The sequence below is a fragment of the Brevibacillus sp. NSP2.1 genome, assembly GCF_000470975.2.
In the GTDB taxonomy this organism is placed as follows: domain Bacteria; phylum Bacillota; class Bacilli; order Brevibacillales; family Brevibacillaceae; genus Brevibacillus; species Brevibacillus agri.
On record NZ_CP048274.1, the window covers coordinates 815,344 to 930,686 of the forward strand.

Below are 115,343 nucleotides of genomic sequence, written 5' to 3' on the forward strand. Positions count from 1 at the left end.
GTTGTTTTTTTCGATGAACAACGACAGGGAGACTTTCCCTTTGGCCGTCTCCGCGCATGCCTCGATGGCGTTTTTGATAAAGTTGACCAGCACCTGCTTGAACTCGTCGGGATTGGCCATGATCGTGACGGGCTTTTCATAAGCTTGCAGCTCCAACTCGACGTTGTTCATGTTGGCAAACGGCAGCATGACCTCGCGGACGACATGGAGCTGCTCGCATACGTCGATCAGCTCGGTGCGCTCCTTGAGCGGCTTGGACAGCGCCAGGTACTCCGTCAAAATCGCTTCCGTGCGCTGAATCTCGTCCATGCTGATGCGAATGTACTGATCGGTTTTCGCAATGTTTCCCGGGTCCTCCTGGATCAGGCGCAAAAATCCTTTGACGGCCGTGAGCGGGTTTCGCACCTCGTGCGCCAGTGAAGCGGCGACGTGGCTCATCGTCTCGATTTTTTCGTTTTGGGCATGGCGAATGAACAATTCCTTGTCTGATACGCATTTGCTAAATAACGACATCAACAGCCAGATGCCGACAAAATTTTGAACGGGAATCACAAGCACATGATAGGGAAGCTGATGGGATACATAGGTGGGAAAATTGAAATAGGTCAACCCCAAATCTATCAGGGAAAAAAGCGCACCCGTCAAAAGAGTAAACAGTGTTTTCCGATAACTGGCTTTGTAGCGTTGATATATCAGGAGGGAGATTGCAAACGTGGCGGCCATTACGAGCATGGCGACCCAGGTGCCTTCGCCGCCCAGATAAAAGCGGTACAGCGCTGATTCGATCAGCACGATCAAGGCGATTCGTACTCCGCCGTAGATCAGAGCGAAAAAGACGATGACGTGCCTGATGTCGAAAATGATTCCTTCGTTGACGCTCGAAGCGAAGGTCATCGCCAGAAACATGCAGACAGAGCTGGTTACGAGAATAAAGCAACGGCTATAGTTACGCATCCGGTCGCGGTAATAGATGTTGAACAAAACAAACGGTGTCAAGGCAAAAAACATTTGCAAGATTAGTTCTTTTAGTAGACTCATTAGACATCCCCATCGCAAATTTGCATGGCTTTTGCTTCAATCTACAAGGTTTCGACAAGACCTTACATAATTCCTCCAAAATTTGGACATCGAGTTGGGATTATTTTGGAGGACAAAAGCTTCAAAAACCTAGTTGACAGATGGGTAAAACAAGGATTATAGTCTGTATATATTAATACAAACGTTGCGAAAATAAAAACTACTCTTATCCAGAGAAGGCTGAGGGAATGGCCCTATGATGCCCGGCAACCTAGCTGGCAAGATCACCGTCTTGCGAGCCAAGGTGCTAACTCCAACAGGTAGCGATACCTGACAGATAAGAGGCGCGAATCTTGTCGATCAAGCCTCTTTCATCTGTTGAAAGAGGCTTTTCCTATTGGAAGGTCGTCGCCTCCTCAGCTTGAAGCTCAGCAGGAAGAAAGAAAAAGGGGGATTTTTCGATGAAAAAGAAACTGGGTCTTGTCACATCAATCGTACTGGCTGCGTCGCTGGCCTTGACCGCTTGCGGCGGGGGAGCGGACACCCAAAATCAGGCGGGAAGCGGCGCTTCCGGCGGCGAGAAGGCGAAGCGCATTGCCTTGATTATGCGCCAAAACGTCGGCACGTTTTCTGCCCAATACATTAACGGCGTGAAGCAGGAAGTCGAGAAAAACGGCGGCGAGCTGACCGTATTCAACGCAGATACCGATTTGTCGAAAATGGCCTCCAACCTCGATGCTGCGGTGAACCAAAATTTTGACGGCATCCTGATTGACCACGGTACGGCGGAAGCGCTGCAGCAAGGCACGCAAAAAGCGGTCGACAAAAAGATCCCGGTTGTGCTGTTCGACACCGATATCAAGCTGCCGGGCGTCCCTGTCGTCGAGCAAGATGACAACAAGCTGGCCGAGTTGAGCCTGGAAAAGCTGGCTGCCGATACGGGCGGCAAAGGCAACATCGTGAAAATTTGGGTAGCGGGCTTTGCGCCGATGGAAAAGCGCCAGGTAACGTATGAAGCATTCCTGAAAAAATACCCGGATATCAAGGAAATCGCCGCGTTTGGCTCGGCAACGAACAACACCGCGCTGGATACGCAAGCGCAGATGGAAGCGATTTTGAAAAAGTATCCGAACAAAGGCGACATTACAGCCGTATGGGCATCGTGGGATGAATTTGCCAAAGGGGCAACCCGTGCGATCCAGCAAGCAGGACGCACCGAGATCAAGGTGTACGGCATCGACCTGAGCGACGAAGACTTGCAACTGATCCAGGAGCCAAACTCTCCTTGGGTCGCGACAGCAGCGGTAGATCCGTCGAATATCGGACGCATTCACGCGCAGACCGTTTTCCAAAAAATGAAAGGCGAGCAAGTGCCAGACAGCGTGAAGCTGAATCCGGTGCTGGTCAAACAGGAAGACTTGCCAAAGGATAAAAAAGTAACGATGGGCGATCTGTCCCAATACGTACAAGAGTGGGGCAAGTAAGCAAATAGAGCTGGTTGGTTTGGCTATTCCCGTTGCTTTTGTCAACGGGAATCTTGTTTATTTAGGGGGTGCGAAAAGTGTCCAGCTTGCAGATGAAAGGGATTGTGAAGCAGTTTTCCGGCGTGCCTGCGTTGCGCTCCGTCGATTTTGAAGTCAAGGCTGGCGAGGTGCACGCGCTGCTCGGAGCGAACGGAGCGGGAAAAAGCACGCTGATGAAAATTCTTACAGGTGCGTATCAGCCGGATGGCGGCAGCATCGCGATTGACGGCAAGGACGTCTCGATCCAATCGCCGCAGGATGCGAAAGCGTTGGGCATCCAGTGCGTCTACCAGGAAGTCGATACGGCGCTGATCCCGTATTTGAGCGTGACGGAAAACATTTTGCTCGACCAGATCGTGTCCAAAAGCAGCAAGGGACTCATGAACTGGCAAGGGCTGCACAAGGAAGCGGAGAGCATTTTGCAAAGCTTCGGCTTTTCCATCCCTGTGCGCATGCTCGTCGAGGAATGTACGCTGTCCGAAAAGCAACTGATCTTGATTGCCCGCGCGACCGTGCAAAAAGCGAAGTACGTCATTTTTGACGAACCGACAGCCCCGTTGAGCACGAAGGAGAGCGAGCGGCTGTTTCTCATTATCGACCAGTTGAAAAAAGCAGGCGTCGGGATCATCTACATTTCCCATCGGCTGCCGGAAATTTTCGAAATCTGCGACCGGATCACGGTCATGCGCGACGGTCAACTGATTGCCACGAGCGAGACGGCCGCTACTACGATGGATGAAGTCATCGGGAACATGCTGGGCAAAAGCTTCGAGGAAGAGTTCCCGAAAGTGGAGCTGCCGATTGGCGAAGTGATCCTGGAAGCGGCCGGAGTGGCTGGCGGCAAGGTGCGCGGTGCGGATGTGAGCGTTCGCGAGGGCGAGATCGTAGGCGTCGTAGGACTTGTCGGGGCAGGGAAGACGGAGCTGGCCCGGCTGCTGTTCGGAGCGGATGCGGCCGAAGCTGGCGAGATCAGGCTGAAAGGCAAGGCGGTACGCCTGCGCTCGCCAAAGGAAGCCGTGGATGCAGGGATCGTCCTCGTCCCGGAGGAGCGGCGAAAAGAAGGCATTTTTGTCGAGGAGTCGGTGAAAAACAATTTGTCTGTCTCGACTTTGTGGAAATGGTCGCGCCTCGGGTTTGTCCGCAGGGGAGTCGAGGCGGGGCAAGCGCGGGAGCTGGTGCAGCGGCTGGGTGTGAAGACAGCGGACATCGGCCAGCTCGTCGGCCACCTCAGCGGGGGGAACCAGCAAAAGGTCGCAATCGGCAAATGGCTCGATACGGATGCGCAAATTTTCATGTTTGACGAACCGACCAAAGGCGTGGACATCGGCGCGAAAAGCGATATTTACCGCCTGATCGGAAAGCTGGCGGAGCAGCGCAAGGGCGTTTTGTACTTTTCCTGCGAGTTTGCGGAGGTGCTGGGCATCGCGGACCGGATTCTGGTCATGTTCGAAGGGAAAATCGTCCGGGAGCTGAGCCGGGCGGAAGCGACGCAGGAGCGGATTATGTATTATGCAAGCGGAGGTGAGTAACGTGGAAGGTAAAAAATTCAGCCTGTTTGATTTTATTTACAAATACGGAACGGTTGCGGTTATTGTTATCGTTATGCTGTTATTCAGTTTGACCAACCCGTATTTTTTTACGTATGACAACATTACGGACATTTTGCGCTCGATCTCGATCGTGACGTTTGTCGCCATCGGCGTTACGTTTTCCTTGATTGTCGGGGGCTTTGACCTGTCTGTCGGTTCGACGGTGTCGCTGACTACCGTCGTCTCGGCCTCGATGATGGTCTGGTACGAGCAGGGCGTGTTCGCCACACTGGTCGTTCCGATTGCGCTCAGCCTGATCGTCGGGCTGGTCAACGCGTTTCTGGTCGTCAAAATCCGGATTCCCGACCTGCTGGCGACGCTCGCGATGCTCTACATCGTCAACGGGCTGCACATGACGTATTCCAAAGGCTACTCGATCTACGCCAACATGCCGATGGAAGACGGTTCGATGGCTCCGGGGAAATTCCAGGAGTGGTTTTTGTGGCTTGGCCAAGGCAAAATTTTCTCGCTGCCTGTGCCAGTTATCCTGACCTTTTTGCTGGTCGCGGTCACGCACATCTACCTGACCTACACCAGACAAGGACGGATGCTGTACATGACGGGCGGCAATCTGGAAGCCGCGCGCTTGTCAGGCATTCCGGTCAATCGCTACCGCACGCTCGCCTACGTGTTATCCGCGCTGTTTGCCGGCTTGGGCGGGATGCTCTTGGCGGCGCGGATCGGGACAGGCCAGGTGAGCAGCGGCGGCTCGATGCTGATGGATGCAGTGGCAGCGGCGTTTGTCGGCTTCTCTGTATTCGGCGCGGGCAAGCCGAATGTGTTCGGGACGTTCGTCGGCGCAATCCTGATCGGGGTGCTGCTCAACGGCATGACGATGCTCAACCTGCCGTACTACGCCTACGATATTATCAAAGGGACGGTATTGGCGCTGGCGTTGGCTGTGACGTATTACCAGCTTCGGCGGAAAAGAAAAGCGTAGAGGTGTTTGCGTTCGCGCGTGCAAGGCAGGTCGTCAGGGAGAAGCTGGCGGCCTGTTTTTGTTGGGCAGAAGAAGAGTGGGTACGATTCTTATCAGTGTACGTGCAGCATGGCGAGGCTGCGAAGGCGAGGAAAGCAAGAGTTGTGCCTTTTTGGGACGGAGGTTTTTTTTCGATTGCTTGGCGACTTGGTGCAGTCAAGGTAGTTTAGGTTAGTTTAGGCGAGAATGTGGTTTTTATTGCGAGCCGTGGGATCAAGGCGGACTGGCTGCTTGGAAAACGGTTGATCGTCGCGGTAGTGGTGAGAGGAAACAGGAGAAAGCGCTACAGGTACTTGGGCCTCTAGCGGGGGAGCGGAGGCTGGGTAGGAGTCCCAAAGACCTTCGCTGCTTTCTCCTGTTTCCTCTACGAGCTGTTTCTGTCGTTCGGGGGTGATTTTGGGTTGTAGATCAGGAAGCAAAGTGCTTAAGACAAGGAAGCGGTTTTTCTAAAAGCATGCATGTTGTATCGTCAGGGAGGCTAGCATTAATAGCTCTCAAGAAAGACGACAATCCCACCGCAAGCTTTCTTTTTTGTAGTGTCTTTTTCCCCGGAGCCGGGCAGTGATACCCCCAGCAGGGAGCCCAAGAAGTTACAGCGATTTCGTCTCTTTTCTCGCCACACCAAAAGCGCCGATAAAGGAGCTTTAAAAACCCAACCAACCCCACAGCATCATGTTCGGCTCATCACGCCACTACACTGCAAACAATTTTTTATAGTTCCAATCCATTTTTGTAACAGATAAGAATGGATAAGACTCTTATCAAAGCATAAGTGCAGCAACATAACGAGACTTCGAACGAAACGATAGAGCAAGACTGATGCCCGCTAGGTACGTGAAGGCTTCGCCATTGGCTCGGCGCAGCCAAGTTTTCTCATGCAAGAAAATGGTAATAGTTTCACACAGAACATCCCTCCGCTATAATACCTCTGGGGGGATATAAGTGATTCATTATAAGACGTACATACGCGGTGAGGGTTATGAATGGGTGACCTTCGTCCACGGCGCGGGCGGCAGCTCATCCATCTGGTATAAACAGATCAAAGCTTACAAAGAACATTTTAATATTCTCCTCGTCGATTTGCGCGGTCATGGCAGGTCGAAGCAGCATCTGGGGAAGCGGCGGCCGAAATACACGTTCGAGGACGTGAGCCGCGACATTATCGAGGTGATGAAGCACGAGAACATCGCTTCCAGCCATTTTGTCGCGGTTTCGCTCGGGACGATCATCGTGCAGATCATAGCAGAGCTGGAGCCGCACAAAATACGCTCGATGGTTTTGGCGGGAGCCGTGACCCGGCTGAATTTGCGTTCGCAGGTGCTGATTGCGCTCGGCAATCTCGTCAAGCACATCGTGCCGTACATGTGGCTGTACAAACTGTTTGCCTGGGTCATCATGCCGCGGGCGCGCCATCGCGAATCCCGGTCGTTATTTGTCAGAGAAGCGCAAAAGCTTTGTCAAAAAGAGTTCAAGCGCTGGTTTTCGCTGACGCACGGCATCAATGCGTTTTTATGCAGCCTGCTGGCGAAGGAGCCTCCGATTCCGGCCCTGTTTGTGATGGGCGACGAAGACTACATGTTTTTGCCCGCGGTTCAAGCGTGTGTGAGTCAGAGACAGTATGCGCAGTTGCGCCTTTTGATGAACTGCGGCCACGTGGTCAATGTCGATCAGCCGGAAGAGTTTAACCGGATTTCGATCGGATTTATCCGCGAGCAGACGGGGGATGGACGGTACGAGGTAAGCCCCGCTTAGCTTGTGCGTTTGGCTGCCAGGCTTTGCGTTTGCGATTTGAACAGAAATGTGTTCCAATAAATGGAGCGGGTTCGGATTTGGTTTTGGCATACATTTTCAGCGAAGGAGGACACGGCATGTCGATTCAAAATGAACACGACTTGCTCGCTTTGCAGCGGATCGGGAGAATTGTGGCAGAAGCTAGAGAAGCGATGCTGAAGGCCGTCCGGGCGGGCATCACGACAAAAGAGCTGGATCGTATCGGCGGCGATATTTTGGCGAAGTACGGTGCGCGCTCGGCTCCACAGGTGACGTACGACTTCCCCGGGCAGACGTGCATCAGCGTGAATCACGTTGTGGCGCACGGGATTCCCGACGGAACCGTGTTGAAGGAAGGCGATGTCGTCAACGTCGACGTCTCCGCAGAGCTGGACGGTTATTTTGCCGATACAGGCGCTTCGGTTGTCGTGGGACAGGGAGAGCCAGTGAAGCAGGCGCTGTGCAAATGCGCAGAGGAATCGCTGTACAAGGCGCTGGATTCGGCCAAGGCTGGCTCCAAGTTGAGCCAGATCGGGCGCATCGTCCACAATGAAGCGAAGGCAAAAGGATTTACGGTCGTCAAAAATCTCACAGGCCACGGCATCGGCAAAAGCTTGCACGAGGAGCCGGCGCACGTCCTCAACTACTACGACAAATGGGACAAACGGCTGCTTACGGACGGGCTGGTGCTCGCTGTCGAAACGTTTATTTCCACTGGAACGGAGTATGTGAAGGATGGGGCAGACGGCTGGGCTTGGGTGACGCCGGACAGAAGCTACGTCGCCCAGTACGAGCACACCGTCGTCATAACGCGCGGCAAGCCGATTATTTTGACGGCTTAATCTTTTTTTTTTCGCGTTTTTGCGCGCGGTGTTTTTGCGATCGTGAAAAAAGAGAGAGGCCCTATTGCGCTGATAGGGTCTTTTTGTTGTGCGAGAAAAGTTGCGAGAATGGGCAAGAATAACTTGCAGAACAGCCAAAGATTGTATATTCTCTATATAAGAATACATGTTCGTATTTACGGGAGGTCTTTTCCGATGAATCGATGTGGCTGGGTGAATCAGGACCCGTTGTATTTGGATTATCACGACCGGGAGTGGGGCGTGCCTGTCTACGATGACCGGCTGCTCTTTGAATATTTGAATCTGGAGGGCGCGCAGGCGGGGCTGAGCTGGTACACGATCCTGAAAAAGCGGGAGAACTACCGCCGGGCTTTTGACAACTTTGAAGCGGAAAAGATCGTGCAGTACGACGAGGAAAAGATCGAACAGCTTTTGCAGGATGAGGGCATCGTGCGGAACAAGCTGAAAATCAGAGGCGTCGTCAAAAACGCTCACGCCTATCTCAAAGTCGTGGAGGAGTTCGGCTCCTTTTCCAGCTACATCTGGTCGTTCGTCGGCGGCAAGCCGATCCACAACCACTTTCAGGAGCTTAGGGACGTACCTGCCTCCACCGAAATCAGCGACAAGATGAGCAAGGATTTGAAAAAGCGCGGCTTCACGTTTGTCGGTTCGACGATCTGCTACGCGTTCATGCAGGCAGTAGGCATGGTGAACGACCACGTGGCGACGTGCGATCTGTATCAAAAAGACTAATCAGGCTGGAACAGGGAGAGAGGGGGAAGCGACATGAACGCGAACGATCTGCTGATTCTGAATTTCGAGGAAGTCAGACGCCGAAGCATCAAAGTATGGCGGGCGATTCCAGACGACAGGCTGAACTGGAAGCCCGACGACAAAGCGTTTACCTGCGCACAAATGATTCGGCATGTCATCGAGGGCGAATTTTTGTATCACCAGATTTTGATTCAGCGAGGCAGCGCCGCTCTGTCTGCTCTCCCGAATCCGTATGAAACCAAGCCGTTCACGACCGTCGAGGAAGATTTGGCGTTTGCGCAGCCGTACCGGGAACAGTTTCTCGCCTTTGTCAAAGGGCTGGACAAAAGCGACCTGGAGAGCATTCGCATCGACCGCTCCGATGTCGGGTACGTCAGAACACTAGGGGACATGCTGCTGCGGATCGCCTATCACGAGTCCGTCCATACCGGCCAGCTTCTCGATTATATGAGAACGATGGGTGTCAAGCGGCCGAACATTTGGGACTGATCTGATGAACGCCCACGAGGAAATTCGATAAGAGCCAAGAGCCAGGACCTTTGCCAGATTGGGGAGGGGCTGGCTTTTGGTGTTTTTTGGTAAGGGGGGTGTTCTCGCTTTTGCCCAAACTTTCGCCCAGCCTCTCGCGCAAGTCTGTGCCCAGCCCTTAGCCTCGGCCTTGTTCGGCTTCTTGTCTAAACTTCGTGTAGCTTCTCGTCCAAACATTGTCCAGCCCTTAGCCCCGACTTTTTCAGCTTCTCGTCTCGGCCCTCACCGAGCTACTTGCCCCGGCCTTCGCCCAAGCCCTTCCCTAGCCTCACGCCCACCCTCACGCCTTAGCCCCAACCTTCCTACCGACTGTTAGAAGTACATTTCAAGAAATCCGTCAACCGACAGCAGATGGAAATGTTCTGGAGTATGAGAACGGTGTACTTTTTAGGCAGCAAGGCGAATTGTAATGAAATTGTCGGGTCTACCCACAAGCGCGATTCTGTTCAGGCAGAACGCGCTTTTTTGTACAGATAAAAATGGAGAAGGTTCCTTGTCCAGCACAGGCGCAGAGCCGATACTCTGCCAAAAGCTTGGCAACTACGTTTTCTAATCAAGAAAATGTACATTTTTGTTCGGCAAAATTAGCTGGAAAAAATGATTGGAAATAACTTGAACTTTCGAGTTTTGTATGAGATACTTGTACTACAAAACAGAACAAACGTTCCTATTAATCCTGCTGGGGAAGCGAAGCAGTCCTGATTTAAACACGGAACCAGAGAAGGAGTGAGTATATGCAAAAGCAACCAGCCCGGTTTACAGGCCGCCGCGAAAACGAATCGTCTGGCAGCGTTCTGCCAAAGGCGCAGCGAGGGAGACGCCAGGCGGTACTCACTGTCCTCGGCTTTTTGCTCCCCGCCAAGGAGAGTCTCGCCTTTTATGGCAGAAGAGCTGGGGCGGCAAGCATTCGAGGCAAGAAAGCAATGATGCCGAAAGAAACTCAGCATGGAGCGAGCGGCCGATGATGTCGATGGACTATGTACAGGTGCTCGCTGCTGTTGTCTGTTTTCTCGTCTTGGTCGTCGCCTTCAAGCACGTCGACCTGCAAATTCGCATCAACAACATTTTGGATCTGCAACTGAAGGCGAACAAGGAAAAAGAAAAAGAGGCAGAGTCGATCGAGAAAAAAAGCGATCCGCCTGCCACTGACGAAAAGCCGTGCGAATAAGAGAAAAAATGGGGGAAGGGGATTTTCTCGCAAATGATAAACGCAGCATTGATTGGAGCCGCTGCCCTGTTGATTGGCGTTATCATCGGGCAGATCATTTTATCGGACAGATTGTAATATCAAGTGCGACACCTAGATAAAAAAACGGCCCATGATTGATTCGTGTAAAATGAAGTCACGACAACACCATTTACACAGGAGAATCAATCATGAGTTATACACATCTTAGCATAACAGAGCGTAGTGAGCTAGCACTCCTTCATCGGTTGGGTTGGTCTGCCCGCGCCATTGCCAGAGAACTCAAACGGCATCATGCTACCATTGCCCGTGAGTTAAAACGGGGTTGTAAGGCAGGGGAATATCAGGCAGAAGCCGCGCAAGAGGTTTACGAGAAACGTCGCGAACGGTCTGTTCCCAGAGGCAAGCGGACTCCTGAACGTGAGCATTACATTGCCAGTAAGCTGGCGCAGACCTGGTCTCCCGAGCAGATTGCCGGACGGATGAGTCAGGAATGCCCCGAACAGAAAGTGTCGTTTAAAACGATGTATCGCTGGCTGTATCAGGGCTTTTGGTTAAAGGAGATACCACCGTTCTGCGCCACAAAGGGAAACGCCGGAGACCAATCGAAACACGTGGTCGTTTCAACGTAGGAAAGTCCATTCGGCAGCGACCCAAGGAAGTACGAAAGCGTGAGAGCTTTGGTCATTGGGAACGGGATACGGTTGTTTCCAGCCGTGGAAAAAGTAAGGCGTGTGTCGCGACGTTCGCTGAGCGCAAGACACGCTTTTACCTTGCCGTAAAGATGCCTGATCGTACCTCGGCTTCCATGGAAAAGGCCTTTGGTTTCGTTGCTGAGTCGTTACCGAAAGGATCGTTTCAAACAGCTACCGTTGACCGTGGCAAAGAGTTTGCCTGTTACGAACGGCTGGAGTCAGCACATGGCGTAAACATTTACTTTGCCGATCCCTACTCTTCCTGGCAAAGGGGCACGAACGAGAACGCAAATGGCCTTCTGCGAGAATTTTTTCCCAAAGGCAAGGATTTTGCCGAAGTCTCCGAGGAGGAACTGATTCAGGCCTTGGAGCTCATTAACAATCGGCCAAGAAAATGTCTGGGTTGGAAGACCGCTTACGAATCATTCATGGAAGCTCTGTCGCACTTGTCTTGACAATTCGTCATGGGAGAATGACCTGGCAAAAAAGCCGGAGCAGGCTGTTCAGGCAGTCGAGGCATACAGGCATTTCTGGACGGCGATGTACTCGCTGGCGCTCGCTTTTCTTGAGTTAACGGAGCAGCTCATGCTAGAGATGGCGAATCTCCGCCGCCCATCGCCCGATCGGCGTCTGGCCGAACAGCAAGTCATCCAGGTGCTTGAACTGTTGGACGACCTTTCCCGTTTCGTGCTCCATTCGTCTTTGAACCAGTTGGAAGGCTACTGTTCTCCCTCCGCCGCGTTTTCAACGGCTTTTAAACAAAGGCTGAAAGATTCGATACTCCCCTTGAAAAAGTACGGTGAACCTGGAGGGCCTGTTCGTTCCGTTGTACAGACTCACGGCAATTATCAGGCTCCTTGGCTGAATCGGGAGGTTTTTCCAGGGAGAACCAAGAGCCACAAGGTCGTGGGGCAAGCGAAAAAGTGGAAGAAGCAGCCGTAAAGTGTGGGGGCAAACGGCTTTTCGCTAGCTGAATTACGGATGAAGGGGAGGTTACGTTTTTCACGGGAAGGTGGGGAGTTATGTCATTTCCGAATATCCCAAATATCAGTCCGACTATCGCGATTACGCGCGAGGATGCGATCAACCTGCTTTTGACTTCGATCGCGATGGAGGAGCTGGGACTAAGCCATATATTGGACGCAGAAGGGGAAAAAATTCAGTACGTGCTCGGCACGCTCACCGGTGTAAGCGGAGCGCCGGCAGCCACGATTGACGATTTGCTGGCGATTGACCGAAGTGTAAGGGAAATGGTCGATGCAACGATCAGGAAGGAGATGGTACTGCAGGCAGTGCTAAACGCCTCTACCATGCAGGGGCCGACTGGTCCAACAGGTCCGACCGGAGCCACCGGAGCTACGGGGGCGGGGGAGGGAGTGACGGGAGCGACTGGGGCAACGGGAGCGACTGGCTCCACTGAAGTGACAGGGGCCACGGGGCCAACCGGAGTGACAGGAGCCACCGGGGCCACGGGAGCTACTGGAGTGACAGGAGAAACTGGAGCTACTGGAGCAACAGGCCCCACAGGCCCCACCGGAACCGTCTTTACAAACATCAACGCCTTCGCCGCCAACACGGGAGGTGCCGTGATCGCCGTTATTTTGGGAGGGACCAACGTGCCTCTGCCCAACAACCAGGTGCTCAACGGCATTACCGTCGGAGGCGGCAACACAACCTTTACCGTTCCATCCGCAGGCAACTACCTGATCTCGTACTCCGTCAACACAACCGCCGCTCTGGCAGTCAGCACGCGGCTGTTTCGGTAGCATCACCAGCGTTATCGCTTTCCTCCTTCCACAACACCGTAATCGCTCCGCTAGGCGCGGTGGCGACAATCACACTGCAGCTCTTCGGCCTGCTGGGAGCGGCTACTTTGCTGACAGGCGCCGGGGCGACGTTGACTATCGTAAGACTGAACTAAAATCGACTACAAACCGCACGGGCAAAGGGGTTGCGTACGCGCTGTCCCTTTGCCTCTTTCTTTTGGCGAGAGACAGTTTACATTTTAGATGGACTTTCAAATGTAATTCGTGCGCGGACGGTGTACAATGGGGGAGTAGTAAAAATATTTCGTTAATAAATCTTGGATGATAGTATAATATTATCGGAATAAGTATGCCGATCATTCGGAGTGGGGACAGGTGGCAATGGACGACTTGGCACTTTTTTTGGACGAGCATGAGGAAGCAGCGGTAGAAGAGTTCAGGAAACGGATCATGGTGTCTGAGCACGACCAGTTCAACGGAATTATTCATCTGAACGGACAAGCCATGTACCGCATGGTGGCCGACTATCTCCGTTCGAAGATTACGCATGAGGATATCAAACAGCTTGCATATAAAGTAGCGCACGAACGGAATCAGGCCGAGATCAACATCGGCGATTTCGTTTTCAATGTTTGCATGGGCCGGGAGCTGATGCTCGACGTTCTGCAAAAAGGGCCCTTTCCACCCGATGTTCTGCTGCCAGCCTTGCTTAAAATAAACGAATGCTTCGACGTTTTTCTCGTGCACGCCGTGTCCAGGTACACGGAGCTGAAAGACAGCGATCTGGAAGAGAAAAAGCTGTTTATTGAGCGGTCGCACAAGGACAGGCTGACGATCTTGGGGCAGATGGCATCGAGCTTTGTACATGAATTTCGCAATCCGCTGACCTCGATTATGGGATTCTCCCGATTGTTAAAAGAAGACTATCCGAACTTGCCGTACGTGGACATTATCGAAAATGAGCTGCATCAGTTGAATTACCGCGTCTCTCAGTTTTTGCTGGTTTCCAAAAAGGGAGCCGTACATAAGAAAAAAGAAGTGTTTAGCATCGCTTTACTATTTGAAGAAATACTCTCCTTTCTCTATCCGAACATCGTGGACGTGAACGCGCATATTTCGTGTACGATCGATCCGCTGCTCCTTTTGGACGGCTACCGGGATGAGATGAGGCAAGTGTTCATCAACATTATTTCGAATGCGCTCGATGCCCTGCAGCGCAAAAACAGCGACAAAGAAATTGCGATCCAAGGGTTTCGCACCGACGAGATGACAGCGATCACGATTTCCAACAATGGCGCGCCGATCCCGCCAGATCTGCTATCGGTCATTTTCGAGCCGTTTTTTACCACCAAAGAGCTGGGGACGGGCATCGGGCTGTACGTCTGCAAGGAAATTATCGAGCGGCACGGCGGGGTGATTAAGTGCGAGTCATCTGACCAGCAGACGGTATTTTCCATGTACTTCCAAGATTCCTAGCCGGGCATCATCACGTGTATCACGCCCCCAAACGCCAAAAAAAGAGAACGACCTGCGCTTTCGCAACGAAAGTCAGCAGGTCGTTCTTTGTTGGCAGCGCCGAGCCATTTTATTGCAGCCGCTCCCGCCGTCCTCTCCCAAGCATTTTCCCCAGTTGCTCCAGCCCTCGCACCAGATAGACCAATAGCAGCGACAGCAGGCAACTGCATCCGAAGATCAGGCCCAGGTACAACAGCGAGTACCAGGTGTTTTGAAAAACCCAGGCGACCTCTCCGTATTGCTCAAACAAAAAGTCTTTGAACAGGATCAAAAAGGCGGAGTGAAACAGGAAAATGAAGTAGGTCAAGCCTTTGCGGAACTTGAGACGAAGGTGATCCACCAGTTCCAGAAAGAAGACCATGAGCACGAGAAAAGACAGCAGTGTCGCGAAAACGAAGCTCAGGTGCACCGCCACGTACAGCTTGCTTGAGACGACAAAAAACATGGCCGCGGCTGTAGCGATGCCCGTCAAGAGCATCAGGATGGAGCGGTTGTTGCGCAAAAAAGACAGAATGGCTTCTCGGTACCAGTACAGCAGATGCCCCATGTAGAGCGTGAAAATCCAGCTTGGCAGCATATGGCGGGTGGACAGCCCAAGCCAGCCTTTGTGCAAGTAGTTGATGTAGACGTATTGCACCGCAAGCAGAATCCAGATGACGTACAAAATGTTCTGTTTCGTAATCCACTTGCGGAAAAAGTAGGCAAACACGTAATACTGGCAAATCATGAACACGAAGTACAGGTGATCGCCCGTTTTCCCCATGAAAATGTTGGCGTAGTCCTCAGCGGTGTGAGGCATGTCCTTTTTCAGCAAATAGTGATACAAAATGCCGGAAACGAGGTAAGGCAGAAAAATGTACACGAGCTTGCCCGTAAAAAACTCGCGGAACGCCGGGCTTTTCGCTTCAAAAGAATAGGCGGTCAAATAGCCGGTCGCGATCGTCAGCAGCACGGTGCCGTAGCGGCTGATCTGATTGAGGGCGACAACCCAGAAAGGATCGTTGAAGTAAAGCACCGATGCCGTGAAATGACCGACCACAACCAAAAAGCTGGAGAATAGTTGGATGTAAAAAAGCGATTTCAAAATTTTTGAATCGGTGTACATAGGCATTCCTCTTTTCCTTGTTTGTCGGCTTGTGAAGTCGTCCAAAATCCGAGAAGCCAAAACAATAAAAAAGCGAATTGCCCCTATCTTAAAAAATGAATTTTTGAATAAGATTTGATAAGCCGCACGGCGAGCAGCCAATGTTTGGCAGGCAGGAAAAAAGCCACACAGCAATGTGCGGCTTTTGGCATTATTTTTTGGATTTGTTCCTCTCCTCGATCGCCTGGCTGACCACGAAGGCCAAATCGTCGTTGCCAAACAGCGACAGGACGCCAAGGATAGTGGCGTCAGGGATTTCCTCTGCTTCCTCTTTGGGAACCGTATTTTCAAGCATTTGGGCCAGCAGTTGGTTTTCCCCTTGGGCGGGATAGGCTTGGGCGTACAGCTCGCGCGCATCCAAGCCGTGGTTGACGCACCACTGGGCAAAGACGAGGATCATCATTCCCTCATCGCGCTGATAAGCCTGGATGACTTGTTCTTCCATCTCTTTTCGGTTCATGGGCATCTCCTCTAACAATCGTGCGTGTCTTGTGCTTAATTGTAGAGAAGAGGACGAATGCCCGCAAGAAAAAAGAAGGGCAGTATCATGAGTTTCGCTTGCTGTGATTGGTCAGAACCGGAAGCACCCGGGTATCCCTTACCATTTGCGAATGGCAAAAGGGGCAGCTCGGGCTCTCGTCAAAGGAAAAGTTATCTCTCATCCAGCACGTACACCCATCATTGCTGCACGTCCACACATCTGTTTCCTCTTCTTCGACCGGAACAACTGCTTTCTTCGAGAAATACACATGAACTCCTCCTTTGCGGGGCATCGTGCTTTACAGCAACCTCTATTAATGTGTGATGGAAGGCCCGTGAATATACCAAGATTTTCTGTCTGCGCAAAAAGCTTCCTGGCCAGCCAACAGGCGCGCGAACGTCCCGCAAAAAAAGGCAACGGAGCATCGTCCGCTGCCTTTTTGGCAAAAGAGGGGTCACAACTGATCGGGAATTAAAATTTGTCCGGCCGATTCGTGGCTGGTGACGGCGAGCAAGATCGCCTTCGACAAAGTGTCGGGATGGTAAGGCTTTAGCAAATAGCCCTTTGCTCCCAAATCAAACGCTTTTTTCTTTTCCTCAAACGCGCTGGAAATGACGATCGGGATCGTCTTCAGCTCCGGGTTTTCCTGCATCGCCTCGATGACCTTCCAGCCGCTCTCGCCATCTTGCAAAATCAGGTCGAGCACGACCGCATCCGGACGCAGGCGGTAAATGGCGTCGAGCGCCTCCTGTGCCGTGGAAAAAGGATAGACTGCAAAGCCCAGCACGCTCGCCAGCGGGGTGCGCAACTCGTGGCTCACGGTGCTGACAAATTCGGATTTCATCTGGTCAATCTCGTATTCCTTCGTGATGTCCCGGTAAACCAGCAGCGTGCTCCACTTCCGCTGGTTGCGGTACAAAGGCTCCGCGTAGAGCTGGATGTACCGTTTGACAGGAGAGGTCAGTTCAAAGACGATGCTGTCCTCTTGCGCATCGCCTTCGCCCAGCGCGACTGCTTTGATGTACGGGATGAGACGGTTAGGCTCTGCCGTGCAGCTTTGCAGATGGGCGAAAAACGCCTCGATGTCAAAGTCCGATACGGCCTGCTCGCGATTGCAGCCAAGCAGCTCGCAAAACGTGCTGCTCACCTGGATCGTTCCGCCGTTGAGAGAGAGCAACTGTATGCCCTCCTGCACGGAGTCGAGCATTTCCTGCGTAATTTGCCGCTGCCTTTTCGTTTCCTCAAACATGGCGAGCTTGTCCAGGGCGAGCGAGACTTGCTTGGCCATGCCGATCAAGATGTGCTGCTCGTGCTCGGAGAACCTGCGGTCGATGCGGGCGAGAAATGATGCAAGCCACGACCTCCCTGTGCGAATCCAGTACCGGGAGATACAACTCGTAAGTGCGGGAACGAGCAGGGTGGAAGCCGCGCTCGCCCACTGTACTTTCACGGTTGACGACAAATGGCAGCCCGGTTTCCTTGATGCGGACAAAAGGCCCGTCCTCGATCCCTTGCAGCAACTGGTCAAGCCCTTGCCGGGAAATGCCGAAGCTGGCGCAGCCGCGATCCGCGTCCAACAGCACGATGACGCCTTTGTCTGCTTCCATGATTTCTACGGTGTTCGAAATAATGCTCGACAAAAGCTCCCTTTGTCCCATGTACTGGTGAGCGCGAGAACAAAGCGGTTCTTTTTCTCCAGATAGCGCTCGTTTTCCGCCATCAGCGCTTCTTCCTTGTGCTGAATCTGCCGCATCATGTAGTCGAGCGAGCGGGAGAGCTTGCCGATCTCATCCGCCCGTTCCAGGCCGTTCAACTGCGGCGTTTCTCCCTGAGCAAAGCGGTCGGGAACAGATTGCTGAAAAAATTGGCGACAAACGATTCGATCGGCGCGTGATGCTTTCACGGACGTATTTCCGAAGCCGAGTCATGCGAGCATGTCCCCCACCTTGCGGACGAGCTCCAGCGGGCTGAACGGCTTGGGCATGAAGTCATCGGCTCCGGCGGCGCGCATTTTTTCCTGTTCCGCATGCTGGCTTTCCGCGGAAAGAATGAGAACCTTCACCGCTTGCTTGTCCGTCATCTGCTTCATCCGGGTCAACACCTCAAAGCCGGTCAGCTTGGGCATCATGTAATCCAAAATGAGTAATCGTACTGATTGTGGCTGATTTTTTGCAGCGCTTCCTCACCGTCGCAGGCGATGTCGAGCAGATGCCCTTCATTCTCCAGCGTATCGCCAATGAGCATCCGCAGTACGGCTTCATCTTCAGCCAGTAATATCATTGCCATTTTTTCTTCCTCCATCTGGTATTGCCTACATCATTCGCTTGACTAGCCGCTTGATGCGCGCTTCCAGCTCTTTCGTGCTGAAAGGCTTCGTCATGTAGTCGTCAGCGCCGAGCTGCAGGGCTTGGGCAATATCTTGTTCGCCGCTGCGGCCTGTCAGCATGAGCACCGTGTACTGCTTGCTGTTCGGCAGGTTGCGGATGCGCCGCAGAACGTCCAGCCCGTCCATTTGCGGCATGATCCCGTCCAAAATGATGAGATACGCTTCCGGCCCCTGATGCCAGGAAGATGCAAAAAAGGCAGCCCCTTCGTGGTACGTCCGGATGTCCGAGTGAATCCAGCCGTCCAGGCTTGCCCGCGCCGAGTCGGCGAGGACGGCGCAGATCAGCGGATCATCGTCAATAATGGCGACTTTCAGCTTCACCGTGCGCGTATCCGGATCAGCGCTGCGCACAGCCGCTTCAATCCGGCAGCGCCCCGCATTTTTGGCAGAGTATAACGCCGTATCCGCAGCGTCGATCCAGTAGGCGAGCGGCTTTTGCGCATCCTCAATTTGCACGACGCCAGCGGAAAAGCTCAGCGAAAACGTCCCTTCGGAAGCTTCGAAGGAGAGGTCGCGAAAATCGCGCAGCATTCGTTCCAGCCGCAACTGTGCTTCCTGTACCGACGTCCGCGGCATGAGCAGAATAAATTCTTCCCCGCCATACCGGAAAAAGACGTCCTGCTTCTCCGCGCTTCCCCGGATGAACGCGGCGAAGCGGCTCAGTACGACGTCGCCTACCAGGTGCCCGTAAGTGTCATTGACCTTTTTGAAATGATCGATGTCCAGAAAGGCCAGCGAAAAGGGCGCGTGGCTCCGCATGGAATCCGCAAGCAGCTTCTGGTACGTATCCGCGAAGCAATTGCGGTTGTACACGCCGGTCAATTCATCGAGAAACAAAATTTTATCCATCCACCGTTTTCTTCTGAGCTGTCTTTCCAGCCGGACGGTTAGTTCTTCCAGGTCAAGCGGCTTGCACATGACATCGTCGGCACCCAGCCGATAAGCGCGCAGGCGCGTTTCCCGATCGCAGTCAATGCTGATAATCGTCGTCGGGACGTATTGCTTTTTAATTTTTTCACTGAGCGTTTGCATGACTTGAAAGCCGCCTGTTTCGGGAATGTTCAGGTCGAGAATCAGGCAATCCGGGTTGAGGTCGTGGAAGTAGTCGAGTGCCTTGTGAGGATAAACAGTAGCGATGACGGACCAGTTTTGCTTCTCCAAATATTCTTTTATGTACATCAGCAACGTCACGTCGTCGTCTAAAATGAGCAGGAGAGGCTGATTGTCGTAGGTAGACTCTTGCGGTAGCGTGGGGTCCTCCAAAAGAATTTCCTGCTCGGGACGATGCTCGTAACACAAGGCGATGAGCTCTTGCAAAAAGTCACGCCACTCGTGCGTTGGCCAAGGTTTCGCATCCTGCTGGTCCAACTGCTCCAACAGCGTCTGCGCCAGCTCGGACAAATCGGCAAGACCAATCGTTCCGGCTGTGCCTCTCAACGAGTGAACAAAGCGGTACAGCTCTTCGTGGGAGACCGGCCCCTCCTGTGCGAGCCAGGCTTCAAACTGCTTGTGGACTTGAAAAAGAAGTGTATCTCTATACTTCATCATGCCGCATTATCCCCCTGTTTTTCGGGAAGGCCCGAGCCAGTCGCAAAGACTGTCGGGCCAGGCTCATAAAAGGTATTGTACATCTAACTAGGTGGAAGTGTACCATATCAGGAGGGGTTCTCCAATGAAAGGATTGCGTTTGGAGGAAGGAAAAGGGCAGGCCGTGACAACTCTGTTACAAGCTAGTTGCGCAAGGAAAAGCCTTCTTCTTTCAGATACTGTTCGGCTTCTACGTAAGACTCGAAGGAAGCCTCCAGGTTCATGCCGTGGTAGACGTTCCACAGCGTGTCTTCCTGCTGCAGCAGCAGCGTGCGATTTTGCTTGTCGACCCAGGTTTGCTCGAGTGGCTCGTTTGCTTCCGCCTTTGGCTGCGGCTCGCGTTTGACAGAGAGCGACTGGATGGAAGCCTCGATGATCGTGCGCAATTCCTCTGCGGAGAAGTCGCGAATGTTGACGTAGCCTTTGTCGTCTTTGGGATAGCCCTTCAAAAAGCCTGCGAATACGAAGCCGTTGCCATTCGGATGCAGATGGTAAACGACTGTCTTTTTGTCGTGAAGACTTGCCTCGTAGTGAAAATTGACCCGCTTGAGCGAGACGTTGTTTCGGGTCAGTTGTGGAAATGATTCAATGATCGCCAGTTTTTCTTCAAAAGTAAGCATGGATTCCTCCGATGAGAAAAGTTTTGTTTGTCGATTATATCATAGGTGGGACAAAGAACGAAAAAGTCATCGAACGAGGAAAGGAGGGACTGCCATGAACGGGAAAAACCGCAAAGACATTGCCCCTGGCCTGGAGGTCGACATCGTGTTGAAGCAGGATCAGCGCACAGGCAAGCGGACGCGCGGAATCGTCAAGGACATCCTGACAAATTCGAGTACGCATCCGCACGGCATCAAGGTGCGCCTGACCGATGGACAAGTCGGCAGAGTGCAGGAGATTATCCGCAAAGGGGAGTAAGGGCCAAAAGACGGGATGCAGCCACAAGGGCGCGCCCGTTTTTTTATTTGCAACGAGTTCGCGCCGAAAGGACAGGCCAGTCTAGCTGCGCTCGGCCAGTTCAAATTCGGCGACGGTCAATTTGGCATAGCCGGCCATTCCATGACGCTTCCGAGCGTCAGCGGCGCTTGTCCGAAGTCTTCCGGTACGTCGTCCCACTGCCTGATAAAATGCGGATGAATCAAGACTTCCCAGACTTTTTCGGGCGCGGCATGAATGACGGCTTCATGAGAAACCAGAAGTGACGTAGACAAGGGGGAGTCCTCCTTTGGGGTAGGGCGTATTTGTTTCTTCTATATTATCATGATTCACTGCCTCCATCGAAGCGGGGCCGCTGAGCCTGTTAGTTGCCGCAGCCGGAAAGCAAGCAAAAAAACCGTCCCATCCGGACGGTTTCTTCGGCGTAGCCAGGAGTGGCTAGCGGTACGTATCGTGCGTAGGAGTAAACAGGTCCTCCGTGGAATCGCGCACCAAAATGAACGGGTCAATGTTCCCGAGGCCATGCAGGCAGGCGTTGTGGTGGGCGATGATTTGCTCGGCGGCCAATACGGCATTGTCAGTCGTCGAGTGCCCGTCCCGGACGAGCGTGACGTCATAGCCGAGCGTCGTCGCTCTGCGGCAGGCGCTGTCGACACCATACTCCGTTTTGCAACCCGTAATGACGAGATGGTTGATTTCGAGAAGCTGCAACTGGTCATGCAGATCGGTTCCGTGAAAAGCATCCGTGGATTGCTTCAGGACGACTGTTTCGGTTGGGAGCGGCGCCAGCTCCGGGTGGATGGCGAAAGCGTCAGCCCCGGCTTCGGCGACATCGGTATCCTGCACGTACAGGACCGGAATCGCCCGCTTCCACGCTTCCTTCCTGACCTTTTTGATCGTCGTGACGAGCGCGGCGTTTTGAAAAACGGGGCCAATCGCCGGGCCATCGACAATCCCTGTCTGTGCATCAATAATCAGAAGCGCTGTTTTGCGAATCATCCTGTTCCTCCTCAAAATAACGGGGGGCTAACGAAGCAGTCCCCCCATTTCCACGTTTGTTTTTTTCGTGCATGTATGAAAAAGTCGCTTTGTTTGCTTGTTCATCACGATCCGCTCCTTTCTGGGAGTCAGGCTGGGCCAGTCATTTGCGTCGTGCCCGCTTTCGTCATTGTAACACAACTGCTGCCAATATTCAGATTTTTCTATCGGTCACATCAAAAAAAGACTCACCCCTTACTGACTGCCAGTCAAGGAATGAGTCTTTTTCGCTGCGCCAAGCTGCTTTACGAATCGCTTTCTTTTTTTGGTACAAACTGAAAAATATCGTGGGATTCAAAGGCGTCAATCAGTCGCGACAGCCACAAGTAATACTCCAGGCCGTTTTCAATCCGGCTGATGCTCAGCTCGACGCGCGCCCTCAGCTCATCGGACAAATCCTCGGACTGCTGGAGGGTGCGCAGCTCGTGTAGCGATTTTTTCAGGCTGTGCACGTTTTGCTCGCTGGCATGGCGCCACTTCACGGAGAACAGATCAATGAAGTTTTGGTACCAGTCCAGATTGACTTCGTAGTGGTCTTTGCGCGTTCCTTTTTTCCATATCTTTTCTACCATATTTAAGTCCATCAAGGTGCGAACGCCGGTGCTCATGCTGGTCTTGCTCATTCCCAGCGCTTCTCCCATCTCATCCAGCGTCATTGACTTGTCCTGAAACAGCAGCGTGCCATACAACAGCCCGGTCGACATCGTGATGCCGTACAAATCCATGTTGCGGGCCAACGTTTCAATCACGCGTTCCTGAGCCTTTTCGAGGATTTTTTCCTGATTCGTTTCCATTTTGAAAAAAGCAGCTCCTCTAGTCATTTTACCTGACTAGAATTGTACGTTTCCGCAAGCAAAAAGTAAATGGAGATATCAAACAGTATATACGAGATATACTGCGAATACAGAAAGAAAAGTACGTAAAGTTTTTTCTGAACGCTGAAAATGCCCGATTATCGAGTCTCATCCAGTTTGAGGTAAAAAACAGGGCTGGTTACAATTGTAAGGGTAATGAACAGTCCGGATACGGGCGTAACAGTTGGAGGTGACCATATGCCCAAGATCAAAGTAGAGAATTTGACCAAAATCTTTGGACGACAGCCCCAACGCGCACTGCCCCAGGTGAAACAGGGGAAGACCAAACAGGAAATATTGAAGGAAACGGGTCTTACCCTTGGGGTGAACCAAGCGAGTTTTGAGGTGCATGCCGGCGAAATTTTCGTCATCATGGGGCTTTCGGGTAGCGGGAAGTCGACGCTGGTTCGACTCTTGAACCGGCTGATTGAGCCGACAGAAGGCAGAATCCTGATTGACGGTACGGATATCGTCAGCATGAACACAGAGCAGTTGCAGCAGGTCAGAAGAAAGAAGCTCGGGATGGTGTTTCAAAAGTTTGCCCTGTTTCCGCACAGGACCGTCCTGGAAAACGCAGCGTATGGCCTGGAAATCCAGGGAATGCCCAAAGCTGAGCGCGAAGCCAAGGCAAAAGCGTCACTGGAGTTGGTCGGTCTGGCAGGCTGGGAAGCAAGCTATCCCGATCAACTCAGTGGGGGAATGCAGCAGCGCGTCGGTCTGGCGCGTGCACTTGCCAATGAGCCGGATGTGCTTCTGATGGACGAAGCATTCAGCGCACTGGACCCGCTTATTCGCAAGGACATGCAGGATGAGCTGCTGGAATTGCAAAGCACGATGCAAAAAACGATTATTTTCATTACGCACGACCTCGATGAAGCGCTGAAGATCGGGGACCGGATCGCCTTGATGAAGGACGGCGCCATCGTGCAGATCGGCACTCCGGAAGAAATCATGACCAATCCGGCCAACGAATACGTGGAGCGCTTCGTGGAAGACGTCGACCGCTCCAAGGTGTTGTCTGCGGAGAACGTCATGAAGCGGGCAGAGACGATCACCCTGGACAAAGGGCCGCGCGTCGCCTTGCAGATGATGCGGGACCGCGGCGTATCCAGCCTGTACGTGGTCGACAGGAAGAAAACGCTCCTGGGCGTGTTGACCGCAGACGCCGTCAGCGAAGCGAAGGCACAAGGAAAATCGCTGGAAGGCGTACTGCGCACAGAAGTGCCGAAAGTCGGCCCGCAGACGCTGCTCAATGAACTGTTTGACCTGGTTGCTTTTTCCGATATTCCGGTGGCGGTGACAGGTGAACAGGATCGCCTTTTGGGCGTCATCGTAAAAGGCGCCGTACTGGGCGGTTTGGCAGGAAAAGTGAACCAGGAATCGCCGCTGCCGGCAAATGAAGAAGGGCAGGTGGATGAATGATGGATCAACTTTTTCCGAAGCTGCCCCTCGATAGCTGGGTAGAAACCATCGTAGACGGACTGGATGAGCATTTGGGCTTTTTGTTCGATTTTATTTCGACTTGCATTGGCGGGACGGTCGATTTCTTCAATCTGATTTTGACCGGACTGCCGTTCTGGGTGATTATCATTTTGCTGACGTTGCTGGCGTACCGCGCCGGGAAGCTGTCTATCGCTCTTTTTACTTTCATTGGACTTCTCTTGATTCAAAACCTGGGTTATTGGGAGCATTCAATGGAAACACTTGCGCTGGTGCTGACCGCCGGGCTCATCTCGATCATCATCGGGATTCCCGTGGGAATCTGGTGCGCGAAGAGTGAATCCGTGCAAAGAGTCGTGACGCCGTTGCTCGATTTTATGCAGACGATGCCTGCATTTGTGTACTTGATTCCCGCGATCTTTTTCTTCGGTCTGGGAAAGGTGCCGGGTGTTATCGCTTCGGTCATTTTCGCGATGCCGCCGACGATCCGCCTGACCAACCTGGGTATTCGCCAGGTGCCGGCGGACTTGATTGAGGCGACAGAGGCGTTCGGTTCGACCTATTGGCAAAAGCTGACGAAGGTGCAGTTGCCGATCGCGAAAACGACGATCATGGCGGGGGTCAACCAAAGCATCATGCTGGCGCTGTCCATGGTCGTCATCGCCTCGATGATTGGTGCAAAAGGACTCGGCGCGGACGTCTATCGCGCCGTGACGCAGATCAAGATCGGAGAAGGCTTCGAGGCGGGACTGGCGATCGTTATTATGGCGATTTTGCTGGACCGCATCACGCAAGGGGTAGGAAAGAGAAAAAAAGCGTAGGAGGGGTTTTCATGAAAAAAGCAACCTGGAAAGGATTGGCCGTCGCACTGGGACTCAGTATGGTGATGGCGGGCTGCTCAAGCGCTGGAACTCCACAAGGCAATGAACCATCCGGCGGCGACACTGGCTCGGCAGCATCCGGCAGCGTAGGAGCGACTGTCGACCATAAAATTATCGGGATCGACCCGGGTGCCGGACTGATGAAGGCGACGGAAAAAGTCCTCAGCGAATACGAGTTGAAAGACTGGGAGCTGGTGGAAGGCTCCAGTGCCGCGATGACGGCTGCCCTGACGCAAGCGTACAAGGACAAGAAGCCGATTATCGTCACGGGCTGGACACCGCACTGGATGTTCTCCAAGTTCGAGATGAAGTACCTGGAAGACCCGAAAGGCATTTACGGACAAGACGAGCAAATCCACACGATCGTGCGCAAAGGCTTGAAGGAAGAACAGCCGAGCGCCTACGCTTTCCTCGACAAGTTTGCCTGGACGCCTGCTGACATGGAAAAAGTCATGCTGGACATCGAAAACGGCAAAAAGCCGGAGGAAGCAGCAGCCGAGTGGGTGAAAAACAACGAGGCTACCGTAAACAAATGGGTCGAGGGCGTTCAGCCTGTCAACGCCCAAAAGCTGACGCTTGCCTATGTAGCCTGGGATTCCGAGATCGCCAGCACGAACGTGGTGAAAACTGTCCTGGAGCAAAAGCTGAACTATAAAGTGGAGCTGAGCCAGGTCGAAGCAGGCCCGATGTGGGTAGGCGTAGCGAACGGCGACGTGGACGGCATGGTTGCCGCATGGCTGCCAACGACACATGCGGACTACATGGAGAAGCTCGGCAAAGACGTAGAGGACCTCGGACCAAACCTGGAAGGAACCAAGCTGGGCCTGGCCGTGCCGACTTATATGGATATTACGTCGATTGAGGATTTGAAGAAGTAACGAAGAAAGCCAGCGTCGCAGGGGAGTCATTCCTGCGAGGCTGGCTTTTTTTATGTAAGAAGAAAGGTGAGTTAAAAATTTGTAATTATTAATTTATTTTTCTTTTATTTACAAAAAGAGAGTATTTTTTTACTATTTAGTTGGTGGTATTTTTATCCATCAATAACTTTTATTAGGGGTGTAAGAAGCGTGGAGAAAGAAATTGTTCGCGGAGCAAACAAGGAAATCATTGGGGATGGAGGCATGTTAGGAATTTCGAAGTTTGGGGTTGGTTCAAATTTCAATACTATTCAATCTCTGACAGATAAAAATAAGGGGGGCCGATTGTGCGCTTCTTCCTCTTCTTCAAGTAGTGGTGCTGCCACTATCGGTAAAAATAACCGATAATTCTTATTTTACTGGGGAAGACATCGTTTCCACATGAAGTTTATTAAGCCAAATTCAAAATGGAGCTTATTGACAACAATAGTTACCCGCTATTTTGAATTTGGCTATCTACATAACTTTTAAAAGAGTAGAACAAAAAATAAAATGATGGTGAATTAATATGACTTCTAATTATCGGATCAACAGATTTCTGTGTCATTCCTTACAGAATGGAGATGTAGTAGTTCAAACTGCAAATGGAGTAATGAAGATTCATGATAAAGATCTCATTGATTTAATTCAATCGTGGGATCGAACGGGCAAGAAAGAAATTTCAGAGTCTGTGCTTGAACAAATTTTCAAAGAAGAAAAAGAGGAGGTTATTGGTTTTCTAGCAAGCAATGGGTTAATACGTACAGTGAAAGAAAAAATGCTCCGAATAGATTCCGTTACTATTATGACCAATGATGATTTTTTAAGGTCAATATTAATGAATACATTAGTTGAAGATTTTCAAGAGAATCTGGCAATCACGTCACTTTCAGTTGATGACATGCAGCCTTGCGAGGAAAATGAATTATCCCTTGTATTTCTAAATCCCTATAACAAAAGTTTAGGAAAAAGAATCAGGGATAGACATATGGAATCAAGCAACTCTTATTTATTGATGAGTTATATATACAACAATAAATTTTATATGGACTCGCTTTATAACCGTAATTGGGTTAATCCATGTCATTGTTGCCATATAGGTCATATTGAATCGCATATGAGAATTGGAAGTGCTGATAATTTAACTTATCAGCAAGTCATTGACATGCTTTATTCTCTGGAGGAAGACATCAAAATCGGCGTTCCTTTAACCAATAGCCAACGAGTTATTATTGCATCATGTTTGATTAAGCGTATGCGATTACTTTTTCATGATTTTACTTACTCAAAAATTCATCATGAAGATATTAATAGAGCGATGGTCATGAAACTGGATAATTTTAAAATATATGAAGATACTTCGATTCATTGGGAGTTGTGTGATTGTTATGAATAACATAAGTGAAGATTTATTAGTAGAGCAGAGAAGAAAGAATGATTTTGCGAATCATTTACAAGCAGAAGTTCTCTCTAATAGTTTATTGGATCAAGTTGTTAAGATGCATCAGGAAGGATGCTGGATATCAGAAATAATGTATGAATATGAGGAAGAGCTACTAGAGTGGATGGAATTAGTGGAATTTACAGATATTATACCGGAGTATTACGAAAAATCATTCCAATTTAAAATCGAACAAAAAACTGTTGAACGTACTAGGAGCTGCCGAACATTTAAAGAGAATTGGAACATAAATACGGATGATTTTGGGATCATCCTTCGAGACTCATTCGGCAGATTTTCCAACACTTTAACCAAGAACTATCCTTCTGCTGGAGGCTTGTATCCGGTTTTACCGCTCGTATATGTATTTGACGAAGGTGTCTTAAAAGGGATTTCTGTTAAAGGATGCTATTTGTTTCATTCCTCGAAAAATGAACTGATTTTACTTAAAGAATACGATGAGGAACTTTTAAATTTAGTAATCAATCAAATTAACCCTTCTGACCGAAGTTTATTTTCTAAAATCGCTATTGGCTATGCCATTGATTTAAAAAGAGCTATCACCAAATACAGAAAACGAGGGTACAGATACGCATTAATTGAAATTGGCGCAATGTGTCAGAGTTTCAGGGAGACATTAAGTAGGTTTGACAGTAGCTTAGGTGAATTTTGTTTTGCGGGGTTTAATGACAATGCCTTGACTCATTTATCTGGCTTAAACGCAAGATTAGCGCCAGTAACATTAATTCAGTGGTTTGGTGAAAGAAATGATATTTGATGTGTCGAAAAGAAACTTTGGTTATAAGGACTCACTCTTCAACAATAGACCAGTTTATTTAGCGACTTCAAGAATCGGAACATTCAGGAGGGAAGACGGTGGAATAGGACCAGTAGATTGTGGCGCTATTTCTCAAAGAAAAAGAAAGTCAGTTTTAAAGGCGTTTTCTGAATCAATAGAGCGCAGAGCATTAGTAATTGGAGCTAGAGGGGACGCCATTGAGGGTTTGGCAGAATCGTTTGACATAATGAATAGTAAGGTTGCAAAGATCCCTAGACGATTTACGCAACTATGCAAGGAAGATTCTATCGTTTGTGATACCACGGGTACAGCAGCACACTTTAATAGTAAGTTGGCTCAATCAAATGCAATTAAAGAATTATTAGAGAAAAATTCAACGTTTCTTTTTTGGTATGGGAGACAAGGGAAAAAAATTGATTTATCTCAACACTATTCTATATACGTTAGTCTTTTTCAAGCAGAAGGATATCAAGTACAAGCATACGTAGAAGAGACATTTAAACCATTAAAAGTAGTATTTGTTTTTGCAAAGAATGCAAATCACATTACTCCCTTTACTTTTATGACAGGAGTAGGCGCAAGTATTTCTCTTTCGAATGCTATTCACAAGGGCTTGTCAGAAGCATATTTACTAAAAAACGTTTATGATGACTATTTTTATAGATACCAACTAGAAGGGCTTGAACCGAGTTCGTACACGGCGATTGTCCTAAAAGCCCAAACTGATAGCGAATGTCTAAAACACCTTGAACTGTTCAACAAGCTGGATACTTATCAAGAAGTGGACGAAGATATCACGCTGTCTGAAGCCGAGGTAGAAACTGATCTGATTGTGAAAAATTTACCAGTTTGGGTCAAAGAGTTGCACACTACAGTTTTATATCAAACCGTAAATAAAAATCTAATTATCATTAAAGCATATTCGCCTAATCTCTATAATTGTGAATGCTAATCAAAAAGTTGACCATTTTTGGAGCAAACGCTCATCTTCGAGTTGACCACCTACGATGCTTTTTTTCACACAAAGTAGCATTTTATTTCCTGCACCAAGGATCGTCAAGGATAAAGGGTAAACCCCTTGCTACGCAAGCCCTTGACGATCCTTGGCTCAGTAAAAACATTTGCAATTAGGTGTGAAAATGATGACGTGTGCTCAAACTGTCAGGTGGGTAACTTTATGATGAGCAAAGTGGTCAACATTTTGGTGAGCGTTCACATATAATCATGTTGCACTGAAAACGTATATTGATCTTGATAGAGATGTGAACAGGTATACAGTTAATTTAACTCAGGATACTTTGAATCATATACCAACGTGTCCAATATTATAAAGGAGCTTTTCCATGTATTATGTAACGAATAGTCCCAATCATGGACATGCTTTTGTGGCAAATCGAATATGGATAAACAAAGGAATATTTCAGTGCGGGTATTCCAATTGTTATGTAGATTGTGCAATACACAAAGCTGCCTATGGAAATTCAGTGAAGAATAACACCAGGAAAGCAATGGCTGCTGCAATTGGGGAACACCTTGAAAGGCTAGCGCTTTTTGCCCCAAGGATGAAGGCAATTCAGGAAAATGGTAGCGCCAGCACAGAAGCCTTTAATTTAATAACTGGAGATACAATAAAAATACCTTTGGATTTTGTCATTTTAGAGTATGGCCATCCGGTTTTTAAAGATAAAGATATGCATAGCTCTTTCAGTGATACTTGTGGAGTAGCTTCACATACTTCCAGTGCTTATGCAATAGAAGCAGCATTTTTAGAATTTATCGAAAGACAGTCGCTAATACATACATGGTTAACTAAGAAAGCAGGAAGATTACTATCATTAAAATTATTGGAAAAACAAAGCGTTTACAATATTATACAAATGAGCAAGACATATAAAGGAATTCAGGAGTTTTACTTGGTTGATATTTCAATAACGGATGACGTCCATGTCGTACTAGCTTTAGGTTTTGGAAAAGAGTCTTTCAGTATTGGGGCAGGGGCACATTGGAATCTGTTAGATGCGGTTAATCGAGCCATGAATGAGTATTTTCAATTTATGACTGGTTTTTGGGGAAGGGAGAACGAGGGGGAAAGTATAGACGGCGACTTGTATTATGACTTTTGTAACTCATTAAGCCCAGAGAAATTTCGAGAAGAATACGCATTCTTGACTGATAATAAAAGGCAGCTTGAGGAGAATATTCCCTTAACGAAAACATCTCAAAAAGACACGTTCATTGAAAGAGTTCAAAGAGTGGTAAATGATCTAGATATTTCTGTTTACGCAACGTGTGTTCCTGAAACAATGGAATTCAACACAAAGGTTGTTAAAATATTCTCACCTGATTGTTATCCGCATATGAATACTGCCTTACTTGATCCACAAGAATATCGCTTCTCCAGAAAATTTGATCGATCTATATATAAAAACCTGAACAAGCTGATACCGTTCCCATAAGAAACACTTACATGGTTTGCTAAAGGATTCATTACGCCTGAAAATGTAAAAAAATGATTCATCACCATAACCCGTGCTAGACATTGAAAAAACGCAGATGTTCCTTTATCGTGGGAGTTGTCGAGACAACCACTGAAAAGGAGGAAATCTGCGTTGTGCCTTGATTTTAGCACAGACTTTATCAGACTTCCATCATTCCATCTCACACATTGGGAAAAAACAAAGGAAACGGATTGGATCGCTGTTCTGGAACCGCATTCTGCCTGTCATCTTTGTCCGATCTGCCTCGGAGCCAGTACCAACCATGCACGTCCTGGACGGCGTATTCTTCGTCATCGTTTCGTTCCTTCTTGGGGGACCGTCTGGGTATCCGTTCCCGTGTATCGCCAGCGCTGTGCTAGTTGTATGCTTACATGGACAGTGGAATGGAACGGTATCCCGCCTCGAGGATCCGTGACCTCTGCTTTTCAAGAGATGGCGGTGGATATGTGCCGCAGTCGGGATTTGCTCTCGGTTGCCAAGCAATTGAGTGTGGCCTACTCGACACTCGAACGCTGGTACTACCAACTGGCCCCCCAACGCCTTGCTCAACCAAAAGAACATGAAGCTCCTGAAGAGGTCTGTCTGGATGAGTTTGCTCTGCAAAAAGGACATAAGTATGGCGTGAACCTCATGGATGCTCAAACCGGTCATATCTGGCAAGTCACAGAAGGACGTTCACGTGAACAGGTACGAAACGCCCTGCAGCAATGGCCCTTTCGTAAGGCTCCCCATGTAGTTGTCACGGATTTGGCTCCAGGAATGGCTGAAACCGTACGCCAAGTCTGGAAGCATACCCTTGTGGTAGCAGATAAATTTCACGTGATCCAGCTTTTCTCGAAAGCGTTGGAAGCTACCCGAAAACGCACTCATGCTCGTGGAACACATCGTCGGGGCAGACATGAGCAACGCCTGCTCCATACGATCCCTGACAAGCTGAAGCCCGAAGAGCTTCAGGAACTGAAGATTTGGTTAGCAGAAGATCCACACCTCAAACGACTCTACTTTGCGCTTCAAGACATAAGAACCGTGTATGCCGTTCAAAACCCAAGAGACAGGCGAGGAAGCGCTTCAGAAATGGATTGTCGACCATCTCTATTCTCCGACTCCTGCGGTTCGTTCCATTGCCAAAACGATTGTCCAGTGGCAAGAGCCCATTCAGAATTATTTTTCCTTTCGGGTAACGAATGCCAAGATTGAAGGGACACACAACAAAGTGAAGGTAATCAAACGAAGAGCCTACGGCTACCGCAATCTAGAGAGATTCAAGATTCGCATTAGACTGGAGTGTAAACCGGCTACATAACTACGAAAAACTGCGATAGAGGGAGATCAAGCACGTTTTATGGTGAAGAGCTAAAAAAATCAAAAAGAGAAAGGAAAAGGAACCGAATGCTTAGAAAATCATACGAATTTTTTATCGTATTTATCAAGTCGATGATCGATGAAAAAATTGCGTTAGCCTGGTCGATCCTGTTGCCTCTGTTGTTGTTTTTTTCTATCAATTACAGTTGGTTCCACGCCAAGCCGGATGTTTCGAAAGCTGTTTATTACTACGCCAGTTTTTGGGCCTTCTCTGCAGTGCTGGTAGTGTTTAACGGGATTGGGCTAAGATTAACCGATTTTCGAGAGTTAGGCATCCTGAAAAGCTTTGTCTTCATCTGCGGCTCAAAAGTTCCTATTATCGTGGGACTTTTACTCAGTCAAATTGTTTTTGGGCTGGTTAGTCTCGCTTTGTTTACGGTTGTTATTTCCATCGTCTTTGATTACCCTATTTTTCTTCTGTTTTTCACTGCTACGTGTACCTATTTGGTCGTTTTACTCCCGCTTTTTATGTTGTCTCTCTCGATTGCAAGCTTGTCGGTAAGGGCTTCGTCTGCCTATACGCTTGTCAATATGCTGATTTTTCCGGCGACGTATTTGGCTATCTATCGTGGCGAGTCTACCGATTTTTTTACTACTATCCTTTACTATTTAAATCCGGTTGAATATGTGTTTCGCTTTTCCGTGTTTACCTATGATGCATTGACCAATAACCTTCACCTGAATAGTAACCACCTGTTTCTTTTGGTCATTTCGCTGGTCTACATCGCGATTGGGGTCATTGCATGGTCGAAAATAAAAATCGCTTCAACCGTAAGAAGAACCTAATCTAAAACAGGAAAGAGTGGAGAACAGATGATCGAATTAAAAAATATATCGTTTTCCTACCCGAAGAGTGAAAAGAAAGCGATCAATCAACTGAATATGAAACTGGAGGCAGATAAGGTCAATGTGGTCATTGGCCTGAATGGGGCAGGGAAAACAACGCTTTTTGATTTGCTGACGGGAGTGTTGGCGATTCAGGAAGGCGCGATTGACGGAATCCCTCAAGCGAAAGAAATCGTATATCAAACGCAAAGCTTGTACTTTTCCCCCATTTTGAAAGGCAGGGACATTGCGCGACTTATTTTACATATAGCGGACAGAGCGTTCGATAAAAATCCGGAGATGTGTTTGTCTCTGCTGGATGACCGAGAAAGAGAACTGGTCAGGGAGCTTTGGAATCGGAAGTTTGGGCAAATGTCTGTTGGCGAAAGGAAGTGGCTGCTCGTCACCTTGTTTGCCGAGATCAACAAAAGCTTCTATTTGTTTGATGAGCCTACGAGTGGGGTTGACCCTTCGGCCAGATTAAAAATATTGAACAAGATTGCGGGCATAGCCAAAAAAGCCGGGCACACCGTTATGATGTCGACTCATCAATTGCAGGAGCTGGAATTTATCGATTGCAAAATTTTCATTCTTCATGCGGGGAATGTGAAGTATGCAGGCTCCTACCAGGATTTGCTGACTACGTACAATACCCCTAATCCGGACAGGGCGTTTCAGTACTGTATCGAAAGCGATGACCGCTCCTTGGGAATTGCCCATTACTAAATCCATTCATTATATAAGCAAAAGGCATTGTCGGCGGAAGAGAGACAATGCCTTTTCGCTGTTCAGGCTGAACGCAAACCTGATTTGCTGCTCAACGCTCCAAAGTCTTCGTTTGTTCAATAGCTGGCCAGACTTGCTGCTTGCGGAAGCTGGCGGGATCGTAATCACGGGCGTATGCGGCGGAGGATTTCCTATCCAGTTCGGACCCACGAGCAAGTAGCGTGCTGCCTCTTGCCGGGTTGAGCGGTTGGAGACGTTGCGAAACGTATTCGTGTACACATCCAGCATTTGCACGGTAAAATAGCGGTTTTGCGGATTGGCAGGCTCGGCCAACATAACAGAAACGAAACGAGCAGGGAACGATTTTTCTCGCGGAACGAAGCATGCTTATCCTCCTGTCGGCGAGCGGGCAATCTGGTGAATAGTGCTATTTTTCTTCGCGGGACGGCTGTTTTATACGAGGACAAAAAGCCGTCTTGCGCCTTTGACCGGGGACAGACAGGAGCGGTCTGCCTGCACGCAATCCGCCCTACAAAAGTTGAGGCGAAAGTAATAAAAAAACAAATCATTAACCATTTTTATCCAGGAAATACGATTCATTTTTCCCTGTAATTTCTAAATCATCTTTGTAATAGGAAAATAATCCCGGTAAAATGAGGGGGTTCGTGAAAAAAAAGATTGAGGGGTTTAGCATGAGAAGACAAGCCTGGCTATCATCTTTATTTGCATGCATGTTCGCTTTTGCGGCCGTGCTCCCTGCGAGTGCAGCAGGGAACTACAATATTGTGGAAAGCGGAACGAAGGTCGAGATGGAAGGGAAGTTTTCCTTCACGGTTCCGGAAAACATGATTTTTCTCAACAAAGACGACACGATCAAAATGGAGCAGGAGCATGGGGACATCCCGACCATGAACGAGATCGGGAGCGTCCACCCGATTGAAGATAATCAGAATTGGGCCTTGTTCATCGAATACGAGGACACGGGACACATCAGCGACGACGAGCAAAATGAGATTGATGCCGAAGCGCTGCTGCAAAGCTACAAGGACGGCACAGAAGAGGGAAACAAGCAGCGCAAGCCGGAGGAGCAGTTCCACGTCATCGGCTGGAACGTAAAGCCGTCCTACAATGCCGCCACACACGAGCTGGAATACTCGATGCTGGCCGAGACCGCGCAAAAAGATCAGTTTTTGAACTACAAGCTGCAAGTGTTGACGAGAACGGGCCATGTCTCCTTCATTCTGGTCACCGATGTTCCGTCTCTCGTGCAGGACAAGCAGACGTTGCGGGACAAAATCTTGAAAAACTTCGTGGTCAAGGAAGGGCATCGCTACACCGACTTTAACGCGGAGACGGACAAGGTCGCCGAGTTTGGGCTGACAGGCTTGATTCTCGGCGGACTGGGCGTAGCCGCCGCGAAGAAGCTGGGGCTTTTGGCGTTGATTCTGGCGTTTGCGAAAAAAGGCTGGATTTTGATTGTGGTCGCATTGGGAGCGCTGGGCGGCCTGGTGAAAAAGCTGTTGAACAAAAAGAAAAACGGCCAGCCGCCTGCCGATTCGGACGAGGAAAAGCCGTCCGCCTGATGAGTTGGGCATAGAATAGGAAATATAGAAAGAAGAGACAGCCGAATCCTGCGCAAACGAGCGAGCGGAAACAGGCTGTCTTTTTCTACGGGGAAAAAGCCGAGCCGTGTCGTGCCGCGCCAAGTCGAGCCGAGGAAAAAAAGCCAGAATGACAAGCAGTAGGGGGAGAATACAATGGAAGAGGAAAACGTTTTGTGGAGGTAGCCGTGGAACATCATCTGGACCTTTTTGTGATGAAGTACGGATATGTGGGCGTCTTTTTCTCGCTTGCGCTTGGCGTAATCGGGCTGCCGATTCCCGATGAAGTGCTGATGACGTACACAGGGTACGCGGTATCGCGGGGAATGCTGCTGATGCCGTTTGCTGTGCTGAGCGCTTTTTTTGGCGCGGCGGCAGGCATCACGATCAGCTACGCGATCGCCTGCAAATGGGGACTGCCGCTTCTGCTCAAAGTGGGGCCGAATCTTTACATCACCCCGAAAAAAATCGAGTCGACGCAAAAGCTGTTCGCCAAGTACGGTCCCTTTTTGCTGATCGTCGGCTACTTTTTGCCGGGCGTGCGCCACATCACGGCTTACCTGGCGGGGATGTCTGCGATGAAGTACGGCAAGTTTGCCGCTTTTGCCTACACGGGAGCGCTGCTGTGGAGCCTGACTTTTTTGCTGCTGGGAAAAATGTTGGAGCGGGAGTGGTACAAGGTAGTCTTCTACATCCGGCATTACGGCTTGACGTTTTTGCTGATCGGCTGCGCGGTCGGCATCGCCGCTTATTTGCTGGTGAAGTACAGACAGAGCCTGAAAACATGAGCGGGAGAAAAAGTTGGAAAAAAGTTCTTTACAAACCGACGGTCGGTTTTTATTATTAGATCATCAGCAAGCCATCATGATGCTTTTCATCCTACATTCATAAGGAGAGTTGTCCCGTGTTCATGACCTTGTTCTGGATTTTTGTTGACCTGATTCCTTTCTTCGTCGCATTTCAGGTGCAGCCGCCTGCGCTCGGCTTCGCCATCGGGTTTGTGCTCGCGCTGTTGATCTACCTGTTTCAGAAAAAGAAGTTTGGCGAAGTAACGACGATCATTGCGATCAAGGTGTTTTACTTCTTTTGCGGTTTCTGGATTGCCCTCTTGTTCCCTGCGTTTCACCTGTTTGATTTTACCCAACTGTTCATGTACGCCATCCTCGCTGTGGCAGCCACCTGGTCGTTGTGCATCAAAAAGCCGTTTACGCTGCAATATGCAAAAAAAGTGGTGCCCGCCGAGTTTACTTCGCATCCGCTGTTTCTGGCCTCCAACTTTTGGCTGACGTTGATTTGGGCAGTCGCGTTCGGACTTTCGCTCATTTGCTCCGTGCTGTTTGCGCTCGCTGTCATTTCCGGAGATACGGGCGTCATGCTGGTCAACATCTGGAACATCATCGGGCTTGCCGCGACTATTTTTGTCCGTCCCGTTGTGAAGCATTACTTTTTGAAAAAGCAAGGTTAACAAAAGAGGGCAGCACAATTGGTGTGCATGCCTGCTATTTTGCCCCACAACAAACCGACTGTCGGTTTGTTGTGAAATCTGAAAGGAAGAAAGCAGACATGGAGAAGAAAAAGCTGAATCCAAAAGCAATCGTGGCCGTCGTTTGTTTGATCGTGGCGGCGGTCGTGGGTTACTACGGCTACCAGAGCTATTTTTACGTCAAGACGGAGGATGCGGTAGTCACTGGAGAGATATACAAGATCGCGTCCAAGCAGGCCGGAAAGCTGACAAACGTGCGCGTGGATGTGGGCAGCCAGGTCGAGCAGGAGCAGATCGTGGCAGAGCAGGAGCAGCTCAACGCCGCCAGCCCCACACAGGTGGAAAGCTTGATGATCCGCTCGCCGATCAGCGGGGTGATCTTGCAAAAAGTCGCCAAGGAAGGCGAAGTGGTGGGCGCAGGCAACACCGTGGCGCTGGTCGTAGACAAACGGCAACTGTACGTGGAGGCGCACGTGGAGGAAGCAGAGGCAGGTTATGTCCAGGTCGGGCAACAAGTGGACATCGAGCTGGATAAGTACCCGGGCCAGCGGTTTCGCGGGACCGTCAACCGGATTGGCGAAGCGACGCAGTCGACGTTTTCTCTGCTGCCCCCGGTGAATGCGAGCGGCAATTTTACGAAGGTGAGCCAGCGCATTGCCGTGAAAATCACGTTTGACGAAGGACCGTACGATTTTCAGCCAGGCTTGAATGCCCATGTGTCCATCCATGTGCGATAAGGATGTGTAGCTGATGAGTCCACAGGAAAATTTTTGGCCGGGCGTTTTTGCGATTGTGCTGGGCACGTTCATGGCGGTGCTGGATACGAGCATCGTCAACGTAGCGATTCCGGAAATGATGAACGTGTTCGGGGCGTCGACGGAAGAAATCCAATGGGTCGTGACCAGCTACACATTGACGATGGCCGCCGTCATTCCGCTGGCAGGCTTTCTCGGCATCCGGTTCGGGATCAAAAAAAGCTACCTCGCCAGCCTGTTTTTGTTCACGCTCGGCTCGCTGTTGTGCGGCCTGGCGGTCAGCAACGTCACGATGATCGCCGCACGGATCGTCCAGGCGGCAGGCGGCGGACTGATGATGACGATCGGTCAGTCGATGATCCAGCTTGTCGTGCCGCGGGAAAAAATGGGGCCAGCGATGGGAGTGTTCGGCATCTCGGTTTTCGTCGCTCCCGCTGTCGGGCCGACGCTCAGCGGGTATTTCGTGGAGCAGCTCGACTGGCGTTTCATTTTTACGGTGAACATTCCGTTCGGGATGTTGGCGATGCTTCTGGTCTGGCGTTTTTTGCAGGAAAGCGAAGCGAACCGCAAGCAGCCGTTTGATCTGGCGGGCTTCGTCTGGTCGGCGATTGCGTTGGTCAGCCTGCTGCTCGCCGTCACCAAAGGGGAGGAGAAGGGCTGGGACTCGTTTTACATCGTCTCCTTGTTGATGAGTGCTTTGCTAGGCGGCTGTCTGTTCGTCATGCGCGAGCTGTCGACTGCCCATCCGCTGGTCGATGTTCGCCTGCTTGCCAACCGCCCGTTTACGCTCGGGCTGTTGGTGAACAGTCTGATTATGGTCGGCAATTTCGGTGTGATCTACCTGCTGCCGATCTATTCGGAGAACATGCTCGGCAAAACGGCGATGGATACCGGGCTGATGATGCTGCCGCAGGCGCTCGCTTCCGGGGTGGTGACGCCGCTATGCGGCATGCTGGCGACGCGCATCGGTCTGAAGCCGCTGATTGTCGGCGGGCTTGTGCTGTGCATCGTGCCCGGCTATTTTCTCAGCCAGGTCGATCTGGACACGAATGTGACGACGATTCATTGGCTGCTCGCCTTGCGCGGGGCCGGACTGGGCATGTGTCTGATGACGTCCATGCAAATTCCGCTGGTGGCCGTGTCCGAGCCAGCGCGAGTGCCTGCGGCTTCGGTTATCACGAATATTTCCCGGCAGGTCGCGACCTCGATCGGGATTGCCGGACTGATTTCCCTGTTTTCCCGCAGAGGCGCCGAGCATGCGGCACAGATGAGCGAGCAAGTGACGGCCACACGGCAGCCTGTGCTGGAGGCGTTGTCCCAGTGGCAGCAAATGTACGCGGCCAAAGGGCTGTCGTGGACGGAGGCGTATGCTGCGGCCAGCGGGCTATTCGGCCAGCTCGTAAAAAAATACGCGGCAGTCGCCGCGCTGCAGGACAGCTTGCTTATGGCCGTGCTCGTGCTGGTGGCGGCGTTTTTGACCATGCTGACCGTAAAAGAAAACAAGGCAGCCATGCAAGCAGGCAAGGAGGCGGCAAAGTCCGCAGTACCGGATTAAAGCGATTTTTCCCCATATCATAAATCAGGAGGGTTTCAGCATGAATTGGCGCAAATGGATGGCGGCGTTGGCAGGAAGTACGGCGATTGCTTGCCTGGCAGGCTGCGGCTCGGTGCAGCCCACAGCCTTAACACCTGCAACGCCAGCCTCTGCTCAAGAGGCAGCAGGGGAGGAAGCGGGTACGCACTCGTTCAGCGGGAAAATGATCGGCATCGAGGAAGTCACGATTTATCCCAAGACGGCAGGGCGAGTGGCCGCCGTCTTCCGCGATACGGGCGATCGGGTAGAAGCGGGCACGCCGCTTTTGGCGCTGGAGACGGTCGAGCTGGAAGCGAGCCTGCAAATGGCAAAAGCCGAACTCGCCACGGCGCAGGCAAAATGGGAGGAAGCAAAGGCAGGAGCGCGGGCGGAAGACTTGCAGTACGCCAAAGCGGGCTGGCAGCAGGCGCAAAGCAAGTACGAGGACGTCAAAAACGGCAAGCGGCCGGAGGAGCTTGCCCAACTGGCGGCGGCGGCGCAATCGGCGAAATCGGTCTACGATGCCGCCAAAGCGAAGCAGGCACGGGCAAAGACGCTCTACGATCAAGGGGGGCTTTCCAGCCAAAGCCTGGAGGACGCACAGACTGCGTTGGCGCAGGCAGAAGCACAGTACGTCCGTGCCCAGGAAGAGCTGAGGCTGGCCCGGCAAGGAGTGACGCAGCCGACGCTGCAATCGCTCGCAGCCAATGTCGAGCAGATGAAGGCGCTGTACGACAAGACGAAAAACGGCCCGACGAAGGAACAGCTCGCCCAGTATGAGGCGGGTGTCCAAAAGGCGCGGGCCGCTGTCCAAAATGCCCAGTATCAACTGGACAATGCAACGCTGAAAAGCCCAATCAAAGGCTACATCAGCATGAAAAGCATCCAGCCGGGCGAGCTGGCAAACGCGAGCATGCCTGTCATGAGCGTGGTGAACACAGACCAACTGTATGTCGTGATCGGCGTATCGGAGGCAGAGCTCGCCCGTTTTTCCCTGAACAAGAAAGCCGATGTATTCGTCGAAGCGCTTCAGCGCCACGTTCCGGGCAAGGTAGCGCGGATCAGTCCAAAGGCAGACGCTGGAACGAATACGTACACGGTGAAGATTCTCGTGGACAATCCAAAAGGAGACCTCCGTTCCGGGATGACTGGCGTAGTTTCGCTTTAATGCTTCCGGAGAGCCAGGCTGTTCTCGACGAGCCGGACAAATTCGCGCTGCTCCTCGCCGGAGGCGTTTGCCTTTGCCAGCTCCAGCACATCGTGCAGAGAGCTTCGTTCTGACCAGGGGCTTTCGCGAAGAATCTCGGCAAACTCGGCGACAGAAGCGAGAAATTTCAACTCGGGCGACAATGTCGTCTGCACCTGCACGGGCTGACTGGTTTCTTCTACGCGATTGGTCGCTACGTCGTGGTGGCGGATGCGCACGGTGCCCAGCGGGGCCGTATCCGCCGCCTTTTTTGGCTTGATCTCGTAAAGCGCGGTGACGGTATGACCAGCTCCTACTTCGCCCGCGTCTGTTTTGTCGTTGCGAAAATCTTCATCGCGGACGTCGCGGTTTTCATAGCCGAGCAGGCGATACGAGTCGACCTTGGCCGGATCGAACTCCACCTGGATTTTGACATCGCGGGCGATCGTCTGCAGCTTGCCTGTCAGCGCTTCCGTAAACACCCGTTTGGCCTCGGAAAAGGAATCGATGTAAGCGTAGTTGCCTTCGCCTTTGTCGGCGAGCTGCTCCATCAGCACATCGTTGTAATTGCCCATCCCGAAGCCAAAGGTGCTCAAATAAATCTCTTTGCGGGAAAAGTCCTCGATCGAACGCAAGATTCCTTCCGCGCCCGTCTCGCCCACGTTGGCTACCCCGTCGGAGCAGAGGATGACGCGATTGATCGCTCCGCGTTCAAAGGAGCGGGAGGCCAGCTCATAGCCGAGCAGCAGTCCTTCTTCGGCATTGGTGGAGCCTTCGGGTTTCAGCTCGGCAATCGCGGACAAAATTGCTGGCCGCTGCTTGGCGGAAGTCGGGGGAAGCACGACCCGCCCGTTTGAGCCGTAGACGACGATGCCGACCGTATCGTCTGGCTGGAGCTGGTCGACCAGGACGTTCAAGCTTTTTTTCACCAGTTCCAGGCGGTTTTCCCGCGCCATCGAGCCGGAGACGTCGATGACGAAGACGAGCCGGGCGGGTTTGCGGTCGTCGCTTGCGATTTCCTTGCCTTTGATCCCGATGCGGACGAGCTGGTGACCGGGATGGAAAGGCGATGGCCCGCCGTCTGTGACGATGGAAAACGTGCGGTCTGTGGGAGCCGGATAAGCGACGGGGAAGTAGTTGATAAATTCCTCCACGCGAACAGCGTCCGGCGGCGGCAAGGTGCCTTCGTGGATGTAGCGGCGCATGACGGTGTAGGAGCCGGTGTCTACGTCTGCGGCAAACGTAGAGAGACGGTCTTCTGCGGCGGAGACGAACGGGTTTGCGCCGTAGTTTTGAAAATACATATCATCTGTGCGCGACGGGATTGGAGTTGGGAGCGAAGCATCTTGCATGGTACGGCTGAGCGCGGATGATTCGCTCGCCGCTTGTTGCGGGCTTGCCGCCGTCTGCGGATGGGACCCGTTGTTTTCCGCGGCGCGCTGCCCAGTCGAGCTGCAGCCGATCAAGGCTGCAACCAAAACGGTCATGCCACTTGCCTTTACGATGTTTTTCATCTGTCTATTCCCCCTTTTGCCTATGAGACGTGGAAAAAAAAGGAACGTTACAGTCGCTGCGGCCTTATTGCGCGAATCTTTTTGCGATTTTCTGGCTCGCGGCTCTTTCAGCTAGTATGATGGGGAAAAGGGAGGCGATACGATGAACGCATACAGCTATTATTGCTCTACACGCATCGAAATGGGGACAGGCAAAGCTGGGGAGCTGCCGAAGCTTTTGCACGATCTGCAAAAAGGCACGTCTGTCCTGCTGGTCAGCGATCCGGGGGTCATCAAGGCAGGGCTGGTCGCGCCGATCCAGGAGGCGCTGACGGCAGCCGGTTTTCAAGTGACGCTGTTTGATCGGCTCAGCCAAAATCCGCGCGATACGGAATGTCTGGAAGGGGCAGTCCTGTTTCGCGACACAGCCGCCGACATGGTCGTAGCGATTGGGGGCGGCAGCGCGATGGATACGGGCAAAACAATTGCGCTGTGCGGGCCAAACGGCGGAACGCCCGCCGACTACGCAGACGGGCGACTGGCCTATGAAAACATCGCGCCGATCATCTGCGTCCCGACGACAGCGGGAACTGGCTCGGAAGTGACGCGCTCTGCCGTAATTACGGAGGCTGCCACGCACCGGAAAATGACGCTCAAGCACGCAGCGCTGCGGCCAGTCCTGGCCGTGCTCGACCCGGCTTTGACGTACAGCGTGCCTGCTGCCGTCACCGCTGCTACCGGAGTCGACGCGCTCGTTCACGCCATCGAAGGCTACACGTGCAAGGTGACGAATCCGATCTCGCAAGCGCTCGGGGCCAAAGCGATGCAGACGATTGTGTCCGCTCTGCCCGCAGCCTACGCAGACGGGCAAAACGAAGCGGCCCGGCACGCGATGCTCGAAGGCAGCCTGCTTGCGGGACTGTGCTTTGGCTCTGCGGATGTGGCGGCTGTTCACTGCCTGGCCGAAGCGTTAGGCGGGCTGTACGATACGCCGCATGGAGTGGCAAACTCCGTCTTTTTGCCGCACGTCCTGCGCTTCAATGCTGCGGAAAACAAGCCGATGCACGCGGATCTCGCCCGCTACATGGGCTTTGCCGCAGATGCCGACAGCGAAGAGGTTGCAGTAGACAAGCTGATCGCGGGCATTGCCGAGTGGACAAGCAGCTTGCACATCCCCAAGCTGAAAGACTTGCCCGGCGTGCGCGAAGAAGACTTCCCCCGCATCGTGGAGCTGTCGATGCAAAACGGCTCGACGCCAAGCAACGTCCGCACGATTACGGCGGACGATTACATGAGCATTTTGGTCGAGGCTTATCAGGCGTAGTTTTTTTCTTGCCCGCTGTTCAAATATCTTGTAAAATTAGGAAATCTTTGTGGTGTGACGGTCGCTTATAGTCAATGGAAAAAAACGAGGAAAAGAGGTCGATTGCCGCTACGATTACACAAACAAGAGAGGTACTTACATGAATTTAGCCATTAACGTAACACAACATCAGCTAATGGACGTGCTGCTCAACGTAGCCGTGGTGCGTCCCGTCTTTATTTGGGGAGCGCCGGGGATCGGGAAATCTGCCCTTGTCGAAGCTTTCGCCCAGCAGGTAGGCTTGCCGTGCGTCTCCCTTTTGGGGAGTCAGTTGGCGCCGGAGGATATTATCGGCGTTCCGCAGATCGTGGAGGGAAAAAGCAGGTTTTGCCCGCCGGCGCAAATCGCGCGGGAAGAGCCGTACTGCCTGTTTCTCGACGAGCTGAATGCGTGTTCGCAAGAGGTGCAAAAAGCGTTTTACAGTCTGATTCACGAGCGCAGAATCGGGGATTACCACTTGCCGGAAGGCTCGATTGTGATCGGGGCGGGGAACCGCGCCCAGGACAGCGCGATTGTCAAGCCGATGTCGTCCGCGCTCATCAACCGGATGTTCCATGTGCAGCTTCTCGTCTCCCATGAGCAGTGGCTGAGTTGGGCGTACGCCAAAGGGATTCATCCGTACGTGCTGCAATTTTTGCAGGTGCGTCCCGACTATTTGTGGTCGCAGCCGCCCAAGACGGAGGAGCCGTTTTCCACGCCGCGCTCCTGGCATATGCTCTCGGATGCGCTGCACGAATTTGGCGAAGGGCTGACCAGCGAGATCGTCGGGGTGCTCGCCTATGGCTGCCTGACGCCGCAGCATGCCGCACAGTTCAAGGCTTTTCACAAAAACCTTCAGGGCAAGTACCAGCTCAACCGCATTCTGGAGGGCGAGGCGTCGTTCCCGAGTGCGCCGGAGGACCGGGACGTGCTGTATTTCCTCGCCGATTCGTTCCGCGCCCAGATCAAAAAGGAGCTGCCGCCAGACAAAGCTTCCGTGAGCGATGGGCACAAGCGGTTTGCGCATCGGGCCAAGGCTCTGCTCAAAGACTTGTCTGCGATCTCGCTGGAAATGGCGCAGATGGTCGTCGCCCGGCACGAGGACGGGGACGGCTTGCCGGACTGGTTTGTCGTCGAGGTCATTCGCGACTTGCCGCGGCTGGCGATGGACAGAAAGGGCAAGTAGCCGATGGCCAAAGGACAGAGAGGGCAGAGCGACCCGGCGACGCAAAACTACCAGCAGGCAGTGCAGTTTTTGGCGCATCACCCGATGTTTGGGCCGCTTTGCTCCCGTGCCCATTTTTTTCGCGCGGAAAACAACTTGTGCCCGGAGAACGGCTGGGCCGTCGTGACCGCGAGCGGAAGCATTCACGTACACCCCAAGCGCAGGGGAGCGGTGGAGGAATGGATTTACGTTCTCGCACATGCCTTGCTGCACCTAGGGTTTGGGCACTTTGTGGAAAAAGAGCAGCCCGCGCTGTGGAATATCGCCTGCGACTGCTACGTCACCCGCTTTTTGAAGGACATGAAGCTGGGCAAGCCTCCCGCTGAGATGGCGTACGCGCTAGAACTGGCGGGAAAAAGCGAAGAGGAGCTGTACAAGTGGTTTGTCGAGCACGGCGTGCCCGAGCAGATGAAGCTGTTTGGAACAGGCGGAGAAAGACAGCCGGATATGTTGTTTTCCGACAAATACGTCCGCTACAGCTACAAGCGGGACGTGAACTGGGAACGGCTCCTGGGCATCGGGCTGTCGCAGGCCGTGCAGAGCGCGGTCAGCGTGGCGGGCGGGTATGCGGATGCGCTGGGGAATGAGGAAAGCAAGCTGTCGGACGCGCAAAAGGCGAAGCGCTGGTTCATCAATCACTACCCGCTGCTCGCTTCCCTCGCCAGCCACTTCACGATCATTGAGGATTCGCTCATTTGCCAGCGGCTGCAAATATCGGTGGCCGCCATTGATGTGACCTCGCAGGAGATTTTTATCAACCCGGCGGCAGGGCTGGACGAAGAGGAATGCAAGTTCGTGATGGCCCACGAGCTGCTGCATGCGGGCTTGCGGCACCATGAGCGCTGCCAGGGACGGGACCCGTATTACTGGAACGTGAGCTGCGACTACGTCATCAATCAATGGCTGATGGAGCTTGGCGTCGGGCGCTTTCCGCAGATTGGCGGTCTGTACGATCCCGATTTGAAGGGTTTGTCGGCAGAGGCCATCTACGACCGGATCGTGACCGATATGCGGACGTACCGCAAGCTGTACACGCTCAGAGGAATCGGCATGGGCGATATGTTGGACGGGGACGACCCGCGCTTTTGGGAAAAGGGACCGGGGACGACGCTGGACGACTTTTACCGCAGCGCGATGTCGCAAGGCTTGATCTATCACCAGGAGCGGGGCCGCGGGCTTTTGCCGGCCGGCTTGGTGGAAGAAATTCGCGCCCTCGGCCAGCCGCCGATCCCGTGGGATGTGCAGCTCGCGCGCTGGTTCGACGAGCATTTTCCGCCGCTGGAAAAAAGACGCACGTACGCCCGCGCCAGCCGCAGGCAATCGTCGACGCCGGACATCGCCCGTCCTGCCTGGGCGCATCTGGAGACGGACCAGCTCGCGCGCACGTTCGGCGTCGTCATTGACACGTCCGGCTCGATGGACAGCAAGCTGCTCGGCAAGGCGCTGGGAGCGATTGCGAGCTACAGCGAGGCTCGCGACGTCCCGTATGCGCGGGTTGTGTTCTGCGACGCGCAGGCTTACGATGCCGGCTACCTCTCCCCGGACGATATCGCGGAGCGCGTCAGCGTCAAAGGGCGCGGCGGAACCGTTTTGCAGCCAGGCATCGACCTGTTGGAGAAGGCCGCCGATTTCCCGAAGGACGGCCCGATCCTCGTCATCACGGACGGGGAGTGCGATCGGCTCCGCATCACGCGCAGCCATGCTTTCATGCTGCCAAAAGGAAAACATTTGCCGTTTGTGCCGAGAGGCCCGGTTTTTCGGATGGAATAATGGGAAAGCACCGCCTAGTGGCGGTGCTTTTCCAGTTCCGAAAAAAATGAAATAAGCGGAAAATGGAAATGAAAAATACAAGCAGCGCGGCGATGACGACCTGCACCATGCTTGTTGTCTCACACTTCCACTGGTACGAGCGAACGGTATAAGCTATTCTGTATAATAAATCTGAAAATTAGCAAGAACGGGGAACATAGCCATGACAGAACAGGAGAGCAAAGAGAGAAAACTGCTTTTGCAAGAGGTAGAAGGGCTGCTGTCGCTCATCACTGTGCCGATTCTCGTCGTCGATGCGACGGGGCATGTCATCCACGCCAATCAGGCGGCTGAGCACGTCTGGCAGCGTTCTTTGGCTGTTCTCCTGACGAAAAGCTTGCAGGCGTTCGTCGCTACGTCCAAGCTGCTCGGGTTCGTCAAAAAAGGCAAGCCGCTGCGCGATTTTCCGGTCGAGATCGTGGACGGGAGCGGCAAACGCCTTCCGTGTCTTTGTCGGCTGCACCCGCTGTACATCGACCAAAAGCCGGAGGGCGCGATCTTGCAGTTCACGCGGCAGCAGATGGAGACGGAGCAGGAAAAAAACCGCAAATACGTCACGCGCTATACGTTTGCGGACATTCGCGGGAACAGCGAGGCGATTATCGCCTTGAAAGACTCGGCCAGAAAAATCGCGAAAAGCGACTCGACCGTGCTCATTCGCGGGGAGAGCGGCACCGGAAAGGAAGTGCTCGCCCAGTCGATCCACCAGGCCAGCTCGCGCAGCGACGGGCCGTTTGTCGCGATCAACTGCGCAGCGATACCGGAGGCGTTGCTGGAAAGCGAGCTGTTTGGCTACGAGGAAGGGGCGTTTACGGGGGCGAAAAAAGGCGGCAAGGCAGGGCGGTTCGAGCTGGCCTTGAACGGCACGCTGTTTCTCGATGAGATTGGCGACATGCCGCCGTTTTTGCAAGCCAAATTGCTCCGCGTCCTGCAGGAGCGGCGCATCGAGCGGGTGGGCGGCTCGGAAAGCATCCCGGTCGATGTCCGGCTGATTGCCGCGACGCACAAGGACCTCGACGCGATGATCGTCAGCGGCCAGTTTCGCGAAGATTTGTACTATCGGCTGCACGTCATTCCGCTGTACGTCCCGCCATTGCGCGAGCGCAAAGAAGACTTGTACGACCTGATCCACTACTATTTGAAGCTGTTCGCGGACAAGCTCGGCAAAGAGCCGAAGCTCTTTTCGGCGCAGGCGCTGAAATGCCTGATCGACTACCATTGGCCTGGCAATATACGCGAGCTGGAAAACACGCTGGAGTACATCGTGAATCTGGAGATTGGCGACCTCGTGACGATCAGCAGCCTGCCTGCGATCATTCGCGGAAGCCGGACGAGCGAGGAAGGGCTGGCTACACAGTCGCAGAGCCAGGCAACGCCATCTGCACCGCTTGCTTCTGCCACTCCGGCGCCACAGGCGGCAGAGCTTTCCCTGGAAAAAACCGAGGAACAGCTCATTTTGCAGGCGGTGCAGCGTTTCGGAAAAAGCACCGAGGGCAAGCGCAAGGCCGCCGAGTTTTTGGGCATCAGCGTCGCTACGCTGTACAGACGCTTGCAAAAGCTAAGCCGCAAGTGACGGCCTCACGCAGACGAAAACAGAGGAAAAACGCAATGAGAAGGAGGCCAAAGCCCCAACTTATATCCCGGACAAGCTGGAAACGGGGACGCAAAACCATGAAGGCATTGCAGGAATCGCGCCCGCCATCGACTTTATCGCCTCGCTCGGGACAGGGAGCAATCGCCGCGAGCGGCTCGTTTCCGCTTTTGCCAACCTGGAGCAGTACGAAAACCGTCTGGCTGAGCTGATGCGCAACGAGCTGCGACAAATCGCAGGCGTAACGCTCTATCAGGCAGCCGCTGGCGTGGCGAAAACGCCGACTGTCGCCTTTCGTCTGGACAAGCTCGCGCCGGAAGAAGCATGCCTGCAAATGGCCGAGCAGCACAGCGTCTTTATCGCGAGCGGCGATTTTTACGCCTCCCGCCTGGCGGAGTTGGCCGGAATTGCGCACAGCGGCGGCTGGATTCGCGCCGGAATCGCTCCGTACAACACAGAAGAGGAAATTTGGCGCCTGATAAAAGGCGTGCAGCAGCTCATGCGGTAAGACTGAGACGGCATTTCCCGCCCGCATGCATAAAAAACCCGGACTCTCGCAAACTATAAACAATCATCAGAAGAGGAAGCGGGGAAGGGAAATGCTCCACTATCCAGGCATTTACTATGCGATTTTTGGCCTGATTTTTTTGGTAGGGCTGTTTTTGACCATCCGCTACGCCAAACGCCAGGAGACGAAGGAAGTGGACAACAACATCAGTCAGACGACCGTCAAGCACAAAGTTCTCGGGAATGTGGGGATGCTGTTTTACTTGGGGGCGTTTGCGGTGCTGCTCGCGATATTGCTGATCTCCGTACTCGTATATTAGCGTTGGGGAGGCGAGAGTAACACAATGGACAAAAAAAGGTATTACGTATCTGTTCAGGCAGGGACGATCATGGAAAATCAGGGCGACTCCGGGTACGAGTTCGAGATTGAAGCGACGGATCGCCAGGTTCACGCGCTGAAAAGCTTGTTTGAGGAAAGGACCGAGTATGAGTTTGGCACCTTTTTGCGCGGGCATGTCGTCGCGATTCCTTATCATTTTGACGAGGAAAACGATCAATACGACAACTGCCTGAAGCAAATATACAGCGCCATTTACGAATGCGGAACAGAGGAGACGAAGCAGCATATCCAATCCATGGGCGTACTGAATATGTGAGCGGGCCGGACATCCGGCCGAATCCGGCCGTCTAAAGCGAGGCTCACCCCCTGTCCGGATCGTAGCCGTACCCCGGGTATTTGACGACGGGCCATTTTTGCTTGCGCAAGGCGTCCAGCAACTCCGGGCCTACGTTCAGATTGGAAGCGACCAACTCGTGCGGCGTGAGCGCCATCCACTGGTTGAGCGAGACGTCGACGAAGCGGTCGCTTTTGAACATTTCCAAAAACCAGACTGTCTCGTTTCCCGTATTTTGAAAGTAATGCCCTGTCGCAAAGGGCACATAGCCGACATCGCCCGCCCGGTAGTCAAACGTGCGGGCTGTTCCATTTCCGGCAAAAACGGTCATGCGAGCCTGGCCGGAAATGTAGTATTGCCACTCGTCGTTGTTCGGATGCCAGTGCAGCTCGCGCACACCGCCTGGCGTCAGAGCCATGTTCACGCCAGCGAGCGTAGTGGCAACCGGCAGCTCGCGCACGGTGACTTCGCGCGACCAGCCGCCGTGATTCAGCGTCATCGTGGCGTCGGAGAAGGAAAACTTCAAATTCGGCAGCAAGCCTGCATCGGTGACGGGCGGCACGAGCATGTTCGGATTTTGCCGATCCCGCTCGATGTTGCGCGGCCCGAGATCGACCCACCCCGTACCGTCTCCCCGCATCGGCTCCGGGATGCGCTCTCCCTTTTTGTGTGAGGTCATTTCCGACCAACCTCCCTCGTCTTTGCGACAAGTTTCGTCTGCTTTTGGCGCAGCCACTCACCATGTGTATGGCCGCTGGCTTGACTTTTATGCAAAAAAGGAACAGCGTCCCTGTGCCGCGCTCACACTGGTTTCGCTGTTCCTGCATCATCGTATTTGTGCCAGCCTGGCTTTGGCTTTGTCTGGACGTCGACGGTTATACCGTCAAGAGCTGGCGCTTTTGCTCCGTCTGGGCCAGACAAAAAAGCTGACGGTAATCAAAAGGTCAATGCCGAGCACGACCGCCCATTGCAGCATCGCCCGCTCCAAAGCCCCGGTCCGCGAGGCATCCCCGACAAAAAAGATCATCGCGAGCAGCAGTCCCGCCCCGATGAGGTAGGCGAAAACGTGCTTGAACCAGCCTTTGGCATACGACCTGGCGTAAGCCATCCCGTACAGCTTCGGCTTTTTCGCCAGTGGCTGTTTTTTCACATAGTACAAAAACTTGTCGTCCGCCCAGCGAATCATGCCTTTGCCAAAAGCGATCGACACGCCGATATAGACAGCAGCCAGCGCATGAGCCATGGTCGCGGTTGCGCCCCGGTACAAGTCCACACTGGTCACGGCCAGCAAAACAAGGTCGACCAGGGGAGTCAGCGCCAGGATAAAAAGCCCCAGCCGCTCTTTTCCCAAGCCATACCGCACGGCCAACCCCAGAGCAATCACGACCCAAAAACCAATTTCACAGGCAACGATCATCCACGCGATCCAGTTCACGTTTACGCTCTCCTTTTTTAATACAGATGTATTGTAAAAAGATTTTATCATCTGTTTTTATTTAATACAAGTGTATTATTTAATTGCTCGTCCCGTTCGGGCTTGGTAAAATACAGCTATGCCAAAACAAATCGATCATGAAAAACGAAGAGAACAAATAGCCGAAGCGACCTGGCGGGTCATCAGCGAGCGGGGAATGGAGGGAGCGACGGTTCGCAATATCGCGGCAGAGGCAGGGCTGTCGCTAGGGGCGCTGCGGCATTATTTCAGCACACAGGACGAGCTGCTGGCGTATTCGATGAAGCTCGTGAAGGAGAGGGCGACGGCTCGCATCCGCGAGATTATTTCGCTTGATTTGCCGCCGCGAGAGAAGTTTATCAAGACGATTCTGGAACTTGTGCCTACCAATCGGGAAAAGATGGCGGAAATGGAGGTCTGGTTCGCCTTTACCGCCTACTTCCGCCATAAGCCGGGCGGTCTGGATGCGCAGTACGACGGCATTTACCCTGGCCTGCAAAAGCTCATGGACTATGCCGAACAGTCCGGACTGCTGCCTGCAAACACGGACAAGGAGCTGGAGACAGAGCGGCTTTACGCCTTGGTCGACGGGCTTGCGCTGCACGCCTATCTCGAGCCGAAGCGCCTGGACGGGCCGAAGGTAGAGCGCGTGCTGATCCATCACTTGTCGGCGCTGATCGCAGAGAAAGACTGAGCCATGTCAGGTAAACATGACACGGGGAGAACAGACATGAACAAAAACATCCTGATAGTCGAGGACGAACCGATTTTGCGGGAAATCATGAAGGATTACTTCGAAAACGAAGGTTATGCGGTGCTGGAAGCGATCGTCGTCTCCATCCGCGACGAAGGCAAGATGGCACGAGTCAGCATCGAGAACAAAGGCGCCCGTATTCCCGAGGAGCATCCGGAAAAATACAGAAAAATATAGGGCCACTTTTACCGCGGAGAGCCGTCTCGCCAGCGTTCCACGGGAGGAACCGGCCTCGAGCTGGCTATCTGCAAAAAAATATTGCATGACGTGCCGTTCGGCGTGTGCAATATGGAAGAAGGCGTCGAGCTTTTTTTCCAGCTTCCGAAAAACGAATAGCATTCAAGCGCAGAACACGTTTCTGCGCTTTTTTTTGTCTGGTCGTTTTTATGCATTTTTTACGCCGTGTCGATTCGTTCTGCATCTGATCTTGATCTCGGCCCTGTACGCTCTTTAGGTAGGCAAGGATTGCATTGCGAGTCGTTTCCAAAAAGCGAGGGAGAGAATCGGAGATATCGTGAGGCAGCTCGTCGCCCGCATGGCGACAATCGGGCCATTCGGCGAAGGGGCGGCGCTGTTGTTCAGAGGACTGGCGAAAAAAGTGCTGCTCGCCAATAACATCGGGCTGCTGTGGTCCGACGTGAAAGCGACGCCGACCGACGAGCTGACGACTTTTCTGGCCTGGCTCGGCATCGTGGCCTTTGCCTTCCAGCTTTACTTTGACTTCAGCGGCTACTCGGACATGGCGCGCGGACTGGGGAAAATGTTCGGCTTTGACTTTATGGAAAACTTCCGCTATCCGTACATGTCCAAAAGCATTTCGGAGTTTTGGCGCAGATGGCAGTTCATCATCTTGGAAAAATGGCTGCCTGGGCTTGCTGCAAAAGGCGCATGCCGCTGTCGGCCATATCTACACGCTTGTGGTCGTACTGATCGGCTGGGTATTTTTCGAATGCGAGAGCCTGCCTGTGGCCTGGCAGTTCCTGCGGGCGATGTCCGGTTTTGCGGGACAAGGCTTCATGGACGACCAGGCGCTCTACTACTGGTCGACGAAGGGCGCTTTTTATGCCTACCAGGCGCTGGCAAGGCAAATGGGCCTGGAACCGCAGAACGAGGCAGACTTCCGGCTGGAGGCAGTGTCGGACGCGTTTTCCGGCTCGCTCTATTCCAAAAGCGGCTACAGACTTGTGCAGCCGGACAGCATCGAGCTGTATGTTCCGCGCGCGGCGCAAACGTACAGCGTCGAGTTCGTGGACGAACAGCGGCGTTTTCGCCAAGACCAGGCGCAGCCCGTCTGTTAACGCCGCCTTTACCAATCGCTTACATTTCTTTACACAAAGCCCGTCCGAGCTCAACAGAAGAAGAGTATGATTGGTGACATGCTTATGAACATTCCTATTTGCAGGAGGTACAAAATGTTTCGCACATTCCCGAAAAAGCTTGTCCCAGTAGCTGTCATCTCTTCCCTGGCCCTGACGACGGCGCTGTTTGGCGGAAATTCCGGTCTGGTCAAGGCGGCAGAAAATAAAGCGGGCAACGCCCAGGTCAAAAACATCATCTTCCTGATCGGCGACGGCATGGGCACGTCCTATACAACGGCTTACCGTTACATGAAAGACGACCCGGCGACTCCTGTCATGGAGCCGACCGAGTTTGACAAATATTTGGTCGGGGCGCAAATGACCTATGCCGAAGACGAAAAGCAAAACATCACCGACTCCGCCTCTGCGGCGACCGCCATGTCTTCCGGCGTGAAGACGTACAACAACGCGATTGCGGTCGACAACGACAAATCAGAGGTAGAGACAGTGCTGGAGCGGGCCAAAAAAGTCGGCAAATCGACTGGCCTGGTGGCTACTTCGGAAATTACGCACGCGACCCCGGCTTCGTTCGGCGCGCACGATGAGAGCCGCAAAAACATGGACGCGATTGCCGACGACTACTACGACTTGCGCATTGACGGCAAGCATTCCGTCGACGTCTTGCTGGGCGGCGGCCTGAACAACTTCGTGCGCAAGGACCGCAATCTGACGGAAGAATTCAAAAAAGACGGCTACAGCTACGTCACGAGCAAGCAGGAACTGCTGAGCGACAAAAATGACAAAATTCTCGGTCTGTTCGCAGCAGGCGGAATGGACAAAATGATCGACCGCACGGACAAAACCCCGTCCCTGGAAGACATGACAAAGGCCGCGATTGAGCGGTTGAGCAAGAACAAGGAAGGCTTCTTTTTGATGGTGGAAGGCAGCCAGATCGACTGGGCTGGTCACGACAACGACATCGTGGCGGCGATGAGCGAGATGGAAGACTTCGAGAAGGCGTTCAAGGCTGCCATTGACTTCGCGAAAAAGGATGGAAACACGCTCGTTGTCGCGACAGCGGACCACTCCACAGGCGGGCTGTCTGTCGGGGCGAAGGAAGAGTACAACTTCCTCGTCGCGCCAATCAAGGCGGCGAAGCGCACGCCTGACTTCATCGCCGCGGAAATCGCCAAAGGCGCGAGCGTGGAAGAAACGTTGAAAAAGTACATCGACCTGCAACTGACGCCAGAGGAGATCGCTTCCGTGAAAAAGGCGGCGGAAACGAAGAAGCAAGTCGAGATCGACAACGCAATCGAAGCGATTTTTGACAAACGCTCCTTCACCGGCTGGACAACGGGCGGCCACACAGGCGAGGACGTCAACGTGTACGCGTACGGTCCATGGAAAGAAAGATTTTCCGGCCTGATCGACAATACGCACAATGCGGAAGTGATCTTTGAAATTCTCGGCGAAGCGAAGAAATAAAGGGGCAAGAAAAGAAGCTGCCAGGCTTATCTGGCGGCTTTTTCTTTTGGACGGGTCAAGCCATCGTCTCACCTGGCCTGTCTCCCGGGAAAAGTCGCTTTGGCCAAAACGTCCGAAGGGGTTTACAACCCGAACGTCCATTCGTAGAATAAGGGCAAGAAGGTGAGCCTGGTGAAGATGAAAAAAGACATGGCAAGTATTTTGGAGCATTTGAAAACAGACGAGCGTTTTCGCGACAATATCGCCCACTGGCGGGTCATTCCGGCCCGCGAGGCCAAAACGGTTCCGTTTCCGCAGGAGATGGATGCGCGCATCCGGGAAGCGCTGACGCGAAGAGGAATTGCCTCTTTGTACACGCACCAGGAAACGTCTTTTCGCCATGTGCGAGCGGGCAAGCATATCGTCGCGGTCACGCCGACTGCCTCCGGGAAAAGCATGTGCTACCATCTGCCGATTCTCCAGACGCTGGCAGAGGATACGCAGGCGCGCGCGCTCTACCTGTTTCCGACCAAGGCGTTGGCGCAGGACCAGAAAGAAGAGCTGCACGAGCTGATTACCGAAATGGGGCTGTCGATCAAATCGGAAACGTACGATGGCGACACTCCGGCCAACATCCGGCAAATGGTGCGCAAGGCGGGCAATATCGTCATCACCAACCCGGACATGCTGCACTCCGCCATTTTGCCGCACCACACCAAATGGGTTTCGTTTTTCGAGCATTTGAAATACATCGTCATCGACGAGCTGCATACATACCGTGGCGTCTTTGGCAGCCACGTCGCCAATGTGATACGCCGCCTCAAGCGGATTTGCGCCTTTTACGGCAGCGCGCCGCAGTTCATCTGCACCTCGGCGACGATCGCCAACCCGCGCGAACTGGCGGAAGCGCTGACGGAGGAACAGGTAGAGCTGGTCGACAACAATGGAGCGCCGTCCGGCGTCAAGCACTTCGTCTTCTACAACCCGCCTGTGGTCAACCGCCAGCTTAACATCCGGCGCAGCGCCACGCTGGAGGCGCGAGATATTACCGAGCAGTTTTTGACCAACGGCATTCAGACGATCCTGTTTGCGCGAAGCCGCGTCCGCGTGGAAATTTTGCTGACGTACTTGCAGGAGCTGATTAAGCGCAAGCTCGGCCCGAAGACGATTCAAGGATATCGCGGCGGCTATTTGCCGAGCCAGCGCAGGGAGATCGAGCGCGGCTTGCGGAGCGGCGACATCATGGGCGTAGTCAGCACGAACGCGTTGGAGCTGGGCGTAGACATCGGACAGTTGCAGGCGTGCGTCATTACCGGGTATCCCGGCTCTGTCGCCAGCACGTGGCAGCAGGCGGGCCGGGCAGGCCGCCGTCAGGGCGAGTCGGTCGTCGTCATGGTCGGCAGCTCGACGCCGCTGGATCAGTACGTGATCGCCCACCCGGAGTACTTTTTTGACCGCAGTCCGGAGACGGCGCGGATCAACCCCGACAACCTCATCATTTTGGTCGACCATCTGAAATGCGCGGCGTACGAGCTGCCGTTTCGCGAAGGCGACACGTTTGGCCGTGCGGAAATTACGGAAGTCTTGGAGTTTTTGACCGAGGAGCAAGTGCTGCACTATTCGCGCGGCAAATGGTTCTGGATGAACGATTCGTTCCCGGCCCACAACATCAGCCTGCGGTCGGCCTCGCAGGAAAACGTGGTCATCATCGACATCAGCGAGCGGGGCAACGAGCGGGTCATCGGGGAAATGGACCGCTTCAGCTCGATGACGCTGTTGCACGAGGAAGCTATTTACTTGCACCAAGGGACGCAGTACCAGGTCGAGAAGCTCGACTACGAGGAAAAGAAGGCGTACGTCCGGGAAGTGCAGGTCGACTATTACACCGATGCGAACCTCGCCGTCCAGCTCAAGGTGCTGGAGCAGGACCAGACCCGCCGCCACGGGCAGAGCGCTTTCGCCTACGGGGAAGTTTCCGTGCACGCGATGGCGACGATTTTTAAAAAGATCAAGTTCGAGACGCACGAAAACATCGGCTCCGGCCCGATTCATTTGCCAGAGGAGGAGCTGCACACGAACGCGGCCTGGATCGGCTTTTCCGATTCGCTCCTGGAGGAGATCGGCACAGAGGACGTGGAGCGCGGCCTGGTCGGCCTCGCGCATGTGCTCCAGCACGTGGCCCCGCTGTTTGTCATGTGCGACCCGCTGGACCTGCACGTCATTCCCCAGCGCAAGGCCGTCCACTCGCAGGAGCCGACGATTTTCCTGTACGACCGCTATCCGGGCGGCATCGGCCTGTCGGAGCAGGTGTACAAGGAAATGGAGACGATTCTCGCCCAGGCAGAGCGGCTCATCAGCTCCTGCCCGTGCACGTCAGGCTGCCCGTCGTGCGTCGGCGCGACCGACGACGGCAGCAAGGAGCTGGCGATGACCTTGCTGCGCATCGCCCAAGGGGGAAGCGTCCATGTCTCTTAAATCCAAGCTGCAACGGATGAAGGGGCACATGTCGCTGGACGCGGGCAAGGTGGCGAACGAGCCTGCCGCGGCAGGAGAGCAGGCCGAGCAGCCGGCCGGACATTCGGCAGGACAGCCGTCGGAACAGCCCGCGCCTATGCCGTCCGAACCCGAAAAACCGCCCATTCCCTTTGCGGACAGATGGCAGTCCTTGCAGGCGGCCCCCTACTTTTGGGACGACGAGCACGTCATGATCCGCGAGGTGCGCTATCCCGTCAGCCAGCGGCACGGCGCCTACAGCTTTGCCCAGCTGCACGAGGCCATTGCCATCTGGGAGGCGTCCGGCAGGGAGCATCCCCTGTCGGCGGCGGGCAGGAAGGCAGAAGAGTTGCTGTTTTTTGACACGGAGACGACCGGGCTGTCCGGTGGAGCGGGCAACGCTGTTTTCCTGCTGGGCTACAGCCGCCTGGAGGGAGAAGAGGTTGTCGTGCGCCAGCATTTTTTGCCTGCCCCCCATGCGGAAGCGACCTTGTACCAGTCGTTTCTCGCGCAGGCGGAAAAATCGTCGCATCTCGTAACGTTCAACGGAAAGTCGTTCGACTGGCCGCAGGTGCGGACAAGGCATACGCTGGTGCGCGACCAGGTTCCGGCCTTGCCTGTCTTTGGTCACCTGGACCTGTTGCACGGTGCGCGCCGACTGTGGAAGGCCGAACTGGAATCGTGCCGCCTTGGAATCATCGAACAGGAAAAGCTGGACGTTTTCCGCGAGGACGATTTGCCCGGCTACCTCGCGCCTGTGCGCTACTTCGATTTTTTGCACTCGCAGGACCCTGACGTGATCGCAGGGGTGCTGCGGCATAACGAGACAGACGTCCTCTCACTCATTACGCTCTACATCCATATGACCCGGCTGCTGACGGATCAGCCCGACGTGGCCGCCTCCCCGGAGGAACGCTTTGAAATTGCCAGATGGTACGACGCGCTGGGCGACCAGGAAGCAGCGCTGGCAGGCTACCGCTTCGTAGCGGACAGCGGCCATGCCTGGAGCAATCGGGCAAGGCTTGCCATCGGCCACCTGTACAAAAAGCAGAAGGACTGGCGGCAGGCTTTGCATGTCTGGGAGTCGTGCATGGCATCGTCCGGCTATGTCCCCGAAGAGGTTTACATCGAGGCCGCCAAGCTGTGCGAGCACCAGCTCGGCGACGCGGAAAAGGCGCTCCGCTATACGCGGCAAGCCTACGAGCAGTGGAAAAAGCGGGGCACGCTCTTGCGCAACCGTTCCAAGGCCGAGGCGCAGGCGTATCAAAAGCGGATAGTTCGGCTGGAAGCGAAGGTTATGGGTAGTGCCGGGCAGGAGAGTTTGTTGTCCGGGTTTTTCGATTGGGCGGATGAGTAGGGCACGGGAAAAAAGATGGGGCTGTCCAAAAAGTCCCAATATGCCAGAGGCACCAAAATGGCAACATTGGTTTGTCAAGGTTTTTGAAATTCAAAAGGGGCATCTCTAAGTCGATACATCGACTTTTGAGACAGCCCCTTGACCGTTTCGTGCGAAAATCAGGAGTAATGGTACGAGACTTCCAACGTCTGGCTGTCGAGCCGCTTCAAGTCAACGATGGGCAACTCGCAATTTCTTAAAGCAGATTGTTAACCTCTCGGCAAGCTCTTCATAGCAAGTTTTCATATTTGAACACGATATATCGGTGTACCCATAGTCGCATATAGTCGTGAAATAATGTAGCCCCCGGCAATCAGGGCTAGCAAGAAGGGGGGATTTCGGCAACTCAACTTCCACGAAAGTTTTTAAGTAGAATGTGTAGCCTAATTAATGCGTCGCGATACAGCGCGATAGTCGATAATTTAATCGACTAATTTATATACCCATACGGTCCCTTCAACAGATCCTTCAATACTTATACGATATTTAGTAGCCTGCTCAAGATCAGCAAAATAGGCGGTGTCTCTTCCGTCGCTTAAGTCTACGGTGTCAACAACGAACCAATCTCCTGTATCTTCATCGAATTCTTCGACATGAACTTCGTAAGAATCCCACAAGCCTGTTGTAGTTGCGTTGGCTTCAACTTTCAATCCACGTTCTCTATAATCTAACACCAGCGTTTTTTTAATTTGAAAGTAACTACGTACCTCAAAATCAGCTGACCACTGATATATTTCTGACATCATAGGTTTTACGATGCTTTTCGAGGTGGTTGTTTCTTCTTTGTGGTCTTTTCCACCTTTTGCAAGAGCACCGTCAACAGGCATGACAAGGGCAAGTATGGATAGGGTTGTTAAAGTAGCCATCTTTGCTTTTTTGACAAATTTCATTTAATCCTATCTCCTTTTCAAATAAAATAGTATACTAGAATTATATTACAATATTCTAAATAAATGGAAGAGGTGGATTTCCTTGAGTTCGCAAAAAAATACATCAAATTCCAATATGATGAAAAAAATCAATTTAATATTTTTTTCAATTACCGGCATTGCTTTACTGCTTGCATCTCTTGCATACTATTTTTTTTGGTACAATACACCGGAAAATACAATTGAACGTTATTTAACTCTAATCAAAAATAAACAAGGCGAGCCAGCATATGAGTATGTTTATAAGAACGCTGATAGCTATTACCCAGAGCGCGAGGATTTTTTACGTTCGGTTGCGGATTCGAGAATAGTCGATTTTAAAATTGATGAAGCAACTGCAATAAATGATACGGAAACCGAGGTGAAAGTATTAATAAGCTATACTAGTCTGAAAAACAGCGTCCAGAAAATCATAAGAGAAAAAGAACAAACTTTCATGGTGAAAAAAGTATCAGGCGAGTGGCTAGTAAGCTTAAGAGGACCTGATGGGGAAAGTTGACAAATAGTCCTAAATATAGATAGCTGTAACTCTTGCAAGAAAGTGGTGTATTAAGACGGGGAGAGCATTTCTCGAACAAATCCAGGAATGGGGGACGAAATGGGGACAAACTTCACTTGTAAATCCAACAATCCACTAAGATACAAACGAGAAAAGGGGTTGTCTCAAAAGTCGCTATTTCGACTTCGAGACGCCCCTTTTGTCTGTCAGAAACGTTGATATAGCCAAGCTTCCGATTATAAAACACTAGTGGAACCCGTACTTCTTGGACGTCTCCCCTGCCTTCTACTTCCCATACTTCTCCCGATACTCACCAGCCAGCATCGACATCAGAATCGAATCATGATAACGATGATCGTAATAAAGCGCCTGCCGCTGCACTCCCTCCCGCTGGAAGCCGAGCTTTTCATAAGCGCGTATCGCACGTTCATTGTAAGCGAACACGTTCAGCTCGATGCGGTGCAGGTTGAGAATGCCGAAGCCGTAGTCGAGCATCAACAGCAGCGCTTCACTGCCGTACCCTTTGCTCTGATACGCAGGCTGATGGATGGCGATGCGGATGAAAGCGTTGCGGTTGTACGTGTCGATGCCGCCGATCTGCACGTCGCCGATCAGCTGATCGTTTTCGCACAAGGCGATTGCCAACAGCACGCTGGACGAATCCTGTGCTTTGCTTGCCAGATATTGCGCGATTTGCTCGCGGGTGTAGTGCTTTTGCGTTCCTGTCAGTTTGCGCGTTTCCGGGTGGTAGAGCGATTGGTAGTAAAAGTCGACATCGTCCTGTCCGAGCGGGCGCAGATAGACGCGTTCTCCCTGCAAAAAACGGACGGGAGCATGGTGCTCTCGATGAGTAGACATCGTTTGTGTCCTCCCTGTCAGATTTCATTTTTCACCAGCATAGCGAACAAGTGTATACTTGAAAATGCACAGTTTTGCAAAAATCAAAAGGACAGATGACCGATGCTCTTGACGCCCAAATGGGACGAAAACGGAAACGAACCGCAATACGTGCAACTGTACACGTTCCTCAAAAACGAAATCATTGCAGGCAGGCTGGCAGAAAAAACGCGGCTGCCGTCCGTGCGCAAGCTGGCAGATGCTCTCGGTTTGAGCACGACGCCTGTGGAAATGGCGTACCAGCAGCTTTTGGCCGAAGGGTTCATCCGAAGCAGGCCGCGCAGCGGCTACTTCGTGGAGAAGCTGCCTGACCCCGAGCTTACGCCAAAAGGGCAAGGGGTGTCCGAACAGCCCGAATGGAGCAGACCGCTCCTGCGTGACAACCGCAAGTACCGATACGATTTTCACATGTCGCAAAACGATTTTTCGCTGTTTCCGCACACGCTCTGGCGGCGGCTGTACAATCAGGTGCTTGGCGGCGAGCGGCAGGAGGAGCTTTTTTACGGCGATCCGCAGGGCGAGCCGGGACTGCGCCAGCAAATTGCCGATTACGTGCGCAGGTACCGCGGCGTCGTCTGCACGCCGGACCAGATCGTCATTGGCGCGGACCAGTTTGGGCTGCTGTCGCTGATCTGTCTGATGCTGCGGCCGCAGCTTCAGCGGATCGCGGTGGAAAATCCGGGCTATTTGCTGTATGCCAATACGTTTCGCCAGCACGGGTATGAAGTGGTGCCGATCTCGCTTGCAGCAGACGGAATCTGCGTAGACGAGCTGTACGAATCAGGGGTGCGCCTTGCCGTCATGTCGCCCTCGCACCAATTTCCGCGCGGGATGATTATGCCTGTATCCAAGCGGTTGAAGCTTTTGGACTGGGCGCAAAGCGTCGGCGGCTACATCGTCGAGGACGACTACGATGGCGAGTTTCGCTACCACGGCAGGCCGATTCCCGCCCTGCAAGGGCTGTTGCCGCAGACCAATGTCATTTACATGGGCGGCTTCGCGCAGGTGATGGCTCCGGCGCTCGGCATCTGGTACATGGTGCTGCCGCCTTCCTTGCTGGACGCGTATTTCACCCTGCTGCACGACACGTTGCTGGAACAATCCGCGTCGCGGCTGCATCAGCGGACGATGGAGATTTTTATGCAAAAAGGCCACCTGGAAAAGCACGTCCGCAAAATGCGCAGCCTGTATCGCAAAAAGCACGACGCCTTGCTGGCGGCGGTCCATAAGCATTTCGGCGAGCGGGCGTCCGTGATCGGGGCGGATGCGGGCTTTCACGTCTTGCTGCGCGTGTACAGCGAGCGCCCGGAGGAAGAGTTGAAGCGGCTGGCGATTCAGGCGGGGATTCGCGCATCGTCTGCGGCTTTTACGTGGCTGAAGCCGCCGGCGGAGATGCCCAAGGAGTTTTTTCTCGGCTTTTCCGGCATTGCGCTCGACCAGATCGAGCCGGGAATTGCGGCTTTGCACCAAGCCTGGTTTGAGGGCAGTTGACATCAGGGGAGCAGGTGAGTATGCTATTTGTAGCCATAGGAAAATATAGAAAACAAAATATTTTCCTTGTTTTACGAGTGCGAGGGGGTTCGCGCGGAAATGCAGGAGCGAATTTTGCAATGCGCCCAACAGGAGATCGAGACGCGAGGCATTCGCTTTACGATGGCGGATTTGGCTCGGCGGGCGGGGATCAGCACGAAAACGTTGTACGCGTGCTTTCCTTCCAAAGAGGTGCTCATCGCCAGGCTCATTGCCGACAGCATCGAGGAATTGAAGGCGAGCGAAGACCGGATTTTGCATGATCCGAACCTGGATTTGACGGAAAAGATGCGCGAGCTGCTGGCATTGGTGCCGAGCGGCTTTGCCCGGACGGATTTGCGCGTCTGGTACGAGTTGAAGCGCTATTATCCCGCGCAGTGGAAAATGGTGGAGGAAGTCTACCAGGAAGAGTGGGAGCATGTCCGCGTGCTGCTTGAGCAGGGCGTCGAAGCTGGCGTGTTTCGCCCGGTTCAGCTTCCGATTTTGATTTTGATGTACACGGGAGCGCTCGATCAACTGATTGACCAGCAATTGTCCGGTCGGCATCAGATGACGATCGGGGAGGCGCTGGACGCGATGATTGATATTTTGCTCGGCGGCGTATTGGCTGCGCCAGCGACGAGAGGGGAAACGGGAAAATGAGTTGGGTGTATTTGCTGCTGGCGATTTTGCTGGAGGTGGCGGGAACGACTTCGATGAAGCTGTCGGAAGGGCTGAGCAGGCCGATTCCGACTGTGTTGATGTTTGTGTTTTACGTGCTGTGCTTTTCCTCGCTGAGCCTGGCGCTGAAAGAAATGGAAGTGGGCACCGCGTATGCGATCTGGTCCGGGCTGGGAACGGCGATGATCGCTGTGATCGGCGTTCTCTTTTTCAAGGATGCGTTTACCGTGAAAAAGGTGGTGGCGGTCGCGCTGATTATCGTGGGCTGTGTCCTGCTGAATCTCAGTGACGGCGCCCATGCCCAGCAGCCTGCAAAAGCGCAGCAAGACGCGGGAATGACGGCCGAATGAGCAGAACTGCGCCCAGGCTGTTCGTGTTTTTCTGGCTGACCGATGTGGCGTTCATCGTCTATTGGGCGATTGTGTTTCTCCGGCTGTTGCCTGCGGAGTACATGTACCAGGACTACCGCGATCCGAATCTGGTGGCGTGGAATCTGTCCTTTTTTCCGCTCGACATGCTTGTATCGCTCACGGGCTTCGCGAGCCTCTACTGCTATCGGCGGGGGAGTGAGCGCTGGAAGCCGATAGCACTCGTCTCACTTGTGCTCACATTTTGCTCCGGCCTGCAGGCGATTGCTTTTTGGGCGTTCAAAGCCGACTTCGACTGGTCGTGGTGGCTGCCGAACCTGTTTTTGCTGATCTACCCGCTGTTTTTTCTGCCGGAGTTGGTCAGGACGGCAAGCAGCGGGAAAAAGGCTTCAAGCTGCAGGCGAAGCGGAAAGGCAGCCATGAGCAAAGCCGTTTGCGACAGGAAAGAAAACGGATTCTTGACAGATTTTACGTGTCCACTATATAGTAGGACATAAGTTAATAGTGCTGTGGAGATTGGGAGATCAGCTAATATTTGCAAAAAGAGGGCAGCGCCCTGCGTTTTTGCGAGTATTGGCTTTTTTGTTTTCTCCACAAAAAAACAAAAAGGAGTTGGGTGAAATGTAAGCGCTTTAGAAAACGGTTTCATTGCGATTTTTCGGCTGGTTTACATGGTCGTTTTTCAAAAAAGGGGGTAAGGACATGTCTGCTTACGTAGGAGAATTGGTCGGGACAATGATCCTGATTATTTTGGGGGCAGGGGTATGCGCAGGCCAAAACCTGAAAAAAGCATACTCGCAAAATGGCGGCTGGATCGTCATTACACTCGGCTGGGGGCTTGCCGTAGCGTGCGGTGCATACGCAGTTGGCAGCATCAGCGGCGCGCATCTGAATCCTGCGCTCACGATTGCGCTGGCGAGCATCGGGCAGTTTGCGTGGGAGCAGGTGCCGGGCTACGTGTTGGCGCAATTTGTCGGTGCATTTATGGGTGCGACGTTTGTCTGGATTTTTTACTATCCGCACTGGCGCGAGACAGACGACCCGGCAGCAAAATTGGGGGTATTCGCAACCGGACCAGCGATTCCACATACAGTTGCCAACTTGTTCAGTGAAATTTTAGGTACGTTTTTCCTGGTGCTTGGTCTTCTGGCCATCGGTGCGAATAAATTTGCAGAAGGATTGAATCCGTTTGTCGTCGGCTTCCTGATTGTCGCCATCGGCTTGTCTCTCGGCGGAACGACGGGCTATGCGATCAACCCGGCGCGTGACCTCGGGCCGCGAATCGCCCACGCCCTCCTGCCGATTCACGGAAAAGGCCACTCCAACTGGGGCTACGCCTGGATTCCCGTCGTGGGGCCGATCATCGGTGCGGTGTGCGGTGCCTTTTTCTACAAGTGGACGTTTACCGACCACAGCCTGACCGGAGTGGTGGCCCTGGCCGTATTCATGGTCATCGCGATGGCAGTCGGGATGGCGAGCAAAAAGACAAATGCTGCCCAGGCGAGCGGCAAAAATCTGGCAGCAGATCGGGCGCATTCCCAATCGCATTCGTAAGCGGCGGCGAAAGCCCGATTCCGTCTCAAAAAAAAGAAGCAGGGAAAAGTCCCTGTCGCAAGTAAAAAGATCAGATCCAATGTTTCTATTATAAGGAGGAACAGCCGCTATGGACAACAAATACATGCTCTCGCTCGACCAGGGAACAACAAGCTCCCGTGCGATTTTATTCGATAAATCCGGCGCGATCATCGGGGTGGCCCAAAAAGAATTTACGCAAATTTACCCCAAGCCAGGCTGGGTAGAGCACAACGCCGAGGAAATTTGGGAGTCCCAACTGGAAGTGCTGAAAGCGGTTTTGCTGGAAAACCACGTGAAGCCGGAGCAAATCGCGGGTATTGGCATCACCAACCAGCGCGAGACGACCGTTGTCTGGGATCGCCACACCGGAAAGCCGATCTACAATGCAATCGTTTGGCAGAGCAGACAGACCATTGACATTTGCAACCAGTTGAAAGAGCAAGGCTATGAACAGACCGTCCGCGAGAAAACAGGTCTTTTGATCGACGCCTATTTTTCCGGGACGAAGGTCAAATGGATGCTCGACCACGTAGAAGGCGCTCGGGAAAAAGCAGAGCGAGGCGACCTGTTGTTCGGAACGATCGACACGTGGCTGATTTGGAAGCTGACGAACGGCAGCGTCCATGTGACAGACTATTCCAATGCTTCGCGCACGTTGCTGTTCAACATCCACACCTTGGAGTGGGACGGGGAGCTGCTTTCCATGCTGCAAGTTCCGAAAAGCATGCTGCCGCGCGTCTGCCCATCCAGCGAGCTGTACGGCTATACCGATGAAAAAGTGTTCCAGGTGCAAATTCCGATTGCCGGGATCGCCGGAGACCAGCAGGCAGCTTTGTTCGGGCAGGCGTGCTTTGCAGAGGGAGCGGCCAAGAACACGTACGGAACCGGATGCTTCATGCTGATGAACACAGGGGAAAAAGCAGTAGCCTCGAAAAACGGATTGCTGACCACGATTGCCTGGGGCGTAGACGGCAAGGTGGAGTACGCGCTGGAAGGCAGCATCTTCGTGGCAGGAGCAGCGATTCAATGGCTGCGCGACGGTCTGAAGCTGATTGAGAAATCGTCCGATTCGGAAAAGCATGCGCTGGCTGTTGACAGCACAGACGGCGTTTACATGGTTCCGGCGTTTGTCGGGCTGGGCGCACCGTATTGGGACATGGAGGCGCGCGGCGCGATCTTCGGCCTGACCCGCGGAACGACCGAGGATCATCTGATTCGGGCGGCGCTGGAATCGCTCGCGTACCAGACGCGCGACGTGCTGGAGGCGATGGAGGCCGATTCCGGCATCAAGCTGCAAAAGCTGGCGGTAGACGGCGGAGCGGTAGCCAACAACTTCCTGATGCAGTTCCAGTCCGACATCCTGGCGACAGAGGTGGAGCGTCCGCGCGTGAATGAGACGACTGCGCTCGGGGCTGCCTACCTCGCAGGGCTTGCTGTCGGCTACTGGAACAGCAAGGAAGACATCGTCCACAACAAAGTGGTGGAGCGCTCGTTTGTGCCGGATATGCCGGAGCAAAAACGCCAGGAGCTGTACGAAGGCTGGAAGCAGGCCGTACAAGCGACGATGGGTTACAAGATTAGGCATTGATTTTTGCGCCAAAGAGGAATAGAGTAAAGATAAGTTAATAAATTGCTGTGGAGACCGTGGAGACAGCCAGTATCAAAAGGGCAATGGACGATTTCGTTGCTTCTTTTGGATATTGGCTGTTTTTTGTTTTTTCGTTATAGAAAGGATGAAAACAACCATGAACGATCAACGAACATTGTCAGCAAGAACGCGTCAGACATGTTTGGAAGAAATGGCGGGCAAGCGCTTTGATCTTTTGATTATCGGCGGCGGTGTGACAGGAGCGGGCATCGCGCTGGACGCTGCTTCGCGCGGTTTGAGTGTAGGGCTGGTGGAAAAGCAGGACTTCGCCGCAGGCACGAGCAGCCGCTCGACGAAGCTCGTCCACGGAGGCCTGCGCTATTTGAAGCAGGGCGACGTGCAGCTCGTGCGTGAAGTCGGCAGGGAGCGGGCGATTTTGTACCGCAATGCCCCGCACATCGTCATTCCGGAAAAAATGATTTTGCCGATTGTGGAAAAAGGAACGTACGGCAAGCTCGCTACCTCCATCGGGTTGTACATTTACGACGTGTTGGCCGGAGTCGAGCGCAAAGAGCGCCGCATCATGCTGAACAAAAAGCAGACGATGGAGGCAGAGCCGCTGTTGCGCACAGATATTTTGAAGGGGGGCGGGCTCTACTTCGAATACCGGACGGACGATGCCCGTCTGACGATCGAGGTCATGAAGACAGCCCGCTCGCATGGCGCTTTGTGCGTGAACTATACGGAAGCGACAGAGTTTTTGTATGAAAACGGCAAAGTGACAGGGATTCGCGCGAAAGACTTGCTCACGGGCACCGAGTACGCCATGCACGCCAAAAAAATCGTCAACGCCGCAGGTCCTTGGGTGGATCAGCTCAGGGAAAAAGACAAGTCGCTGTACGGCAAAAGACTCCATCTGACAAAAGGTGTCCACCTGGTCGTTCCGTACAACCGGCTGCCGCTCAAGCAGTCCGTTTACTTCGACGTATCCGACGGGCGCATGCTGTTCGCGATTCCGCGGAATAACAGTACGTATATCGGCACGACCGACACGAACTACCAGGGCGTGCTGGAGCGGCCGACCGTGACTCGCGAAGATATGGAATACGTGCTGCGGGCCGCCAACGAAATGTTCCCGACCGTAAAGCTGACCGAGCAGGATGTCAGCTCGAGCTGGGCAGGGCTGCGGCCGCTCATTCACGAGGACGGCAAATCCCCGTCCGAGCTGTCGCGCAAGGATGAGATTTTTTACTCCAAAAGCGGGCTGATTACGATTGCGGGCGGCAAGCTGACGGGCTTCCGCAAGATGGCGGAGCGCATCGTCGACGTCGTGGCCAAACAGCTTGCAGAAGAAGAAGGCAGATCGTTCAAGCCTTGCCAGACGGACAAGATCGTGCTTGCTGGCGGCAACTTCGCCTCTGCCAGCATGATCCCTGCCTATGTGAAAAAGCAGGCGGAGCGGCTTGGCGCAGCGGGCATCGGCGAAGAACAAATTCGCGTGCTTGTAGGAAAGTTTGGCAGCAACAGCGAAAAAATAGTAACGAAGTGTCTGGAATATATGGAGCAAGACCAGACGCAGACGGCGGCAGAGGCACTGCTTTTGGCCGAGCTGCATTACGCACTGGATGAAGAAATGGTCATGACCGCGAGCGACTTTTTGATTCGCCGCACCGGCCGACTGTTTTTTGAACGAGACTCGCTGGAAGCCGTATATCCTCGGGTAATGGATGAGCTTGCCAAAGAGCTGCATTGGGATGCAGAGCGCAAAGACCGTGAATGGAAAGCTTTTGCCGAGGAATACCATCTTGCCAAAACATTTCTATAGGGGTGACTCCTGATTGGCCAACCAGATTAATCAGCCTATTCTTCCGGCTGCGCGAACACTGAAGGAATTTGATGAACTGATGGAGACGTGCTACGAGCGCATTATTTTGCTGAATGCCCATATCGCCCAAGTCAAGCCGCTGGGCAAACGCGCGCGGGCGTTTGGGAAAAAGCTGCTGATTCACGCCGATCTCATCGACGGTTTGAAGTCGGATGAGTACGCGATGGATTTTCTTGCACAGGAAGTAAAGCCTGACGGAATCATCACGACGAGAAACAGTGTGATCTTGGCCGCGAAGAAAAAAGGGCTGATTTCCATCCAACGTCTTTTTCTCATCGACACGATGGCGCTGGACAGCAGCCTGACGCAACTGGAGCGGACAAAACCCGACTACGTCGAGGTGCTGCCGGGGATTATTCCGCATCTGATCGAGGAGATTACCGAACGGACGAAGATTCCGGTCATTGCAGGCGGCTTCATCCGTACGAAGGAAGACGTGGATCGGGCTCTGCAGGCGGGTGCTACCTCTGTCACCACCTCGCGCAGAGAGCTGTGGGCGAAATCGTAGGAAAACCGCGACGAACACCGTCAAAAGCCGGACATTCCGTAAAGGGATGCTCCGGTTTTTTCCATTTTTTTGTAGACCATCATCCCGTCAATAGGTAGATGGCAAGTGATAGAAAACATAGGTAGACACCTGATTTTCCCTTGCGCAAGATACTAGTCTATGCGGGTGAATGCACCCCTGCATATATACATATAGTCATCAAAAATCAATGAGGAAAGAAGGCGACAGCATGTATTATCCAAGCTCAAACTGGACGTCATCGAACTCTTCTTCTTCGTATGGACACTCTTCCTACTATCCTTCGCAGCGGGATGGACAACGCCCGCCAGGCCGGGATCACGGCAGAGGCAGAGGGCAAGACTGGAATCGCAGACGGAGATGCCCCGATCACTGTCGGCATTGTCCGCCTCAGTGCTGCGGACGTCGTCATTGGTAATCTCTTGATAATGCGTAAGTGCAGGCAAAAACGATAGAGAAAAGAGCCAAATCTCCTGACATAAAGGAGTTTGGCTCTTGTTTGTCGTGCGCGCGCTGACAGGAAAACAGGAAAGTCGGCTTGCGAGGCACAGACGGCGGCTCAGCCATGCATGCCGTGCAGCGCCAACCCTTTTTCCAGCCGCGCGACCCCTTCCGCGATTTTTTCCTCGCCAACATTGCCGTACCCGAGCACGATCTTGTCCGCGTGCCTGCCTTTTGCAATCGTGTGCTCCTCCACCGGATAGACGCGCACGCCTGCTGCTTCCAGCGCAGCCACAACATCCGGCGTGAACCGGACGTGCGAAAAAGCAGCGACGATATGCAGCCCGGCGGCCTCGCCCCAGATGGCGACCTGATCGCCAAACGTGTCGCGCAAGGCGTCGGTCAGGCATTGGCGGCGCTTTTTGTACAGCTTTTTCATCCGGGTGACGTACTTTTCCAGATGGCCTTCCTCGATGAAGCGGGCAAGCGCCAACTGGTCGATGGAAGGCGTATGCAGGTCGGTCAGCCATTTCGCTTTTTGGTAGCGCTCCACCAGAGCTTCCGGCAGGACGAGGTAGGCGAGCCGCAGACCGGGCGACAAAATTTTGCTGAAGGAGCCGATGTAGATGACCCGTTCGGGAGCAAGCCCCTGAATCGAGCTGATCGGCGGACTCTCGTAGCGGAACTCGCTGTCGTAGTCGTCCTCGACGATGTAGCAATCGACCGAGCGCGCGTACTGAATCAACTGGATTCGGCGCTGGATCGTCAGCGTGGTTCCGAGCGGAAACTGGTGGGAGGGCGTCACGAACACAAAGCTGGGGGCGGCGTTGACCGGCGTAGCGGACAGCTTGTCCATAGCCATTCCGCAGGCGTCGACCGGAACCGGACAGAGCCTGGCTCCCGTCGACGCGAAAATCGTCTGGATGTCCTGCGTGATCGGGTCTTCAATGAGCACGCGGCTTTCAGGCGCAAGCAACACTTTGGCGATCAGCATGAGCGCCTGGGTAGCGCCGGAGGTCATAACGATTCGCTCCGGCGCGCACTGCACGCCGCGCGTCCGATACAGATAGCGGCTGAGCACATCGCGCAGCTCGGCGCGGCCCTCCGGCCGATTGTAGCCGAATGCCGACAAAGGGGCGTCCTGGCAGACCCGTTGGACTGTTTTGCCCCACAGGCTGCGCGGAAAATGTTCCAGGTCAGGCACACCGGAACGAAAATCAATGAGTCCTTCCGACTGATCGCCAGGCGAGGGTTGCGGGAGGTCTGTGCCGCGAGCGAACTGCTCCAGATAAATGCCGGGGGCAACGAAGTAGCCGGAGCCTTGCCTGCTCTCGATATACCCTTCGGCAAAAAGCTGGTCGTAGGCTTCGATGACGACGTTTCTGGATATGCGCAGCTCCTGCGCCATTTTGCGGGTGGAAGGCAGCTTGAAGCCGGCGGTCCACTCGCCGCGCAGTATTTTGTCGCGAAATTCAGAATAAAGCTGTCTGGTCAAAGGAATCGGCTTGTCCCGATCAATGTCAATCCACAGCAAGGCGAGCGGGCCTCCTTGTACAACTGGTTCTGTCAAAACAACAGCAAACTGGATCTGATCGACACAAGCTTACCATGGTAGGGTGAGAGAAGAGAAGAAAATCCCCCAGCCAAAGGAGAGAGAGCCTTGACCGATCAGGAAAAGATGACCGCCCATGTATTGAAAGCGATCGCCCGGGATGCGGGCATGAAAGAGTTTGTACAGAACACGCCCAAGCTGTACCGGATGCTGTTGGCCGCAGCAAAGCGCTACGTGACGGGAGAGACGCGCGAAGACGCGATGCGTGTCGCGGCCAGGCTGAAGCAAAGCGGCTATTTGCTCTCCGTCGAGCACATCGGCGAAAATACGATGGACCGAGGAGAGGCGCAGCTCGTCAAGCAGGAATTTTTGCAACTTGCCACAGACTGCTCCCGGCTGGACACTATGGCCAACATCTCGTTTGATCTGTCGCATCTGGGGCTGTTGTTTCAGCCGAAGACAGCGTTTGAGCATGTGGCGGAGATGGCGGAATGCGCCAAGGCGCACGGGCAGTATTTGATGATTAGCATGGAGGAGTCAGCGAAGACCGAGGCGATTTTGCAGATGTACGAGCGGTTGACGGAGCGGCACGACAATATCGGGATTACGCTCCAGGCCCATCTGCACCGTTCCGTGGCTGATCTGAAGCGCCTGCTGCATCTGCCGGGCAAAATCCGCCTGGTCAAAGGCGCGTTTCAGGAGCCGCCGGAGCTGGCGCTGGCGAGGTCCTCCGAGCTGAACGAGCGGTATTTGCTGCTCGCGGACATGTGTGTGGAGGCTGGTCACGAATGCGCTCTGGCGACGCACGACCAGGCGCTGGTCGACGTGCTGAACGAGCGCGGGTATTGGCATCGTCCGCAAGTGGAGGCGGAGCTGCTCTACGGCGTGCGGCCCGAACTGGCCCGGGACTTGCGCAAACGGGGCGTGCCTGTCCGGCTGTACTTGACGTACGGAACCGAGTGGTACTTGTACCTTTGCCACCGCCTCGCCGAATATCCGCCGCACGTGCACCAGGCGATCGCCGACATGTTTGACCCGTCGCGGATTGACGACGCGAGCTATGACGTTACCGAAGAAACCGAAGCCGTTTGCCCCAGCCACCTCGCCTAGCGTGAGGTGGTTTTCGGTTTGGCGGCCTTTTGCTTTTGCGCCGGGCTTTACGCAATCGCTCTCCTTTTCAAAATAAACTGTAGCTTTTTGTCTGCCCCAAACGTCTATACGTGTAGTAAAAAGGCGAATGAGCTGCAAACGAATAGACCATGGGGGTTTTAAGCGAATGAAAACGGCGAAGTGCAAACGATGGCTTCTTTCCACGTGTACGCTCCTCCTGCTGCTGGTGTGGGGACACGCCCATCCGGGAGCAATCGCCCTGGCAGAAGGAACGATCCAGTTGGGCGTGAGCGTGGGGATCGACGGAGTGTACAGGGAAGAGGGGCTGGTGCCAGTCGTGGTGACCGCGACAAACGGAGGCACCGATGTGGAAGGCGACCTGATGGTGGCGACAGGAAACAGGGGAAACAACCAGTATTCTGTCGCCTATTACCAGCCAGTGTCCATTGCCAAAGGCGCGACCAAGCAGGTGACGATCATGGTCCCCGGCTCGGAGCTTGACAGCAGTACATACGTGGCGCTGATGGAAAAAGACAAGATCGTGGCGAAAGCCCCTGTAAGCGGCAGACGGTACAGCTACGACACCCTGATGATCGGGGTGCTGGCGCAAAGTGCCGATACGGCCAATTTTTTGGGGATGCTGCCAAAGGATACTTTTCCCAACGACGTCAAAACAGTGCCGATGAAGCCGGAGCATGTTCCGACATCCGGCGCGCAGATGCAAATGCTCAGCATGCTCGTGCTGAACAACTTCGCGCTGGACTCGTTGAATGAACAGCAGATTCAGGCGATACGCGACTGGACCAAATCAGGCGGCAAGCTCGTTCTGGCAGGGGGCGCCCAGTACCGGAAAACAGCCGGGGCGCTGGCTGACCTGTCTCCTGTAGAAGTGAACCAGGTGACGAGTGTGAAGACGCTTGCCAGCATGAAGGCGGAGAAAACGAACCCGATCGGCTTGACGGCACCGTTTACCGTCAGCAGCGGTACTTTGAAGGCAGGCAACGTGTTGTACAGCGAAGGAGCGATTCCGCTGTTTGCCGTCCACAGCGTCGGCGAAGGCAAGGTGCTGTACGCCGCCTACGACCTCGCGGAAGAGCCTGTCGCGAGCTGGGCGGGGAATGGCCGGTTCTGGTCCGACCTTTTGCTCAAGGCGTTTGGCTCCTCGCTTAACGACTACAAGTCTTCATCGTTTGACCGCATCTGGCCGCTGCATGACGCAGCCGACATGAATCCGGCCCTGAAAATTCCCGAGGTCAGTTGGTTTGCGCTGTTTTTTGGCGTGTACGCCCTGATTGCCGGGCCGATCCTGTTTTTCATTTTGCGGGCATGGCGCAAGCAAAGCTACATGTGGGTCGTCGTCCCGTCGCTGTCGCTGCTTACGGGAATCGGAATTTTCTCGTTTGGCGCCATGCAGCGCGGCGAAGGGGTGCTGATTCACCAGACGGGCTTCGTCCAGTTGCAAAACGACGGACAAGCAAAAGTGAACAGCGTGACCTCGTTTTTTGTCCCGAGCAGTGGCGATTACCGCCTGACCGTAAAAGGCCAAGGCCAAACCCAGCCGGTGCTGGAGCGAAACCGGGCCAACGAAATTCCGAAAATATGGGCGTTCGCCCAAAGCGATCAAACCGAAGTGCAGTTCCGCGACGTAGAGTTCTGGTCGACGCGCAAGGTGGCGACAGAGCAAACGATTTCGGATGTGGGCAGCTTCGAGTCGAATCTGTCCTACAGCGAAGGCACGTTGAAAGGAACCGTCACGAACAAGACCAAATTCGCCCTGCGCGACCTGACGATTTTCTCGGGAAGCCAACTGCAGGAAATACCGGAGCTGGCTCCGGGGGCGAGCGCAGAGGTCAATCTGCCTTTCCAGCCGTCCGCACAGGCGAGATTCGGGCATCGACAGTCGTATGCCATGCAGGCCTTGCCTGCGCATATGCGCTCCTTCCAAAACGAGCGGACGCGCGAGCAGGTCATGATCGAGATGCTGGAAATGACCGGGCGCAGAGGCAACCAGTCTGAAATCGTCAGAATCGTGGGCTGGACCAACCAGCCGGTTGTCGATGCCGCCGTGCAGCCAGAAAACGCCAAGACAGACAGCATCGCCCTGGTCACTTCGGAGCTGAAGGTGCAGCCGTCCAAGGACGGGCATGTGTACTACCCGACAGGGACATTTGACGTCACGCTGGCAGGCAGCTCCGTTCCGGTAGTGGATGAGGGCGACGGCTACCGTCTCGAGGCAGGAGATATCACATTTGACATCAATCTGAGCCAGGAAGGCAAAAAGCTGGCGATTACCAACGTGTACCTGTACACCTGGTCCGATGACAACACGACGTTTGCCAAAGAAGTGTACAACTGGAAGACAAAAGCCTACGATCTGTATGAAAAAGCGTTCAACAACAATGTCATGACAGGCGACAAGGCCGCTGACTATGTCTCGGCCGACGGCATGCTGCGCATCAAGTTTGCCCATCAACTGCCCGATCAGCGCCACATCGGCATTCCGAACGTCAGTGTGGAAGGGAAGGTGAGCCCGCTGTGATTCAAATCCGCAATTTGTGCAAGAGCTACGGGAAAATGCAGGCGTTGAAGAACTTGACGATGGATATTGAAAAAGGCACGGTGTTTGGCTTCGTCGGTCCGAACGGGGCGGGAAAATCGACGACGATGTCCATTTTGGCCACCTTGCTTGCCCCGACGAGCGGCAAGGCGTACGTGGGCGGCTACGAGGTGACGAGCCACCCGAAGGAAGTGCGCAAGCTGATCGGCTACATGCCGGACTTTTTCGGCGTCTACGACAATTTGACGGCAGAGGAGTACCTTGATTTTTACGGAGCGAACTACGATATTCCGGCGGCGCAGCGAAAGCAGATCATTCCCCAACTGCTCGATCTGGTCAATCTCAGCCACAAGCGGGATGCCTACGTCGACTCTTTGTCGCGGGGGATGAAGCAGCGGCTCGGGCTTGCCCGTTCGCTTGTGCACAACCCGGAAGTGCTGATCTTGGATGAGCCTGCTTCCGGCCTGGACCCGCGGGCGCGGATTGAGCTGCGGGAGATTTTGAAAGAGCTGCGCGACATGGGCAAGACGATCATTATCAGCTCGCACATTTTGCCCGAGCTGGCCGAGATGTGCGACGTCATCGGAGTGATCGAGGAAGGGACACTGGTGGCGTTTGGCCGGGTGGACGAGATTTACGCCAAAATGCAGGAGCAGCGAGTGCTGCGCATCCGCCTGACCGGACAGTTCGAGGAAGCGATGACCCGCCTGCGCGAAATGCCTGTCATTACGAGCGTGACGCGGGAAGGGAGCTGGGTGGTCGCGAGCTTTGCGGGAAACGACGAGCAGCAGGTGGAGCTTTTGCGGGAGCTTGCGGTCGCAGGCTATCCGGTGGCGGCTTTCAATGAAACGGTCGGCGATCTGGAAGACATCTTTTTGGAAATTACGAAAGGGGTGGGCTCATGAACGTCCTGAGACGATTGCGCAACCCTGTCCTGTTCAACGAGTGGAAAATGCGGATGCGGACGAACCGCTCGCCGTGGATCATTCTCTTTTACTTGCTGGTGCTGGGAAGCATGACCTTGCTCGCGATCTTTTTCATGACCAACGGCGGCAGCTACTACAATCCTGGCGAGACGCGGGAGCTGTTCATGATGCTGTCAGTCATGCAGCTTGGCATGATCGGTTTCGTCGTTCCGGGACTGACGGCCGGCGTGATCTCGGGAGAGCGCGAACGGCAGACGTTGAGCATCCTGTTGACGACGAATGTGAGCGCCACGCGGTTGATTTTGGGAAAATGGCTGGCCTCGCTCAGCTTCATGACCTTTCTCGTCTTTGCCACGATTCCGCTGTACGCCATCGTCTTTTTGTACGGGGGTGTCTCTCCGCTTCAACTCGTCAAAGTATTCGGCTTTTATGCGATTACCATGTTTGCTGCCGGCAGCATCGGCGTGCTCATGTCGACGCTCATCAAGCGCACGGGAATTGCTACGGTTGTCACCTATGCCATGGCGTTCGGTATTGCCATCGGGAGCAGTGTGCTGGCGGAAATCATTCGCGAGTTTATTCGCTATCAAAACCGGATGAATCAGGTCGCCTCTGCGCCTATGCCGATCTGGCCCGATCTGTTGCACAGCATCAATCCGGTGCTTGCCATGCTGAACATTTTTGATGAAGGGCCAGTCCGTGACTTGCGGGGCATAGCCAACCAGCAGAGCTTCTGGGCGAGCATTGATCCGTTCTGGTACTACTGCCTCTTCTATGGCGCGCTGACTCTCGGATGCCTGCTGCTTGCGATTTACTTCATCCAGCCCGTGCGGGGCAGGGTGCGCAAAGCGGCCGCAAAGGAGCAGTAAGCCATGTTTACGCCGAAAACCGACAATGAACTGAAGTCACTGCTGGAGCCGGTGCGCAGGCAACTGCAAAAACAGGTGCTGCTGCACCATGTAACACAGTACGGCTTGTGGGGAGCGGGGGGAAGCGCACTGCTTCTCCTCGTTGCCCGTTTTTGGCCGATCCCGTATTACCAGTGGTTTGTGGCGGCGCTGATTCCGTTGGCGCTGCTCGCGGGAGGGCTGGTTGCGCTCCGAAAAAAACCGACGCTTTTGCAAAGCGCGCAGGTGGCAGATGGAAACGGCCTGGCACAGCGGGTCGAGACAGCGTGGGAGCATCGCGAAAGCACTTCTTCTGTCGCGGTCATGCAACGGGAAGACGCCCTGCGGCACTTGCGCAAAAACTTGCCGCACATTATCGAGAGCATTCGCATTTGGGCTGGTTTGCAAAAAAAGCTGTACGCGACGGGCGGCTTGCTTGTGGCGAGCTTGCTCCTGGCGATTTTGCCGAATCCGCAGGATGGCATCCTCGCCCAGATGGCCCTGGAAAAACAGGCGATCGCCCAGGTGGAAAAAGAAATCGAGGCGATCAAGCAGGAGGCGAAAGCGAGCGAAGGCTTGAGCGAAGCACAAAAAAAGCGGCTTGAGGAAATGCTGGAACAGGCGAAAAAAGCCGTGGCAAAAGCAAATGATCCCGCCGAACGGCTCAACGCGCTGCGAGCGGCGGAAAAGCAACTGGAAAAGTTGCGGGCAGCGGAGCAGAGCAAGGCGGCGTCGCTGCAGAGCTTGCAGCGCAGCCTGGGCGGCCAGCAGTCGACAAAGTCGCTCGCGGACGCTCTCGCAAAAGGCGACCGCGAAGCGTTGACGGCTGCGCTTGCCCAGATGGCAAAAGCGATGGAGACGCTGGGTGAGCAGGAGCGGGCGGAGTTGACCCGTGAGCTGGAAAAAGCGGCAGAGCAACTGAAAAAAGACGCGGAGGCAGCCAGCTCGCAGGAGTTGGAGGAAGCCGCCAAACAACTGGCGCAGGCGGCCCAGGAGCTGGCCGCCGGCCAAGACCCGCAAGCGCTGGCTGCGCTGGAAGCGAGCATGCAGCAAGTGCTGGCAGAAGCCAGGCAGTCACAGCAGGCGATGCTCGCCGCTGCACAGGTGGCAGCCTCGCTCAATCAGTCGCAGATGACGCTGGCAAGCGCCAGGGCTGCCGCTGGCAATAGCGGGAGCGCGGGAGGCGCTGCGGCGGGAGCGGCCGGGGCAGGACAGGCGGTGCCGGCTGCCACGACACCTGGCGGCAGCCCGGCAGCATCGGGCACGGGCACGGCAGCAAACGCGAATCAGGCGCCCCCGCCTGCAAACGGCAGCCAGGGAGCAGGGCAAGGAAACGGCGCAGGCAACGGCGCGGGCAATGGTTCCGGGAAAGGGGCGGGCTTGGGCAACGGAAACAGTAAAGGCGCGGGAGCCGGGCTTGGCGAAGGAAAACACGAGCTTGTCACCGTCCCGTCCAGCCGCATCGGCTCAGACAGTGGTCCAACCGAAACAGTAGGCGGTCCGCTCGGCGCGGGGCCATCCCAGTCGCAGCAAAGCGGCAACACGCAGGTGACCTCCGGAGGAACGCTGCCGTATGAGGAAGTGTACGGCCAGTACGAGCAATTCGCCCGCGAAAGCATGGAAAAGGGCAGTATTCCGGGCGATTATCAAGACATCGTCAAAGACTATTTCAGCAAAATCGAACCATAAAAAGGAGGGCGCGGCTGTGGCACAGCAAACAATTGAGGATTGCCTGCAGCGGGTAGAGCTCGTCAGGCAGGAAATCGGAAAAGTACTGGTGGGACAAAAAGACGTCGTCGAGCAGCTTTTGTGGGCGGTTTTCGCAGGCGGGCACGCGCTGTTGGAGGGCGTTCCCGGGTTGGGGAAAACGCTTCTGGTAAAAACGTTGTCCCAAGCCTTCGAGCTTTCGTTTCAGCGCATCCAGTTTACGCCTGACCTGATGCCGACCGATATTACCGGAACGAACATTCTTTTGGTAGACGAGACAGGGCAGCAGTCGTTCCAGTTCCAGCACGGGCCGATTTTCGCCCATGTCGTGCTCGCGGACGAGATCAACCGGGCGACGCCCAAGACGCAGAGCGCGTTGCTTGAGGCGATGCAGGAGCGCACCGTCTCCGCAGGGGGCGTCACTCGTCCGCTGCCTGCGCCGTTCTTCGTTTTGGCGACGCAAAACCCGCTGGAGCAGGAAGGGACCTATCCGCTGCCGGAGGCGCAAATGGACCGCTTTTTGCTGAAAATCGACGTGCCGTACCCGACGGCAGACGAGTTGAAAACGATCGTGACGCGGACGACGACCGGACAGTCTGTGCAGGTGGAAAAGGTGGCTTCGGGGGAGCAGATCGCCCACATTCAGCAGGCGGCCCGCGAAGTTTTGGTGGCAGACGCGGTGCTCGATTACGCCGTCAAGCTGCTGCTCGCCACCCATCCAGGGGAGCAGGCCGTCGCCTCGGTCAACCAGTACGTGAGAAACGGAGCAGGTCCGCGCGGCGTGCAGGCGATCGTCTCCTTGGCAAAAGTGCGCGCGCTTTTGGCGGGACGCTACAATCTCGCCTACGAGGACGTGGAGGCGGTAGCGCTGCCGGCCCTGCGCCATCGGATTTTCCTCAACTTTGAAGGCGAGGCGAGCGGCGTGCGCGCCGACCAGATCGTCCGCGATATATTGACTGCGCTGGCGAGGGAAAAAGCATGAGTCAGCACTTGCTTGCCCCGTCGTGGCTGGCCCGGCTGGAACGGCTGCAGCTTGCGACGAGAAAAGCCGTCAGCGGCAACCGCGCGGGAAAGAGGCGGTCCAGACAGCTCGGCAGCTCGATGGAATTTGCCGATTTTCGGGCGTACGTGCCGGGCGACGATTTGCGGCAGTTGGATTGGAATGCGTATGCGCGCTCCGGAAAGCTGTTTTTGAAAAAGTACCTGGATGAAACCGAGCTGCACGTGAACCTGTACATTGATTGCAGCCGCTCGATGAGCTACGGTCAGCCGAGCAAGCTGTCGCGCTCGGTCCAGATTGCAGCGGCCCTGGGCTACCTGTCGCTGTGCCAGCTCGATCACGTCTCCGTCTACGCCTTCGACAGCCGCATCGTCGCGTCTTTGCAAGGGTTGCAGGGCAAAGGCCAGGCGCACAGGCTGCTGCATTTTTTATCATCGGTCCAAGAAGGCGGCACGGGTGATCTGCACGCCGCGCTCCGCCAGCCGGGCGCGGTTCGGGGCCAAGCGGGGATTTCGATTGTGCTGTCCGACTTTTTGTTTCCGGCGGGATACGCAGAAGGGCTGGCTTACTTGCAGGCAGCACGGCAGGAAGTGACGCTGGTGCAGGTGCTTTCCCAGGAAGAGCTGCAGCCTGCCTACGCGGGAGAGCTGCGCCTGATCGACGCAGAGACGAGTCAGGCAAAAGAAGTGTTCATGACCGGACTGCTGCTCGCCGAGTACCAGAAAAGCTTGCAGGAGTATCGGCAGGAGTTGGCCGCCTTTGCCTATGGGAGAGGAATCGCCTTTACAGGAATCGAGGCGGAGCAATCATTGGAATCCATCGTCTTTCACGTATTTCGGCAGGCGGGCATGATTCGCTAGAGAGGAGGGAGAGGAACAACTATGCAGTGGATGGGTTTGGGCAACTTGTGGTTCGCGCTGATAATCCCGGCCATCATCGTCCTCTACCTGCTCAAGCGAAAAGTAGAGGACCGTGTCGTGCCGAGCACGCTGCTCTGGCAGCGCACCTTGCAAAACTGGGAAGCGGTGCGGCCGTGGGAAAAGCTGCGGCGCAACCTGCTGCTCATCTTGCAGCTTCTGGCGGCATGTTTGCTGGTGTTGGCGCTGACCAGACCGGCGCTGCCGACGGAAGGGATTGCGGCCGAGCATACCGTGCTCGTCGTCGATACGTCAGGCAGCATGCTGGCAAAGGAAGGCGAAGAGACGAGGCTGGCGCGGGCTGTGTCTGAGGCGAAGGCGCTGGTAGAAAAGCTCGGCAGCGGGCAGACGATGACCTTGATCGCGGCGGGAAGCGAGCCGAATGTGCTCGTGTCCAAGAGCGCAGACCAACAGGAGCTGCTGGCGGCGCTGGGGAAGCTGACGGCCAATTTGGGGGCGTCCGATCCGCTGTCTGCGCTTTCGCTGGCGGGAGCCATCGCGGCGAACGAGCCGGGAAGCGGGGTCATCTGGCTCGGGGATGGACATGCCGAGCACAAGCTTGTTCCTCAGGCGCTTCCGGCTTCGTCCGCGAGCTTCCGGTTCGTGCAGATGGGACGGTCGCGTGAAAATGCGGGCATTGCTGCCTTCGTGACGCAGCCTGGGCAACAAGGCACAGAGGCGCTTTTGCGCGTGGACAACTACGGCAGCGCGCAGTCGCGGGGAACCGTGACTGTTTTTGACGACCAAGGCAAGCTTTTGGACACCGACTCTTTTGCGATCGAAGCGTCCGGCTCTAAGACTTTTTCGTTCAAGGAGCTGCCGAAGTCGCCAGCCTATCGCGCCGTGATCGAGCCGGAGCAGGATAGTCTGATGGAAGACAATGCGATCTGGAGCGTGCCCTTTGCGGCGAGCAAAGGAAAAGCCGTGCTCTACACCCCGGCGGGCAACCGCTTTTTGCATCAGGTCATGCAGACGGTTGGCAGCATGGAGGTGGAAACGGTCCAGAAAGCTCCCGAGCCGAATGCGGAAGCACGCGATCTGTGGGTATTTGACGGCGAAGTGCCGGACAAGCTGCCGCCGGGAAACATTCTCGTCATTGCGCCCGACAGGAAAACGGACTGGCTGCCGCTCGCGGGAGAACAAGAGTTGAATCAAGGACCGCAAGCGGTATCCGCAGACGATCCGCTGCTCAAATACGTGGACTGGCGCGAGGTGCATATTGCCAAAGCGGCGGTACTGGGGGAAATGCCGGGGATGAGGGCAGTAGTTCGTGCGGGCGACGTGGAGCTGGTCCGGGCAGGCGTGGTGGACGGCCGGAGAATCGCCGTCATTGCCTTCGACCTGCACAATTCCGATTTTCCGCTGCGTCCGGCTTTTCCCATCTTCATGCAAAACGTCGTGAACTGGCTCTCGCCTGCACAGGCGACGCCGATTGCCACAAGTCATCCCGGGGATGTGCTCACGATCCCGCTGACACCGGGCGCAATAGAGCGGCGCGTGACCTATCCAAACGGACAGCAGCAGCCGATCGCGGCGGAAGGGACCGTCTGGACGATGCAAGTGCCCGAGCAGCTCGGGCTGTACCGGATTGACGAGACGGCAGATACGGGGACGGTCAGCCGCTATTTTTCCGTGCGAATGAGCGATGCCGAATCGGATATTACGCCAAAAACGCTCAGTGTCTTCAGCGCTTCGGCCGGACAGAGCGAAGGAGAGCAGCAAGCGGCAAGCGCGACAGGTACGCAGGAGCTGACGTACTGGCTGGCAGCGCTCGTCCTGCTTGTTTTGCTGGTGGAATGGAGGGTGTACCAGCGTGGGTATTAATTTTACACAGCCGTTGTTTCTGCTGCTTTTGCTGCCCGCGGCATACCTCGTGGCAAGCTGGTGGCGGAAGCAAAAGCAGATGCCTGCAAGCCGCAAAGCCGTCATTTCCACGGTTCGCCTTGTCCTGTTTGCGCTGCTCGTCCTCGCTTTGGCAGGTACGCAACTGCTCACCCCTGTTCAGGCGAAAACGGTTGTGTTTGTCGTGGACCGTTCCGCCTCGATGAAGGACGATCCGCGTGTCCTCTCCTTTTTGCGTGAGGCCATCGGGCAAAAGCGCCCGGAGGACAAGTACGCCATCGTTGCCGTCGGAGCGGAAGCGGCGGTCGATCAGCCGCTGACGACGCGCGCAGAACTTGCGCCGCTCGGCGTCGAAGTAAACCGCCAGGCGACCGATCTCGCAGAAGGGATTCGGCTCGCTGCGGCCATGATCGGCAGCAACACCCGAGGCAAAGTCGTGCTGCTCACGGATGGCATCGCGACGAGCGGAGATGCAGCCAGGCAAACGAGACTGGCTGCGGAGCGCGGCATCGGCGTAGAGGCTGTCTCTTTGCAACAGCCGCAAGGAGACGAGGTCGTGCTGTCCTCCGTGCAGGTTCCGCAGCGGTTGTACGCTGGCGAGGAATACGCGATCACGGTCGATGTGGACAGTACGCTCGCTACCGAAGCGACGCTGCGATTGTACGAAGGAAATCGCGCAGCAGGCGAGCAAACGGTTCAGATTGATAAAGGGCACAATCGCTTCGTCTTTTCGCAAAAGGCGATGGAGCAAGGCTTTCATCGCTACCGCGTCGAAATCGAGCCGCGCCGCGATACCGTCCAGGCGAACAACCAGGCGACTGCCTACACACAAGTGGCAGGCGCTCCAGTCGTCCTCGTCGTCGAGGGCCACCCGGGCGCGGCAAAAAATCTCATCGAGGCGCTGCAGGCGGGCAACATGCAGGTGGAACTGCGCGAGCTTGCCATGCTGCCGAAGGAACTGGAAGGCTACAAGCAGTACGCGACGATTGTTTTGGCCGATTTGCCTGCAACACAGGTGAGCGATGCCGACATGGAACGAATGCGGACGGCTGTCCGCGACCTGGGCATCGGTCTGGTCATGACAGGGGGCAGTGACAGCTTTGGGATGGGCGGCTGGTTCCAGACGCCGATCGAGGAGGCGCTGCCCGTGCACATGGATTTGCGCGGAAAAGAACAGCTTCCTTCGCTTGGGCTAGAGCTGGTGATCGACAAATCCGGCAGCATGAGCGCCGATGCGAAGGGCGTCGACAAAATGGAGCTGGCGAAGGAAGCGGCGATACGCGCCACGACCATGATGAATCCGCAAGACTACATCGGGGTGATCGCCTTTGACGGCAGTCCGTGGGAAGTGGTTGCGCCCCAGGCGGTCACGAAGCAGGAGACGATCCATCAGCAAATTGGCGGCATCTACGCCGATGGCGGAACGGATATTTACCCGGCGCTGCAGTTGGCGTACGAACGGGTAAAAACAATGAACACGCAGCGTAAGCACGTCATTTTGCTGACAGATGGACAGTCCGGCATGCAGGACGATTACCAGGGACTTTTGCAGCAGATGACGTCCGAAAATATTACGGTGTCCACCGTCGCGGTCGGCGATGACGCAGACATGCAGCTTCTGGAAATGATTGCGCAGGCGGGAAATGGCCGTTACTACTTTGCCAACGATGCCGAGTCGATTCCGAAAATTTTCAGCAAGGAAACGGCGCTGGCCAGCCGCACGTTTATTGTGGAAAAGCCGCAAATACCGGAGGTGACGGGAGCCGGGATGTGGCCGAGCCTGCAGCACGCGCTGCCGCCGCTGCGGGCGTACGTGGCGACGACGGCGAAACAGACGGCGGAGACTTCACTTCTGAGCGCGGATGACGATCCGATTTTGACCCGCTGGCAATACGGGCTTGGCCGCTCTGTTGCCTGGACGAGCGATCTCGAAGGCAAATGGGCGCCGGACTGGATCGGCAACGGGCGGCTCTGGAACGAAGTGGTCGCCTGGACGTTTCCGCAGGTTGCCGAAGGAAAGTGGAAGACGCAAACGAGCATCAACGGAGCGACAGGCAGCGTCAAAGTGACGATGCCTGCCGGGGAGAGCCTGCCGCAAGAGTTGGAGGCGGTCGTGCTCAACCAGAAGATGCAGCGCGAAGTCATCAAGCTGAAGCCGATTGCGCCCGGCGTCCTGGAAGGCCAGTTTGAGACGGCAGAGCCTGGCACGTATATGATCCAGATTTCGGAAAAAGCGCAGGGACGGGTATTGGCGAGCCAAACGACAGGACTGACCGTCTCTTACTCGCCTGAGTACGGCATGACGCCGGACGGGGAAAAAGAGCTGCGCACGTGGCTGCTCGCGGGCGGCGGCAAGCAGATTGCCGAGCCGGAGGAAGTATTTGGCGGGGAGCTTCCCGAGAAATGGGATACCCAGTCGATCAGCGAATGGCTACTGATGCTTTCGGCCTTGCTGCTGCCAGTAGACATCGCCGTGCGCCGCCTGCAACTGCCGGAACAGTGGTGGGCCAAGCTTGCGAACCTGTGGCGCAGGCGGTCAGCACCAGCAGCAGCGGCTGGACAGCAAGCCGTGTTTGACAGGCTTTCCGACAGGCGCGCTGTGCTGACGCGCTTGCGGCCGGATGCCGCTGTGCAGGAGCAGGAGGGCAAGGCCAAGCCTGCGTCACAAGTACGGGCAGCCGTGGAGCCAGCGAAAAACAGGCCGGAAGCAGCGGCGCGAACACAGCAGCAAGCTCGCGCAGAGAGCGAGGATGCAGACGACACGTTGAACAGGCTGCTCGCGGCCAAGAAGCGGCGGAGCAAGCCGTAAGTCGCCAAGGCCTTTTGTACGCGGTAGAACATAGAACAAAGGCAGCCTGCTGTATGCCAGGCTGCCTTTGTTCCAAACGATTATTCCGGATGATTGCGGGTTGCGTGACCGGCTTCGTAAGGGGAGGTTACCCCTTCGTACAAAAGGTGCATGCTCATGCCAAGCGCGGCGTGATCCTGGTTGTGGCAATGATCCATCCACAGGCCGGGATTGTCGGCGCGAAAAGCCACTTCATACGTTTCGCCCGGGGCTACATTGAGCGTGTCCGTCCACCATGGACTTCCTGTGACGGGCTTGCCGTTGCGCGTGAGCACTAGCATGTGGTGGCCGTGCAAGTGCATCGGGTGATCCATGAAGCTGCGGTTGACGAACGTCATTTTCACCAGATCGCCTTCGGACACCATCATCATGGGCGTATAGGGGAACACCTGGCCGTTGATGGTCCACAGGCCGTCAAAGCGGCCGTCGTACATCCCGAAGGCGACGTCAAACAGCATCTGGTATTCGCGATCAAAAGGCGAGTTCGAGTCAAAGGGCAACGCCATCGGCGCACCGTAACGGGCGGGATCGAACAGCGGCAAATTGTCTTGCAGGGCAGGCGACTCTCCGCGGCCGTCCGGGCTGAGCAGCAGCCCTTTTTCCCCCGTCTTCCCTTTTCCGGCTTGCGCGAACAACACAGGGCGGTCCGGCATGGTGAAGTACAGGTCGTATCTGCCGCCAGCCGCCAGCTCCAATGCCTGGTTGGCGATCAGGTTCGGCTCGTTTACTTCGTTGCCGTCAATGGCTACAACCTGAAACGAGCTGCCGCAAAGCTGGTAGGTGACAGGCAGGTTTTCCGCGTTGATAAAGCGAAGTCTTACCGGAGTGCCAGGCGAAACCGTTTGCATCGCAAGCGTGTCAGCGCCGTTGATCGTCGCGCCTTCGCCTTTTGGCTTATGATGAATGACCGTGAGATCGCGAATGCTGGAGTCCGCTCCTTGCGCGCTTGCCGCAGGCTCGATCACCAAAGCGCCAAACAGTCCTTTTCGCACCTGGACCGATGCTTGCTGGTGCGAGTGATACCAAAACGTCCCGGCTTGTTCGGCTATGAACCGATAGACGTGCTTTTCGCCGGGGAGCACGGCGTCCTGTGTCGCTCCGGCTACGCCGTCTTCGGCATTGGGGACGTTCAGGCCGTGCCAGTGAATGGTGACGCCATCGGCAATATCTTTGTTTTCCAGCACGACCTCGACCAGCTCGCCCTGCTTGATGCGCAGCTCTGGGCCCGGGTATTGCCCGTTAAAAGTCCACGCCTCCATCGTTTTTCCGGAGGGCAGCCGCACGGTGGCTTTTTGGGCAGTCAGCTTGAATTGCCGATCGGCTTCTCCTTCGCGCGGTCCGGTCAAGTCCGCCACGCTCACCGTCTGAATGGCGGAAGAAGCGCGGTCGTGCCCGGCATGGGCCGATTGCGCGTGAGCAAACAGCCCCGTGCCGTGTCCGGTGTCGATGTTCGTATGATCTGTCATTTTGAACTGCTCAGGCAATTTGCTGGCAAGCAGCGCCTGATTGCCCCAGAAGACGATTCCTGCCGACACGAGCAACAGAACTGCCGTTCCGCGCAAAAAGCGCAAAAACGGCGCAGGCGGCTTCCATTCTCCAGGGCGAAAACAGCGCTGCTGCCGCCACGATTGCATGATCCAGAGTGCTGAGGTGCCTGCTACAAGCACGCCCCAGGCGAGCAGGAGAATCGATGGCTCCAAGGTGACAGCGGGGTAGAAAAATTGCAGGAAGCAGGCCGTCAAGCTGCCGAGGACAGACGCCTGCAACGGAACGATCAGCTCGGGGGCTGACGCCACTTTTCGCAAATCCGCATCGACCAGTTCAGGATCAGATGGCTGTGCGTTGTCGCTTGGAAGTAGTTCCGCCATTTCCGAAGCGGCGGCGTCCTCGGAGAGCAAGGACAGATCGGGATTATCCACGATGTAAGACGGCTTCTCCTTGGACTTGTCCAGCTTTGCCGCCAGTTGCCACAAGCGGGGCAGCGAAATGAATAGAACAGAGAGTAAAGGGACGACCATCAGGGGCAGGAAGCCGAGCGCTTTATCCTTTATGTAAAGCCAACCAAAGGATTGAAAAAACGCCCAAGTGACAAACAGTTGTCCGGCGAATGCGAGTACGGACAGCCAGACAAAAAACAGTGTCCAGCGTGCCTTTTTTGCCAGCGCCCGTCTGGTTGGCTGATAGACGAGCGCCTTGGCTTTAAGCGTAGGGATCAGCGCAGTGAAAACCAAAACGAGAAACAAGCCTTGATGGATCCCGGCGAGCACTTCAAAATCTGCCATAGAATAATTCCTCCCGTAAGCTTTCCATTCTTACATGATAGAGAGGTTCGGCAGTCAACCAAACGTACCCGGGCAGTATTTTCCCTCCGACTCAGGACGGATAACAAAAAGGAAAGGGGAACAGACAGCATGTCTTTTGATTTTGTGGAAACATAACAACGCTCTTTTCGCTGCCGTTCTCCGCCTCAATGGACGGGCTTTTGCAAACAGCTTGCCGTCTACAAAAAAGGAGGAGAACAAGAATGAACAAACAGAAGGAAATCGAAGCTATGCGACGCGAAGTGGAAGCGCCGTTTGCCGGATGGAATTTCCAACGGCTGACCGAGACGGGGAGGATGCAGGAAGCTCCTTTGTCCTGGAACTATCCGAGCGTGGTCAAGCAGCACATGAACGGCATCGGCTCCATGCTCGACATGGGCACAGGCGGGGGAGAGCTGCTGGCTTTGCTGCAGCCGCACCCTGCGCGGACATTTGCCACGGAAGGGTATGCGCCAAACGTAGGGGTAGCGCGGGCAAACCTGGAGCCGCTGGGCATTCAGGTGATCGAGGCGGATGGCGAGGATGAGCTTCCTTTTGAAGATCAATCGTTCGAGCTTATCATTAATCGGCACGAATCGTATTTGCCCGAAGAGATTCTCCGGCTGCTTGCGCCCGGCGGAGCCTTTGTCACACAGCAGGTTGGCGGGCAGGATAATCTGGAGCTGAACCGCTTGCTGGGGGCGCCGATCCCGCCGGATTACTTGCACTGGAACCTGGCATTTGCCACCGAGCAGTTGCGGGAAGCAGGCTTTGCCATTTTGCTGCAAAAAGAAGAAATGAGCTTCACCCGTTTCTATGACGTAGGAGCGATTGTGTACTATTTGAAGGCGATCGAATGGCAAATTCGCGATTTCAGCGTGGAGCAATACGCAGAAGCGCTGTTGGACCTGCAAAAGCGGATGGAGCCTCTCGGTTACGTCGATATTCCCAACCATCGCTTCCTGATCGTGGCTACGCCGGAAGTCAAATTTGTTAATAATTAGGCTGCCTTTTGTCGATAAGATAAATAGGGAGTGTTTTGGCAAAAAGCGCCCTTTGGGGCGTTTTTTGTTTGCAGAGGTGTCTTCCTGGGAATGATCTGTCAATCTATCGTATAAGGCAAAGGAGAAGTGAGCAAGGATGAGCAAGAGCCTGGCTAGTCGTGTAGTTGCGCTCGTGGCTGTGATTGTCGTGATTACGATGGCCGTCAATATTTTCATGATTAACTCAAACAGCGCTACTACCGTTGAACGTACGCTTTCACGCTCAAGCATTGGAACCGCTACGCATATTGCCGCAGGGATCGACTCTGAAAAGCTGGCGAAATTTTTGGCCCAGCCCGAGAAAAATGACGATTATCAGTTCCTGCAAAATACGCTGAAAGATTATGTGGAAAAGACCGGGGCACTTTACGTCTACATCCTCCAGGCCGATGGAGAAAAGGTCAAGATCATGGTGGACGGATTGGGGGATGAAAACTTCACGATCGGTCAGCCTACAACTTCGACCACGTTCGCTGACATTTCGCCAGTGCTTCAGGGTGGCACCAGCAGTACGCCAATCGTGCACGATCCGGTGTACGGAGCGTACCTCAGTGCGTTTGCGCCGATTCAGGACCAATCCGGAAAAGTCATCGCCGTGCTTGGCGTCGACACGGCAGCAGAAAAGGTTGAGCAAATAAACGAGCAGGTTCTCGCTGAAATTATGCCGCGCATTATCGCCTCCATGGTTGTTCTCACAGTGATTGCGCTTGTTTCCGTTTACTTTGTGGTGAAAAAAATGTTGCGTCCGCTGGGGGTTGTCCAGGAGGCGTCCACGCGCATTGCGGGTGGGGACCTGACGGAGACGCAAATTCCGGTTGCGAACAGAAATGATGAGATTGGCCGCATTGTGGTGGCATTCGGCGAGATGACGACGCAACTGCGCCAGATCATCGGCGGCGTCAAGGAGACGACGGAGAGCATTGACAATATGGCTGTCTCCATCCGCGAAGGCGCATCGTCTGTTCGCGAGCAAAACCAGAACATCGTCATCACGAGCCAGGAAATTGCTTCCGGCAATGAGCAGACCGCTACCGCGATGGAAACAGCCGTGCAGACGGTACAGGAATTTTTGAGCGAGCTGTCCGAGCTGAATCGCGCGATCGAAGCGATGGACGCGGTGTCCAACCAGGTATCTGACATCGGACAGAGCAGCTATCAGGTGCTGCAAGAGTTTCTCGCCGACGGAACGGAAACAAACCACCAGTTCCACGAAGTGCAAAATACAATGGCGATTCTCGAAGAAAAATCGCGCAGCATCAATGACGTGATTGAAACGATCCAGCAAATCGCCGGACAGACCAACCTGCTCGCCTTGAACGCAGCCATCGAAAGCGCGCGCGCCGGGGAGGCGGGCCGCGGATTTGCGGTAGTCGCCGACGAGGTGCGCAAACTGGCCGAGCAGACGGGAGCGGCGACGCTGGTCATTCAGGAGAGCATCAAGGACATCCAGGACCAGGTGAAGCAGGCGGCGGAAAAGACGAACGCGACTTTGAACCGCTACAACGCCGGAACAGAGCGCCTCGATACGGTGGCAAAAGAAATTACGGAGCTGTCCAATATGACGAACACGCTCAAGGCGTCGCTTGCCAACGTCATGTCCAGCGTGGAAACGATGAAGCACGGTCAAAACAAGGTGAACGAATCGGTCTTGACCGTCACCGCCATTTCCGAGCAGACGGCAGCCGCCACCGAAGAAGTATCGGCCACCATTCACGAAGTCAGCAGCAACGTAGACCAGTTTGTCGTCGAAATTCAGGAGGTCACAGAAAGCATCCAGGAGCTGCGCAGAAAAGTGGACACATTCCGCTTGTAAGCCCAGCCACCGAACGCTGGCATGCTGCGATACGAAAACAGCCCTTCGCCCAGGCTCCAAGTCCTGGCGAAAGGCTGTTTTTTTTGCAGGCGATCATCTCGCTTCGCGCGGGCTACCACATGCCCGCTGCGACGTGCACAGCTACTTGAAGCAGCAGCAAAATCGAGCGCATCCAGACAAACGCGCGCCGTTGCACAGGCGAGGGGACAGGGAAGAGCAAAAGCTCGTTGTTTCGCTTGCTCTGCTGCCGCCAGAGGCCGTTGAGCTGGCTTGCTGTCATCAGCAGCAACAGGGCAGCCGCAACCGTCTTCGCCAGCAGGCTGGGCAGAAGCAGCATGAGCGCGGCGCCGATCAGGACCAGCCGCCCGTACATCCCGGCCAGCTCGCCGGAGCGGAGGAACGTTTTGACGTACAAATGCCGCGCTGTATTCGCCTGGCTGTAGGGCACAAGCTGCGTCAGGGCCGTCAGCCAAAAACGCGGTTTTACCTGGCGCTGCAAGGCGGGAACATCCCGAAAGTTGTTCATGATTTGATAAAAGCGGTGGCGCAAGCGATTTTCCACCGCCAGCAGGCGGTACCATTGCAGCGGCAGCCCGGCCTGGACCTTGCGCATTTGCACATGCAGCCAGACGAGCAGAGCCGCGCCGATCACGCCGGCAAAAGGAACGTGACTGAAGCTGAGAAACTGCCCCGCGCTGAGCACCCATGCGAGCAGGAGATACGACAAGCCGAATCGGGCGAGCGTGTACAGCCGCTCCGTTTTTTTCGCGGACAGCCGCAAAAATATCCAGCTACTGTGAACGTTCCAGCCCTTCAACAGAAACGGAACCAGCCAGTACAGCCACAGTTGCGCCCCAGTTGCCCCGACAACGCCCGCGTACACGGGCGAAAGCAGGAGCAAAAGCACGAACAGTCCGACGCTCTGGACAGCGAAATTGTAGACTTGCGCTTTGCGAAAATAACCGCCCAGCCGCGTCTCGTGCGGAGTGAGAAAGAGCAGGTCCGCTTCCAGCAAAAAGGTGCGGTGAGGGCTGCGCGTGACGAAAAGGGCAATGACCAGCGCCAGGCCGTGCGCCAACGGGAACCAGGGCGGAATCATTGCGATGATTCCGCGGTAATAAAGGGACAGCAATCCGGTAAGAAAGACGGCGATAAACAGGACGCCGCCATTAGCCATGTACTGCGCATACCTGATAAATTCCGTGGAAAAGGCATGCAGTCTCTTCCGAAACAATTGATCCGCATCTATCTTCACTGTTTTTCATCCTCTACGATCTGCAAATAGATGTCATCCAGGGAGTGATTGGACAACCCTGTGAACTGGCGAAGCTCGTCCAGCGTGCCCTGGGCTTTGATTTCCCCTTTGTGCAAAATGATGAAGCGGTCGCAATACTTTTCCGCAGTAGCCAAAATGTGCGTGGACATCAGAATGCCTGCGCCCTGTTCCTTGCAGCGCTGCAGCCACGTCAGCAAGGCGCGGATGCCGAGCGGGTCGAGGCCGAGAATCGGCTCGTCCACGATGTAGAGCGGCGGCTGTACGAGCAGCGCCATCATAATCATGAGCTTTTGCCGCATCCCTTTGGAAAACTGCTGGGGGAAGCGGTTCTTCATCTCTTCCATGCGAAATTCCTTGAGCAGCAGTTCGGCCCGTTTGGCAAACTCTTCTTTGTCCAAGCCGTGGCTCATCGCCATCAGCTCGATGTGCTCCCACAACGTCAGCTCCTCGTAGTAGATGGGAGATTCGGGAATGTAGCCGTAAGAGAGCCGATAGCTGTCCGGCGCGGATTGAAACGATTGGCCCGCAATCTGAATCGAGCCGTCCAGCGGCTGCAAAAGTCCGAGAATGTGCTTGATGGTCGTGCTTTTCCCCGCGCCGTTCAGCCCGATCAGCGCGACGATCTCGTGGGAGTGAATCGCAAACGAAATATTTTTGATGACAGCGTGGCTCGGGGAGTAACCCCCTGTCACGTTGTTTACTTCCAGCAAGGCTGTCATGGTTTCCTCCTTCTCACCATAACGAATGGCAATCGGTCATCCTTCTATTGTAGCGCATCAGCAAAGATTTGGAAAAACTCAAGTGCGCAGCCTTTTTTGCGCGCCGGAGCAAAGGGAAGGGATAACCGTACAAGCAATGGCTTTGCGCCTGACATAAACAAGGTATTACAAGGGACGGAGGAGGTGTGACCTATGACGCCGGGAAAACAGGACAACCAAAGAGACATGGACGCGCATATGCAACGTATCTACCAGAAACTGGACAAATTCGAAGAAAGAACCGATCAGCTTGAGGGACAAATGACGATCGTTACGAAGTGGTTGGAAAGAATCGAGCACAGACTGGAACGCTTGGAAGACGTACGCATTGATTTGCTGCAAGCGATTGCGAAGCTACAGACTGAACTGAAGTTGAGAGAAGAAAAAGCGAATAAAGAGAAAGATATCATCATGCAGCTATTGAACGACGACAATCGGGACAAGGAAAATCTGGCACAGATCATCGAAGGAGAAAAAAGCAGGAGGCAGGAGCGTTTTTTGCAAATATGGGCGGTTTTGGGTCCCGTCATTGCCTCCGTCCTCACTTCTTTTTTTGCCCGATTTTTCATGTAGCCGCAAAAGCTGGCACATAATTATATAAGAATGTGGAAAAGTTGTGTAATCCTCATTCCATTTTTCTACCGTATCTCCTGACTATACTTGGTGGGCAGATAACAGAAAGTGAGGATATCCAAGTGAAGAAGTTCGACGTTTCTATACTTTCGGTTGCCGTTTTGCTGACCGGACTGGCTGTGCTCGGTGTCTACCAGGCAGGAGAGGCAGAGAAAGACCCGGTTCTGGTCAAGGCTGGTGATACCTCGATTACGCAATATCAACTGTACGACGAAATGAAGACGATGTACGGCAAGCAGATGATACACGAGCTGGTCGCCCAGTCGCTGATTTCACAGGAAGCCAAGGCGCAAAACGTTACGGTGACCAAGGAAGAAATGGACAAGGAAATTGCCTCGATGAAAGAACAGGTCGGCTCCGAGGAAGCGTTCAAAAACTACCTCCAGAGCATGGGGATGACCGAGCAAAAGCTGCGTGAGAAGCTGACGGTGCTGATGACCCGCGACAAGCTGCTCGACAAGGCGTTTCCGGTTACGGATGAACAGATCAAGAAATACTACGACGAGAACAAACAGCAGATGGGCTCGCCTGCGCCGGAATTTGAAAAGGTGCGCGATCAGATCAAATCTGTTTTGACCGATAAAAACCGCAGCGAAAACTACAACAATTGGCTGAACGAGATTCAGCAAACGCACAAGGTAGAATGGTACGACCCTTCCTTTGACGATCCAGCCCAGCCTGTAACGGGCTAAGCTTCTCGATCAACAAGACTTTCCCTCTCGCAAGCGACGAGCAGGGGAAGTCTTTTTCTTTGCAGCCAGGGGCAAGTTTTCCATTCCGTTCGTTTAGTAACGGGCACGGGTGGAAAAACTGGATAAATAATTGCCAATGTAAGGGAGCAATGAGATGGCTCAAATTGGCCCCAGCCTGGATGAGAATGTTCGGTATGTAAAAGAGGCGCTAGGATACAGCAATGACATAGTGATCCGCGAACTGGTTCTGGACAGCCGCGAGCCTGTACGCGCTGCTGTTGTGTACACGGATGGCATGGTAGATACCCACATGGTGCAGGGGGTTTTAATCAACAGCCTGCTTTACAAGACGCGCTTTAAAGAACTGGAGCTGGAACGCGAGGAAGAACTCGTCCCCTTTTTAAAAGATGCGGTTTTGACCGTTGGCGATATCGGTGACGTGGACAATTTTCCCGAGATGTTTACGGCCATGCTCTCCGGGTGCGCCATCCTATTCTTGGACGGATATGAACAGGCGATGGCGATCGGCTTGCAGGAATGGAAGGACAGAGGGGTGACCGAGCCGACGGCGCAAACGGTCATTCGCGGTCCGCGCGAAGGTTTCACGGAGAACCTGCGGACGAACGTTACGCTGTTGCGCAGGCGAATCGTCAGTGAAAAGATGTGGGTCGAGACGCGCAGAATCGGGGAAGTGACAAAGACGGAAATCGCGGTCGTGTACATCAAAGGTCTGGTCGAGGAAGGCGTTGTGGAGGAAGTCCGCAGCAGGCTGGACCGGATTGATATGGACGGCATCATGGAGAGCGGGATGATCGAGGAGCTGATCCAGGATGCAGCGTACACGCCGTTTCCGACGATCTCCAACTCCGAGCGCCCCGATGTGGTTGCCTCCAATTTGCTGGAGGGCAGGGTCGCGATCCTGGTGGACGGAACTCCGTTTGTGCTGACCGTGCCTTCTTTGTTCGTCGAGTTTTTTCATTCCGCAGAAGACTACTATCAGCGGGCTGATTTCAGTACGCTGATTCGGATGCTGCGATTTATTTGCTTTTTTATCGCGCTGCTCGCGCCTTCTCTCTATATCGCGATTACCACTTTTCATCAGGAGATGCTGCCGACCCAACTGCTCATCAGTCTGGCGGCGCAACGGGAGGGCGTGCCTTTTCCGGCTTTCGTGGAGGCGGTATTGATGGAGATCGCCTTCGAGATTTTGCGGGAGGCGGGGATTCGCATGCCGCGCGCTGTCGGGCAGGCGATCTCCATTGTCGGGACGCTGGTAATCGGCCAGGCCGCAGTAGAGGCGGGTATCGTGTCTGCGGCGATGGTTATCGTCGTTTCGATTACGGCGATCTCCAGCTTTATTTTTCCGGCGATCAACATGTCGATTCCCGTGCGCATCCTGCGCTTTCCGCTGATGGTGCTGGCGGCCTCCTTCGGCATCTACGGCATCATTGTCGGGGTGCTCGCTCTGGTGCTGCACTTGTGCAGCCTGCGTTCGTTTGGCGTTCCGTACATGAGCACGTTTGCTCCGTTTTCATTCAAGGAGCAGCGGGATACGATCCTGCGCCTTCCCCGTTGGGCCTTGGACAAGCGGCCTGAGTCGATCAGCAAGCGCAACCTGCGCCGCCAGTCAACGAAAATGAAGCCACCCCCGCCCGGCAAGTAGCACACGAAAAGCAAAGGAGTGGACTTCCATGAAAGGCATAAAAGTGCTTCTCTGCATCGCGCTGGTCATGCTCCTGGCCGGTTGCTGGAACCGCAAAGAACTGAACGATCTGGCTATCTGCGTAGGTATCGGAATCGACAAGGCGGAGCACGGCTATACCGTGTCTGTCCAGGTGGTGGACCCGGGGGAAGTAGCAGCCAACAAAGGGAAGCCAGGTAGGGCTCCTGTCACGCTTTTTTCCATGAATGCCCCTACTGTTTTTGAGGCGCTGCGAAAAATGACGACGGTCTCTCCGCGCAAAATCTATATGTCGCATACAAGGATGCTGATACTGGGCGAGGCGATGGCGCGGGAAGGAATTGCTCCCGTGCTTGATTTTGTGTCGCGCGACCATGAATTTCGCACGGATTTTTACATTGCTGTGGCGCGCGGAACGACGGCGAGCAGTATTTTGAAAGTGATTACGCCGCTTGAGCAAATCCCGTCCAACGAGCTGTTCGCCTCGCTGGAAACGTCTTCTAAAGCATGGGCTCCGACTGTTGCGGTGACGCTGGATCAGTTGATTGCGGATTTGACGAACAACGGTAAGCAGGCAGTGCTGACGGGCATTCGCTTGACTGGTCCGGCGGTGGAGGGGGATCGGCGGAGCAATGTGGAGCAGATTGATTCCAACGTGCTGCTGGAATACTCCACGTTGGCGGCGTTTCGCGGAGACAAGCTGATCGGCTGGCTAAACGAAGCGGACAGCAAGGCGTACAACTACATTGCCGGAAACGTGAAAAGTACGGCGGGCAGCCTTCCGTGCAAAGGCGGAGGAAGAATGACGATGGAAGTCATGAATGCCGATTCCAAGATCAAGGCCAGCCTGAAAAACGGCAAGCCGGAAATCACGGTCCTGATCCAGTTGGAAAATGACATCGGCGAGGTGCAGTGCAATATTGATCTGACGAAGATGGAGACGATCGAGCAAGTGGAAAAAGACGCAGAAAAAGGGATGGTCGAGAGTGGAATGCGCGCTGTCGCCTACGCCAAAAAAAGAGGCGTAGACATTTTCGGCTTCGGCGATGCGATTCACCGCAAATACCCGAAAGTGTGGAAGCAACTGGAGAAAAACTGGGACAAGGAATTTGCCAAGCTGCCGGTGCATATCCAGGCGGAGGTCAAAATCAGGCGGTTGGGGACGATCAGCAACGCCTTCAAAGAAAAGTGACCGAGCGAGGAGGAGCCATTCCTGTAATGAAGAAATTTGAGCTTTGAAAGAAAAAAGCGCCTCCTGTATGCTGGGTCTTGGAATGGTCACATTCACACTGCCCTAATGAAAAGGAGGACGCTCTACATGAAGTATAAGCTGAAACAGAAACAGAATCAACGGATTACACGAATTACCGAAAAAACACTGGTTGTTGGCGCGGACATCGCCAAAAAGATTCATGTAGCTCGAGCCGTGGATTTCCGAGGCATTGAGCTTGGGAAAGAATGTGTGTTCCACAACGATCAGGAGGGGCTAACGAAACTGGCTGCGTGGATGAAGGAGCTTGGCCGGATACATGAGAAAACCGACATCGTATTTGGCATCGAGCCTACCGGACACTACTGGTTCCCGTTAGCGGCATTTTTGAAGGAGCAAGACATCAGGGTCGTCGTCGTGAATCCGCACCATGTGAACAAGAGCAAAGAACTTGAGGACAACTCGCAGACCAAGAGCGACTACAAGGATGCGAAGGTCATTGCCGACCTGATTCGGAGCGGGAAATATTCAGAGCCCAATTTGCCGACCAAGGAATATGCAGAGCTACGCATTCTGATGAATTTTCGGGAGAAGGTCATGGTGAGCTTGAATCAAGTGAAAGCTCGGATTACAAACTGGTTTGACCGCTACTTTCCGGAGTATCCACAAGTGTTTAAGGACTGGGAAGGCAAGGCATCACTGATGACCATGCGCCAGTTTCCCACTCCAGAGGAGATTGTCTCGATAGGCGCCAGAGGCGTTCTCACACATTGGAAGACGGAAATCAAGCGTGGGGTGGGCATCAAGAGAGCGGAGCAGCTCTATGCTGCCGCTACGGTCTCTATCGGGCTTACCGAGGGGCTGACAGCTGCCCGAATCGAGCTTGCCGCCTTGCTGCAGCAGTACGATCTGTACTGCAAGCAAGAAGAAAGCATTATGACGGAAGTCCTGCAGATTCTGGAGAAGATCCCCGGAACGAAGCAAATGCTGAGCATCCCAGGGATTGGCATTCTGACCGTCGCCGGCTTCTTGGCGGAGGTTGGCGATCTGAACAACTACGACCATGGACAGCAGATCATCCGTCTGGCTGGGCTGAATCTGACGGAGAACAGCTCTGGAAAACGTAAGGGAAAGACCGGAATCAGCAAGCGGGGGCGCTCTCGCCTAAGAGGCATCTTGTTCCGCTGCATGCTGCCGATGGTAGCCAAAAACAAAGAGTTTAAAGCGCTCCACGAGTATTATACAACGCGTAGTCAAAATCCGCTCAAGAAGAAGCAATCGATTATCGCCTTATGTGGAAAACTGGTTCGCGTCCTCTATGCACTGGGGACAAAGCAGAAAGAGTATAACGCAAACGAAGTATTGGGGCCGATTCGACAAGCCCAGCTACAACAAAGTGCTGCATAAAGCTTATCAACAAACCTGTCATCTCGCTTATTCACATGTGTACAACCATGACAACGGAAGCACCGGAGAAGCCGAAGAATTATAATCCATAAGGGCAACGACCCAGTCGAGGAGCTAGAATCGGCCTCCACCCCTTGAGAGGTAGAACGAAGGAATGTAAGGGCATAGACCCAGCGTGACATGGGAGGGTAAACCCCGAGGGCGGATGTGGAGATCCACTGTGCGATCATACCTTTTTATCCACAGTCTGGAAACTGGTGATTGCAGGCTCTATTCCCGCCACAGCCCTTACAGAAATATTTGTATCTCCTTCAATCTTCCGACAAGAGCTTTAAGATGTCAAAGTTAAAAAACAGAGAATGAGCGAGAAAACAGGAGAAAACATTACTTTATAGTGGGAGGATAAATGTCTACGCTGACAGTTGTGCTCGTCTCGATTATCGTCTGCCTGTATGAGCTGCCCAGACTGATCCGCCAGAGGCAGAAAAAAGAAATGACCGTCTTCGTCGCGATGCTTGTCATCAGTGTCGGGCTGTACGCCGCCACGCAATACGGGCGGCTTGCCAACCCTGTGTATGTGATGGAATGGATTTTCAAGCCGATGAGCGATGTCATTAGCAGTTGGCTGCGTTGACAAGGGGGAGGATGGCGGGGATTGTCGGCCAAAAGCGGGGCATACTGAGAAGACCCCAGCATAAGGAGTGGGAACAAACGTGGACGGTCTTTGGATGAAGTTGCTTGTAAGCCCGATCTTTGTTGTTTTGGCCGATGCGCTCTTTCCCGAGGTGAATTTTGCGAACTTGTACCAGTCGGTCGGAGTGGGGTTCGTGCTCGCTCTCGCCGGTTTTTTTCTGGACAGGGCCATTCTCGCGCCCGGCAGTCTTTGGCTTACGACCGCTATTGATTTCATCATCGGCTTTCTCATCGTCTACGGCAGCGTCGTCTTTTTGCCAGAGGCCCAGGTTTCGCCGATAGGAGCGGGATTTGTCGCGATCTTTTACGGGGTGGCCGAATATTTGCAGCATACGTGGTTGCTTAGAGCCATCCGTTCGGGAAATGAATAGAGCCGCGCATGATAAAGGACAGCTCCGACGTCTAAAGAAGACGGGAGGCTGTCCTTTATGCTGTTGCTTGGGTCTACGAGAAAAGCGGTGGCGTTCAGTCTGCGCGGTGGGAGGAAGGCGACAGCTTTTTGACAACCAGCCGCTCGATCCAGCGCCAGGGAAGCAGCGTTTTTGCCGCGAGCATCAGCACCGTGCTTCGCCCGACCGGATAGCGAAAGCGGGGAGCGGGGCTGGTCGCGGCGCGGACGATTGCGGAGATGACGGCGTCCGGCTCCGGGGCAGACCGCATGATTGATTCCACATGCTGGCGCAGCAGCTTCATTTGCCCGGCATAGGCGGAGTCGGAGTCTGGGACAGGCTGCTGGGTTTGCAACGCCTTTTCCCAGATCGGAGTGCGATACGAGCCTGGCTCGATGACGCTCACATAAACGTGATAGGGCAGCATCTCCAGGCGCAACGACTCGCTGAAGCCTTCGACTGCGTGCTTGGAAGCGGCGTAGGGCGAGAGGCCGGGGAAGCCGAAGCGGCCGCTGATGCTGCTCAGATTGATGATCCTTCCTGCTTGTTGTCGCCGCATGTGCGGCAGCACGGCGCGAGTGACGTCGATCAGGCCGAACACGTTGACTGCAAACTGGCTGCGCCAGTGCTCGGGAGGGATTTCCTCGGCAAAGCCGCCGTAGGCGCAGCCTGCATTGTTGAGCAACAGGTCGATGCGGCCGTGCCGTTCGATGATGCTGGTGATCGCCTGCTCAATTTCGGCGGGGCGAGTGACGTCCAAGGAAATCACTTCCATATGTTCGCTTGCTATATGCAAGTTTGCAATTTTGTCAAGAGGGCCCCTTTTTTCCAGGTCGCGCATGGAAGCGATTACGTAAAATCCGGCCTTGACTAATGCCACAGAAGCGTTCATTCCAAAGCCGCTAGAGGTTCCAGTGATTAGTGCTATTGGTCTTTTTTGCATGCGAATCTCCTTTAACTTCCCTGAACTGGTTACATTTCTCTTGAAAGTTCACAAATTTGTTCATAAATTTGTTAACAAAATCATAACAAATAGCCTTTAGATTAAGGAAAATTTATGTATACTTAAATGGTTACCACGCACTGGTAGAAGTCTGCTTTCTTGGCCTTACTCTTTTTGTTTGTTTTAGAAATGACTGCTAATCCTTTTCCTGATTGGGTATGATAGTTGGGGAAAGTATAGCTAGCTATTTCTTACGCAAATGAAAGAGTACGTAAGCTTCTAGTTGTAAGCGTGGCTAGAACGTTACCAACACGAAGAAAGAGGGGTTCATTGGTATGAAGGGTTGGCAACAGTTTTGGCGTCAGCTTTCTCTTTTTGGTCTGCTGGCGCTGGTGTTAACCGGGTGTGGCAAAGATGAGCTCTCAGCGCTCAAGCCTTCCGGCCCGGTGGCTGCGATGCAGTATGACCTGATGAAGCTGTCCTCCGCTATCATGATCGGCGTCTTCATTGTCGTTATGCTGATCTTTACGTACGTCCTTATTCGATATCGTAAGCGCCCGGGACAGCAAGGCGTTCCAAAACAGGTCGAAGGCAATCATGCACTTGAGATTCTTTGGACGGTTATTCCTTTCCTGCTCCTGATTGTCATGGCGATTCCAACCGTTACGACCGGTTTCGCTCTGCACAAGGAATATCCAAAAGAGGAAGCGCTTCAAGTGAAGGTAATCGCTCACCAGTTCTGGTGGGAGTTCGAGTACCCTGATCTGGGAGTAGCAACCGCACAAGACCTCGTTCTGCCAGTTGGCAAAAAGGTTCAGTTCCACGTGACCTCTGCTGACGTAATGCACGCATTCTGGATTCCGGCATTGGGCGGCAAGATCGACACCAACCCAGGCCAGGAAAACAAGATTTGGCTGCAAGCAGACAAGACAGGCATTTTCTACGGTAAATGCGCGGAGCTCTGTGGAGCGTCCCATGCCTTGATGGACTTCAAGGTGGAAGTAATGGACCAGGCTGCATTTGACAACTGGGCAAACGGCATGAAGGGCGTTCAGTCCAAAGAGCCGGTAGCTGCAACATCCCCAGGTGCTGCACAAGGTCAAGAAATCTTCAACAAAAGCTGTCTCGGCTGTCATGCCATTGCCGGCAAAGGCGGCAAACTGGGTCCAAACCTGACCAACTTCGCGGATCGCGAGCGCGTAGCAGGTATTCTCGCCCATACGCCTGAGAATGTGGCAGAGTGGCTGAAAGATCCGCAAAAGGTGAAACCGGGCAACAACATGCCTAACCTCAACCTCGACGATGCACAAGTGAAAGCGCTTGTAGAGTACATGTCTACACTCAGCGTGAAGTAATTACCGTAATGAAATGACATTCGTCATAGGCAGTTACGCTTAAAAAGGAGGTAAACCTGTGTCTGCACATGCTTCTCACGCACCCGCGCCAAAACGTTCAGGGCTGTGGGATTGGCTCACGACAGTGGATCACAAGAAGATCGCGATCCTGTACTTGATTGCCGGCGGAATTTTCTTTCTGGCTGGCGGTTTCGAAGCCCTGCTGATCCGTTTGCAGTTGATGTATCCAGAAGCTCAAGTGGTTGGTGCCAAGACATTTAACGAACTGATTACCATGCACGGCACCACGATGATTTTCTTGGCAGTCATGCCGGTCATCTTCGCGCTGATGAACGCGGTCGTTCCGCTGCAAATTGGCGCACGCGACGTAGCATTCCCATTTGTTAACTCTCTCGGTTTCTGGCTCTTCTTCTTCGGGGGAGTGCTCTTGAACACCAGTTGGTTCCTTGGTGGAGCGCCAGATGCCGGATGGACATCTTATACAACTTTGGCTTTGAACCAATTTAGCGGCCGCGGGGTAGACTTCTACGTTCTCGGTCTGCAAATTGCCGGTCTTGGTACGCTGATCGGTGGTATCAACTTCCTGGTTACCATCATCAACATGCGTGCTCCAGGTATGACATTCATGCGTATGCCAATGTTCACCTGGGCGTCTTTTGTAACATCCGGCCTGATTCTGTTCGCGTTCCCTGCGATTACAGTCGGCCTGGTTCTGTTGATGTTCGACCGTCTGTTCGGCGGTAACTTTTTCAATCCGGACGCTGGTGGTAATGTTGTCATTTGGCAGCACTTGTTCTGGATTTTCGGTCACCCCGAAGTATACATCCTGATTCTCCCGGCATTCGGTGTGATTTCTGAAGTCATTTCCACCTTCTCCAGAAAGCGCCTGTTCGGTTACAGCTCCATGGTATTCGCAACCGCGCTGATCGGCTTCCTTGGCTTCATGGTGTGGGCTCACCACATGTTTACAACCGGTTTGGGCGCTATCGCCAATACGCTGTTCGGTCTGGCAACGATGTTGATTGCGGTGCCTACGGGTATCAAAATCTTCAACTGGCTTTTGACCATGTGGGGCGGACAAATCCGCTTCCCTACCGCAAACCTGTTTGCAGTAGGCTTCATCCCGACGTTTACAATCGGTGGTATGACAGGGGTTATGCTCGCGGTTCCGCCGGCTGACTACCAATACCATGACAGTTACTTCGTAGTAGCGCACTTCCACTACGTTATCGTAGGGGGTCTTGTGTTCGGTCTGTTCGCAGGTCTGTACTACTGGTGGCCGAAGATGTTCGGGAAAATGCTCAATGAAACACTTGGTAAATGGAACTTCTGGACGTTCTTCATCGGCTTCCATCTTACCTTCTTCCCGCAGCACTTCCTTGGCTTGATGGGGATGCCGCGCCGCGTCTACACGTTCCTGAAAGGTCAGGATCTCGATGTCGGGAACTTCATCAGTACGATCGGGGTATTCGGTATGACGATCGGTACCATCCTGTTCCTGGTTAACGTCGTTGTTTCCGCAAAAGGCAAACGCGCTCCTGCAGACCCGTGGGATGGACGTTCGCTTGAGTGGTCGATTCCGTCGCCACCGCCTGAGTACAACTTTGCGCAAACACCGCTGGTTCGCGGTCTGGATGCATTCTGGATTGAGAAAATGGCTGGCAACAAAGGCATGACACCTGCTGAACCGCTTGGTGACATCCACATGCCGTCGCCATCGTTCCTGCCTTTCCTGATGTCTGTAGGCTTGTTTGTTGCGGGTTACGGCTTCATGTACCACAACTACTTTGTCGTGGTTATCGGCTTGCTCGTGACATTCGCCAGCATGTTCGCCCGTTCTGTAAAAGACGATCCTGGTTATCATATTCATGAGGACGAAATCGAAGAGAAAGGGGTTAAGGCTTAATGGCTACACATCATGCAAACGCAGTATTACCTGATGAACCGGAAAAAGCCACCCTTGAAGGCAAGAACAAGATTCTTGGCTTCTGGCTCTTCCTTGGCGGGGAGACAGTTCTTTTCGGTTCCTTGTTCGCAACATTCATCGCGCTCCGCGATCAAGTAAACGGCGGTCCTACATCGCAGCAACTGTTCGACATGCCGCTGGTTGCAGCCGCAACGCTGATCCTGCTTACCAGCTCGATGACAAGTGTTATGGCTACGCTCGCCCTGCACAAGAAAAACCTGAAGATGATTCAGGTATGGCTGACCATCACTGTACTGCTCGGCCTCGGGTTCCTTGCGCTGGAGATTTACGAGTTCGTGCATTACGTGCATGAAGGCCACAAAATCTCGACGAGTGCATTCGGTTCCGCGTTCTATACGCTGGTTGGCTTCCACGGGGGCCACGTAGCGTTCGGGATTTTGTGGATCATCCTGTTGCAGTTGTCGGCAGTGAAAAAAGGTCTGACGGTAGTAACGGCTCCGAAGTTCTACCTGGCCTGCTTGTATTGGCACTTTATCGACGTAGTGTGGGTGTTCATCTTTACCGTTGTATATCTTATGGGTATGATCGGTGGAAAGGTGGGGTAATCTATGGGAGCACATGCTCAAAATGAAGAGGTACGCAAGCCGAAAGTAAAACACGACAGTCCTAAACGACACGTAGTGGCTTTCATCGGATCTCTCGTATTGACCGCACTGGCATTTATTGCAGTAGCGTATGAAGTGGTTCCGGCAGGTTTCACCGTACCGTTCATCGTCGTACTGGCCTTCGTTCAGGCGCTCTTCCAACTGTTTGTTTGGATGCACATGGACCAAAAAGGCCATGAGTTTGCACGAGTCAGCATTTTCGCCGGGTTGTTCTTTATTCTGGTTGCGATAATCGTCTTCGTTTACTGGGTGTGGATTTAGAACGCCAGGCGCGACAAAGAGGGCAGACGCCATGTCTGTCCTCTTTTTTTACAGATAAGAATGGATAAGGTTCTTATCCCGTATAGGGGCAACTAAGGCTGCGCCCATGGCTTGGCGCAGCCAAGTTTTCTGATCGGCTGTCGGAAGTCATTTCTGGCAGCCATTTTTTTGTACTATCGAAGCAAAACAAAGATAAGCATGATGATAGTAGCAGGTTTTGCACCAGAAGATTCCGGCGACAGAGTTTTCTTGCTTTTTGAAAAATACTTGCACCTGTCGGAAAGGCTTTATATAATAAAAATATAAACATGCGTTAAAATAACGTTATATCATTATCTCGTCACATGTTTTGCGAAATAAACTGATGAAAGCAGGGATCGTAATGGTGAAATTGGTGGCAATTTATCGCAAGCCTGAAGATATCGAGGCTTTTGACAAGCACTATTTCGAAGTGCACGCTGCACTCGCAGAAAAAATGCCTGGCCTGGTCAAGATGGAAGTGAGCAAGGTTTACGGCACGCCAATGGGCGAGTCCGATCTGCACCTGATCGCAGAAATGTACTTTGAAACAAAAGAGGCTCTGTTGGAAGCGTTGTCATCTCCAGAGGGACGTGCAGCAGGAAAAGACTTGCGTGGATTTGCCGGCCAAGTGGTGTCCATGCATTTTGCTGAAGTGGTCTAATCGATGAGCGGGAAAACATTTGTCGACGAGCGAGAGCTTCATCGCAAGCACTACGATGAAATTTGCGAAAAGCTGAAGCAAGACCAATTTGCCCAATTTTTAGGCGTCAAGCTGATCGAGCTTGGGGAAGGGACGGCGACAGCGGAAGTGACCGTGGCCGAACACATGCTGAACGCACACGGCACAGCGCATGGCGCGATCATTTTCTCCCTGGCTGATTTTGTTTTCGCAGCAGCCTGTAATTCCTACGGCAAAACATCCGTGGCGTTGTCTATGAACATCGGATTTTTGGCCGCAGCCATGAAAGGAAACCGACTGGTGGCAACTGCCACGGAGGAGAAGAAGAACAACCGGACAGCCTGGTACCGCATCCGTGTAGAAACCGAGCATGGCCTGGTAGCGACATTGGACGCCCTGGCGTATCGGAAAAACGAATACTTCGTCGCGATTGACGAACCGAAATAAACCAAATGCGAAAATCAGACAGGGAAAGGAAGCCGAATGCGAGGAGCACAGGCTCCTTTCACTGTTTCACGAGGATACTAACACGGGGGCGAGAGGATGACAGTGGAAATCCGCAATCGTTTTAACCACTACCTGGGCATAGAAGTCGTACATCGAGATGAACAGGGCTGCAAGGTAGCGCTGAAAATTCGCCCTGAGCTGTTCAATAGCATCGATGGCGTCGTGCATGGAGGCGTAACGGCGACACTGGCTGATGTAGCGATGGGACATGGAGCCGCTCCCCATGTAGACGGTGTGCAACAATGCGTCACGGTAGAGAGCAAGATTCAATATTTGTACCCTGCTCGCGGAGAGCGGCTGGAAGCCGAATCGCGCGTTTTGAAGCAGGGAAAAAGCCTGATTATTATGGAAGCGCGCGTGACCTGCGACGGGAAGCTGGTTGCTTTTGCGACAGGGACGTATGCGCGGGTCAACCCGAACCGCTAACCGCACTGGAGGAAATGGCTGCACAAGGAGGACGCAGAGCATGGAGGAAACCGTTCGCTTTGAACGAGACGGCCACGTGGCGATCATCACGCTGAACCGTCCGGATGAGCTGAATGCACTGAACTACGACACGCTGGAACGTCTGGGTGACCTGATCGAGCAGGTGCGGCTGGAGTCAAAAGACATCCGCGTCCTGCTGATAAAAGGCGAAGGCCGGGCGTTTTGCGCAGGGGCCGATTTGAAAGAACGCCGCACGTTAAACGAGCAGCAAGTACGGCGCAACGTCCGCAAAATTCGCGATGTGTTCACCGCGTTGGAGCGGCTGCCACAGCCGACGATTGCGCTGATTAACGGCTTTGCCTTTGGCGGAGGCTTCGAGCTGGCGCTTGCCTGCGACTTCCGCTACGCACTGGAAGACGCCAAGATGGGGCTGACTGAAGTGAGCCTGGGCATCATTCCAGGGGCAGGGGGGACGCAGCGTTTGTCCCGGCTGATCGGTCCGGCCAAAGCGAAAGAGCTGATTTTGACGGCACGCCGCATTCAGGCGACGGAAGCCAACCGCTTAGGAATCGTGAATGGGACAGCCCGCGATCAGGAAGAATTGCATGCGCTGGCAATGGGACTGGCCCATGAAATTCTCGGCAACGCGCCGCTCGCCGTCTATCAGGCAAAAGCCGCCATCGACCGCGGCAGCAGCGTCGATTTGCAAACAGGGCTGGATGTAGAAACGATGTGCTACGAGGTCATTATTCCAACCAAAGACCGTCTGGAGGCGCTGGAAGCGTTCCGCGAAAAGCGCAAACCTGTATTCAAGGGCGAATAAGCAGCAAGCATGCAAAGACATAACGTAATGGAATGAGGGAAACGGCATGATCTTTAATACGGAAATGGAAACGCTGTCAAGAGAAAAAATGACTCAACTCCAACTGGAGCGCTTGAAGGAAACGGCCGCACGCGTCTACGAACGAGTGCCGTTTCATAAAAAAGCGTTCGACGAAGCAGGGGTAAAACCGGAAGACATCCAGTCCATCGAAGACATCCGCAAGCTGCCGTTCATGAAAAAGACAGACCTGCGGGAAAACTACCCATTCAAGCTGTTTGCGGTAGACATGAACGAAGTCGCCCGCATCCACGGCTCGTCGGGGACAAAAGGCAAACCGACCGTTGTCGGCTACACGAAAAAAGACCTGGAAAACTGGGCGGAAATCGTGGCCCGCGCGATCTGCTGTGCCGGCGGCCAGCCAGGGGACATTTTCCACAATGCGTACGGCTACGGCCTGTTCACAGGAGGGCTTGGCCTGCATAACGGCATCGAGTATCTCGGCGCAGTAGCGGTTCCTGTATCCGGCGGCAACACTTCCCGCCAGATCACGCTGATCGAGGACTTCCAGCCGCGCGGAATCGCAGCGACGCCTTCCTACGTGCTCAACATCGTCGAGGAAATGAAAAAACAAGGCATCAACCCGCGGGAAACCAGCGTCAAATACGGAATTTTCGGGGCGGAACCGTGGTCCGAGGAAATGCGCGTACAGCTTGAAGAAGCGCTCGATATTAAAGCGGTGGACATTTACGGCTTGAGCGAAGTCATGGGGCCAGGCGTATCCATCGAGTGCCACGAAGCGCAGGATGGACTGCACATCGCAGAAGACCATTTCTACGCCGAAATTATTGATCCGAATACAGGCGAAGTGCTGCCTTACGGACAGGAAGGCGAACTTGTTTTCACCTCTTTGACCAAAGAAGCGTTCCCGGTGATCCGCTATCGCACAGGAGACATCGCTTCGCTCAATCCGGAGCCCTGTAAGTGTGGCCGCACGACCATGCGCATGTCGCGGATCAAAGGGCGCGTAGACGATATGTTGATTATTCGCGGCGTCAACGTATTCCCGACAGAGATCGAGTCTGTTTTGCTGACTTTCAACCAACTGGCACCGCACTATCAAGTTGTGATCGAACGCGACGGAGCGCTTGATCGGTTTGAAGTCCACTGCGAGCTGACACAGGAGTACGCCAGCGAGATCAGCGGAAATGAAAGCGCTGCTTTGTCGCATCTTGTAAAAGAGATTGGGCACATGATTAAAAATACGTTGGGCGTATCCGTCGTGCTGCGCATTCAACCGCCGAATTCCTTGACGCGCAGCGAAGGAAAAGCAATCCGCATCGTAGACAATCGGGGCAAGGCTCAGGCTGCGATTTAGCTTGCGATTGTCGGATCGACTACCTGCGAAAAAGGGTGTGAAAAGCGCATGGCTTACGAATATATCCTAACAGCCAGCGAGGATGGAATCGGGATTATTACGTTGAATCGACCGAAGATTCTCAACGCACTGAATTTGCAATTAGTGGATGAGCTGGTTGCCGAGCTGGAGCGGATGGACCGGGACCCGGACATTCGCGCGATCATTTTGACGGGCAATGACAAGGCATTTGCAGCCGGAGCCGACATCAACGAGATGGCCGAGGCGTCCGCGATCGAGATCATGAAGCGGGACCAGTTTGCCGTCTGGGATCGGATGTCGCTCATTTCCAAGCCGATTATCGGCGCAGTCAGCGGCTTCGTGCTCGGCGGCGGCTGCGAGCTGATGATGAACTGCGATATCGTCATCGCTTCGGAAACAGCCGTGATCGGGCAGCCGGAGATCAAGCTGGGCGTCATGCCGGGAGCAGGGGGCACGCAGCGGCTGACCCGCGCGGTCGGCTTGCGCAAGGCGATGGAAATGCTGCTCACCGGCGAGCCGATCTCGGCGAAGGAGGCGCTGCGTTACGGGCTGGTCAATCGGGTCGTGCCGGTAGAGGCGTACTTTCAGGAGGCCCGCAAGCTGGCGAAGCAAATCGCCGCGCAGCCGCCGCTCGCCGTGCAGATGATCAAAAAAGCGGTGCACAAGGCAGACGATTTGCCGCTTGGGGAAGGCATGGATTACGAGCGCAACGGCTTTTATTTGTTGCTCGCCAGCGAGGATCGCAAGGAAGGCATGCAAGCTTTCCTGGAAAAGCGCAAACCCCGGTTTACGGGTAATTAGGAGGCGGCCATGTACGAAACCATTCTTTACGAAGTATCGGAAGGCGTAGCAGTCGTGACCTTGAACCGGCCGGACAAATTCAACGCTTTTACCGAGGTCATGCACAAGGAAATCGTTGCGGCGCTCAAAGAGGCGCAAAAGGATGACGCTGTGCGCTGCATTCTCCTGACGGGAGCGGGGCGGGCGTTCAATGCCGGACAGGACCTTGGCGAAGTATCGGGCGAAGACATCGACTTTGGCGGATTTTTGCGCAAGCGCTACAATCCGATGATCCTCCAGTTGCAAAAGACGGAAAAGCCGATTGTCGCGGCCGTAAACGGCGTGGCGGCAGGAGCAGGCATGAGCCTGGCGCTCGCCTGCGACATTCGCCTGGCATCGGAAAAGGCGTCTTTTGTCAACGCATTTGTCAGCATCGGGCTTGTGCCCGATTCGGGGGGCTGCTACTTCCTGCCGCGCATCGTCGGCATCGGCAAGGCGCTGGAGTTGGCGATGACTGGAGAAAAAGTATCGGCAGAGGAAGCGCTGCGCATCGGACTCGTGAACAAGGTGTATCCGGCGGAGAGCTTCATGGAAGAAGCGGTAGCCTATGCGGAAAAACTCGCTGCCCTCCCGACGCGAGGCATTGGCCTCATCAAGCGCACGATGTACAAAGGGCTTGAAATGGGACTGGAAGAGACGTTGGACTACGAGGCGTATGCACAGGAGGTCGCAGGCAGCACAGCGGACCACAAGGAAGGGGTCGCGGCCTTCATGGAAAAGCGCGCTCCCCGTTTTACCGGCCGTTAGGAGCGAAGGGAGGCACAAGTCTAGTGAATACAAAAACAGTGGGCGTCATCGGTGCGGGAACGATGGGAGCGGGCATCGCTCTCGTCTGTATCCGCAAAGGGCATCAGGTAGTGCTGTTGGACGCCAATCAGGCGGTTTTGGACAAAGCACTCGCCTATTTGCAATCCATTTTGGGCAAAGACGTGGAAAAAGGCAAAATCAGCGAGCAGGAGCGGGCAGACACACTGGACCGGGCAAAGCTTGTATCGGATATGGAGCAGTTGGCGCAGTGCGACATCGTCATCGAAGCAGTGCCGGAGCGCCTCGACCTGAAAAAAAGCATTTTCAGCGAGCTGAGCCGGATTTGCCGGGCAGATGCGCTGTTGCTCACCAATACTTCCTCCATTTCCATCACGCAAATTGCCGGAGGGCTTCCCCATCCCGAGCGCATTCTCGGGTTTCATTTTTTCAACCCGGCGCCCGTCATGCCGCTGGTGGAAGTCATTCGCGGCAAAAAATCGAGCGAGGAAAACGTGCAGGCAGCGTATCGCTTCGCAACGGAGCTGGGCAAAGTGCCCGTGCTGGTGACGGATACGCCCGGCTTCATCGTCAATCGCATCGCGCGTCCGTACTACAACGAGGCGCTGCGCATCTTGGGCGACCATGTCGCAGAGGTAGAGCAGGTCGACCGGATCATGAAGCGCGCAGGCGGGTTCAAAATGGGACCGTTTGAGCTGCAAGACATGATCGGCATCGACATCAATTTTGCCACGACCGAATCGGTCTATACCGACTTCTTCCATGAAGGACGATTTAAGCCCAGCCGGATTCAGCAGCGGATGGTGCAGGCCGGCAGCCTGGGCAGAAAGACGGGGGAAGGCTTCTATGACTATGACAAATAAGGCGGTCGTGCTCGCGGGTACAAGTCCGCTTTTTGCAGAGCTTCAACAGCTTTTTACAGAAAAAGGATACCAGGTGCTCTCTGTGGCGGAAGCGGCAGCAGAACCTGCGGCGGTTTCGCTCGCGGTAGAGGTGAGCAACCTCGACTTGCAGCAAAAGGGAGAGCTGATTCGCGCGCTGGACAGCCTGCTTGCCCCGGCAGTGCCGATCCTCACGACCTCGCTTGCGATCACGGCGACAGAAGTAGCTTCCTGGGCGCAGCATCCAAAGCGGGTGTGCGGGTTCGGGACGCTCGTGCCGCTCGCGGAGCGGGAGCTGATCGAGATCGCGCCTGCCCTGCAAACAGCGCCAGCGACGATTCAAGCGGCCGAAGTCTTTTTCCAGTCGCTCGGCAAAGAGACGGAAATCGTCGCGGACGAGGTGGGACTGGTTTTCCCGCGCATTCTCTCCCTGATTATTAACGAGGCGGCGTTCACACTGATGGAGAAGGCGGCGACGGCCAGCGATATCGACATCGCGATGAAAAAAGGCACCAACTATCCGTATGGACCGCTGGAATGGGCGGACCGCATCGGGCTGGACGAGATTTTTGCCATTGTCAGAGGCTTGCAGCGCGATCTGGCGGAGGAGCGTTACCGCCCGGCACCACTGCTCAGAAAGCTCGTGCTGGCAGGACGCGTCGGCGTGCGCAGCGGACAGGGCTTTTACACCTATGAGAGCAAAGTGGGTGTGAAGGCATGACGATGAAAAAAAGTGACGTCTACGTAACGGCTGCCGTGCGCACGCCGATTGGCAAGCTGGGAGGCAGTCTGAGGCATACGCCGATTGATGACCTGACAGCCATCGTGCTGAACGGAGCATTGGCGCAAGCGGGACAAACCGGGGATGCTGTCGATGGCGTCATCATGGGCAATGTCATTTCGGCGGGGCCGTTTATCAATATTGCTCGCGTAGGTCTGCTCAAAGCAGGGCTGCCCGAGACGATTCCAGGGCTGACGGTGAACCGGGTGTGCGCGTCCGGGCTGGAAGCGGTCAATCTCGCTGCCCAGTCCATCCAGGCAGGACACAGCCAGGTCATGCTCGCAGGCGGAGTAGAAAATTTGACCCGTTCCCCGTACATCATGGAAAAATTCGAGCAGCCGTACCAGCGCGGCGCCCAGACGCTGATCGAATCGTTTGGCGGGCCGCGCTCTGCGCCTGTGTCGCTTTACGGCGATTTGACCATGGGCGATACCGCGGAAAACGTGGCGGAGCAGTTTGGCATCAGCCGCGAGGATCAGGATTTGTTTGCCGCCGAGAGCCAGCGCCGCGCGATCGCCGCGATTGACGCAGGCTTGTTCAAGGACGAGATCATTCCCGTCCTGTTGCGCGGGAAAAAAGGGGAAGAAACGCTGTTTGACACAGATGAGTTTCCGCGCCGCGACTCCACGGTCGAGTCGCTTGCGAAGCTGCGCCCTGCCTTTCGCAAAAACGGCAGCGTGACGGCCGGCAACTCCTCAGGGATTAACGATGGCGCGGCGGCTCTTTTGCTCATGAACGAAGAAATGGTGAAGCGTACAGGAGTCGCTCCGCTTGGGCGAATCGTGCATTTTGCCTGCGCCGGAGTCGATCCGCGCATCATGGGCATAGGACCAGTCGCAGCCATCCGCAAGCTGCTTGCCGAAGTCAGCATGACGGTAGAGGACATCGACCTGTTCGAGCTGAACGAAGCGTTTGCCTCCCAGTCGCTCGCCTGCATGCGCGAGCTGGGGCTTGATCCGGAGAAGACAAATGTAAACGGCGGAGCGATCGCCTTGGGCCATCCGCTCGGCATGAGCGGCGCCCGGCTGGCAGGCACGATCCTGTACGAGCTGCGCCGCCGCCAGAAAAAATACGGAATCGTCTCGCTGTGCATCGGCGGCGGCCAAGGGCTGGCGACGCTGGTAGAAGCGCTGTAGCAGAAGAGAAGTCCTACTGCATTGGAGGAGTGGAAGATGAAAACAGCGGTCATTATCGATGCTGTGCGGACGCCAATCGGACGGATTGGCGGCGCCTTGAAAGAAGTGCGCCCGGATGATCTGGGGGCATTGGTCATTCAAAAGCTGCTGGAACGAAATGACATTGATCCGAAGACGATTGATGACGTCATTATGGGCTGCGCCAACCAGGCAGGCGAAGACAACCGCAACGTGGCGCGGATGTCTTTGCTGCTGGCCGGAGTGCCTGTCGAAGTGCCGGGCGTGACGGTCAACCGCTTGTGCGGCTCCGGCCTGGAAGCTGTCAATCAGAGCGCGAATGCGATCAAGGCAGGCGCAGGTCAGGTGTACATCGCAGGCGGGCTGGAGAGCATGACGCGCGCTCCGCTGGTGATGATGAAGCCGGGGACTGCTTTTCAGCGCGGAAATCAGCAACTGGTCGACACGACGCTCGGCTGGCGGCTGGTCAACGATAAAATGAACGAGCTGTACCCGCCGATCAGCCTTGGAGAGACGGCGGAGAAGGTCGCGGAGCAGTACGGCATCAGCCGCGAAGCGCAGGACGAGTTCGCGCTGCGCAGCCAGCAAAACTACGCCCGCGCCCTCGCAGAAGGAAAATGGGCGCAGGAGATCGTTCCGGTTGAGCTGAAAGGGCGCAAAGGCGATGTGACCTTGTTTGACCGCGACGAGCACGCGCGTCCGGAGACGACGATCGAGCAACTGCAAAAGCTGAAACCTGCTTTTCAGGCGAACGGCACGGTCACAGCGGGCAATTCCAGCGGCTTGAATGACGGGGCGAGCGCCCTGCTCGTCATGGAGCAGGAGGCGGCTTTGACGGCCGGGCTGAAGCCTCGTGCGCGCATCGTCGCGTCCGCAGTGGCAGGGGTCGATCCGTCCGTCATGGGCATTGGGCCGGTTCCGGCAACGCGCAAGGCGTTGAAGCAGGCGGGCCTGTCGATTGAGCAAATCGAACTGTTCGAATTCAACGAAGCGTTTGCCGCACAAGCAGTAGCCTGCGTGCGCGAGTTGGGGGTCAACCCGGAGCTGGTCAACGTCAACGGCGGAGCGATTGCGCTGGGCCATCCGCTCGGGGCAAGCGGCGCGCGCATCCTCACGACCTTGCTGTATGAGATGGAGCGCCGTGAAGCCCGCTATGGCCTGGCTGCGATGTGCATCGGTGTGGGCCAGGGGATTGCGACCATCATTGAGCGCGTATAGGCGCTTGCGGGAGACTGGAGGCGAAGGCGTGTGAAGGAAGGACTGCAACCGGGGACGACGGCCGAGTTTACGGTGACCGTCACCGAAGACATGCTGCCTAAGTTTGAAGGCGAGGTCGTGCATCCGGTCATGTCGACCGTCAGCATGATCTACTACATGGAATGGGCAGGACGCCAGGTGATTTTGCCTTATTTGGAAGAGGATGAGGAAGGCTCCGGCTTCGCTGTGGACATCCGCCATGTCGGCCCCGCAGTAGTCGGCCAGACAGTGACCTTCAAGGCGGTTTGCCAGGAAGTGACGAAAAAACGGGTGGTGTGCGAGGTGACAGCGGACACCGCCCGCAATCGCGTCGGGGTCGGAACGTTTACCCAGGCGATCTTCAACAAGCACGAAATCAGGCAGCGTTTTGAGGCATTGCAAGCCGAAATCAGCGCTGAAAAATAAATCATCCAGAATAAATTGACTCTTTTAAAATGTTTTAATATAATTGCGTTAAAATAACGTAATATCATTTTGTCGTCATACTCTCAATCGATTCACGCACTCACTAGAGAATATGGTACAATTTCACAGCGAATAGGTATGAATCGATCTGGGGGTTGAAGAAACGTGAAGCCACAATCCATGCTTTTTACGATTTACGGGGAATACGTCCGTCATTACGGGAGCGAAATCTGGATCGGCAGCCTGACGCGGCTCATGGGAGAGTTCGGCCTGTCCGAGCCTGCTGTTCGCGCAGCGATCTCCCGGATGCTCCGCCAGGGCTGGCTGGAGTCGAGAAAAGTAGGCAACAAGAGCTATTATTCGGTATCCGAGCGTGGGAAAAAACGGCTGGAGGAAGCGGCGGCCCGCATTTATAAAGTCGAGACAGACGTGTGGGATGGCAAGTGGTGCATTGCCAGCTACAACATACCGGAGGAGCGCCGCGCTCTGCGCGACCAACTGCGCAAGGAACTGGGCTGGATGGGCTTCGGGATGCTGACGACGAGCACGTGGATCAGCCCGAACGACCTCGCCGACCGGGTAAAAGAACTGACCGAGTCGCACGAGATCACGGAGCACGTCGAAATTTTCAGCGCAGGGCACCTGGGCTGGAGCGATCCCAAGCAGTTGGTGCAGAAGTGCTGGAACATCGACGAGATCAACGCGAAGTACAAAGAATTTATTGATACGTATCGCGAGCAGTTCGAGCAGCTATCCGCGAAGATCAGCAGCGGCGAGGAAGTAGCCGACAGCCATTGCTTCGTGGAAAAGACCAAGCTCGTCCATGAATATCGCAAATTTTTGTTTATCGACCCGGACTTGCCGCAGGAACTGCTGCCGGATCTGTGGCTGGGCAAAGAAGCGGATCAATTGTTCCAAAACTATTATCAACTTTTGAATCCAGGGGCAGTTCGATTCTTCGAGACGGTGTATGAAGCTGCACCCGTACATTAGGCGGTTGCTACGAAGAAAGCGCCCTAGTCAATATGCTAGGGCATTTCTTCTGCAATAATATTTCCAATAAATAAAATGTAAGCGTTTTATGTGGTAGTTTTGTTCGGACGCGATACAAAAGGGGGTACAGCACGAATATGACGGAACTGTTGCAGTATGTCGCAAACGGCCTCGTCAGCGGCGGTATTTATGCGATCGTCGCGGTAGGGTTCATCACGATTTACAACGTGAGCAAAGTCATTAATCTCGCACAGGGAGAATTTTTGATGCTGGGCGGAATGGTGACGGTTGCCTTGATCGGGATGAATCTGCCGTACGGATTAGCAGCGCTGCTCGCCATCATAGCAGTGACGGCAATCGGCATCATCATGCAGAAGTATGTCATCGCTTATGTGAAAAAGGCTAGTCCTATTAGTTTGATAATTTTGACAATAGGCATTTCCACTTTGATTCGAGGCATCGCCAGCTTTATATGGGGCAAGGATGCATTTGCGCTGGAGCCGATCACGAGCAACGAGCCGATCTCGTTCGGGGGCGTGACGATTGCTACGCAAAGCGTGTGGATTTTGGCCGCTGTCCTTATTATTCTGTTTCTTCTCTGGTACTTGATGGATAAGACGATTTTGGGGAAAAAGATCAACGCCTGTTCGGTCAATCCGATGGCTGCCCGCCTGATGGGGATTTCACCCACGAAGATGAGCATGCTCGCCTTCGCAATCAGCGGAGCCACCGGAGCGATTGCCGGAATCGTGATTGCCCCGCTTAGCGTGACCTCCTACGACATCGGGGTGCTGCTCGGAATCAAAGGATTCTCCGCAGCCATTCTGGGCGGTCTGGGCAATCCGCTCGGTGCAGCGGTTGCCGCCTTTTTGCTCGGCATCGTCGAGTCGCTCGGAGCAGGTTACGTCAGCTCCGGGATGAAGGACGCGATCGCGTTTCTCGTTCTGATCGGCATGCTGCTGGTGAAGCCATCCGGCCTCTTTGGAGAACGCAGCGTAGGAAAAGGAGGGCTGTAGATGAAGCGGTTGTTGACGAAATGGGGAAAAGGCTTCGGCATTTATCTCGCCTTGATGGTGGTGTTCCCGTTCGTGATGCCGGATGAGTATTACCGCTCCGTCGGGATTATTATCGGGCTGCATGCCATCGTGACGATCGGGCTTTGTCTGGTGATGGGGCTTGCCGGACAGATTTCGCTCGGACAAGCAGCCTTTTGGGGAATCGGTGCATACACGTCCGCCGTTTTGACCACGAAGTACGGCCTGTCGCCGCTCGTCGGCCTCGTCGCCTCCGCAATCATTCCCGGCCTGTTCGCCTTTATTCTCGGCAGGGCGATCGCCGGGCTGCAAGGCTACTACCTCGCCATGGCGACCTTGGCCTTTGGCTACATCGTCCAGATCGGCATTACCGAGTGGGAGCCGGTCACTGGCGGGGCGAGCGGGATGATTAGCATTCCGCAGGTGCCGCTGTTCGGCGGCAGCGAGCTGTCCATGTACTACCTGATCTGGGCGATCGTTACCTGTGTGCTGTTATTCTCGCTCAACCTTATGCAT

Annotated in this window: 107 protein-coding genes, 6 pseudogenes and 1 riboswitch (2 of these 114 only partly in view); of the genes and pseudogenes, 89 read left to right on the plus strand and 24 right to left on the minus strand. The window is 54.2% G+C overall.

The features are described from left to right. Positions 1–1,038, minus strand: partial view of an ATP-binding protein gene (locus tag M655_RS03980; protein ID WP_007785991.1) — the 5' portion only. Its footprint begins 219 nt before the window's first position; only the first 1,038 of its 1,257 coding nucleotides appear in the window; its start codon is at positions 1,036–1,038; its stop codon lies beyond the left edge, outside the window. Between the two features lie 202 nt (positions 1,039–1,240). Next, positions 1,241–1,361, plus strand: a riboswitch (SAM riboswitch). 117 nt (positions 1,362–1,478) lie between these two features. On the opposite strand from M655_RS03980, the gene M655_RS03985 reads away from it, so the two are divergent. The 12 genes and pseudogenes from M655_RS03985 to M655_RS04040 all read left to right on the plus strand — a co-directional run bounded on the left by M655_RS03985 (position 1,479) and on the right by M655_RS04040 (position 14,145). After that, the gene (locus tag M655_RS03985) at positions 1,479–2,501 is read left to right on the plus strand and encodes a sugar ABC transporter substrate-binding protein (RefSeq protein ID WP_007785993.1); all 1,023 of its coding nucleotides are present in this window, start codon (positions 1,479–1,481) and stop codon (positions 2,499–2,501) included. A 77-nt stretch (positions 2,502–2,578) separates the two neighbouring features. Further along, positions 2,579–4,069, plus strand: coding sequence for a sugar ABC transporter ATP-binding protein (locus tag M655_RS03990; RefSeq protein ID WP_005834541.1), 1,491 nt, complete (start codon positions 2,579–2,581; stop codon positions 4,067–4,069). Position 4,070: 1 nt separating this feature from the next. Beyond that, entirely contained in the window at positions 4,071–5,069 is a 999-nt protein-coding gene (locus tag M655_RS03995) for an ABC transporter permease (protein ID WP_007785996.1), read from the plus strand. A 981-nt stretch (positions 5,070–6,050) separates the two neighbouring features. Beyond that, positions 6,051–6,860: an alpha/beta fold hydrolase gene (locus M655_RS04000; protein WP_007785999.1), complete on the plus strand. Its 810-nt coding sequence runs from the start codon at positions 6,051–6,053 to the stop codon at positions 6,858–6,860. Between the two features lie 116 nt (positions 6,861–6,976). Then, entirely contained in the window at positions 6,977–7,720 is a 744-nt protein-coding gene (gene map / locus M655_RS04005; RefSeq protein ID WP_025844712.1) for a type I methionyl aminopeptidase, read from the plus strand. A 195-nt stretch (positions 7,721–7,915) separates the two neighbouring features. Then, a complete protein-coding gene (locus tag M655_RS04010) occupies positions 7,916–8,473 on the plus strand; it encodes a DNA-3-methyladenine glycosylase I (RefSeq protein WP_005834549.1) in 558 nt (185 codons plus the stop codon). 33 nt (positions 8,474–8,506) lie between these two features. Next, positions 8,507–8,983 carry a DinB family protein gene (locus tag M655_RS04015; RefSeq protein WP_005834550.1) on the plus strand — a complete coding sequence of 159 codons (477 nt, stop codon included), beginning with the start codon at positions 8,507–8,509 and terminating at the stop codon, positions 8,981–8,983. 773 nt (positions 8,984–9,756) lie between these two features. Beyond that, complete coding sequence (locus tag M655_RS04020) at positions 9,757–9,987, plus strand: hypothetical protein (RefSeq protein ID WP_005834553.1); 231 nt, start codon at positions 9,757–9,759, stop codon at positions 9,985–9,987. Further along, positions 9,984–10,190, plus strand: coding sequence for a hypothetical protein (locus M655_RS04025; protein ID WP_005834554.1), 207 nt, complete (start codon positions 9,984–9,986; stop codon positions 10,188–10,190). Before M655_RS04020 ends, M655_RS04025 begins: the two co-directional genes overlap by 4 nt. Before the next feature lie 209 nt (positions 10,191–10,399). Next, positions 10,400–11,358 (plus strand): annotated as a pseudogene (locus M655_RS04030) (IS30 family transposase). Between the two features lie 654 nt (positions 11,359–12,012). Continuing rightward, positions 12,013–12,824, plus strand: a pseudogene (locus M655_RS04035) (BclA C-terminal domain-containing protein). A gap of 220 nt (positions 12,825–13,044) precedes the next feature. Beyond that, complete coding sequence (locus M655_RS04040; RefSeq protein WP_026558046.1) at positions 13,045–14,145, plus strand: histidine kinase N-terminal domain-containing protein; 1,101 nt, start codon at positions 13,045–13,047, stop codon at positions 14,143–14,145. A 109-nt stretch (positions 14,146–14,254) separates the two neighbouring features. Here the strand turns inward: M655_RS04040 and M655_RS04045 are convergent, their stop codons facing one another. The 9 genes and pseudogenes from M655_RS04045 to M655_RS04085 all read right to left on the minus strand — a co-directional run bounded on the left by M655_RS04045 (position 14,255) and on the right by M655_RS04085 (position 20,402). After that, entirely contained in the window at positions 14,255–15,289 is a 1,035-nt protein-coding gene (locus M655_RS04045; RefSeq protein WP_007783053.1) for an acyltransferase family protein, read from the minus strand. Between the two features lie 190 nt (positions 15,290–15,479). Beyond that, a complete protein-coding gene (gene yxiS / locus M655_RS04050; protein ID WP_005833332.1) occupies positions 15,480–15,788 on the minus strand; it encodes a protein YxiS in 309 nt (102 codons plus the stop codon). An 85-nt stretch (positions 15,789–15,873) separates the two neighbouring features. Further along, entirely contained in the window at positions 15,874–16,077 is a 204-nt protein-coding gene (locus tag M655_RS04055) for a cold-shock protein (protein ID WP_081414760.1), read from the minus strand. A gap of 186 nt (positions 16,078–16,263) precedes the next feature. Then, positions 16,264–17,097: a response regulator gene (locus M655_RS04060; RefSeq protein ID WP_238501634.1), complete on the minus strand. Its 834-nt coding sequence runs from the start codon at positions 17,095–17,097 to the stop codon at positions 16,264–16,266. After that, the gene (locus tag M655_RS04065) at positions 17,051–17,449 is read right to left on the minus strand and encodes a hypothetical protein (RefSeq protein WP_026558044.1); all 399 of its coding nucleotides are present in this window, start codon (positions 17,447–17,449) and stop codon (positions 17,051–17,053) included. The genes M655_RS04060 and M655_RS04065 overlap by 47 nt, the downstream gene beginning before the upstream one ends. Continuing rightward, on the minus strand, positions 17,422–17,712 hold the full coding sequence (locus M655_RS04070) for a hypothetical protein (protein ID WP_237716632.1): 291 nt from the start codon (positions 17,710–17,712) through the stop codon (positions 17,422–17,424). The genes M655_RS04065 and M655_RS04070 overlap by 28 nt, the downstream gene beginning before the upstream one ends. A gap of 21 nt (positions 17,713–17,733) precedes the next feature. Then, positions 17,734–18,095, minus strand: a pseudogene (locus M655_RS04075) (response regulator transcription factor). A gap of 25 nt (positions 18,096–18,120) precedes the next feature. After that, complete coding sequence (locus M655_RS04080; RefSeq protein WP_026558043.1) at positions 18,121–19,743, minus strand: diguanylate cyclase; 1,623 nt, start codon at positions 19,741–19,743, stop codon at positions 18,121–18,123. Positions 19,744–19,925: 182 nt separating this feature from the next. Continuing rightward, positions 19,926–20,402, minus strand: a complete 477-nt coding sequence (locus tag M655_RS04085; RefSeq protein ID WP_007783040.1) for a hypothetical protein — start codon at positions 20,400–20,402, stop codon at positions 19,926–19,928. 94 nt (positions 20,403–20,496) lie between these two features. Between M655_RS04085 and M655_RS04090 the strand changes: the two genes are divergently transcribed. Continuing rightward, entirely contained in the window at positions 20,497–20,700 is a 204-nt protein-coding gene (locus tag M655_RS04090; protein WP_005833343.1) for a YwbE family protein, read from the plus strand. Between the two features lie 116 nt (positions 20,701–20,816). Here M655_RS04090 and M655_RS04095 read toward each other — a convergent pair whose 3' ends face one another. The 3 genes from M655_RS04095 to M655_RS04105 form a co-directional block, all read right to left on the minus strand. Continuing rightward, a complete protein-coding gene (locus tag M655_RS04095) occupies positions 20,817–20,993 on the minus strand; it encodes a hypothetical protein (RefSeq protein ID WP_286085961.1) in 177 nt (58 codons plus the stop codon). A gap of 163 nt (positions 20,994–21,156) precedes the next feature. Next, positions 21,157–21,717 (minus strand): isochorismatase family protein, encoded by a 561-nt coding sequence (locus tag M655_RS04100; RefSeq protein WP_026558042.1) that lies wholly within the window; start codon positions 21,715–21,717, stop codon positions 21,157–21,159. Between the two features lie 284 nt (positions 21,718–22,001). After that, on the minus strand, positions 22,002–22,550 hold the full coding sequence (locus tag M655_RS04105) for a GbsR/MarR family transcriptional regulator (protein WP_005833348.1): 549 nt from the start codon (positions 22,548–22,550) through the stop codon (positions 22,002–22,004). 258 nt (positions 22,551–22,808) lie between these two features. On the opposite strand from M655_RS04105, the gene proV reads away from it, so the two are divergent. From proV to M655_RS04160, 11 genes and pseudogenes are all read left to right on the plus strand, one after another. After that, positions 22,809–24,032, plus strand: a complete 1,224-nt coding sequence (gene proV / locus M655_RS04110; RefSeq protein ID WP_005833350.1) for a glycine betaine/L-proline ABC transporter ATP-binding protein ProV — start codon at positions 22,809–22,811, stop codon at positions 24,030–24,032. Further along, a complete protein-coding gene (locus M655_RS04115; protein WP_007783036.1) occupies positions 24,032–24,871 on the plus strand; it encodes an ABC transporter permease in 840 nt (279 codons plus the stop codon). Before proV ends, M655_RS04115 begins: the two co-directional genes overlap by 1 nt. A gap of 11 nt (positions 24,872–24,882) precedes the next feature. Then, positions 24,883–25,809, plus strand: coding sequence for a glycine betaine ABC transporter substrate-binding protein (locus M655_RS04120; RefSeq protein ID WP_026558041.1), 927 nt, complete (start codon positions 24,883–24,885; stop codon positions 25,807–25,809). A gap of 189 nt (positions 25,810–25,998) precedes the next feature. Continuing rightward, positions 25,999–26,196, plus strand: a complete 198-nt coding sequence (locus M655_RS04125) for a hypothetical protein (protein WP_129552174.1) — start codon at positions 25,999–26,001, stop codon at positions 26,194–26,196. 160 nt (positions 26,197–26,356) lie between these two features. Then, positions 26,357–27,223 (plus strand): McbB family protein, encoded by an 867-nt coding sequence (locus M655_RS04130; protein WP_081414759.1) that lies wholly within the window; start codon positions 26,357–26,359, stop codon positions 27,221–27,223. Then, the gene (locus M655_RS04135; protein ID WP_005829458.1) at positions 27,216–28,046 is read left to right on the plus strand and encodes a SagB/ThcOx family dehydrogenase; all 831 of its coding nucleotides are present in this window, start codon (positions 27,216–27,218) and stop codon (positions 28,044–28,046) included. The genes M655_RS04130 and M655_RS04135 overlap by 8 nt, the downstream gene beginning before the upstream one ends. Beyond that, positions 28,036–29,019 (plus strand): YcaO-like family protein, encoded by a 984-nt coding sequence (locus tag M655_RS04140; RefSeq protein ID WP_026558039.1) that lies wholly within the window; start codon positions 28,036–28,038, stop codon positions 29,017–29,019. The genes M655_RS04135 and M655_RS04140 overlap by 11 nt, the downstream gene beginning before the upstream one ends. 391 nt (positions 29,020–29,410) lie before the next feature. After that, on the plus strand, positions 29,411–30,523 hold the full coding sequence (locus M655_RS04145) for a YcaO-like family protein (RefSeq protein ID WP_026558038.1): 1,113 nt from the start codon (positions 29,411–29,413) through the stop codon (positions 30,521–30,523). Between the two features lie 153 nt (positions 30,524–30,676). Continuing rightward, positions 30,677–31,868: pseudogene (locus tag M655_RS28250) on the plus strand (ISL3 family transposase). Between the two features lie 86 nt (positions 31,869–31,954). Further along, entirely contained in the window at positions 31,955–32,713 is a 759-nt protein-coding gene (locus M655_RS04155) for an ABC transporter permease (RefSeq protein WP_005829464.1), read from the plus strand. A 27-nt stretch (positions 32,714–32,740) separates the two neighbouring features. Beyond that, positions 32,741–33,478, plus strand: coding sequence for an ATP-binding cassette domain-containing protein (locus M655_RS04160; protein ID WP_005829466.1), 738 nt, complete (start codon positions 32,741–32,743; stop codon positions 33,476–33,478). A 9-nt stretch (positions 33,479–33,487) separates the two neighbouring features. Here M655_RS04160 and M655_RS04165 read toward each other — a convergent pair whose 3' ends face one another. Then, positions 33,488–33,814, minus strand: coding sequence for a DUF1254 domain-containing protein (locus tag M655_RS04165; protein ID WP_005829467.1), 327 nt, complete (start codon positions 33,812–33,814; stop codon positions 33,488–33,490). Positions 33,815–34,170: 356 nt separating this feature from the next. Between M655_RS04165 and M655_RS04170 the strand changes: the two genes are divergently transcribed. The 6 genes from M655_RS04170 to M655_RS04195 all read left to right on the plus strand — a co-directional run bounded on the left by M655_RS04170 (position 34,171) and on the right by M655_RS04195 (position 40,058). Continuing rightward, complete coding sequence (locus tag M655_RS04170; RefSeq protein ID WP_025844796.1) at positions 34,171–35,061, plus strand: DUF2167 domain-containing protein; 891 nt, start codon at positions 34,171–34,173, stop codon at positions 35,059–35,061. A 194-nt stretch (positions 35,062–35,255) separates the two neighbouring features. Next, positions 35,256–35,867 carry a DedA family protein gene (locus tag M655_RS04175; RefSeq protein WP_026558037.1) on the plus strand — a complete coding sequence of 204 codons (612 nt, stop codon included), beginning with the start codon at positions 35,256–35,258 and terminating at the stop codon, positions 35,865–35,867. Between the two features lie 122 nt (positions 35,868–35,989). Further along, positions 35,990–36,544, plus strand: a complete 555-nt coding sequence (locus tag M655_RS04180) for an amine oxidase (RefSeq protein WP_238501632.1) — start codon at positions 35,990–35,992, stop codon at positions 36,542–36,544. Positions 36,545–36,642: 98 nt separating this feature from the next. After that, positions 36,643–37,299, plus strand: coding sequence for an HlyD family secretion protein (locus M655_RS04185; RefSeq protein ID WP_026558035.1), 657 nt, complete (start codon positions 36,643–36,645; stop codon positions 37,297–37,299). Positions 37,300–37,312: 13 nt separating this feature from the next. Beyond that, the gene (locus M655_RS04190; RefSeq protein ID WP_026558034.1) at positions 37,313–38,872 is read left to right on the plus strand and encodes a DHA2 family efflux MFS transporter permease subunit; all 1,560 of its coding nucleotides are present in this window, start codon (positions 37,313–37,315) and stop codon (positions 38,870–38,872) included. Between the two features lie 40 nt (positions 38,873–38,912). Continuing rightward, entirely contained in the window at positions 38,913–40,058 is a 1,146-nt protein-coding gene (locus tag M655_RS04195; RefSeq protein WP_026558033.1) for an efflux RND transporter periplasmic adaptor subunit, read from the plus strand. Here M655_RS04195 and M655_RS04200 read toward each other — a convergent pair. Then, positions 40,055–41,590 carry a vWA domain-containing protein gene (locus tag M655_RS04200; protein WP_025844808.1) on the minus strand — a complete coding sequence of 512 codons (1,536 nt, stop codon included), beginning with the start codon at positions 41,588–41,590 and terminating at the stop codon, positions 40,055–40,057. The two genes, M655_RS04195 and M655_RS04200, sit on opposite strands and share 4 nt — an antisense overlap. Before the next feature lie 142 nt (positions 41,591–41,732). Between M655_RS04200 and M655_RS04205 the strand changes: the two genes are divergently transcribed. From M655_RS04205 to M655_RS04235, 7 genes are all read left to right on the plus strand, one after another. After that, positions 41,733–42,893, plus strand: a complete 1,161-nt coding sequence (locus M655_RS04205) for an iron-containing alcohol dehydrogenase (protein WP_026558032.1) — start codon at positions 41,733–41,735, stop codon at positions 42,891–42,893. A 139-nt stretch (positions 42,894–43,032) separates the two neighbouring features. Continuing rightward, complete coding sequence (locus tag M655_RS04210; protein ID WP_026558031.1) at positions 43,033–44,097, plus strand: AAA family ATPase; 1,065 nt, start codon at positions 43,033–43,035, stop codon at positions 44,095–44,097. 3 nt (positions 44,098–44,100) lie between these two features. Further along, a complete protein-coding gene (locus M655_RS04215) occupies positions 44,101–45,906 on the plus strand; it encodes a vWA domain-containing protein (RefSeq protein WP_005829484.1) in 1,806 nt (601 codons plus the stop codon). A 202-nt stretch (positions 45,907–46,108) separates the two neighbouring features. Then, on the plus strand, positions 46,109–47,518 hold the full coding sequence (locus M655_RS04220; protein ID WP_005829486.1) for a sigma-54 interaction domain-containing protein: 1,410 nt from the start codon (positions 46,109–46,111) through the stop codon (positions 47,516–47,518). Positions 47,519–47,633: 115 nt separating this feature from the next. Continuing rightward, entirely contained in the window at positions 47,634–48,044 is a 411-nt protein-coding gene (locus tag M655_RS04225) for an aminotransferase class V-fold PLP-dependent enzyme (protein WP_235694649.1), read from the plus strand. Positions 48,045–48,135: 91 nt separating this feature from the next. Then, positions 48,136–48,363, plus strand: coding sequence for a hypothetical protein (locus M655_RS04230; protein ID WP_005829489.1), 228 nt, complete (start codon positions 48,136–48,138; stop codon positions 48,361–48,363). A gap of 24 nt (positions 48,364–48,387) precedes the next feature. Next, a complete protein-coding gene (locus M655_RS04235; protein ID WP_005829490.1) occupies positions 48,388–48,699 on the plus strand; it encodes a hypothetical protein in 312 nt (103 codons plus the stop codon). Positions 48,700–48,742: 43 nt separating this feature from the next. Here M655_RS04235 and M655_RS04240 read toward each other — a convergent pair whose 3' ends face one another. Then, entirely contained in the window at positions 48,743–49,396 is a 654-nt protein-coding gene (locus M655_RS04240; protein WP_005829492.1) for a cupin domain-containing protein, read from the minus strand. Between the two features lie 204 nt (positions 49,397–49,600). Further along, positions 49,601–50,152, minus strand: a complete 552-nt coding sequence (locus M655_RS04245; protein WP_026558030.1) for a hypothetical protein — start codon at positions 50,150–50,152, stop codon at positions 49,601–49,603. A 118-nt stretch (positions 50,153–50,270) separates the two neighbouring features. On the opposite strand from M655_RS04245, the gene M655_RS04250 reads away from it, so the two are divergent. The 6 genes and pseudogenes from M655_RS04250 (at position 50,271) to M655_RS04275 (ending at position 57,536) form a co-directional block, all read left to right on the plus strand. Beyond that, complete coding sequence (locus tag M655_RS04250; protein WP_005829495.1) at positions 50,271–50,864, plus strand: TetR/AcrR family transcriptional regulator; 594 nt, start codon at positions 50,271–50,273, stop codon at positions 50,862–50,864. Positions 50,865–50,900: 36 nt separating this feature from the next. Beyond that, positions 50,901–50,996, plus strand: a pseudogene (locus M655_RS28255) (two component transcriptional regulator); the annotation flags it as partial. A gap of 800 nt (positions 50,997–51,796) precedes the next feature. Continuing rightward, positions 51,797–52,222 (plus strand): hypothetical protein, encoded by a 426-nt coding sequence (locus M655_RS04260; protein WP_026558028.1) that lies wholly within the window; start codon positions 51,797–51,799, stop codon positions 52,220–52,222. A gap of 114 nt (positions 52,223–52,336) precedes the next feature. After that, entirely contained in the window at positions 52,337–53,707 is a 1,371-nt protein-coding gene (locus tag M655_RS04265) for an alkaline phosphatase (RefSeq protein ID WP_026558027.1), read from the plus strand. A gap of 171 nt (positions 53,708–53,878) precedes the next feature. Beyond that, complete coding sequence (locus M655_RS04270; RefSeq protein ID WP_026558026.1) at positions 53,879–56,161, plus strand: DEAD/DEAH box helicase; 2,283 nt, start codon at positions 53,879–53,881, stop codon at positions 56,159–56,161. Beyond that, positions 56,151–57,536: a ribonuclease H-like domain-containing protein gene (locus M655_RS04275; RefSeq protein WP_005829505.1), complete on the plus strand. Its 1,386-nt coding sequence runs from the start codon at positions 56,151–56,153 to the stop codon at positions 57,534–57,536. Before M655_RS04270 ends, M655_RS04275 begins: the two co-directional genes overlap by 11 nt. A 461-nt stretch (positions 57,537–57,997) precedes the next feature. Here M655_RS04275 and M655_RS04280 read toward each other — a convergent pair whose 3' ends face one another. After that, on the minus strand, positions 57,998–58,465 hold the full coding sequence (locus tag M655_RS04280; protein WP_005829507.1) for a hypothetical protein: 468 nt from the start codon (positions 58,463–58,465) through the stop codon (positions 57,998–58,000). 82 nt (positions 58,466–58,547) lie between these two features. Between M655_RS04280 and M655_RS04285 the strand changes: the two genes are divergently transcribed. After that, positions 58,548–59,003 (plus strand): hypothetical protein, encoded by a 456-nt coding sequence (locus M655_RS04285; RefSeq protein ID WP_007783002.1) that lies wholly within the window; start codon positions 58,548–58,550, stop codon positions 59,001–59,003. 285 nt (positions 59,004–59,288) lie between these two features. Here the strand turns inward: M655_RS04285 and M655_RS04290 are convergent, their stop codons facing one another. Beyond that, positions 59,289–59,861 carry a GNAT family N-acetyltransferase gene (locus M655_RS04290; RefSeq protein ID WP_007783000.1) on the minus strand — a complete coding sequence of 191 codons (573 nt, stop codon included), beginning with the start codon at positions 59,859–59,861 and terminating at the stop codon, positions 59,289–59,291. 102 nt (positions 59,862–59,963) lie between these two features. Between M655_RS04290 and pdxR (M655_RS04295) the strand changes: the two genes are divergently transcribed. The 8 genes and pseudogenes from pdxR (M655_RS04295) to M655_RS04330 all read left to right on the plus strand — a co-directional run bounded on the left by pdxR (M655_RS04295) (position 59,964) and on the right by M655_RS04330 (position 68,014). After that, positions 59,964–61,391, plus strand: coding sequence for a MocR-like pyridoxine biosynthesis transcription factor PdxR (pdxR, locus tag M655_RS04295; protein ID WP_026558025.1), 1,428 nt, complete (start codon positions 59,964–59,966; stop codon positions 61,389–61,391). Between the two features lie 99 nt (positions 61,392–61,490). Further along, the gene (locus tag M655_RS04300; RefSeq protein WP_025848254.1) at positions 61,491–62,072 is read left to right on the plus strand and encodes a TetR/AcrR family transcriptional regulator; all 582 of its coding nucleotides are present in this window, start codon (positions 61,491–61,493) and stop codon (positions 62,070–62,072) included. Next, a complete protein-coding gene (locus M655_RS04305) occupies positions 62,069–62,440 on the plus strand; it encodes a DMT family transporter (protein WP_026558024.1) in 372 nt (123 codons plus the stop codon). Before M655_RS04300 ends, M655_RS04305 begins: the two co-directional genes overlap by 4 nt. Beyond that, a pseudogene (locus tag M655_RS04310) lies at positions 62,437–62,853 on the plus strand (YvaD family protein); the annotation flags it as partial. The gene M655_RS04305 and the pseudogene M655_RS04310, both read left to right, overlap by 4 nt. A 307-nt stretch (positions 62,854–63,160) precedes the next feature. Beyond that, positions 63,161–64,012, plus strand: coding sequence for an MIP/aquaporin family protein (locus tag M655_RS04315; RefSeq protein WP_026558023.1), 852 nt, complete (start codon positions 63,161–63,163; stop codon positions 64,010–64,012). 109 nt (positions 64,013–64,121) lie between these two features. Further along, positions 64,122–65,621 (plus strand): glycerol kinase GlpK, encoded by a 1,500-nt coding sequence (gene glpK / locus M655_RS04320; protein WP_026558022.1) that lies wholly within the window; start codon positions 64,122–64,124, stop codon positions 65,619–65,621. 157 nt (positions 65,622–65,778) lie between these two features. Continuing rightward, on the plus strand, positions 65,779–67,446 hold the full coding sequence (locus tag M655_RS04325; protein ID WP_026558021.1) for a glycerol-3-phosphate dehydrogenase/oxidase: 1,668 nt from the start codon (positions 65,779–65,781) through the stop codon (positions 67,444–67,446). Positions 67,447–67,459: 13 nt separating this feature from the next. Beyond that, a complete protein-coding gene (locus tag M655_RS04330; protein WP_005830658.1) occupies positions 67,460–68,014 on the plus strand; it encodes a glycerol-3-phosphate responsive antiterminator in 555 nt (184 codons plus the stop codon). 577 nt (positions 68,015–68,591) lie between these two features. Here the strand turns inward: M655_RS04330 and pdxR (M655_RS04335) are convergent. After that, complete coding sequence (pdxR, locus tag M655_RS04335) at positions 68,592–70,007, minus strand: MocR-like pyridoxine biosynthesis transcription factor PdxR (protein ID WP_025848275.1); 1,416 nt, start codon at positions 70,005–70,007, stop codon at positions 68,592–68,594. A 126-nt stretch (positions 70,008–70,133) separates the two neighbouring features. Between pdxR (M655_RS04335) and M655_RS04340 the strand changes: the two genes are divergently transcribed. From M655_RS04340 to M655_RS04380, 9 genes are all read left to right on the plus strand, one after another. Beyond that, on the plus strand, positions 70,134–71,135 hold the full coding sequence (locus M655_RS04340; RefSeq protein WP_026558020.1) for a proline dehydrogenase family protein: 1,002 nt from the start codon (positions 70,134–70,136) through the stop codon (positions 71,133–71,135). Between the two features lie 166 nt (positions 71,136–71,301). Then, a complete protein-coding gene (locus M655_RS04345) occupies positions 71,302–73,674 on the plus strand; it encodes a DUF8815 domain-containing protein (protein ID WP_026558019.1) in 2,373 nt (790 codons plus the stop codon). Continuing rightward, the gene (locus M655_RS04350; RefSeq protein WP_025848279.1) at positions 73,671–74,597 is read left to right on the plus strand and encodes an ABC transporter ATP-binding protein; all 927 of its coding nucleotides are present in this window, start codon (positions 73,671–73,673) and stop codon (positions 74,595–74,597) included. The genes M655_RS04345 and M655_RS04350 overlap by 4 nt, the downstream gene beginning before the upstream one ends. Beyond that, a complete protein-coding gene (locus M655_RS04355) occupies positions 74,594–75,487 on the plus strand; it encodes an ABC transporter permease (RefSeq protein WP_025848281.1) in 894 nt (297 codons plus the stop codon). The genes M655_RS04350 and M655_RS04355 overlap by 4 nt, the downstream gene beginning before the upstream one ends. A 3-nt stretch (positions 75,488–75,490) precedes the next feature. After that, positions 75,491–77,194: a DUF8809 domain-containing protein gene (locus M655_RS04360; RefSeq protein WP_026558018.1), complete on the plus strand. Its 1,704-nt coding sequence runs from the start codon at positions 75,491–75,493 to the stop codon at positions 77,192–77,194. Positions 77,195–77,210: 16 nt separating this feature from the next. After that, entirely contained in the window at positions 77,211–78,194 is a 984-nt protein-coding gene (locus tag M655_RS04365) for an AAA family ATPase (RefSeq protein WP_007782969.1), read from the plus strand. Then, positions 78,191–79,072, plus strand: coding sequence for a DUF58 domain-containing protein (locus tag M655_RS04370; protein WP_026558017.1), 882 nt, complete (start codon positions 78,191–78,193; stop codon positions 79,070–79,072). Before M655_RS04365 ends, M655_RS04370 begins: the two co-directional genes overlap by 4 nt. A gap of 21 nt (positions 79,073–79,093) precedes the next feature. Continuing rightward, positions 79,094–80,953, plus strand: coding sequence for a vWA domain-containing protein (locus M655_RS04375; protein ID WP_026558016.1), 1,860 nt, complete (start codon positions 79,094–79,096; stop codon positions 80,951–80,953). Next, a complete protein-coding gene (locus tag M655_RS04380) occupies positions 80,943–83,780 on the plus strand; it encodes a VWA domain-containing protein (RefSeq protein ID WP_026558015.1) in 2,838 nt (945 codons plus the stop codon). The genes M655_RS04375 and M655_RS04380 overlap by 11 nt, the downstream gene beginning before the upstream one ends. 80 nt (positions 83,781–83,860) lie before the next feature. Here the strand turns inward: M655_RS04380 and M655_RS04385 are convergent, their stop codons facing one another. Further along, positions 83,861–86,101, minus strand: a complete 2,241-nt coding sequence (locus M655_RS04385) for a multicopper oxidase family protein (RefSeq protein WP_026558014.1) — start codon at positions 86,099–86,101, stop codon at positions 83,861–83,863. A gap of 242 nt (positions 86,102–86,343) precedes the next feature. Here M655_RS04385 and M655_RS04390 point away from each other — a divergent pair, with 242 nt between their 5' ends. Together M655_RS04390 and M655_RS04395 are read left to right on the plus strand one after the other, a co-directional pair. Continuing rightward, entirely contained in the window at positions 86,344–87,123 is a 780-nt protein-coding gene (locus M655_RS04390) for a class I SAM-dependent methyltransferase (protein ID WP_005830683.1), read from the plus strand. A 136-nt stretch (positions 87,124–87,259) separates the two neighbouring features. Then, on the plus strand, positions 87,260–88,975 hold the full coding sequence (locus tag M655_RS04395) for a methyl-accepting chemotaxis protein (protein WP_005830685.1): 1,716 nt from the start codon (positions 87,260–87,262) through the stop codon (positions 88,973–88,975). A gap of 112 nt (positions 88,976–89,087) precedes the next feature. On the opposite strand, the gene M655_RS04400 is transcribed toward M655_RS04395, so the two are convergent. Together M655_RS04400 and M655_RS04405 are read right to left on the minus strand one after the other, a co-directional pair. Then, positions 89,088–90,230, minus strand: a complete 1,143-nt coding sequence (locus M655_RS04400) for an ABC transporter permease (RefSeq protein WP_005830687.1) — start codon at positions 90,228–90,230, stop codon at positions 89,088–89,090. Further along, on the minus strand, positions 90,227–90,970 hold the full coding sequence (locus M655_RS04405; protein WP_005830689.1) for an ABC transporter ATP-binding protein: 744 nt from the start codon (positions 90,968–90,970) through the stop codon (positions 90,227–90,229). The genes M655_RS04400 and M655_RS04405 overlap by 4 nt, the downstream gene beginning before the upstream one ends. Before the next feature lie 192 nt (positions 90,971–91,162). Here M655_RS04405 and M655_RS04410 point away from each other — a divergent pair, with 192 nt between their 5' ends. The 7 genes from M655_RS04410 (at position 91,163) to M655_RS04440 (ending at position 97,696) form a co-directional block, all read left to right on the plus strand. Beyond that, positions 91,163–91,582: a hypothetical protein gene (locus M655_RS04410; RefSeq protein WP_025848297.1), complete on the plus strand. Its 420-nt coding sequence runs from the start codon at positions 91,163–91,165 to the stop codon at positions 91,580–91,582. Positions 91,583–91,704: 122 nt separating this feature from the next. After that, positions 91,705–92,334 carry a SurA N-terminal domain-containing protein gene (locus M655_RS04415; RefSeq protein WP_005830692.1) on the plus strand — a complete coding sequence of 210 codons (630 nt, stop codon included), beginning with the start codon at positions 91,705–91,707 and terminating at the stop codon, positions 92,332–92,334. Positions 92,335–92,488: 154 nt separating this feature from the next. Next, positions 92,489–93,997, plus strand: a complete 1,509-nt coding sequence (locus M655_RS04420) for a spore germination protein (RefSeq protein WP_025848298.1) — start codon at positions 92,489–92,491, stop codon at positions 93,995–93,997. A gap of 28 nt (positions 93,998–94,025) precedes the next feature. Beyond that, on the plus strand, positions 94,026–95,207 hold the full coding sequence (locus M655_RS04425; protein ID WP_025848300.1) for a Ger(x)C family spore germination protein: 1,182 nt from the start codon (positions 94,026–94,028) through the stop codon (positions 95,205–95,207). Between the two features lie 138 nt (positions 95,208–95,345). Further along, positions 95,346–96,632, plus strand: coding sequence for an IS110 family RNA-guided transposase (locus tag M655_RS04430; RefSeq protein ID WP_221843694.1), 1,287 nt, complete (start codon positions 95,346–95,348; stop codon positions 96,630–96,632). Between the two features lie 406 nt (positions 96,633–97,038). Then, a complete protein-coding gene (locus tag M655_RS04435; RefSeq protein WP_005830697.1) occupies positions 97,039–97,266 on the plus strand; it encodes a hypothetical protein in 228 nt (75 codons plus the stop codon). A gap of 94 nt (positions 97,267–97,360) precedes the next feature. Further along, positions 97,361–97,696: a hypothetical protein gene (locus tag M655_RS04440; RefSeq protein ID WP_206699126.1), complete on the plus strand. Its 336-nt coding sequence runs from the start codon at positions 97,361–97,363 to the stop codon at positions 97,694–97,696. Positions 97,697–97,790: 94 nt separating this feature from the next. On the opposite strand, the gene M655_RS04445 is transcribed toward M655_RS04440, so the two are convergent. Beyond that, on the minus strand, positions 97,791–98,657 hold the full coding sequence (locus M655_RS04445) for an SDR family oxidoreductase (protein ID WP_007782948.1): 867 nt from the start codon (positions 98,655–98,657) through the stop codon (positions 97,791–97,793). 335 nt (positions 98,658–98,992) lie between these two features. On the opposite strand from M655_RS04445, the gene coxB reads away from it, so the two are divergent. The 19 genes from coxB to M655_RS04540 form a co-directional block, all read left to right on the plus strand. Next, on the plus strand, positions 98,993–100,012 hold the full coding sequence (gene coxB / locus M655_RS04450; RefSeq protein WP_005830702.1) for a cytochrome c oxidase subunit II: 1,020 nt from the start codon (positions 98,993–98,995) through the stop codon (positions 100,010–100,012). A gap of 58 nt (positions 100,013–100,070) precedes the next feature. Beyond that, on the plus strand, positions 100,071–101,918 hold the full coding sequence (gene ctaD, locus M655_RS04455; RefSeq protein ID WP_005830704.1) for a cytochrome c oxidase subunit I: 1,848 nt from the start codon (positions 100,071–100,073) through the stop codon (positions 101,916–101,918). Next, on the plus strand, positions 101,918–102,544 hold the full coding sequence (locus M655_RS04460) for a cytochrome (ubi)quinol oxidase subunit III (RefSeq protein WP_005830705.1): 627 nt from the start codon (positions 101,918–101,920) through the stop codon (positions 102,542–102,544). Before ctaD ends, M655_RS04460 begins: the two co-directional genes overlap by 1 nt. A 3-nt stretch (positions 102,545–102,547) precedes the next feature. Next, complete coding sequence (locus M655_RS04465; protein ID WP_005830707.1) at positions 102,548–102,865, plus strand: cytochrome C oxidase subunit IV family protein; 318 nt, start codon at positions 102,548–102,550, stop codon at positions 102,863–102,865. A 382-nt stretch (positions 102,866–103,247) separates the two neighbouring features. Then, positions 103,248–103,547 (plus strand): EthD family reductase, encoded by a 300-nt coding sequence (locus M655_RS04470; RefSeq protein ID WP_005830709.1) that lies wholly within the window; start codon positions 103,248–103,250, stop codon positions 103,545–103,547. A gap of 3 nt (positions 103,548–103,550) precedes the next feature. Further along, the gene (locus M655_RS04475; RefSeq protein ID WP_007782943.1) at positions 103,551–104,012 is read left to right on the plus strand and encodes a hotdog fold thioesterase; all 462 of its coding nucleotides are present in this window, start codon (positions 103,551–103,553) and stop codon (positions 104,010–104,012) included. A 96-nt stretch (positions 104,013–104,108) separates the two neighbouring features. Further along, positions 104,109–104,498, plus strand: coding sequence for a PaaI family thioesterase (locus tag M655_RS04480; RefSeq protein WP_005830712.1), 390 nt, complete (start codon positions 104,109–104,111; stop codon positions 104,496–104,498). Positions 104,499–104,538: 40 nt separating this feature from the next. Further along, the gene (locus tag M655_RS04485) at positions 104,539–105,321 is read left to right on the plus strand and encodes an enoyl-CoA hydratase-related protein (protein WP_005830714.1); all 783 of its coding nucleotides are present in this window, start codon (positions 104,539–104,541) and stop codon (positions 105,319–105,321) included. A gap of 46 nt (positions 105,322–105,367) precedes the next feature. Further along, a complete protein-coding gene (gene paaK / locus M655_RS04490; RefSeq protein ID WP_005830715.1) occupies positions 105,368–106,696 on the plus strand; it encodes a phenylacetate--CoA ligase PaaK in 1,329 nt (442 codons plus the stop codon). Positions 106,697–106,744: 48 nt separating this feature from the next. Beyond that, entirely contained in the window at positions 106,745–107,518 is a 774-nt protein-coding gene (locus M655_RS04495; protein ID WP_026558012.1) for an enoyl-CoA hydratase-related protein, read from the plus strand. 9 nt (positions 107,519–107,527) lie between these two features. Next, positions 107,528–108,304, plus strand: a complete 777-nt coding sequence (locus M655_RS04500) for an enoyl-CoA hydratase-related protein (RefSeq protein ID WP_026558011.1) — start codon at positions 107,528–107,530, stop codon at positions 108,302–108,304. Between the two features lie 23 nt (positions 108,305–108,327). Next, positions 108,328–109,185, plus strand: a complete 858-nt coding sequence (locus tag M655_RS04505; RefSeq protein WP_026558010.1) for a 3-hydroxyacyl-CoA dehydrogenase family protein — start codon at positions 108,328–108,330, stop codon at positions 109,183–109,185. Beyond that, positions 109,169–109,924, plus strand: coding sequence for a 3-hydroxyacyl-CoA dehydrogenase family protein (locus M655_RS04510; protein ID WP_007782935.1), 756 nt, complete (start codon positions 109,169–109,171; stop codon positions 109,922–109,924). Before M655_RS04505 ends, M655_RS04510 begins: the two co-directional genes overlap by 17 nt. Continuing rightward, the gene (locus tag M655_RS04515) at positions 109,921–111,120 is read left to right on the plus strand and encodes a thiolase family protein (protein ID WP_026558009.1); all 1,200 of its coding nucleotides are present in this window, start codon (positions 109,921–109,923) and stop codon (positions 111,118–111,120) included. The genes M655_RS04510 and M655_RS04515 overlap by 4 nt, the downstream gene beginning before the upstream one ends. 36 nt (positions 111,121–111,156) lie before the next feature. Beyond that, positions 111,157–112,356, plus strand: a complete 1,200-nt coding sequence (locus tag M655_RS04520) for a thiolase family protein (protein WP_005830725.1) — start codon at positions 111,157–111,159, stop codon at positions 112,354–112,356. A 30-nt stretch (positions 112,357–112,386) separates the two neighbouring features. Further along, on the plus strand, positions 112,387–112,800 hold the full coding sequence (locus M655_RS04525) for a thioesterase family protein (RefSeq protein ID WP_025848315.1): 414 nt from the start codon (positions 112,387–112,389) through the stop codon (positions 112,798–112,800). Between the two features lie 165 nt (positions 112,801–112,965). Continuing rightward, positions 112,966–113,793, plus strand: coding sequence for a phenylacetic acid degradation operon negative regulatory protein PaaX (gene paaX / locus M655_RS04530; RefSeq protein ID WP_005830729.1), 828 nt, complete (start codon positions 112,966–112,968; stop codon positions 113,791–113,793). Positions 113,794–113,930: 137 nt separating this feature from the next. Further along, a complete protein-coding gene (locus M655_RS04535) occupies positions 113,931–114,809 on the plus strand; it encodes a branched-chain amino acid ABC transporter permease (protein WP_005830731.1) in 879 nt (292 codons plus the stop codon). Further along, positions 114,810–115,343 carry the 5' portion of a branched-chain amino acid ABC transporter permease gene (locus tag M655_RS04540; protein ID WP_005830733.1) on the plus strand. The gene runs 495 nt beyond the window's last position, so 534 of the gene's 1,029 nt are visible here — the first part of the coding sequence; its start codon is at positions 114,810–114,812; its stop codon lies off the right edge, out of view.

What these genes read in the sequence shown, in the direction of transcription:
- M655_RS03985 (WP_007785993.1), top strand. Translation starts at nt 1,479, where the DNA reads ATGAAAAAGAAACTGGGTCTTGTCACATCAATCGTACTGGCTGCGTCG.
- map (WP_025844712.1), top strand. Translation starts at nt 6,977, where the DNA reads ATGTCGATTCAAAATGAACACGACTTGCTCGCTTTGCAGCGGATCGGG.
- M655_RS04010 (WP_005834549.1), top strand. Translation starts at nt 7,916, where the DNA reads ATGAATCGATGTGGCTGGGTGAATCAGGACCCGTTGTATTTGGATTAT.
- M655_RS04015 (WP_005834550.1), top strand. Translation starts at nt 8,507, where the DNA reads ATGAACGCGAACGATCTGCTGATTCTGAATTTCGAGGAAGTCAGACGC.
- M655_RS04020 (WP_005834553.1), top strand. Translation starts at nt 9,757, where the DNA reads ATGCAAAAGCAACCAGCCCGGTTTACAGGCCGCCGCGAAAACGAATCG.
- M655_RS04025 (WP_005834554.1), top strand. Translation starts at nt 9,984, where the DNA reads ATGATGTCGATGGACTATGTACAGGTGCTCGCTGCTGTTGTCTGTTTT.
- M655_RS04045 (WP_007783053.1), bottom strand. Translation starts at nt 15,289, where the DNA reads ATGTACACCGATTCAAAAATTTTGAAATCGCTTTTTTACATCCAACTA.
- yxiS (WP_005833332.1), bottom strand. Translation starts at nt 15,788, where the DNA reads ATGAACCGAAAAGAGATGGAAGAACAAGTCATCCAGGCTTATCAGCGC.
- M655_RS04060 (WP_238501634.1), bottom strand. Translation starts at nt 17,097, where the DNA reads ATGGCCAAGCAAGTCTCGCTCGCCCTGGACAAGCTCGCCATGTTTGAG.
- M655_RS04080 (WP_026558043.1), bottom strand. Translation starts at nt 19,743, where the DNA reads ATGATGAAGTATAGAGATACACTTCTTTTTCAAGTCCACAAGCAGTTT.
- M655_RS04085 (WP_007783040.1), bottom strand. Translation starts at nt 20,402, where the DNA reads ATGCTTACTTTTGAAGAAAAACTGGCGATCATTGAATCATTTCCACAA.
- M655_RS04090 (WP_005833343.1), top strand. Translation starts at nt 20,497, where the DNA reads ATGAACGGGAAAAACCGCAAAGACATTGCCCCTGGCCTGGAGGTCGAC.
- M655_RS04100 (WP_026558042.1), bottom strand. Translation starts at nt 21,717, where the DNA reads ATGATTCGCAAAACAGCGCTTCTGATTATTGATGCACAGACAGGGATT.
- M655_RS04105 (WP_005833348.1), bottom strand. Translation starts at nt 22,550, where the DNA reads ATGGAAACGAATCAGGAAAAAATCCTCGAAAAGGCTCAGGAACGCGTG.
- proV (WP_005833350.1), top strand. Translation starts at nt 22,809, where the DNA reads ATGCCCAAGATCAAAGTAGAGAATTTGACCAAAATCTTTGGACGACAG.
- M655_RS04115 (WP_007783036.1), top strand. Translation starts at nt 24,032, where the DNA reads ATGGATCAACTTTTTCCGAAGCTGCCCCTCGATAGCTGGGTAGAAACC.
- M655_RS04120 (WP_026558041.1), top strand. Translation starts at nt 24,883, where the DNA reads ATGAAAAAAGCAACCTGGAAAGGATTGGCCGTCGCACTGGGACTCAGT.
- M655_RS04130 (WP_081414759.1), top strand. Translation starts at nt 26,357, where the DNA reads ATGACTTCTAATTATCGGATCAACAGATTTCTGTGTCATTCCTTACAG.
- M655_RS04135 (WP_005829458.1), top strand. Translation starts at nt 27,216, where the DNA reads ATGAATAACATAAGTGAAGATTTATTAGTAGAGCAGAGAAGAAAGAAT.
- M655_RS04140 (WP_026558039.1), top strand. Translation starts at nt 28,036, where the DNA reads ATGATATTTGATGTGTCGAAAAGAAACTTTGGTTATAAGGACTCACTC.
- M655_RS04145 (WP_026558038.1), top strand. Translation starts at nt 29,411, where the DNA reads ATGTATTATGTAACGAATAGTCCCAATCATGGACATGCTTTTGTGGCA.
- M655_RS04155 (WP_005829464.1), top strand. Translation starts at nt 31,955, where the DNA reads ATGCTTAGAAAATCATACGAATTTTTTATCGTATTTATCAAGTCGATG.
- M655_RS04160 (WP_005829466.1), top strand. Translation starts at nt 32,741, where the DNA reads ATGATCGAATTAAAAAATATATCGTTTTCCTACCCGAAGAGTGAAAAG.
- M655_RS04165 (WP_005829467.1), bottom strand. Translation starts at nt 33,814, where the DNA reads ATGTTGGCCGAGCCTGCCAATCCGCAAAACCGCTATTTTACCGTGCAA.
- M655_RS04170 (WP_025844796.1), top strand. Translation starts at nt 34,171, where the DNA reads ATGAGAAGACAAGCCTGGCTATCATCTTTATTTGCATGCATGTTCGCT.
- M655_RS04180 (WP_238501632.1), top strand. Translation starts at nt 35,990, where the DNA reads ATGACCTTGTTCTGGATTTTTGTTGACCTGATTCCTTTCTTCGTCGCA.
- M655_RS04185 (WP_026558035.1), top strand. Translation starts at nt 36,643, where the DNA reads ATGGAGAAGAAAAAGCTGAATCCAAAAGCAATCGTGGCCGTCGTTTGT.
- M655_RS04190 (WP_026558034.1), top strand. Translation starts at nt 37,313, where the DNA reads ATGAGTCCACAGGAAAATTTTTGGCCGGGCGTTTTTGCGATTGTGCTG.
- M655_RS04195 (WP_026558033.1), top strand. Translation starts at nt 38,913, where the DNA reads ATGAATTGGCGCAAATGGATGGCGGCGTTGGCAGGAAGTACGGCGATT.
- M655_RS04200 (WP_025844808.1), bottom strand. Translation starts at nt 41,590, where the DNA reads ATGAAAAACATCGTAAAGGCAAGTGGCATGACCGTTTTGGTTGCAGCC.
- M655_RS04205 (WP_026558032.1), top strand. Translation starts at nt 41,733, where the DNA reads ATGAACGCATACAGCTATTATTGCTCTACACGCATCGAAATGGGGACA.
- M655_RS04210 (WP_026558031.1), top strand. Translation starts at nt 43,033, where the DNA reads ATGAATTTAGCCATTAACGTAACACAACATCAGCTAATGGACGTGCTG.
- M655_RS04215 (WP_005829484.1), top strand. Translation starts at nt 44,101, where the DNA reads ATGGCCAAAGGACAGAGAGGGCAGAGCGACCCGGCGACGCAAAACTAC.
- M655_RS04220 (WP_005829486.1), top strand. Translation starts at nt 46,109, where the DNA reads ATGACAGAACAGGAGAGCAAAGAGAGAAAACTGCTTTTGCAAGAGGTA.
- M655_RS04230 (WP_005829489.1), top strand. Translation starts at nt 48,136, where the DNA reads ATGCTCCACTATCCAGGCATTTACTATGCGATTTTTGGCCTGATTTTT.
- M655_RS04235 (WP_005829490.1), top strand. Translation starts at nt 48,388, where the DNA reads ATGGACAAAAAAAGGTATTACGTATCTGTTCAGGCAGGGACGATCATG.
- M655_RS04240 (WP_005829492.1), bottom strand. Translation starts at nt 49,396, where the DNA reads ATGACCTCACACAAAAAGGGAGAGCGCATCCCGGAGCCGATGCGGGGA.
- M655_RS04250 (WP_005829495.1), top strand. Translation starts at nt 50,271, where the DNA reads ATGCCAAAACAAATCGATCATGAAAAACGAAGAGAACAAATAGCCGAA.
- M655_RS04265 (WP_026558027.1), top strand. Translation starts at nt 52,337, where the DNA reads ATGTTTCGCACATTCCCGAAAAAGCTTGTCCCAGTAGCTGTCATCTCT.
- M655_RS04275 (WP_005829505.1), top strand. Translation starts at nt 56,151, where the DNA reads ATGTCTCTTAAATCCAAGCTGCAACGGATGAAGGGGCACATGTCGCTG.
- M655_RS04280 (WP_005829507.1), bottom strand. Translation starts at nt 58,465, where the DNA reads ATGAAATTTGTCAAAAAAGCAAAGATGGCTACTTTAACAACCCTATCC.
- M655_RS04290 (WP_007783000.1), bottom strand. Translation starts at nt 59,861, where the DNA reads ATGTCTACTCATCGAGAGCACCATGCTCCCGTCCGTTTTTTGCAGGGA.
- pdxR (WP_026558025.1), top strand. Translation starts at nt 59,964, where the DNA reads ATGCTCTTGACGCCCAAATGGGACGAAAACGGAAACGAACCGCAATAC.
- M655_RS04300 (WP_025848254.1), top strand. Translation starts at nt 61,491, where the DNA reads ATGCAGGAGCGAATTTTGCAATGCGCCCAACAGGAGATCGAGACGCGA.
- M655_RS04305 (WP_026558024.1), top strand. Translation starts at nt 62,069, where the DNA reads ATGAGTTGGGTGTATTTGCTGCTGGCGATTTTGCTGGAGGTGGCGGGA.
- M655_RS04315 (WP_026558023.1), top strand. Translation starts at nt 63,161, where the DNA reads ATGTCTGCTTACGTAGGAGAATTGGTCGGGACAATGATCCTGATTATT.
- glpK (WP_026558022.1), top strand. Translation starts at nt 64,122, where the DNA reads ATGGACAACAAATACATGCTCTCGCTCGACCAGGGAACAACAAGCTCC.
- M655_RS04325 (WP_026558021.1), top strand. Translation starts at nt 65,779, where the DNA reads ATGAACGATCAACGAACATTGTCAGCAAGAACGCGTCAGACATGTTTG.
- M655_RS04345 (WP_026558019.1), top strand. Translation starts at nt 71,302, where the DNA reads ATGAAAACGGCGAAGTGCAAACGATGGCTTCTTTCCACGTGTACGCTC.
- M655_RS04355 (WP_025848281.1), top strand. Translation starts at nt 74,594, where the DNA reads ATGAACGTCCTGAGACGATTGCGCAACCCTGTCCTGTTCAACGAGTGG.
- M655_RS04360 (WP_026558018.1), top strand. Translation starts at nt 75,491, where the DNA reads ATGTTTACGCCGAAAACCGACAATGAACTGAAGTCACTGCTGGAGCCG.
- M655_RS04370 (WP_026558017.1), top strand. Translation starts at nt 78,191, where the DNA reads ATGAGTCAGCACTTGCTTGCCCCGTCGTGGCTGGCCCGGCTGGAACGG.
- M655_RS04375 (WP_026558016.1), top strand. Translation starts at nt 79,094, where the DNA reads ATGCAGTGGATGGGTTTGGGCAACTTGTGGTTCGCGCTGATAATCCCG.
- M655_RS04385 (WP_026558014.1), bottom strand. Translation starts at nt 86,101, where the DNA reads ATGGCAGATTTTGAAGTGCTCGCCGGGATCCATCAAGGCTTGTTTCTC.
- M655_RS04390 (WP_005830683.1), top strand. Translation starts at nt 86,344, where the DNA reads ATGAACAAACAGAAGGAAATCGAAGCTATGCGACGCGAAGTGGAAGCG.
- M655_RS04395 (WP_005830685.1), top strand. Translation starts at nt 87,260, where the DNA reads ATGAGCAAGAGCCTGGCTAGTCGTGTAGTTGCGCTCGTGGCTGTGATT.
- M655_RS04405 (WP_005830689.1), bottom strand. Translation starts at nt 90,970, where the DNA reads ATGACAGCCTTGCTGGAAGTAAACAACGTGACAGGGGGTTACTCCCCG.
- M655_RS04410 (WP_025848297.1), top strand. Translation starts at nt 91,163, where the DNA reads ATGACGCCGGGAAAACAGGACAACCAAAGAGACATGGACGCGCATATG.
- M655_RS04420 (WP_025848298.1), top strand. Translation starts at nt 92,489, where the DNA reads ATGGCTCAAATTGGCCCCAGCCTGGATGAGAATGTTCGGTATGTAAAA.
- M655_RS04425 (WP_025848300.1), top strand. Translation starts at nt 94,026, where the DNA reads ATGAAAGGCATAAAAGTGCTTCTCTGCATCGCGCTGGTCATGCTCCTG.
- M655_RS04435 (WP_005830697.1), top strand. Translation starts at nt 97,039, where the DNA reads ATGTCTACGCTGACAGTTGTGCTCGTCTCGATTATCGTCTGCCTGTAT.
- M655_RS04440 (WP_206699126.1), top strand. Translation starts at nt 97,361, where the DNA reads ATGAAGTTGCTTGTAAGCCCGATCTTTGTTGTTTTGGCCGATGCGCTC.
- M655_RS04445 (WP_007782948.1), bottom strand. Translation starts at nt 98,657, where the DNA reads ATGCAAAAAAGACCAATAGCACTAATCACTGGAACCTCTAGCGGCTTT.
- coxB (WP_005830702.1), top strand. Translation starts at nt 98,993, where the DNA reads ATGAAGGGTTGGCAACAGTTTTGGCGTCAGCTTTCTCTTTTTGGTCTG.
- M655_RS04460 (WP_005830705.1), top strand. Translation starts at nt 101,918, where the DNA reads ATGGCTACACATCATGCAAACGCAGTATTACCTGATGAACCGGAAAAA.
- M655_RS04465 (WP_005830707.1), top strand. Translation starts at nt 102,548, where the DNA reads ATGGGAGCACATGCTCAAAATGAAGAGGTACGCAAGCCGAAAGTAAAA.
- M655_RS04470 (WP_005830709.1), top strand. Translation starts at nt 103,248, where the DNA reads ATGGTGAAATTGGTGGCAATTTATCGCAAGCCTGAAGATATCGAGGCT.
- M655_RS04475 (WP_007782943.1), top strand. Translation starts at nt 103,551, where the DNA reads ATGAGCGGGAAAACATTTGTCGACGAGCGAGAGCTTCATCGCAAGCAC.
- M655_RS04480 (WP_005830712.1), top strand. Translation starts at nt 104,109, where the DNA reads ATGACAGTGGAAATCCGCAATCGTTTTAACCACTACCTGGGCATAGAA.
- M655_RS04485 (WP_005830714.1), top strand. Translation starts at nt 104,539, where the DNA reads ATGGAGGAAACCGTTCGCTTTGAACGAGACGGCCACGTGGCGATCATC.
- paaK (WP_005830715.1), top strand. Translation starts at nt 105,368, where the DNA reads ATGATCTTTAATACGGAAATGGAAACGCTGTCAAGAGAAAAAATGACT.
- M655_RS04495 (WP_026558012.1), top strand. Translation starts at nt 106,745, where the DNA reads ATGGCTTACGAATATATCCTAACAGCCAGCGAGGATGGAATCGGGATT.
- M655_RS04500 (WP_026558011.1), top strand. Translation starts at nt 107,528, where the DNA reads ATGTACGAAACCATTCTTTACGAAGTATCGGAAGGCGTAGCAGTCGTG.
- M655_RS04510 (WP_007782935.1), top strand. Translation starts at nt 109,169, where the DNA reads ATGACTATGACAAATAAGGCGGTCGTGCTCGCGGGTACAAGTCCGCTT.
- M655_RS04515 (WP_026558009.1), top strand. Translation starts at nt 109,921, where the DNA reads ATGACGATGAAAAAAAGTGACGTCTACGTAACGGCTGCCGTGCGCACG.
- M655_RS04520 (WP_005830725.1), top strand. Translation starts at nt 111,157, where the DNA reads ATGAAAACAGCGGTCATTATCGATGCTGTGCGGACGCCAATCGGACGG.
- M655_RS04535 (WP_005830731.1), top strand. Translation starts at nt 113,931, where the DNA reads ATGACGGAACTGTTGCAGTATGTCGCAAACGGCCTCGTCAGCGGCGGT.